Origin of the sequence: Rhodanobacter sp. ANJX3 (assembly GCF_014200755.1) — a bacterium.
Classification (GTDB): domain Bacteria; phylum Pseudomonadota; class Gammaproteobacteria; order Xanthomonadales; family Rhodanobacteraceae; genus Rhodanobacter.
In genome coordinates this window covers 171,442-286,784 of sequence record NZ_JACHCM010000004.1, presented here as the reverse complement: position 1 = coordinate 286,784, position 115,343 = coordinate 171,442, and the positions used below count along the sequence as shown (strand labels likewise).

The following is a 115,343-nucleotide window of genomic DNA, read 5'->3' as shown; positions in this document are numbered from 1 at the left end:
GAAAAACACGCAGCCGGATTGACCGCTCTCGCTGCAGATCGGGCTGTGATGGATATGCAGCTGCTCGGCCTGTTGATCGACTTCGACCAGCAGGCCGAGCGACGGCATGCCGACGCGCTCGATCGCCTCCAGCAATCCGAGCCCGCGGCTCGAGCCGTGGTCGTGTTCGAATATCGACGCGCCCAGGCGCTGGCCCGCCAGCTGCAGCGATGACGCACGGGCGGCTTCGGCTACCGAATCTTCCAGCTTCTGCAGACGGGGGAAAATATCCGGGTAGTCGCTCAGTAACTTGGGGAGCATCTGGTCGACGGACGTGACGTCGGGGCCGAGCGGGATCATTTCGATGAAGGGCTCGATCGGAGGTGCCGTGGGCGCTGGCGCTGGTGCCGATACAAGGGCAAACGGGACATCAGCCGCCATCACCTGCGCATAGTCTGGTTCGGTCGGTAGCTCGACGGCGGTGACGACTTGGGACTCTTCGGCTGCGTCGATCGTCTCCAAAGCAGGCGCGGGCGCTTCGACAACCGTGGGTTCGACAGGCGGCTCGGTAGCCGGGGCGCCGGGCTGATACGCGATGCGGCGCGAGGCGGCGAAGTGCGGCTTCTGCACACCTTCTTCGAACGCCGATATCTGATAGCTGATGATGCGCTCCTGCGCATCCATCGCCGCTGCCAGCGCGCGCTGCTTACGCTCCGGTCCGCGCACTACCATCGTCAGCAGCACGCCGTGCTGGTCATCAGCCAGGCGCTGACGCTGCAGGGTGAACCCCTGTGAGAGGACGACGCGACCGATCTCGATCAGCAGGTTTTCGCGTCGTTCCGACAGGGCCTGGATTTCCAACGCGATCATCGGTGCCTTAACGTTGTGGTTGATCGAAGGGGTGAGTTGCCTTCAGCGAATGCCATCGGTGCCCCGCGGCCGATGAAACCCATGCCGAACAACCGTAGGCGATATGTCGCCCACGCTATCCGTCGATCACCTTTTCGACAAGTCGATCGTGTAGGTAGCCGTGCCGTCGCCGTGGTCTTGGGATAGGCGGATGTTGGTCAGCCCGGCCGCGTTCGCCACATCCCGCTTGCCGCTGGCGCCGGTGAAGACAATCGGGCCGCGGGTTTTCAGTGGTGCAAACGTCCACGAGGTCGCTTCGAGATCGCTCGCATCGATCCGCTTTTTCTGCTTCAACCAGTCGGCCAGAATTTCGCGTGTGCCGTCCGGCGCGGCCAGCACGATGCTGCTGCCGTCGAGCCCGGGAAAGTGGCCGCCGCCGCTGGCGCGGTAGTTGTTGGTGACCACGACGAAGGGTTGCTCGGGCGTCACCGGTTTGCCGTGATAGGTCAGCGCGGTGATGCGCTGGCCGACGGGCTTTGATACGTCGATGATGTAGTGGATGCCGCCCTGGATCTGGTCGACGTTGAAGCCGGGGTATTTGTCGTTGATGAGGGCTTGCTCACCGGCCAGGGTCGGATCGATGCGATTGAAGCGCTCGGCCGATTTCTCCAGCCACGCCTTGAGGCCGGCGCCGTCGGTTTTTACGGCAGCCAGCGTGTTGGGATAGAAGTACAAATCGGCCGCGCTGCGCAGCGTCAGCGAGCCGGCGGCGACGTCGGTGTAATCGTCGGGGCCACCAAAGCCGGTGCGGAAGGCCGCGGCGCTGGACAGCACCGGCACGTCGCGCAGCTCGGGATGCGTGCGCGGCAGCTCGCGCCTCACGTAGTCGGCCTGCGCGGCGTTGACCACGGCCAGCGCGGTCATATTGCCTTCGTCGGCAAAGTAGCTGCTGAGGCGCACGCGGCTTTCGCCGATCGGCGTGTTGACGTAGGCGATGGCGGCCGCCTGGGTCTGATCGAGCAGCGGCGCGATCTGCGGATCGGCCGGCACGCACTCGGGCTTGGCCGACTTGCTGGCACCGGGGGCGGCAACGCAGATCGGCCGCACTTCGCTGTGCGAGCCGCTGCGATCGATTACCCAGCGGCCCTGCTGCCGATCGAGCGCCAGCTCGATCACGCCCAGGTCCTTTCCGAAGAAGCCGCCCATCACGGCCGGCACGCCGCGCACGAAGCCGCGCTGCGCATCGACATCTTTCATGTCGGCGTAGTGTGGGCAGGGGAATTCGGTGTGCGCGTGGCCGAGCAGCAGCGCGTCGATGCCCGGCACGCCGGCCAGGTACCAGCCGCCGTTTTCCATCGCCGGCGTGTACGGCGCGGTGTCGAGGCCGCCGTGCAGGATGGCCACGATCAGGTCGGGATGCTGCGCCTGCAGCTGGGGCAGGTATTTTTGCGCCGCCTCGACCACGCCGGTGACGGTGACCTTGCCAGCCAGATTCTGCTTGTCCCACTGCATGATCGGCGGCGGGGTGAAACCAATGATGCCGATTTTCAGCGGCACGCGGATCGTCTTGCCGTCGGCTGTGGTGGCTTCGATGGTTTTCGTCACCACCGTCCACGGTTTGAAGATGGGCTGGCCGTCGCGCGCGCTGTCGACGTTCGCCAGCACCAGCGGAAAATGCGGGCCGGCGCAGCGATCGGTGCGGCCGCCGTCGACGTTCATCGGCGTGCCGGTGGCCTGCGAGAGAAAGCCCAGGCCGTAGTTGAACTCGTGGTTGCCGGCCGTGCCGCCGTCGTAGCCGATCGTGTCCATCGCACGGTAGATCGCCAGCTCCTGATCGCAGGCGATCGGTTTGACCAGCGCCTGATAGTCGGCCAGCACGCTGCCCTGGATGGTGTCGCCACTGTCGAACAGGAAGGTGTTGGGAAATTCCGCGCGGGCGCGGCGGATCAGTGTGGCGGTGCGCTCGTAGCCCAGTGTGCTGTCCGGCTTGAGCTTGTAATAGTCGTAGCTCAGCACGTTGGAGTGCACGTCGGTGGTTTCCAGAATCGCCACCTTGGCCCGCATGCCGTCGGGCAGCTTGGTGGATTGGCTGGCGCAACCGGCGAGCAAGGCAAGAACAGCGAGAGCGACCAGACGAGACGACATGCAGTATTCCAGTAGAGGGTGGCGATGCGTGCGACCGAAGCCGGGCACCGACGCTAGCAGATGCCGATGACAGTTTCCGCGATGCGGTGCCCGACGCACATACAGCAACGCCGCCCGAAGGCGGCGTCTGTAGGTGCGATGGGGGCGGCTTGGTAATTCGGCTTACTTGGCCTGATCGACGATCCAGGTGACCGCTGCCTTGACCTGCGCGTCGGTGAGCGCGGGGTTGCCACCCTTGGCCGGCATGTAGTTGCCGTCCGGGCCGTGATAGCCCTCGATGGCATGCTTGACCAGCGTGTCCAGGCCCTCGGCGATGCGGGGCGCCCACATGGCCTTGTTGCCGACCTTGGGCGCGCCGGCGACACCGGCGGTGTGGCAGCTGGTGCACAGGTTGTCGAAGATGGTCTTGCCGTCGGTGGTGCCGCCGTAGGCCACCTGCGAAGCCGCGGCCTTGGCCGCCGCATCGGCCGCCGCCTGCATCGCGGCGCGGCCGGTATTGCCGGCATAGACGGCGCCGGCGGGCGCGATGCGATCGGCCACGGCCGCGGAGGCGTTGGGGTTGGTTTCTTTCGGTGCGTGGTCGTAGATCTCGTAGCCGGCGAACATCAGGACCAGGGTCAGCACGACCAAGCCGCCCACCATGATGACCAGCTGACGGATGGTGGCCTTGTCGGAATTGCTCATGGAACCGCTCACGCACGTACTCCTTTCAGTAGGCAGGGCGGTGAGCCAGTGCGGCTGTTCCGGCTTACCTGATGGCTGTTCTGTTGCACCGGTGGTCTGGCCAGACCTGCACTGGGGCAGCTGCAGCGCTGGCTATTGCGCGCGGTTGCCATGCTCGCTCAAAGGCAACCAGCGCAGGATTATAGACGAAGCCCGTTATAAGCGAAGCCCGCCCGGCGCATCTGCATCCACGGCGCGAATCACGCCCAAGGAACGATTTTTCGGGACCGAGCGCGCAGCGTGAACGAAGCCGCCGAAAAGAGGTCTGCAAGAAGCCGCCCCTGCCATCGGTCATGGCCGACCCCTGTCAACTGGCATTGTTCAAGCCCGCTGCACTGCACCTATCATTTCGTCCCAGTGGAGCCGCCGGTCGTCGTGCCGGCCGGGGGAGACCCGAATAGCTCCGATAAATACGCCATGCGTGCCAACCGGTGCATGGCTTTTGCCTTGTGGATCACGTTGCCGCGTTGTTTCAAGTCCAGGAGTTTCACATGTCGCGTTTTTGGAAGATCGCCCTGATCGTCATAGCTGTGATCGTGGTGGCGTTAGTGGGCTTTCGGCTGTTGCACAAACCGGCGGAGACGGCCGGTGGCCATCATCGCCGCGGCGCTGGCGCGGATGCTTCCGCGGCCAAGGGCCAGGATGCCCAGGGCGAAAAAGATGCCGCGCCGGTGCCGGTCACCGTGCAGCCAGTGGTCAGCCAGGCCGTGCCGATCTATCTCACCGGCCTGGGCACCGTGCAGGCGCTCAACACCGTGACGATCAATCCGCAGGTCGGCGGCGAGATGATGACGATCAACTTTACCGAAGGTCAGTCGGTGAAGAAGGGCGACGTGCTGGCGCAGATCGATCCGCGCACCTACCAGGCCAACTACGACCAGGCCGTGGCCAAGCAGAAGCAGGACGAAGCCCTGCTGGGTACCGCGCAGAGCACGCTCAAGCGCAACCAGGCGCTGGTCGGGCAAGGCTACGTGGCAGCGCTCGACATGGACACCTACCGCAATACCGTCGCCTCGGACGCAGCCACCGTGGCCTCCGACGCCGCCGCGGTGAAATCGGCCAAGGTCCAGCTCGACTACACCAAGATCATCTCGCCCTGCGATTGCGTTACCGGCATCCGCAGCATCGATCCGGGCAACGTGGTGACCACCACCACCGCCATCGTCACGCTGACCCAGATCCATCCGATCTACGTGATCTTCTACCTGCCGGAACAGAATCTGGAAACGGTGCGCAATGCGGTCAAGGGTGGTGCCCAGCTCGCGGTGGCGGCGCTGGACAAGACCGACGCGCATCCGCTGGCCAGCGGCGGCGTGCTGCAGGTGATCGACAACCAGATCAACACCACCACCGGCACGTTCAAGCTGCGCGCGCAGTTTCCGAATCTGGACAGCAACCTGTGGCCCGGCCAGTTCGTCAACGTGCAGCTGAAGGTGAGCACCACGGCCAACGGTCTGGTGATTCCGGCGCAGGCCGTGCAGCGCGGCCCGGACGGCGACTACGTGTATCAGCTGCAGGCCGACAAGACGGTCAAGATGCAGCCGGTCACCGTGGCGAACGAAGTGGGCGCCAGCAATGTGATGATCAGCAAGGGTCTGGCCGTTGGCGATCAGGTGGTGACCGAAGGCCAGTTCCGGCTCAAGCCCGGCAGCAAGGTGCAGGCGCTCAAGCCCGGCGAAGTGCCGGCCGCACCGACCGCGGCCGAGATGCAGAAGGCCAAGCAGGGCGGTGGTCGTCGTGGTGGGTGAGGTTGAGTTGAGCGCGGGAACCGCTTTGGGTGGTTCCCCGTTCCCCGTTACTCGCGGCGTTGCCGCTCGCCCTTCGGGCCGCCTGCGGCGTTCGCGCTGCGCGCGTCCCCGCTCTTAACTGCCAACGGTCCGACGCCTCATGGGATTCTCCACCCTCTTCATCCGCCGCCCGATCGCCACCTCGCTGCTGATGGTGGCGGTGCTGCTGCTCGGCATCCTCGGTTACCGCGAGCTGCCGGTGTCGGCGCTGCCCGAGATCGAGGCGCCCAGCCTGGTCGTCACCACGCAGTACCCGGGCGCTAGCGCGGCGACCATGGCGTCGCTGGTAACCACGCCGCTGGAGCGCAATCTCGGCCAGATCTCCGGCCTGTCGATGATGACCTCCGACTCGTCGGCCGGCCTGTCGACGATCGTGCTGCAGTTCGATATGGATCGCGATATCGATATCGCCGCGCAGGACGTGCAGTCGGAGCTCAATCAGGCGCGCGGCACGCTGCCCAGCACCTTGCCGTATCCGCCGGTGTACAACCGCGTCAATCCGGCCGATGCGCCCATCCTCACGCTGCAGCTGACCTCGGACACGCTGCCGCTGCGCGACGTCAACAATTATGCCGATTCGATTCTGGCGCAGAAGCTGTCGCAGGTGCAGGGCGTGGGCCTGGTTTCGATCGCGGGCAACGTGCGCCCGGCCGTACGCGTGCAGGTGAATCCGGCGCAGCTGGCCAACCTCGGTCTGACCATGGAGGACGTGCGCAACTCGCTCACCCAGGCCAACGTCAATGCCCCCAAGGGCACGCTCAATGGCGCCACGCAGAGTTACAGCATCGGTACCAACGACCAGCTGGCCACTGCGGACGAGTACAAGAACACCATCATCAGCTACAGCAACAATGCGCCGGTGCGCTTGTCCGACGTGGCCAGCGTGGTCGATGGCGTAGAGAACGATCAGCTTGCCGCGTGGGCCAACGGCAAGTCCGCCGTGCTGCTGGATATCCGCCGTCAGCCGGGCGCCAATATCGTGCAGACGGTGCAGTCGATCCGGCAGATTCTGCCGCAGCTGCAGGCCGTGCTGCCGGCCGACGTGCATCTGGACGTGTTCGCCGATCGCACCGTGACCATCCGCGCTTCGGTGCACGACGTGGAGATGACCTTGCTGATCACCATCGCCCTGGTGGTGGCGGTGATCTTCGTTTTCCTGCGCCGGCTGTGGGCCACGGTGATTCCGTCGGTGGCGGTGCCGCTGTCGCTGCTGGGTACCTTTGCGGTGATGTCGTTTACCGGCATGTCGCTGGATAACCTTTCCCTGATGGCGTTGGCGGTCGCCACCGGCTTCGTGGTGGACGATGCGATCGTGATGATCGAGAACATCGTGCGCTATATCGAGCAGGGCATGGACGGCAAGGAGGCGGCCGAGGTCGGCGCCAGGGAAATCGGCTTCACCGTGCTGTCGCTGACCGTGTCGCTGGTGGCGGTGTTTCTGCCGCTGTTGCTGATGCCCGGTGTTACCGGTCGCCTGTTCCACGAATTCGCCTGGGTACTGACCATTGCGGTGGTCATCTCGATGCTGGTGTCGTTGACGCTGACGCCGATGATGTGCGCGTACCTGCTGAAGGCCGACGAGCTGCCCGACAGCGACGACGTGCACGAGCGTCACGCGGCGGCGGGCACCAAGAACCTGTGGACGCGCATCGTCGGCGGCTACGAGCGTTCGCTCGACTGGGTGCTCGACCACCAGCGGCTGACGATGGTGGTGGCCGGCATCACCGTGTTCATCACCATTATTTTGTACATCATCATCCCGAAGGGCCTGCTGCCCGAGCAGGACACCGGCATGATCACCGGCGTGGTGCAGGCCGATCAGAACGTGGCGTTCCCGCAGATGGAACAGCGCACGCAGGCGGTCGCCAATGCGCTGCGCAAGGTCGACGGCGTGGCCGGCGTGGCGGCCTTTATCGGTGCCGGTTCGGTCAACCCGACTTTGAACCAAGGCCAGCTCAGCATCGTGCTGAAGGATCGCGGCGATCGCGCCAATCTCGACACCGTCGTCGCCGACCTGCAGAACGCCGCGGCCAATATTCCCGGCGTGGCGCTGTATCTGAAACCGGTGCAGGACGTGACCCTGGACAGCCAGGTGTCGGCGACCGAATACCAGTACTCGCTATCGGACGTGAACTCGACCGAGCTGTCCGGTTACGCGAACCAGATGACCCAGGCGCTGCGCAAGCGGCCCGAGCTGGCCGACGTCGACAACAACCTGGCCGACCAGGGTACGGCGCTCAAGCTGACCATCGATCGCGACAAGGCCAGCCGTCTCGGTGTGCCGGTGCAGACCATCGACGACACGCTGTACGACTCGTTCGGCCAGCGCCAGATTTCGACCATCTTCACCCAGCTCAACCAGTACCGCGTGGTGCTGGAAGTGGCGCCGCAGTTCCGCAACAGCACGGCGCTGCTCAACCAGCTGGCGGTGAAGAGCAACGGCAACGGCGCGCTGACCGGCAGCAATGCCACCAGCTTCGGCCAGGCGGCGTCGAGCAATTCGTCCACCAGTACCGGTATCGCGGTGGCCAATACCGGCGTGATCATCGGTACCGGCAGCATCATCCCGATCGCCTCGCTGGCCAGCTCCGAGGTCACCACGGCGCCGCTGGTAGTAAGCCATTCGCAGCAGCTGCCGGCGGTGACCGTGTCGTTCAATCTGGCGCCGGGCTATTCGTTGTCGCAGGGCGTCGACGCGATTCACGAGGTGGAAAAGCAGCTGAAATTTCCGGCGCAGGTGCGCGGCCAGTTCATCGGCAAGGCGGCCGAGTTCTCCAACAGCCTGGGTGATGAGGTGCTGCTGCTGCTCGCGGCGATCATCGTGATCTACATCGTGCTGGGCGTGCTGTACGAGAGCTATATCCATCCGCTGACGATCATCTCGACGCTGCCGCCGGCCGGTGTCGGTGCCTTGCTCGCGCTGATCATCTGCGGCATGAGCCTGTCGGTCGACGGCATCGTCGGCATCGTGCTGCTGATCGGCATCGTCAAGAAGAACGCGATCATGATGATCGACTTCGCCATCGAGGCGAAACGTACCGGGCTCAACGCGCGCGAGGCGATCCGCCGGGCCTGCCTGCTGCGCTTCCGCCCGATCATGATGACCACCGCCGCGGCCATGCTTGGCGCATTGCCGCTGGCGCTGGGCAACGGCATCGGCTCGGAGCTGCGTCGCCCGCTCGGCGTGTCGATCGTCGGCGGCCTGCTGCTGTCGCAGCTGGTGACGCTGTACACCACGCCGGTGATCTACCTGCATATGGAGCGCTTCTCCGACTGGATGGAAGCGCGCCGCCAGCGGCGTGCGCTGGCCCATGCGCAAGGAAGCCGCCAGGTGCGGAGCGTGACGTGATTCCAGCGGTTCGATGGCGACCGTCCGTTCATGTGCGGACGGCACGACAGGAAAGGGGCGCGGCGCGAGCCGTTCGCCCCTTTCGCCTTGATGGTGATGCGCTGGCATGCCGCGTCATGACCGTGCCGCAAACGCCACTTTTTGCCCCACTTTTCGATTTCGGATGTTCTGTGCAAAGCGTTTTTCAGGTTCACTCTTTCTTCGACGTAGCCGCTGACCATGGCACGAATGTTCATCAGCCCAGCGCCGGCCTCGTGGGTCGCCGCGCCGCATGAATATCTCCGGGCCTTTCATCCGTCGTCCGATCGGCACGTCGCTGCTGGCCATCGGCATTTTTGTGGTCGGCGTCATCTGCTATGCCCTGCTCGGTGTGGCTGCGCTGCCGGACATCCAGGTACCGGTGATCTACGTGCAGGCCAGCCAGGCCGGCGCCAGCGCGGGCACCATGGCGTCGACCGTGGCGGCGCCGCTGGAGCGGCACCTCGGCCAGGTGACCGGCATCGATACCTTGCGCTCGTCCAGCTCGCTGGGCAGCACGCAGGTGTTCATGATTTTCGACGGCGGGCGCAATCTCGACGATGCGGCGCGCGACGTGCAGGCGGCGATCAACGCCGCGCAGTCCGATCTGCCATCGGGGCTCAACAATCCGCCGAGTTACGAGAAGGCCAATCCGAACGACGATCCCATCATTGCCTTCGCGCTGACGTCCGACACGCAGTCGGCGCGCGATCTTTACGACGTCGCCGATTCGCTGCTCGCCCAGCGCCTGCGTCAGCTCGAGGGTGTGGCGTCGGTGGATATTGCCGGCGCATCCACCCCCGCGGTGCGTGTGGACGTGAATCTGCGCGCGCTCAACGCGATGGGTCTGTCGCCGGATGATTTGCGCAACTCGCTGACTGCCGCCAACGTCACCTCGCCGCAGGGTTTTCTGTCCGACGGCAAGACCACGATGGCCGTGACGGCCAACGACGCGCTGCACGATGCCGCCGATTTTTCCAGCCTGGTCATCTCCAACCAGAACGGCGTGGCGGTGCGTCTGTCCTCGGTCGCAACGGTGTACGACGGCCAGCAGGACGCGTATCAGGCGGCCTGGTTTCAGGGCAAGCCGGCGGTGCTGATGTACGTGTACAAGCAGTCCACTGCCAACATCATCGGGACGGTGGACAGGGTCAAGGCGGCGATACCCGAGCTGCGCGGCTTCCTGCAGCCGGGCACCAAGCTGACGCCGTATTTCGACGGCACGCCGACCATCCGTGCTTCGCTGCACGAGGTGCAGGCGACCCTGCTGATCAGCCTGGCGATGGTGGTGCTGGTGATGGCGATGTTCCTGCGCCGGCTGGCGCCGACGATGATTGCAGCGCTCGCCGTGCCGCTGTCGCTGGCCGGTGCGGCGGCTACGATGTACATCCTCGGCTATACGCTCAACAACCTCACCCTGCTGGCGCTGGTCATCGCCATCGGCTTCGTGGTCGACGATGCGATCGTGGTGATCGAAAACGTCGTGCGGCACATCGATCAGGGCATGACGCGACGCGAGGCCGCGCTGGTCGGTGCGCACGAGATCGGTTTCACCATCGTCTCGATCACCGGTTCGCTGGTCGCGGTGTTTATCCCGCTGCTGTTCATGGGCGGCATCACCGGTCTGTTCTTCAAGGAATTCACGATGACGCTGGTGGCGGCGATCGTCATATCGGCCATCGTGTCGCTGACGCTGACGCCGTCGCTGTGCGGGCTGTTCCTGAAAGGCCACAGCGAGCCGGAAAAACCGTCGCGCCTGGGTCGGGCGCTGGAGTCGATGCAGGACAAGATGCTCGCGGTCTACACGCGCGCGCTGGATTTTTCGCTGCGCCATGCGCTGATGCTTTCGCTGACGCCGCTGTTGCTGATCGTCTTCACCATTTTCATGTTCACACAGGTCAAGGCCAGCCTGTTTCCGCCACAGGACACCGGCCTGATCCGCGGCCGCGCGACCTCGGGTGCCACGGTGTCGTTTCAGGATTCGGTCAACCGCCAGCAGCGGCTGATCGACATGCTGCTCAAGGACAGGGACGTAGCGACCGTCGGCTCGCGTTTGGGCAGCGGTCGGCAGGGCGCCAGCGGATTTTTCGATATCCAGCTGAAAAGCCACGCCGATGGCCGCACCGACGACACCTTCGCGGCGCTGGCGCGGCTCAGCGCCAAGGCCGCGCGCTATCCCGACCTCAACGTGCGCCTGCGTCCGATCCAGGATCTGCCGAGCTTCGGCGGTGGCGGCACCAATCAGGGTGCGCAATATCAGGTGTCGCTGCAGGGCGACGATCTGGCCCAGCTGCAGTTGTGGTTGCCCAAGCTGGTTACCGAGCTGCGCAAGAATCCGAAGTTGAAAGATGTCGGCAGCGACGTCGATGACGCCGGCCTGGAGCAGGACATCATCATCGATCGCGACAAGGCGGCGCGGCTGGGCTTGTCGATCGGCACGATCGATGGCGCGCTCTACGACGCGTTCGGCCAGCGTCAGGTCTCGACGATCTACTCGGATCTGAACCAGTACAAGGTGGTGATCAACGCGCTGCCGAATCAGACGGCCTCGCCAGCGTCGCTGGACAAGACCTACGTCAAGTCGAGCAGCGGCCAGATGATTCCGCTGACCGCTTTCGCGCATCAGCAGGCAGGTCTGGCACCGACCCAGGTCACGCACGAAGACCAGCAGACCACGATGGATCTGAGCTTCAATCTGGCGCCGGGCGTCAGCCAGGGCGAAGCGCTGCAGATCATCCAGGCCACCGCCAGCAACATGCGCATGCCGGGCGACATGAAGCTCAACATCGGCGGCGATTTTCGCCGCTTCCAGCAGTCGCAGAGCGGCATGCTGTGGCTGGTGGCCGCGGCGATCATCACCGTCTACATCGTGCTGGGCATGCTGTACGAGAGCCTGATCCATCCGGTGACGATTCTTTCCACCTTGCCGGCCGCCGGCGCCGGTGCGCTGCTGGCGCTGTGGATCACCGACACCGAGCTGTCGGTGATCGCGCAGATCGCGCTGGTGCTTTTGATCGGCATCGTCAAGAAAAACGCGATCATGATGATCGACTTCGCCCTGGTGGCCGAGCGCGAGCACGGCAAGAACCCGCTCGAAGCGGTGCGCGAGGCCTGCCTGGTGCGCTTCCGCCCGATCATGATGACGACGATGGTGGCGATTCTGGCTGCCATGCCGATCGCGATCGGGCTCGGCGAGGGCTCGGAGCTGCGCCGGCCGCTGGGCATCGCGATGATCGGCGGCCTGCTGATCTCGCAGAGCCTGACCCTGCTGAGCACGCCGGCACTGTACGTGATTTTCTCCTGCCTGGCCGCGCACTGGAAAAGCTGGCGGGCCCGGCGGCGAGAGCGTGTGCGCTCCCGGCGGATCGTCGGCGTAAGGGGTTGAGTCCATTCAAAAAGGGCGCCGCCCTTCATGACGGCACCCGATCGGCGTGTTACCTGATTGTCCTGCTCACCATCGGTTAACCCGCCAGGGTTTATTGCTGTCCGTGGTTGAACGCTGGGAATGCGCCATCGGCGTGGCATGAAAGGGGTTTGCACCGCTGTTCGACTGCCGATTTTTGTCCGTACCGCTCCAGAACACGCCGGTTCTCAAGTGATCCGCCAGCGGGCCATCTTCTACAACGACCGCGCCAGGTGATAGCCTGTACACGGTTGCCTGGTAGTTTGACGGCAGCGCCGATGCATGGAAGCCGCTTTTGATGCCCGTCGTGATCAGCTTATGGACCCCGATCGGATCAGACCCGGTCAGATGTAAAAAATTTCCTTCCAACCCTAGAACTGGAGATGTTTGTATGAAGATGACCCGCACCCTGATCTGCGCTGCCTCGCTGGCCGCCGTCCTGTCCCTCAGCGCTTGCGGCAAGAGCGACGATTCTTCGTCGGCGCCGGCTGACTCGACCCCGCCTGCCGCTGCCACCGCCGCTCCGGCCGCCACGCCGACCCCGGCTTCCACAGCTGCAATGGCTCCGGCTTCGACCGCCGCCATGGCTCCGGCTTCCACCGCTGCGACGGCTCCGGCCAGCACGGCGGCTGCCCCGGCCAGCACCTCCACCGCCGGACACTAATTCGTCCAAGCGGTAGAGAGCTTGCTCGATGGCCGGTAACGGCCCCGACAAGCCGCTCGCAAGAAACACGAAAAGAGCGCGGTTATCCGCGCTCTTTTTTATTGGCCGCCCGGCCTCGATACGCTTGGTTGGTCATCCGCTGCACCACATGCTTCTCATTGGCGCTGACAGCGCCGTTCCCTTTGCGCAGCGCAGCAATGAACCGCCGCCTGTGGTCGGCATGGTCAGCGCGCTCCATTCGGGCGAAAATGGGCGTCTTGTGTCTGTCCGGGGCGGCGCCATGTCGTCCTGATGTTTTTGCAGGTTCCGATTCACCAGCCGGAGATTTCCATGTCTGACAACAAGCCCACGCCACCGAGCGGCGGCAGCAAGATCACCATTACCGACGGCACGCTGCATGTGCCGAACCAGCCGATCGTGCCCTTCATCGAAGGCGACGGCATCGGTCCCGATATCTGGCGCGCTTCGGTGCGCGTGCTCGACGCGGCCGTGGCCAAGGCCTACAACGGCGAGCGCAAGATCCACTGGATGGAAGTGCTGGCCGGCGAAAAGGCCTTCAACGAAACCGGCAGCTGGCTGCCCGACGAAACCGTCGAGGCCTGCCGCGAGTACCTGGTGTCGATCAAGGGTCCGCTGACCACGCCGGTCGGCGGCGGCATTCGTTCGCTCAACGTGGCGCTGCGTCAGCAGCTGGATCTTTACACCTGCCTGCGCCCGGTGCGCTGGTTCAAAGGCGTGCCCTCGCCGGTGAAGAAGCCCGAGGCGGTGGACATGGTGATCTTCCGCGAGAACTGCGAAGACATCTACGCCGGTATCGAATTCCAGGAAGGCACCGACGACGCAAAGAAGTTTCTGCAGCTGCTGCAGGACAACTTCCCCGACCGCTTCAAGAAGATCCGTTTCCCGACCACCTCGGGCATTGGCATCAAGCCGGTATCGAAGGAAGGCACCGAGCGCCTGGTGCGCGCGGCCTTCAAGTACGCCATCGACAACGACCGCAAGTCGGTGACCCTGGTGCACAAGGGCAACATCATGAAGTTCACCGAAGGCGCGTTCCGCGACTGGGGCTATGCCCTGGCCAAGAACGAGTTCGGTGCGGTCGAGCTGGACGGCGGCCCGTGGATGAGCTTCAAGAATCCGACCAACGGCAAGGAAATCGTGGTCAAGGACGTGATCGCCGACGCGTTCCTGCAGCAGATCATGACCCGCGCGGCCGAGTACGACGTAGTCGCCACCTTGAACCTCAACGGTGACTACATCTCCGATGCCCTGGCGGCGGAAGTCGGCGGCATCGGCATCGCGCCGGGCGGCAACATCAACTACGTCACCGGCCACGCGGTGTTCGAGGCGACCCACGGCACGGCACCGAAGTATGCAGGCCAGGACAAGGTGAACCCGGGTTCGGTGATTCTGTCCGGCGAGCTGCTGCTGCGTCACCTGGGTTGGAACGAGGCGGCCGACAAGATCATCGAGGCGATGGACAAGGTGATCGCGGCCAAAACGGTGACCTACGACTTCGCCCGCATGATGGACGGCGCCAAGGAAGTGAAGTGCTCCGAGTTCGGCGACGCGCTGATCGCAGCGCTCTGATCCACCGGCACGCCAGTTGAGTTGAACAAAAGGGGTCGCGTTCGCGGCCCCTTTTTTGTTGGCGCAGTGCACACGGGTCGTTTTGAATTGTACTAAGGTAATCCCAACGAGCGTTTGGGGTGAACGGACAGGAGGTGTTTGGCGCACGATGAAGTGGGTGCTGGCGATTGCGTTTGTCTTCTTGCACGTGGCCGCCATCACGCTTTGGCCGGCACACGCGATGGTGGCGTCCTATGTTTTTCTGATCGCTGCGCCGCTGCTGGGTGCGGCGATCGCGTTTCGTCGATGCCGGATTGAAGGTTTCGCTCTGTCGCGGGGCTGGAGCCTGGCGGCGATCAGTTTGCTGCTGTGGACCCTGGGCATGATCAGCAGCCTGGATGCCGACCTTTCGCTGTCCGATCCGAGCCAGGTTCCGGGCGGCAGCATGCTGCTCTATATCCTCTACGGCGTGCCGATCACCTATGCCGTCGCCACCATCGGCGTGGACCGCAGCAATGGGGTACAGCGCGGCATCGACGCGTTGCTGGCTATCGTGCTGGGTTATCTCTATTTCGTACTGACGTTTTCGTGGACCACCCTGCACGGCGTGGTGAGCAATCAGTCGGCCACCATCATTTCGTACACCTTCGATTTGGAAAACGTTTTTCTGGCAGCGACGACATGGATCCGCTACGCAGCCTCGGAAACGTCGGCCGACCGAAACCTCTTTCGCACGTTGGCAACATATTCCGGCGTGTACGGCATTTGCGCCGCGTACTACAACCACCATGTCGCGCTCGGCGTGGCGCCGGATATCGGTAGCTATTACGACGTCGTGATCGATGCGCCGTTTCTGCTGTTTGCGATGGTGGCGTGGTCGCCAACGTCCCGCGTGGAGGTAGTCCACAAAAGTTCTCTGTTCGTCCACTTCGTCCGCAGCGGCAGCCCGCTGCTGCTATCGCTATCGGTACTGACGCTGTCGCTGCTGCTGCTCTATCAGCGTCAGCACACCGATCTGGGCATCGCCGGCGTGGTCGTTGCCGTGCTCGGTTACGGCCTGCGCAGTATTCTCAGCCAGGTTCGGCATATCGAGACGGAAGACCTGCTGCGGCACGATCGCAGTACGTTGGCAGAGCTGGCCATGCACGACGCACTGACCGGCCTGCTCAATCGCCGTGCCTTCGACGAGGCGATCGAGCGCGAATGGCGCATGGTGCAGCGGGGCGATCAGGTCATTTCGCTGGTGCTCATCGATATCGACCTGTTCAAGCAGTACAACGACAGCTATGGCCATCCCGCCGGCGACGCCTGTCTGAAGCTTGTCGCGGACGAACTGCAAAAGTCGCTGCGCCCGGCCGATATCCTTGCCCGCTACGGTGGCGAGGAGTTCGTCGTCATTCTGCCGGCGGCGACGCTGGCGGCGGCCAGCGCGGTGACATTGCGCATGTGCGAGCGCATCCACGCGCTGGCGCTGCCGCATGCGGCTAGCCCCTTCGGACATGTCACGGTCAGTGCGGGCGTTGCCTGTTCGTCGCTGGCTAGGGCTGGCACGCCGGAAAGCCTGATCGACTGCGCCGATCGCGCGCTTTACGAAGCCAAGCGCCGGGGTCGTAACCGCGTCGAGCAGGCCAGCTGAGGCATCACCCATCAGTGTTCGACACGGCCAGCGCTAAACTAGCCTGATGACCCCTCCGCGCGAGCCGCCCGTTCCCGCTCTCGCCATGCCGCAAGCAAGCGCTGCGGCGGCGTTATTGGTCGACGCGTTTGCCGACTACAACGCCCGCTTTGCTGATATCACGCGTCGCGCGCAGCGGCGATTCGAGCGGCGTGACTGGCAGGGGAGCGCGCTGGATGCGCGCCAGCGGATCGATCTGTACGACAGCTGCATCCGCGAGACCCAGGGACGGCTGGACGGCCTGTTGGATGATCGCGTGCGCTCACGTCCGCTGTGGGCGTCGATGCGGCAGGCGTTTGAGCAGCAGATCGCCGGCCTGACCGACCGCGAGTTCTACAAGACCTGGTTCAACTCGCTGTCGCGCCGCCATTTTCATACGCGGGGCATTGCCTCGGATATCGAATTCGTGGCGCTGGAACGCGAGCCGGATTCCGAAGGCAGCGACGCTGCGCCGCATCGGCACTACGAGGTCGGCGGCGATCTATCTGCGGCTTGCGCGCGTCTGTTGTCGGATGCCGGCTTCGCCTTTGCCGACCGGGTTGGCTGCGCCGCTGCGTTGGCGCGCAAGCTGCAGGCGCGCCTGCAGGCCGCCGCTCTGCCGGCGGTCGAAGTCATCGATCTACTCCAGGCCATTTTCTACCGCGATCGCCGCGCCTATCTCGTCGGGCGCCTGCGCGTCGGCCATCGGCGCCATCCGCTGGTGATCGCCCTGACGCACGCGGATGACGGCGTGCGGGTCGATGCGTTGCTGACCGTGCGCGAGCAGATTTCGATACTGTTCGGCTATGCGCGCAGCTATTTTCACGCGGATATCGGCAACGTTGGCGCCGTGGTTTCCTTTGTACGCGCCTTGCTGCCGCACAAGCCGCTGGAGGAGCTCTACGCCGTGCTCGGCCGCGCCAAGCAGGGCAAGACCGAGCGCTATCGTCGTGTATTCAGCCATCTGGCCGTCCATCCGGAAGAGCGTCTGGTGCACGCCGACGGCAAGCGCGGTATGGTCATGGCGGTGTTCACACTGCGCGATCTCCCGGTGGTCTTCAAACTGATCCGCGACCGCTTTGCGTGGCCGAAGGACATGGTGCGCAAGCAGGTCGAGGAAAAATACCGGCTGGTGTTTCATCACGACCGCGTGGGCCGTCTGATCGACGCGCAGGAGTTTGGCCAGCTGCGTTTTCCACTGCGCCAGTTTGAGGAGGGGCTGCTGCAGGAGCTGCTGGACGAATGTGCGCAAAGCGTGCGCGTGGACGGCGACGATCTGGTCATCGGCCACTGCTACGTCGAGCACCGCATGCGCCCGATGGACCTGTACGTGCGCGAAGCCGAGCCGGCGGAAGCGGTGCGCGCGATGTGCGACTACGGCCAGGCGATCAAGGATCTGGCCGGCAGCAATATTTTCCCCGGCGATCTGCTGCTGAAGAACTTCGGCATCTCGCGCAACGGTCGCGCCGTGTTCTACGACTACGACGAGCTGTGCACGCTGGGCGAGTGCCATTTCCGCGCGCTGCCCAAGCAGCACGAGGACGACGAGATGCAGCCGCTGCAGGACTCGGTCTATGCCGCGCCGGACGACGTGTTTCCGGAGCTATTCGTCAACTTTCTCGGGGTGCCAAAGGTGCTGCGCGACGCGCTGATCGACGCGCACGGCGAGATCTTCGATCCGGTGTGGTGGCGCGGCCTGCAGGATCGCCTGCGCGCAGGGGATTACGTGGACGTGCCGCCGTACCCGCCAGAAGCGCGTCTGGCCCATGACGTGACGCCTGCCGATCAGCAAAACGCGCTGCGATGAGCGCAAGCGTGAATGCCGGATGTACTTCCACGCGCCGTCACGCACCTTCCAGGGAAATGGCGGTCAATACTGCAGCCCGACGATTGGCCCATCAAGGAAACTCTATGCGCGTTGTATCGGCATTCTGCCTGCTTGCTCTATCGCTCGGTGCGGCGGCGCAGACCGCGCCGGCGGCGGTGCCAGCCTCTCCCTCCAGCGTGACCAACCTCGCGGCCGTGGCGGTCAGCGGCGTGCAGCCCGGTCCGGGGCTGTGGAAAGTCAGCAAGGGTGGGCACAGCATGCTGCTGCTGGGCGTGATCTCGCCGCTGCCGCAGCTGATGCAGTGGCGCTCGGCCGACGTCGAAACGGCAATCTCCGGCTCGCAGCAGGTGCTGCAGCTGCCCGACGTCAAGCTCAAGGTCGACGTGAGCTTCGTCGGTAAACTGTTTCTGCTGCCGTCCGCCTATAGCGCCCGCAAGAATGACAACGGTGCCACCTTGCAGCAGGTGCTGCCGGCACCGCTTTACGGGCGCTGGGAGACACTCAAGCTGAAGTACATCGGCAGGGACAGCGGGATCGAGCGGTGGAAGCCGATCTTCGCCGCGCAGGAACTGTATAAAAAGGCGCTGAAGGCTAACCAGCTGAGCAAGTCCGGCGGCGTGCAGGCCAGCATCGACGCGCTGGCGAAAAAGTACAACGTCCCGGAAACCTCCACCGAATATCCGCTGGTGATCGAGCATCCGCACGATGCGATCAAGGCGTTCAAGTCGTCCGGCCTGGACGATATCGCCTGCTTCGGCCGCACGCTCGATGCGGTCGAACAGGACATGCCGGCCATGACCCTGCGCGCGAACGCGTGGGCCACCGGTGACCTGGAGGCGCTGCGCAAACTGCCCGACAGCGACCGTCGCGGCACTTGCATCACCGCCGTCACCGACGCGGACTTCGCCCACAAGCTCGGCCTGTCGGACGTGCCGGCAAAGATGGAAGCCAACTGGCTGGATCTGGCGCGCGCCGCCCTGGCAAAAAACACGCAGACTTTCGCCATGCTGCCGATCAAGGAGCTGCTCTCGCCCGACGGGTATCTGGCCAAGCTCAAGGCCGAGGGCTATCAGGTCGAAGCGCCGGATGACGGCAGCGATGACGGCGATCCGGCGGCAGCCAGTTCGGCGGCCGCGAGTCCGGCACCGCGTGCACCGGCCCCCGCCACGTCGCCAACCGGTCATTGAGCTGACGGAGCAAGCCGCGCATGTCGATCTCCCGAACTATCGCGCAACGACTGATGGCCTTGTGCCTTGCCGGCCTGGTGTCGGTGGCCGCCGCCGTCGAAGCACCGGTGTCTTCATCCTCGATCACGACCTCGCCACCGGGCAAGGTCACCGAGCTGCAGGGCGTCAGCGTCAGCGGCGTCCAGCCCGGGCCGGGCCTGTGGAAGATTAGCAAGGGCGATCATGTGCTGTGGGTGCTCGGCACGCTCGATCTGCTGCCCAAACATATGGACTGGCAGGCGCGTGACGTGCAGGCGGTTATCGCCGAATCGCAGCAGGTGCTGGACCGGCCGCAGGTCAAGCTCGATGCCAAGCTCGGGTTTTTCGGCACGCTCGGCCTGCTGCCCAGCCTGATCGGGGTACGCAACAATCCCGACGGCAAGCGGCTGGTCGACGTGGTGCCGCCGGATCAGTACGCGCGCTGGCTGGTGCTCAAAAAGCGCTATCTGGGCTGGGACAACGGCGTGGAAAAGCAGCGGCCGATCTTCGCGGCGGCGGCGCTGTTCATCGCGGCGATCAAGCAGGCCGACCTGAGTAACGACATGCTCGATCCGCTGATCAAAAAGGCGGCGGCGCAGCACGATCTCAAGCCGACCCCGGTTACCTACACCGTTGTCGTGGATCAGCCCAAGGCCGTGGTGAAGGATTTCAAGAAAACCCCGATGGATGACCGCGACTGCTTCGCCAAGACGCTCGATCATCTCGATAGCGACGTGGCGCTGATGCGTGCGCGGGCCAACGCGTGGGCCACCGGCGATCTGGATACGTTGCGCCGCCTGCCGCTGAGCGATCAGCTGCAGGTGTGTCTGGCGGCGGTCGACGCATCGGGCATCGCCCACGAACTGGGCCTGACGGCCATCGAGGACCATGTCGAGGCGACCTGGGTAACGGCGGCGAGCAAAGCGCTGGCAACCAACCGGGTAACCTTCGCTCAGCTGCCGATGCAGCGGCTGCTTGGCGACCATAGTTATCTCGCCGCACTGCAGTCTCTGGGTGATACCGTGACTCCGCCCGACGGCCTGTCTGACGGCGAGCCGGCGGCACCTGTCGTGTCACCGACTACTTCTGCGAAACCTGACGCTGCCGGGCATCGCTGAGCAGCGTCAGGTTTATTTATCGAGCCGAACCCGTCGGTAACGTCACTCGCTCGCGGTGTTGAGCTGTGCTACGTCCTCATCGCTCAGGCTGAGCTCGGCCGCGCCCATCAGTTCATGCAGCTGCTCCACGCTGGTGGCGCTGGCGATCGGCGCGGTAATGCCCGGACGCGCCATCAGCCAGGCGAGCGCGATCTGGGCGGGCTTCGCGTGGTGCGACGAGGCGATGTCGTCCAGCGCGGCCAGAATCTGCATGCCGCGCGGAGTGAGATACTTCTTCACCGCGCCGCCGCGCGCGCTGCTCTTGGCCAGATCGCTTTCGCTGCGGTATTTGCCGCTGAGAAAGCCGCTGGCCAGCGAGTAGTAGCTGATCACGCCAATGTTTTCCTTGCGGATCAGCGGCTCAAGATCTTTTTCATAGCCCGCGCGATCGATCAGGTTGTAGTCCGGCTGCAGGGTTTCATAGCGCGGCAGATGGTTTTCGCTGGATACCTTCAACGCCTCCGCTAGCCGGTCGGCACTGTAGTTGGACGCGCCGATCACCCGTACCTTGCCGGCATCGATCAGGCGGCTGAAGGCATCGAGCGTCTCTTCCAACGGCACGCTGGCGTCGTCCTCATGCGCCTGATACAAATCGATGTGATCGGTCTGCAGACGCTTCAACGAACCTTCCACCGCCTGCGCAATATTGATCGGCGAGAGGCCGGGCTGCTTGTCCCATTTGGCCACCTTGGTCGCGATGATCACCTTGTCGCGCTTTCCGCTTTGCTTGAACCATTTACCGATGATGGTTTCCGAATCGCCACCGCTGTTTCCAGGCACCCAGGCCGAATACACGTCGGCGGTGTCGACCAGATTGAAGCCGGCGTCGACGAACGCGTCCAGCAGTTCGAACGAGCGCTTCTCATCCGCGCTCCAGCCGAAGACGTTGCCGCCGAAGGCGAGCGGGGCGACGGACAACGACGATTTGCCAAGGGGACGCTGTTGCATGGAGACATACCTCGTGCAATGGAAAGTACCAAGCATGCACTCGTCCAGGCAAAGCGGGCGTGACGTATAGGGCCATGACGTAGCGCAGACCGACCGGCCGATTTGCTTCAGCGCGGCGCGATCAGCCTTGGCCACGCCAATGCGCAGGTCGACCGCGCCACGAACCTCGGCTTGCCGATGGCGATGACCGCCTTGGGTGGATTCGGCGGGATGCGCGTGTCGGGTTTCCAGGCCAGCTCGGCGTGGGTGATGTGGCCGTGCAAGTACAGCAGATTTTTCCACAGCGGATTCATAAAGGTGACTCCCTTGAGGCCTTGGGTTTGGGCTGTGCTCAAGGTAGGCGTCAGGTCCTGCTGGAAAAAGCGATATATTCACAAGATAGACTTGAGAGAAATTCAAGATGAGTAGGTTGCCGCTGAGCCTGTTGCAACAATTCGTGCTGGTCGCCCGCCTGGGCAACCTGTCGCGTGCCGCGGAGCAGGCGAGCCTTACCGTCAGCGCGCTAAGCCACCAGATGCGCCAGCTGGAGCAGCGGATGGAGCGCAAGCTGTTCGACCGCGGTCCGCGCGGCGTGCAACTCACCGCCGAGGGGCGCCGCCTGATGGAGGCGGTGGCGCATCATTTCGAGGGTATCGAGCTGGCGATGGCGACTTACCAGTGCCGTCGTGAGGCGGCACTGACCATCAGCACCCTGTCCGGCGTGATGTCGAGCTGGTTGATGCCGCGCGTGGCCAGTCTAGTTGCCATGCATCCCGAGCTGGAGCTCAATCTGCAGTCCTCCAGTGCGCTGGTCGACTTTGCGCGTGATCCTGTCGACGTCGCCATACGCTATGGCAAAGGTCATTGGCATGGCGTGCGCAGCGAACACCTGTTCGACGAATGGATCGTGCCGGTGGCGTCGTCCGCCCTGCTGCAACATTTGCCGGGCGCAGACCCGGGCGACATGAGCCTGTGGCCGTTGCTTGGCGACCCCAGTGAGCGCTGGCGCGATTGGTTCGAGCAGATCGGCGGCCACGCGCCCAGGCGCTTCGTGGCGCAGTTCGACACGACGGACGCGCTACAGCGTGCCGCGCTGGAAGGGATGGGCGTGGCCCTGGGGCGGATGGTGATGGCACGCCCGCTGATCGATGCAGGCCTGCTGCATGTGCTGGGTCAGCGCTATCTGCATATTCCGGAGGCCTACCATCTCGTCTATCCGGAGCGCTCGCTTGGGCATGCCGGTTTTCGCGTGTTCCGCGAATGGATACGCGAGGAGGCGCATCGCTACGGTGAATCGATGACGTACATGTCGGTGCAAGCGTCGGCCGATATGCCGATGACGGAGTCGAGAAAGGGCAAATAATGCGAGGGTTATAGACGGTCTATGTCTGATTGGCCACCGAGCGTAACGTAGAATGCCTTCACGCCAGCGCGCTTCCACATGCGCTACGGTCGTTATGACACGGACGGAGACGGCGTCAGTTCAATCACCATTGAAGCTAAGGGCAAAGGGGCAGGCAGTATGGAAATGAATCGTTCGCGCGCGCTTGCAGCATGTTTGCTGGCCGCCTGCATCGGCTTGCCGACATTGGCGATGGCGCAGGCTGCGCCGGCTTCGACGGTGCAGGATCAGCCGGCCGATGCCTTGGTGCCTCCCACCAGTGCCAGTGATTTCACCGGCCAGCAGCTGGATGCCGCTCTGGCTGGCGACTGGCGCTCGCCCAACAACCGCGCGCGCGACGTTTATCGCCACCCCAAGGCGACGCTGCAGTTTTTCGGCATTCGCCCGGATCAGACGGTGATCGAAATCACGCCCGGCGGCGGCTGGTACAGCGAGATTCTGGCGCCGCTGCTGCACGATAACGGGCACTACGTGGCTGCCGTGGAAAAGCCCGACAGCAGCGACGAGGCGCGCAAGGATCAGGATGCGCTGCAGCGCAAGTTCGCCTCCGACCTGATGCGCTACGGCAACGCGAAGTTCGTCGCGTTCGACCCCAAGGCGCCGGTGTTCGGCGCGCCCGGCTCGGCCGATCTGGTGCTGACCTTTCGCAACGTGCACAACTGGGTCATGGCCGATACCACGCCGGCGATGTTCAAGGCGTTCTATGCCGTACTGAGGCCGGGTGGCGTGCTCGGCGTGGTCGACCATCGCGCCGACGACGGCGCGGCGCTGGACGCGGTGAAGAAGAGCGGCTACCTGCCGACCAAGTATGTGGTGAAGATGGCGACCGACGCCGGTTTCGTGCTGGAAGATAGCAGCGAGATCAATGCGAATCCGAAGGACACGAAGAATTATCCGAAAGGCGTGTGGACGTTGCCGCCGACGTACGCGCTGGGCGATACCGACAAGGCCAAGTATCAGGCGATCGGCGAATCCGACCGCATGACGTTGCGCTTCATCAAGCCGGTGATGCCGGCGGCCGCCAGTTCGACCCACTGAACCGTCGGATGAGTCAGCGGCAGGGCAGCGTGGCGCCGTGTTGATCGCGTTGAACAAACCGTACGGCGTGCTCTGCCAATTCACCGACGAAAATGGCCGGCGTACGCTGGCCGATTTTGTGAAACAAAAAGACGTCTATGCGGCTGGACGGCTCGATCAGGACAGCGAGGGTCTGCTGCTGCTGACCGACGATGGCGCGCTGGCGCATCGGCTCACCGATCCGCGGCACAAGCAGCCGAAAACGTATGTGGTCCAGGTCGATGGCGAGATCGACGACATGGCGCTGCTCGCATTGAGGACGGGCGTGTCGTTGAAGGATGGTCCGACGCTTCCGGCCGAGGTGAAGCGCGTTGATGAGCCGGATTGGCTATGGCCCCGCGATCCGCCGGTGCGCTTTCGCAAGCACCTCCCGACCAGCTGGCTCAGCCTATCCATACGCGAGGGCCGCAACCGGCAGGTGCGACGCATGACGGCGGCGGTGGGCTTTCCTACGTTGCGCCTGATACGCGCGCAGATCGGCGAGCATGCGCTGGATGGTCTGGGACTGGGCGAGACGCGCGTGCTGTCCCGGTAAGCAGTCACACCCAGGCAGCCCGCGGGCGCCGCGCCGCCATCGCCAATCACGATAGCCGGAAAAAGGCCTCGGCCGTCGCCGTGCTGTTGGCGGCGGTGACGTCAGTCGTTTCTCCCCGATCGCGCGCGATCTCCTCGCAGATGTGCCGCAGATACATCGGCTCGTTGCGCCGGTGTTTGGGCTGTGGCCGTATCGTGCGCGGCAGCAGATACGGCGCGTCGGTTTCGATCATCAGGCGATCGGCAGGAATCTCGCGCACCAGTTCGCGCAGATGGCCGCCGCGGCGTTCGTCGCAGATCCAGCCGGTGATGCCGATATGGCAGTCCAGCGCCAGATAATCGCGCAGCGCTTCAGCGGTATCGGTAAAGCAGTGCACCACCGCGGCCGGCACCTTGTCGCGATAGCGCCGCAGCAGTGCAAGAAAATCCTGATGCGCGTCGCGCTGGTGCAGAAACAGCGGCAGCTGCAGGTCGACGGCGATCTGCAGCTGCCGCTCGAATACCTGCAGCTGCACCTCGCGCGGCGAATAATTGCGGTTGTAGTCCAGCCCGGTTTCGCCGACGGCGCGCACGAAGGGATCGCGCGCCAGTTCGCGCAGCAGCGCATCGGTGGCATCGTCGTAGTCGATCGCGTGATGCGGATGCACGCCTGCAGTAGCCCGCAACAGGCCGGGATGCGCCTTGGCCAGCGCCAGCGCATGTGCGCTGCCCTCACGCGAGGCGCCGGTCACGATCATCCGGCCCACGCCGTGCTCGGCCGCGCGCTGCAGCACCGCGTCGAGATCGGGCTGAAACGATTCGTGACCGAGATTGACGCCGATGTCGAGCAACTGCATGGTTGAACCGCTTTGAGCAAAGCGCCATTGTCCCAGACATTGACACGACGACAAGCCGGTCGGGCGGAGCTTCGGATCCAGGCTCCGGCGCATCTCGCGCGGTTCGCCCGGATGCACGGCGATGCCGTTGGCTCTGGCCGTGGGCATCGGTCGGCATGTTCATCGGCACGCCGTCTACACTGGCGGCGAAATCCGTGCCGTGATCGAGGTTGTATCGCGCAGAAAATACGGGTCGGCCCTGCTGTGGCCCGGGTCCTGGGTCACGACCCTGCCGGGAGTGACTTCGAGCACCTTGCCCGGGCGCAGTAGTGGAATATCGTGCAGCGACAAGCTGGGGGTGACACCCTGCGGTGCGGCATTCGATGTGTCGATGCCGTTGTCGCAGTGACCTCGACCTTTGAACAAGCTCTTGATGGGGCAAGATTTTCGCCAAAAAATGTCGAGGATGCGCACCGGCGCGCTGTCGGCGGCAGCGCTATCGACAGGCTGTGCATGCGCGCAAAGCATCACCGATGGCGTGAGAGTGGCTAATGTCGCCGATATGTTTTTCGTATGGGCGGCATCGGACCCCAGCATCCATCGTATTCCGCAACCCCGACGCTCATCGAGCGTGCCGGCAAAAGCCGCAGTTCCCGTCGGCCTTTCGAACTAACCGTCGGCACTCGGGTCAGACTCAGATAGTCCGCTGCCCCACGGTGGGGATGCAGGAAATTTTCCTAAGCTAGGAATGCGCCGCTGGACGATTGGAAACGTCACAATGGTGGGTGTTTTGCGTGCGATGCGTGTCGGCGGGTAGTTCAGACGCCATCGCAGGAAACAGGGTGTGACGGCCGTCGGTCCATTCATCGGTGGCCACATCTGGATAACGAAGTTGTGCTAGTTATGGTGGTCATTTCGTCGGAGCGGGTGGTTTGCGCAAACCAGCGTTGACGGCTCACACAGGCATTGAGCGGGGTGGAATCATGTCGGCAGTCATCAAGCCGGCGGTAAGCGGGGCCGGCACGGTGGCAGACGATCGCGAAGCGGAAGTTTGCGCGTGGCTGGTGGCGCGTGGCCGCCTGAAGGACAGCGACCTGGGCCGCGCGCGTCGTCTGCACGAAGAGTCGGCCGAAGGCACGCTGACCACACTGATGGCGCGCCTTGGTCTGGTTTCCGAGCGCGATCTGGCCGAGGCCTGGGCCGAGCTGCTGCAGGTACCGCTGCTGGCGGCGCGCGACGCGCCCGAGCTGCCGCCGACCGATCTGGACATTTCCCTGCGCTTTTTGAAGCAGCAGCACGTGGTGCCGGTACAGGACGAAAAAGACGGCTTGGCCTTGATCGTCTCCGATCCGGCCGATCCGTATCCGCTGCAGGCGGTGACGCTGGCGGCCGGCCGGCCGGTGGCGCTGCGCGTGGGCCTGCGTTCGGAAATCGACGGATTGATCGAACGTTATTACGGCACCGGCCGCTCGGCGATGGGCACCATCGTGGAAAACCTCGACGGCAGCGCCGCCGAAGAGGACGACGTCGAGCATCTGCGCGACCTTGCCTCCGAAGCGCCCGTCATTCGGCTGGTCAATCTGATCCTGCAGCGCGCGGTCGAGCAGCGCGCTTCGGACGTGCATATCGAGCCGTTCGAAAATCGCCTGAAGGTGCGTTATCGCATCGACGGCGTGCTGCACGAGGTGGAAGCGCCGCCCTCGTCGTCGACCGCCGCGGTGATCTCGCGCGTCAAGATCATGGCGCGGCTCAATATCGCCGAACGCCGCCTGCCGCAGGACGGCCGCATCCAACTGCGCGTGCAGGGCAAGGAGCTCGACCTGCGCGTGTCGACCGTGCCGACCAGCTTCGGCGAGTCGGTGGTCATGCGTATCCTCGATCGCGAATCGGTGGTGTTCGATTTCGCGTCGCTGGGGTTTACCGACAGCTTCCAGCAGCGCTTCGTCGACGTGCTGCAGCGTCCGCACGGCATCCTGCTGGTCACCGGCCCGACCGGCTCGGGCAAGACCACCACGCTGTACACCGCGCTGTCGCAGATCAACACGTCGGACGTGAAAATCATCACGGTCGAAGACCCGGTCGAGTACCAGCTCGAAGGCATCAACCAGATTCAGGTGAAACCGCAGATCGGGCTGGATTTTTCCGGCGCGCTGCGTTCGATCATGCGCCAGGATCCGGACGTCATCATGATCGGCGAAATGCGCGATCTGGAAACCTGCCGCATCGCGATCCAGTCCGCGCTCACCGGTCACCTAGTGTTGTCGACCCTGCACACCAACAGCGCGGCGGGAGGCATCACGCGTCTGCTCGACATGGGCGTGGAGGATTACCTGCTCGGCTCCACCATCAACGGCATCCTGGCCCAGCGGCTGGTGCGCCGGCTCGATCCGGAAACGGCGATTTCTTACGAAGCGCTGCCCGAGGTGATCGAACAATTCGAACTGGAAAAATACACCGACGAGCGGCCTATCCGATTGTGGAAGCCGGGCACCAGCGCGGCCAACCCGACCGGCTATCGCGGCCGTCGCGCGATCATGGAATTTCTCACCATGAGCGATCCGTTGCGCCGGCTGGTGATGCAGCGCGCCGACGCCGGCGAGATCGAGCGCCAGGCGCGCAGCGAGGGCATGCGCACCATGTACGAGGACGGCATCGCCAAGGCCGTGGCCGGCGTGACTACCCTCGAAGAAGTCATGCGCGTCACACAGGACGGTTGACGTGGCGCAATTCAGCTACAAGGCGGTCAGCGATTCGGGCGAAATGCTGCAGGGCCAGATGGAGGCGGCCAGCGTCGAGGACGTCATCGGTCGCCTGCAGGATCAGGGCCACACTCTGCTGGCCGCGCAGCCGGCCGACGGCGCCGCGGGCGGCAGCGGGCTGGCCGGCTTGTTCAAGCGCGGGCCGTTCAGCGGCGATCAGCTGGCCCAGTTCACCCATCAGCTGGCGACCCTGTTGAGCGCAGGCCAGCCGCTCGATCGCGCACTGAGCATCCTGCTGGACCTGCCCGAGGGCGAGCACGCCAAGAAGATGGTCGAACGCGTGCGCGACCGCGTGCGCGGCGGCACCACGCTGTCGCAGTCGATGGACGAGGAGCTCGGCGTGTTTCCCAAGCTGTACATCAGCCTGGTCCGCGCGGGCGAGGCGGGCGGCTCGCTCGAAGAAACCCTGCGTCGTCTGGCCGACTATCTGGAGCGCGCGCAGGCGCTGCGCGGCAGCATCGTCAACGCGCTTATCTACCCGGCGTTTCTGATGGTGGGCGTGCTCGGTTCGCTGGTCCTGCTGCTGGCCTACGTGGTGCCGCAGTTCGTGCCGATTTTTGCCGACATGCAAGTACCCATTCCGTGGATCACCCAGGCGGTACTGGTACTGGGCAATACGCTGCAATCCTGGTGGTGGCTGATCCTGCTGCTGATCGGCGGTGGCGCATTTTTCTGGCGCGCGCGCCTGCGCGATCCCGATGCGCGGCTGGCCTGGAATACAAAACTATTGACGATGAAGCTGGTCGGTCCGCTGCTGTTGAAAGTCGAAACGGCACGCATCGCCCGCACGCTCGGCACGCTGCTGAAAAATGGCGTGCCGCTGCTGAGTTCGCTGACCATCGCGCGCCAGGTCACCAGCAATCGGGCGCTGGACGCCGCGCTGATCCAGGCGCATGAGCAGGTCAAGGGCGGCTCCGGTCTGAGTCTCGCGCTCGGCCAGTCGAAGCTGTTTCCACGGCTGGCGATGCAGATGGTCCAGGTCGGCGAAGAAGCCGGCCAGCTCGACACCATGCTGCTGAAAGTCGCCGACACCTTCGAGCTTGAATCCAAGCGTGCGATCGATCGCCTGCTGGCTGCCCTGGTGCCGGCACTGACCATCGTGATGACGGTGATGGTAGCGATCATCATGGCGGCGATCCTGTTGCCGCTGCTGAGTCTGACCAGCAATATCCAATGACGATTTTGAACGGAGAGATGACGATGGGTTATTTGATGAAGCGGGAACGGGGAACGGGGAATGGGGAACATGAGAGTGCTTTGCCAAATCAACTCTTGCGCAGCAATGTGAATCCTTTCGAAGCGCGTGACGAAAGTCCGCGATCAACCTCCCGTTCCCCGTTCCCCGTTCCCCGTTCCCTGCGCGCATCGCGCGTCTCAGGCTTCACCCTGCTCGAAATGCTGGCGGTGATCGTGCTGATCGGCATCATCGGCGCGGTGGTGGTGACCCAGGTCGGCAAGAACGTGGACAAGGGCAAGTACGGCGCGGGCAAGGCGCAGTTGATGACGCTCAGCCAGAAAATCGAGAATTACGCGCTCGACAACGGCTCGCCGCCGCAACAGCTCGACGACCTGATGACCAAGCCGGCGAACGCGACGAACTGGCAGGGTCCGTACGCGAAAGAGTCCGAGTTGAAGGATCCTTGGGGCCACCCGTTCGGTTACCAGTATCCGGGCCAGCACGGCAACTTCGATCTGATTTTCTACGGGCAGGACGGCAAGCCCGGCGGCGACGGCTACAGCCAGGATGTCGGTAACTGGCAATGAGCATGTTTAGGAAACGGGGGACGGGGAACAGGGAACGCCAGTGCCAGGCAGGTTGTCTGTCCGCGCCTGTGTTCCCCGTTTCCCGTTCCCTGTTCCCCACGCGCTCACCGCGCGCCCAAGGCTTCACCCTGCTCGAAATGCTGGCCGTGATCCTGCTCATCGGCATTGCGGCAGCGGCGGTTTCGGTGTCGGTGACGCAGGGTCTGGCCAGTGCGCGCATCAACGCGGCCAGCAGTGAGTTGGCGGCCGCGCTGCGCGCCGTGCGGGCGCAGGCCATCGTCAAGGGCGCGCAGCAGAATTTCGACGTCGATACGCGCAGCGAGACCTATCTCAATCTCAAGCGGCAGCCCGTCGCGTTGCCCAAAGGACTGAAGCTCAGCATGACCAGTGCCAAGGACGACCAGCCGAACGATCATACCGGCCGCATCCGCTTTTTCCCCGACGGCAGCTCCACCGGCGGGCGCATCACCCTGGCCAGCGGCAAGCGCGAGTGGCATATCGATGTCTCGTGGCTGACCGGCGAAGTGCGGGTGGTGGATACGGCGACCGCGGTGGCGATGCGATGATTCGCCGGGCGTCGGGGCAGCGCGTGTCGTCGATCTTGCCGCAGCGGGCGCAGGCCGGCTTCAGCCTGCTCGAAGTGATCGCCGCGATCATGCTGCTCGCCATTGCGTTTGCCGCCTTGATGAAAGTGGCCGGTGGTTCGATCAGTCTCACCCAGAAGGCGGCCGATTACAGCGAGGCCTCGCTGTGGGCGCGCGGCCTGCTCGACAGCGCCTTCATCGGTACGCCGATAAAAACCGGCAGCAGCGCGGGTCAGTTCAACAACCGCTTTCGCTGGCAGCTCGCGGTGACGCCGTGGACCGATGCCGGCACCCCGCCGCCGGAAGCGCCCTTGCATTTGTATCAGCTGGATCTGGACGTGCTCTGGGGCCCGACCAGCCATCCGCGTTCGGCGCATTTTCGAACCCTGCGGCTGGCCGGGCAGGACGCTGCCAACATGACACGGCCGGCACCATGAGTGCGGTTGCGATCAAGCCGATGGCCGGCTTCACCCTGCTCGAGGTGCTGGCCTCGCTGGTGCTGCTGTCGCTGCTGCTGGTCGGCGTGTATTCCGGTTTGCGTACGGCCACGCACAGCGTGCGCTCGGGCACGGCATCGGTGGAGCGGATCGATCAGATCCGCTCGGCCCAGCAGTTTCTGCAGCGCGAGCTGGCGCAGACGATGGCCCAGCCGATCCGCAGGAACGATAGCGGCGAAAACATTTATTTTCAGGGCGACGCGCACGAGATGCTGTTCGTCGCGCCGATGCCCGGCTATCTCGGCAAGCTCGGCCCGCAGCTGGAAAGCCTCAAGCTGATCGACGATGGCCACGGCGATGCGAGCCTGGTGCTTACCTTGGCCGTACTGCCGCCGGACGGCTCGCCGCCGAAGGCGCTGGGCGATCCGCAGGTCTTGCTCGATCACATCAAGAGCGGCGGCTTCACCTATCGTGGTGTCGATGCACAGGGCAAACCGGTGCCATGGTCGACTGCATGGCCGGACGGCCGTTTGCTGCCGCTGCTGGTGCGCATTCAGCTGCAGCCGAGCGGCAATTACGCCTGGCCGCTGATGGAAATCCCTCTGCGGGTCAATCCGCTGGCTAGCGGTACGCCCAGCGGCCTGCAGCCGTTGAACGGGATCGCGCGATGAAGCGGCAGCGCGCGCCGCTTTCGCCGGCACGCTCGCGCCAGCGCGGCGTCGCCCTGCTGCTGGTGCTGTGGGCATGCACGCTGCTGGCGATTCTGCTCGGGGGTTATGCGGCATTGGCGCGCACCGAAGGTTTGCAGACGCGCTATCAGTTCGCCCAGACGCAGGCGCACTATGCCGCCGAGGCCGGCATCATGCGCGCGTTCTACGGCTTGCAGGATCCGATCAACAAGAATCGCTGGATCGGCGATGGACGCATCTATTCGCTGGCGTTCGATCACGCCGACGTCAAGGTGTCGGCGATCGGCGAAAGCGGCAAGGTGGATCTCAACGCGGCTTCGCCCGACGTTCTGCAAGCGCTGTTCCAGGCCGCAGGCACGCCTGCGGCGGACGCCAGATCGCTGGCCGCCAGCGTGGCGGATTGGCGCAGCGCGCCGCTGATCTCCAGCGATCTGGACAAGCGTCGCGCGCAATACACGGCCGCCGGTCGCGACTATGGCCCGCGCAACGGTCCATTCGTCAGCATCGAGGAACTGCAGATGGTGCTCGGCATGACGCCGGCGCTGTATCGCACGATCGAGCCCGATATCACGATCTGGTCCGGCAATGCCGCACCCGATCCGAATACCGCGCCACCGCTGGCGCTGGCTGCCATTCCCGGCATGACGCCGGAGCAGGAAGCGATCGTGTATGCGTCCCGCAACAGGAGCGCGACCGATCCCAGTATGGTTCTCAACAACGGAGTAACGCATAGTATCCGGTCGGAAGCGACGCTGGCCGACGGCACGCGCGCCGTGCTGAGGGCGACGATGCGTTTGCAGCAGGGCAATCAAGCAGGCGCACAGCCGTACGCGGTGCTGCGCTGGCAAGAGGGGGACGGAGAATGAGCAAGGCTTCGCAGTCGCTGCGGCCACTATTGGATCGCATGCGCCGCGCGTGGCGTGGTTCGCCGTTGCCGGACTTTTTTCGCTGGTGGGGCGGCGAGTTGCGCGCACTGCTGCCAGCGAGCTGGCAGCGTCTGTTCGGCGGTGGCGACGACTGGTATCTGCTCGAGCACGAAGGCAACCAGTGGTCGCTGCGCCACGCCGGCAACAGTCTGGCGATGACGCGCTGGAGCGACAGCGATGACAGCCTGATCCAGCAAGCGGCGTTGACCAGCGCGCTGAAGCATGTCGATCGCGAAGATCTGCGGCTGGCTCTGCTGCTGCCTGCCGCCGCTGTCCTGCGCCGCACGCTGGCGCTGCCGCTGGCCGCGCGCGACAACCTGCAACAGGTGATGGGATTCGAGATCGATCGGCAGACGCCCTTCAGTGCAGCGCAGGTGTACTACGCCGTGCGCGAACTGCCGCAGGCTGCCGCCGCCGCCGGACGCGTCAATGCCGAACTCGTCGCGGTAACGCGCGGCGCGCTCGATCCGCTGCTGGAGCGCCTGCTCGCGCTGGCCATATCGATCGATGCGGTGGACGTCGTCGCGGGGCATGATCGCCTCGGCATCAACCTGCTGCCGCCGGAACGCACGCCGCACCGCGTGCGGCCACGTCTGCGCCTGAACCTCGCGCTGGCAGCATGTTGCCTGCTGCTGCTGCTGGCGTCGCTGGCGACGTATCTGCACAACCGGCAGACCGCGCTGGCGAGCATGCAGGACACCGTCGAAAGTATGCGCAGCGAGGCACAGCAGGTTTCCTCCTTGCGTCAGCAGCTGCAGGACAACGCGGGCGCCGCCGGCTTTCTGGCCCGGCGCAAAATGAAGGCCGTCAGCATGTTGAGCCTGATGCAGGACATCACCGCCCGTCTGCCGGACACGGCCTGGCTGGAGCGTTTCAGCGTGGATAACTCCGGTCAGGTCGGCCTGCAGGGACAGAGCGTGCAGGCCGCCAAGCTGCTCGACGCGCTGAAGGATTCCAAGCTGATTACCGACGCGAGTTTCCAGGGCAGCATTCAGCCCGACCCCGCCACCGGCAAGGAGCGTTTCTACCTCACCGCGCAGCTGCGCCAGCCGCCCGCCGGTAAAGGGAAATCGTCGACGGCCGGCGGCGGAGGTGTGCCATGAAAAAACCGACTCTGAGCCCGCGCGACAGTCGCTTGGCGGCGATCGGCCTGCTGCTGCTTGCCCTGGTGATAGGTTACTTCGTGCTGCTGCATTGGTGGTTCGTGGCGCCGCTGCGGCAGATCCGCAGCGACATGGTCGATCTGCGCGATACGCAGAGCCGCTTTGCCGCGGCGATCGCCGAGAAGCCGGCGCTGCAGCAACGCATTGCTGCACTCGGTGCAGGGCAGGCGGCGAGCAGCGCGTTTCTGGCCGAGGACGACCCCAATACCGCCGCGGCCGATCTCATGCAGCGCGTGGTCGACGTGGTCGGCAGTCATACCCAGAGCGGCAGCTGCACGGTCAGTCAGAAAGTGCCTATTCCCAATCCGCCGACAACGCCGGGCGAGCCGTATCGCAAGGCTGCCGTCAGCATCAACCTCAGCTGCGATATCGAATCGCTGGCGCAGGTGCTGCAGGCGCTTGAACAGGGCACGCCGTACGTATTCATCGACGATCTGAGCATCTACCGCAACCCGGTCGCCACGCAGCAGAATCAGGCGGCACCGCTGGAGGTGCAGTTCACGTTATCGGGCTATGTGCGCCCCGCGCGCGCAACCCCGTCCGCTGCGCCGCCGGCGGGCAATGCGGCTGCCGGCGGCGGTCAGGGAGACCGCTCATGAACGCTGCCAGCCAACGCCGCCTTACGCCGGTGCTTGCCGGCATCGTGGTGGTGCTGGGCATCGCGCTGGTGGCTCTGATGAGCGGACTCGGCCGCAAGGTGCACTGGGACGAGGCGCGACCGCCTGTCGCGCTGCCGCCATCCACCGACGCGACCCATCTACCGACGCCGCTGCCGCTGGAGAGTTTTGCGCTGGTCTGGCAAAAGCCCCTGTTCACGCCGGACCGCAAGCCGATCGCTCGCGTCGCCGACGGCGGTACGTCGCTGGGCGATCTGTCGCTCACCGGCATCATTCTCACGTCCGGTCTGCGCATGGCCCTGTTGCACGACAAGAACGGCGACCGCCAGATTCGCCTGCGCGAAGGCGAGGCGCTGCCCGATGGCAGCGTGAAGCTGGTCGAGGTTCGCCCACGCTCGGCATTGTTCGACGCATCCGGCGGTCGAACCGAATTGAAGCTGCCCGCTGGCGCACCGATCGACGAGCCAAAGGGAGCTGCACCCGCGCTGGCGAACGGCGATGCGAATGCCAACGGTGCACAGGTGCCGGCCGGTTCAGTGATGACCATTGCGCCGCCGCGTCCCTACGGCAACCCGCCGGCTAATGCACCCACCGAGTCACCGTTGATCGATCGAATCAGACAGGCAAATCAGAGACGCCGTGCCCAAAACGCGGCTTCCCACTAACGAGTAGGTGATTCATGCTTCGCAAGCTCTCTCAGCAAATTCTGCGCGTCGGCGCCATCGCGGTGGCCGTGTCGCTGGTCGGTTGCGCCAACGCACCGGTGCGCGATGACAGTGCGCTGCAGCGCGAGGCGATGGCCGGCACGCAGAATCCGGTGCCCGCGCCGTTGCCGTTGACCAACGGCCTCAATGACGTCGGCAGCGGTGCCGCGCCAAAGTCGGATATCAGCAAGGGCAGCGGCGACTTCATCCATCCCACTGCGCTGGCTACGCCGCGCGCGGCGGCTACCGGCGACGGTGCGGTGACGTTCAACTTCGAAAACCAGCCCGTGCAGGCCGTGGTCAAGGCGATCCTCGGCGACCTGCTCAAGCAGAACTACACCATCGTGCCGGGCGTGCAGGGCAACATCTCGTTCTCCACATCCGAGCCGGTGGACAGCAGCCAGGCGCTGCCGATTCTGGAAACTCTGCTGTCCTGGACGCACAACGCGCTGATCAAGCGCGCCGGCGGTTATGTGGTACTCCCGGAAAAGGATGCCGTCGCTGGCAACATGGTGCCTAGCCTGGGCGCCAGCGCACCGACCGGCGGCCTGCAATCGCGGTTGTTTCCGCTGCGCTATATCTCCGCCACCGAAATGCAGAAGCTGGTCAAGCCCTTCGCCCGGCAGGACGCGGTGTTGCTGGCCGACCCGTCGCGCAATCTGATCGTGATGTCCGGTACGCCGGAGGAACTGGCCAATTATTCCAGGATGGTGAAAACCTTCGACGTCGACTGGTTGCGCGGTACGTCGATCGGCGTGTTCAGTCTGCAGCACGCCACGGTAACCGAGCTGATGCCACAACTGGACGGGCTGTTCGGCGAGCACGGCAGCACGCCGCTGGCCGGCATGCTGCGTTTCATTCCGATCGAACGCACCAACGCGATGGTGGTGATCAGTACGCAGCCGCAGTATCTGCAGGAAGTCGGCGACTGGATCGCCCAGATCGACGCCGGCGGCGGCAACGAGCCGCAGTTGTTCGTATACGACGTACGCAATATGAAAGCCTCGGATCTGGCGAAATATCTGGCGCAGATCTACACCAACGGTGCGGGCAACGGCAGCCCCAGCGATGCCAACGGCAAGGTCGGCCCGGGCCAGACCGCCGGCACCCTGGGTAGCGGCAACAACAGCAGCTCGCAAAGCCTGGGCAGCACGGCCGGCAGCTTCGGTTCGTCTGCGTCCGGCTCCACCGGCATCGGCGGCTTGGGCAGTTCGAGCGGCAGCACCGGCTTGAGTGGCGGTCTGAGCGGCAGCACCGGTGGACTCACTTCGGGTATCGGTGGCAGCAGCGGCGGCCTGGGCGGCTCGACTTCCGGCGTTGGCGGACTCGGTGGTGCCAGCGGAAGCAGCATGGCAAATGGCAGCAACGGCGGTGCGTCGTCGGACGAGCAGTACAGCTCATCCGACGGCAGTGTCCACATCGGCTCGGTCGACAGCAACAATCAGCTGCTGGTCCGCGCACGGCCGGCGCAGTGGAAAGAAATGCAGGCGGCGATCAAAAAACTCGACAACGTGCCGCTGCAGGTGCAGATCGAGACGCGCATTCTCGAGGTGACCCTCGTCAACCAGTTCGCCTTCGGCGTGCAGTACTACCTCGATGGGCTGACCGGCGCCACCACGAACTCCAACGGCTCGATCACTCCCGGCCAGTCGTATCGCCATCGCAATATCGGCGTGGGCGGCGGCGGTACGGTACCGACCAGCGGCGATACGCTGTTCTACTCCTTCATCAACAGCAATACCCAGGTCGCGATCAGCGCGATGGAAACCAGCAGCAATACCAAGACGCTGTCGGCGCCGTCGATGGTGGTCATGAACAACCAGCCGGCGCATATCCAGGTCGGCAACCAGATACCGATCAACCAGACTTCGCTGATTGGCCTGGGCGGAACCGCAAGCACCGATACCACGGCAAGTTCCGTAACTTACATTCCAACCGGCGTTATTCTGGACGTGCAGCCGCGTGTGAATCCGGGTGGCCTGGTCTATCTCAACGTTCACCAACAGGTGAGTACGGCGTCGACAACGACGAATTCGCAGGGCAATCCCACCATCGCCCAACGCGATGTGGCGACTCAGGTCGCGGTGCAGAGCGGACAGACCGTACTTCTCGGTGGTCTGATCACGCAAGATGAAAGTAAAGCCGATACCGGAGTTCCATTTCTCAGCGACATTCCCGTGTTGGGACGCCTGTTCGGTACCACCAATCGCAATCGCGATCGTACAGAGTTGATAGTACTGATCACGCCGAAAGTCATCCGCGGCAGCGAAGATGCCAAGCAGATCACCGACGATTACCAGAGCAAGTTCGAATCGCTCGAACCATTGCACACATCGAACAACCATGCCAGCAACAGCACATCGCCGATGAATCTAGCGCTTGAAACCGCCCTGCAGGCGGGCGTTTCGTCAGGCAACAGGCCGGCCGTAGTCACGCCGCTGCCGACATCATCGAACGCTGCTGCAAGCTGGCCCGAGCAACTGCAGCAGCATGCGGAAGATGCACTGCGCCAGGCCGACTTTGCGAACGCGCAGGATCTGGCTATGCAGTCGTGGCGGCAGGGTACGCATCGCGGATCGCTTTGCGCGCGCAACTGGCAGGTGATCGTGCAGGCGCGCCAGCACAACAACCGACTGGGCAACGTCGACGCGGCGCGCAAGCAGGAAAACGCGTGTATGGCCGCATCGAGCTCGCCGTAGCGGAATCACAACTGTCGATCGGCGAACCACGGAGGGTTCGCCGTGCATCGATCCGGGAATGCCTGTCGCCAGCCGTTATCATCCGCAGCGATGAATGCGATGTCACCAGACTCCCCGAGCCTCCTGTTTCCGATCACGCCACTGCTGGCGCAGATCGGCGCGTCGCTGGCGGACCATCCGCGACTGGTACTCGAGGCGCCGCCCGGCGCGGGCAAAACCACCCAGGTGCCGTTGGCGCTGCTCGACGCGGCGTGGCTGGCGGGCGACAAAATCATCGTGCTGGAGCCGCGTCGTCTCGCGGCCCGCGCCGCCGCGCAGTTCATGGCGCAGCAGCTCGGCGAAGTCGTGGGACAGACCGTCGGTTACCGCATCCGCTTCGAGTCGAAGGTCAGCGCCACGACGCGCATCGAAGTGGTTACCGAGGGCATTCTCACGCGATTGATCCAGCGCGATCCAGAGCTGGCCGGCATCGGTGCGATCATCTTCGACGAATTCCACGAGCGCCATCTCGCCGGTGACTTGGGCGCTGCGTTGGCGCTCGACGTGCAGGCCACGCTGCGTCCGGACCTGCGGCTGATCGTGATGTCCGCCACGCTGGACGGCGAACGCATGGCGCAATGGCTGGATGCGCCGCGCGTCAGCAGTCCCGGCCGCAGTTTTCCTGTGCGTATCGAGCATCCGCCGGCGCGCGCGCAGGAGACGATCGAACATCATCTCGCGCGCGTCGCGCGCCAGGCCCTGGAACAAAACGAGGGCGACGTGCTCGCCTTTCTGCCGGGCCAGCGCGAGATCGCTCGCGCGAGAAACGCGCTGGCCCAGACCGTAACGCAGGACAACGTCGAAGTGCTGGCGCTGCACGGCGAGCTGTCGCAGGTCGAACAGCAGGCTGCGTTGGCGCCGGCAGAATCCGGCATGCGGCCAGCTGGTATGAGGCGTGTAGTGCTGGCGACCAATGTGGCGGAGTCCAGCATCACCCTGCCGGGCATTCGTGCGGTGATCGACGCGGGGCTGGCGCGCGAACCGCGCTTCGATCCGAATTCCGGTTTCACGCGGTTGGAGATCGTGACTATTTCGCAGGCTTCGGCCGATCAGCGCGCGGGCCGTGCAGGTCGCGTCGCGCCCGGTACGGCGTATCGCCTGTGGCCGCAGAGCAAGCGGCTGGAATCGGCGCGGCGTGCGGAAATCAGCCATGCCGAGCTGTCAGGACTTGCGCTGGAACTGGCGGCCTGGGGCGTGACGACCAGCAATACCGACACGCTGCCGTGGCTGGATGCGCCGCCCAGCGGCGCGTTGGCGCAGGCGCGCGCGTTGCTGATCGGTCTCGGCGCACTGGATGACGCCATGCGCATCACGGCGCTGGGTCGCGCCATGCTGGAGCTGGGCGCCAGCCCCCGACTGGCGGCGGCTGCGTTGCGCGCGCCGGCGGTTTTGCGGCCGCTGATCTGCGATCTTCTGGCGCTGATGGAGGCGCGTTCGCCCATGCGCGGCGCGCAGGCCCGTGGCGACGACTTCCGCGTGCGCGTCGCGGCGTTGCACGCATGGCGCGATCGGCGCGGCGGCCCGTCGCGCGGCGCTGGTCCATCCATGGACGTCGGCCGCTCTCGCACGTCCTGTGCTCGCGGCACTAGTCCATCCATGGACGTCGATGTCGGCGCGCTGGCGGCGATCGAGCAGATCGGCAAGGGCTGGCGAAGACGTCTGGACGTCCGAACGCCGGCCAGCGGCGTACCAGACAGTCACGCCGTCGGCGATCTTCTGCTGCATGCGTTTCCCGATCGCGTGGCGCGCCGCGACGAGTCCAATCCCCTGCGCTACACCCTGGCCAACGGTCGCGGTGCGCGCCTGCACGAAAATACCGCGCTGCATGGCGAGCCGTGGCTGGTGGTTCTGGATCTGCGGCACGAGACACGCGATAGTTTGATCCTGGTCGCCACACCGTTCGACCCGGCTGTGTTGGAGCGCGACTATCCGGCGCAGTTCGTGCGCGAGCGCACGCTGCGCTGGAACGAGCCGCGTGCGCTCGTCGAAGCGTTTGACGAACACCGCTTCGGCGCCATCGTGCTGGAGCGCCGCAGCGTGCCGGTGCGGCCGGAAGATGCGCTGCCCGCGCTGCTCGCCGTCGTACGCGCCAAGGGCATCGCCTCGTTGCCTTGGGGCGAGCACGCCAAGCGGCTGCGCGCCCGCATGCAGGCATTGCGCGCGTGGATGCCCGAGCTCGGGCTACCGGACGTATCCGATATGGCCCTGCTCGATTCCGTCGACCGCTGGCTGGCACCCTATCTCAGCGGCAAACGGTCGCTCGATGCGTTGGGCGCGGATGAACTGGCGCAGGCGCTGGCTGCACTGTTCGATTACGAGCAACGCCGCATGCTCGACTTGCAGGCGCCCGAGAGTCTTGTCGTGCCCAGCGGCCAACAGCGCCGCCTCGACTACGCGCCAGACGAGCCGCCGGTGCTCGCGGTCAAATTGCAGGAGCTGTTCGGTCTGGCCGATACGCCGCGCATCGGCGGCGGGCGGATTCCTGTCACGCTGCACCTGCTGTCGCCAGCGGGTCGGCCGATCCAGGTCACGCAGGATCTGAAAGGCTTCTGGGAGCGCACCTATCCCGAGGTGAAAAGGGAATTGAAGGGCCGTTATCCCCGGCATCCGTGGCCGGACGACCCGTGGACGGCGGTACCGACGCATCGCGCAAAACCCCGTGGTACCTGATTTGGGTGCCACGTGACAAACAACGTGCGCAAGCCGATGATCGGCCGTCACCTTGGGTTGGGATAATAAAGCCTGCACTCCAATTTCATCGTGGCAGGCGTTTCATTTATCGTTGTGTTGCTGTACTGAGTTTCAACCCCACAAGGAGAAGACCCATGAACAAGCGTTTTGGATTGATGGCCCTGCTGTTTCTCGCCCTGCCTGTCATGGCTCACGCGTCCTGCGACGACGTGAAGTCGAGCATCGATGCGAAGATCAAGGCCAAGGGCGTCAGCGACTACAAGCTCGATGTCGTGTCCAGCGACAGCGCCGGTGCGGACGCCAAGGTCGTTGGCACCTGCGAAGGCGACAAGAAAATCGTCTACACCCGCGGTGAAGGCGGCAGCTCGGACAGCGCGTCGTCGGACAGCGCGTCATCCGACGGCTCGGCCCCAGCGGATGCCAGCAGCGCCCCGGCCCCGGCGAAAAAGCATCATCATATGAAGAAGGCGACGGACGATTCGTCCGCGCCCGCACCCGCTACTTCCAGCGGCGGTTGATCGGTTCGCTTTGGCTATAAGAAAGGCGCCGAGGGGCGCCTTTCTTATTGACCAGAGCCACTCAATGGCCAGGCGCCGAACTGCTGCTGGCAGGCGCGGGCGACCGCGTGAAGCTGCCCGGGTCGCCGGGGAACACGACCGGACTTTCGTAACCGTCGGCCGATACCGACGAGACGCCGAAGAACCAGTCGTCGATCACCACATCCTTCAGCACGGCGCTGCCCACGTCGCCGATACTTTGCTGATGCTGCCATTGCGCCGCGGTGGTATCGCGCCAGTGCACGCGATAGTCGGCAGCGCCGGCGACCTTGTTCCACTTCACGGTCGTGTCCGTGGCCAGCGCGCCTTCGATGGTGACGCCGGTCGGTGGTGCCGGCGCACGGCTCAGCGACGCCATCGTCAGCGTATTGAGCGCGGTGACGCGAGCGAGATAGTGGAAGTCCACACCGGCGATGGTGTCGCCGTAGCGAACGCCGCGATCCTCGTCCGAGGTGCCGGTACGCAGATCCTGATGCTGGTGGGTATAGTCCTCGTGGGATTCCGTCACGCGCACGGCGGGAAAGCCGGCCTGGAGAAACGGCACCTGATCCCCGCCGCGGCCGTAGCGGTCGGTGCGATAAATCATATGCACGCGCAGGTCGGGCAGGTAGGTGTCGGCAAGGCTGGCCATGTAGCGCGCCATATTGCGCGAGGGCGAGTCGACCTCGCCGCCGTGGTAGCTGCGGGCCGTGGCCTGCGCCGCGGTTTCGTTGCTCTTGGTGCCTTCGGAGAACACGCGCACAGAGGTGTTGTCGATGGCGCCGTTCTGGCCGCGGCTGTTGCCGACGATGTCGTTGTTGAGATCGGTTTCGACCTGCCAGCCTTGCGCCACCGCGTAATCGGCCAGCACCTTACCGCCGTAGAGGCCTTGCTCTTCGCCGGATAGCGCGGCGAAAACCAGGGTGGCCCGATTGTCCCGTTTCGACAGCAGGCGCGATGCCTCGATCAAGGCGGCGACGCCGGAGGCATCGTCGTTGGCGCCGGGCGCATCGCTCTTGCTGTTCATCACATCGGTGACGCGCGAATCGAGATGGCCGGTCATCACGATCACGCGATTCGGATCGCCCGTGCCGCGCTTGATCGCCACGATGTCCATCACTTCGGTCGGCGTGGGCAGGCGCTTGCCGGTGAAAGTCTGCGACGGCGTCACTACCTCGATGCAGCCGCCGCAATCGCGCGAGATGGCTTCGAAACGCGCTTTCACCCACTGCCTTGCCGCGCCGATGCCGCGTGTCTTCGACGTGGTATCGGACATGGTATGGCGTGTACCGAAACTGACCAGCTTGGTGATCGTGGCCCGAAGTTCGGTTTCACTGGGCGCGCTGGCCAGCGCTTGCAGACTGGCTTGATCGGATGGCACGGTCGAGGCGCTCTGTGCCATCGCGCCGACGCTGATGGCAGCCAGCAGGGCAACGGAAAAAATAGGTAGACGAGTCATAGCAGCTATCCACTCTCAATGAATCGATACGATACAACGGCCCGACCGACAATGGCTGTCGCCAGCTGCCGGGCGTGACTTCGATGAACGGCCAGACTGGCATCATGTCTGTTCGACACTTCGCATGAGGTGAGCGTCGCCACTTACTTTTTGGATCAACCATGCCGGACAATGAGGCATGCCTGATCGAGCGCACCCTTCCTCGGACTCCCCGCCGGCGGCCGACGTTTCGCCCAGCCGTCAGGACATCGAGAGACTTACCCAACTGGTGGGTAAGCAGCAACATGCGCAAGCGCAGTCGCTGGCGCGACAACTCATCGCGCGTTTCCCCACCCATGGCTTTGCATGGAAAGCGCTTGGGACATCGCTGAAGTCGCAGGGCCGAATCGCCGATGCGGTGGTCGCCGAGCGACAGGCGGCATCGCTTCTGCCGCACGATGCGAGCGCGCATCACAACCTTGGCAACGGGTTGATGTTACTGGACGACCCAGCTCAAGCCGCCGACAGTTATCGTCGCGCCCTAGCCATCCGGCCGGATTATTTCGAAGCGCATTTCAATCTGGGCAGTGCGCTGGAGGCACAGGGCGAATGGAGTGATGCGATCGACAGCTATCGTCACGCGCTGGCGATTCGACCGGGCTTTATCGATGCGCATGCGCGGCTTGGTCATGTGTTGATCGCAGCGGGAAGGCACGTCGATGCCATCGCGCATTTTCAGCAGGTTTTAGCGGCGCGTCCGGACGATGCCCTGTCGCACCATAGCCTAGGCATCGTCTATCGCAGTGAAGGCCGACTGTCCGAGGCGGAGGCCCGCTATCGACGCGCGCTGGCGATCGATCCGAACTACGTCGAGGCGCTCATAAATCTGGGCAACGTCTTAGGTGCCCAGGGCCGTCTGGCCGATGCGGAATCGAGCTATCGCCAGGCGCTGGTGCTCGACGACGGGTATGCCGAGACGCACTTCAATCTTGGCAACATTCTGCGCGATCAGAACAGGCAGCTCGACGCGGAGCAGAGCTATCGGCGTGCGTTGAAGATCGCGCCCCGTCATGTGAAGGCGCTCAACAATCTGGGCCTGTGTCTCAAGCGGCAGGGGCGTCTGGACGAGGCTCGCGAATGTTTCGAGGCGGCGATCGAGACTCGGCCGGATTTCGTGCAGTCGCATTGCAACCTCTCGCCGCTCAAAACCTACGCCATCGACGATCCTCATCTCGCTTTATTCGAAGGCCAGCTGCACCAAGTCCCGTCGCTGCCGAAAACGGGGCAGAGCAGCTACTGGTTTGCGCTGGGCAAGATGCGCGAGGACGTCGGCCGGTACGACGATGCGTTTGCCGCCTATGCGCAGGGAAATCGCTGTCAGCATGAGCTGTTTCCGCACGACGAGGCGCGTGAGGTGGCGTTGGTGCAGCGGCTGCAATCGGTCTTTAGCGAGGCGTTCTTTGCTAACCGCGCAAAACCGACTCACGCAGACAAGGCGCCGATCTTTATCGTGGGCATGCCGCGTTCGGGTACATCGCTGATCGAACAGATTCTTTCCACGTATCCTGGCGTGTATGGTGCCGGTGAGTTGACCGATCTGGACAACGTGGTCCATTTGGTTGAAAAAAGTTTGGGTGAGCGCAAGGCCTCCTATCCGGACATCATCGTCAACCTTTCCGCCGACGAACTGCGTCGCCTGGGTGAGATCTACATCGATCGCGTTTGGCGACATACGCCGCAGGCCGAGCGCATCACCGACAAGATGCCGGCGAATTTTCTGCACATCGGCATGATTCATCTGATGCTGCCGCAGGCCCGAATCATCCACGCCATGCGCGATCCGATGGATTCGTGCTTCTCGTGCTACTCGCGCCTGTTCGCGGGCAACAATCTGGATTTTGCCTACCGTCTGGAGACGGTAGGCCGCTATTACGTACGCTACATCCAGATGATGCGGCACTGGCAGCGGGTGCTGCCGCTGGGCACGGTGCTGGATGTTCGCTACGAAGACATGGTTACGGATACCGAGGGGCAGGCGCGGCGCCTGCTTGCTTATCTGGGCCTGCCCTGGGACGAGCGATGCCTGGCCTTCCATCAGAACCAGCGGGTCGTACGAACGGCCAGCGTCGCCCAGGTACGCAAGCCGATCTATCGATCGTCCGTGGCGCGATGGAAGCATTTCGAGGCCCATCTGGCGCCTCTGTTGGAAATCGTGAAGGACTATCGCTGACTCGGCGCTTGCCGCTGTCCACTGCACGTCGCGCAACAAAAAAGAGCCCGGCCTTGCGGTCGGGCTCTTTCGTTGGTTCGCCGAGACAGCGGCCAATGAAGGCAACTGTCCGGTTTACTTCGCTTACTGCACCGTCAAGGTCACGTCATCGAGCGTGAAGTCGGTATTGCCGGAGGACGAAGTCTCCTTGCCGGTGAACTTGATGGTGACCGTCTGGCCGATATATGCGGACAGATTGGCCGTCTCCACCGCATAACCGGTGTTGGTGTTGAGGCTGGTGAAGGTCGACAGGGTTTTCAGCACCGTACCGGACGAGTTCAGCACCTGCACGGTGAATGTATCGGCCGCCGTGGTCTTGGTCGAGTCGATATGCAGGTAATACTGCAGCGTCGCCGTGGTCTTGCCGCTCGGAATCGCTACCGACTGCGAGGCCGTATCGGTATGCGACGCGCCGTAGCCGTCAAACCACGCGAAGTAGGTCCCGGCGTGCGGGCTTTCGCTGCTGCCGCAGCTGCTGCTGGAGCAGAGCACGCCAGAGGACAACGTCCACGGTGTCGCCTTTCCAGTTTCGAAACCGGTGTTGACGAGCAACTGCGTCGGCGTGCCGCCGCCGCTGCTGCTGACCGTGACCGATGCCGTCTTCGCGCTGGTCTTGCCGCTGACGCTGTCCGTCACCGTCTCGGTCACGCTGTACGTGCCCGCAGCGGCATAGGTGTGGCTCGGGCTAGTGGCGGTCGAGGTGCTGCCGTCGCCGAAGGTCCATGCGTGCGTGCTGATGGTGCCGCCGGAGTCGGTAGACGAATCGGTGAACGTCGCGGTCAGACCGCTGGTGGTGTCGCTGAAGTTGGCTGTCGGGGTACCGCCGGTGCCGCCACCGCCGCCCGTGCTGCTGATGTTGCCAGCCAGTGCGCTGACGATCAGGCTGCCGAAGCCGGTGGTGTAATCCCAGCCCACGGCCGCCGTCTCACCGCTGTTGTTGCCGGAGGTGATGTCGTGGAAGTCGGTCGCATAGTTGGCCGCGGCCGCCTTGTAGATCAATGGAGCGGCGAAGCCCAGTGCGCCACCGTTGGCGGCCTGGATACGCGCCCATGCGCCGACGAACAGCGGCGAGGCCAGGCTGGTGCCGCCAATCTGCTGGTTGGCCTGGCCGTCCACGATAACCAGCGCGCCGGAGACCGGGCTGGCGTCGAACGCGATATCGGGCACACCACGGTATTTGGACGTACCGTTCTGACCCACGCCGACCTGCCAGCTGGGAATCGGCTCGAAGGTGCTGGGGCTGCCGCCGGTTGCACCTTCACTGGAGCTGAGGTTGTTCCAGACGGTCTCGCTGCCCCACGTGGTGGTGCCCGAGGTATACAGCTCGGTGCCGCCCGCGGATATGACATATTGCGAGCTGGCGGGCCAGCTCGGCGTTACGCCGCCCGTGCCGCATTCGTCGGCGCCGGAATCGCCGGCGGACACCGAGAAGGTCTGGCCCTGCGCCACGGCCTGTTCGAAGATCGTGTCTTCCGTTGTGGTGGTACCCGCCGACTTGGCATCGGTTTCGCATTCGCCCAGCGAGACGTTGATCACCACCGCCTTGTTGTCGGTGACGGCCAGGTTGTAGTCGGTGGTGAGCGCCGCGTCGGAAAGGCTGGCTGCGTCGTACAGGATCAGGCTCTTCACGCCGCCGGTCATCGCGAGGATGTCCTGGGTATCCAGATCCCACTCCCCGTCGCCGCTGGCCGAGACGCTGCCGGTGTTGCCGGTACCCTCAATGGACGGAACCAAAGAAGGCAGGCCGTTGGTGCTCTCGAACGACTTGATGTCGCTCAGCACGTCGCTCATCTGACCCGACACGACGTTGCCCACCGTCACGGTCGACGCCGTAGCGAGGCTGCTGGCGCCGTAGATTTTCGGGAAGTCGAGCGGGTTATGGCCCACCGCAGTTCCCGTGGCGAGCGGATGCGCCGTATCCGCATGCGCCCTGACCGCGAATATGTGCGAGAGATGCACGTTGTCCAGACCGAGAACGGCTTGCACGGTGTCCTGCAGGGCGGCGGGAATCATGACGGGGCTGGTGTTGTGATAGGCGTTGCGGCCGTCGTGGGTATGCACGCTCTCGAAGTTGGTATTGAAGGTTGCGCGCACCGTGTCGGAGGTGGCATCACCTTCCACCAGCAGGCGGTTCGGCGCGATGGTGACGTTTGTGTAGCCGGCCTTGGTCAGGTAGTCGGCGACAGCCTGTGCCTGCGCCTGGGTCGGCGAATACTGTGCGGCAAACTGCTCCGGGGTCATGGTGCGCTGGGCCACCGGTGTACCCGGCTGTTCGGCTTTGGCCACGAAGCTATCCAGGTCTGCCTTGTTGCGCAGCTTGAGCGAGACCACGACATGCAGCGGCTGCGAGAAAGCCAGCGGGCCGGTGGATACGTCGCCGTTACGCAATGTATTGACGTTCTGCGTGGGCAGCGCAACGAAAGCGCTACTGACATTGCTTGCGGGGGTGGCATACACAGACGCAGTGGCCGCCAGGGCGATGGACGCAACGAGCAGTTTGAGACGGAAATGGCTTTGCATTGGAACTCCCGAAGTTTTTGAGGCAAAACGAACCCGCACGGGGCGCGAAGACCTCATGTAATGGAGCGCCGCGGAGAGACGCGGCACCGGTGACTTTCTTGGATTGCCCTGCGATCTCGTCGGCGTTGCGTAAGCTTTTTATATATCCCTAATAAGATTCAGTACGAACGTTTTGACAGGGCGACGCCAAAATGCACGATGACGTCGTGACAAGACCGTTTGCCAAAATCCCCATTGGCGAACTACTCGACGTTAGGGTGAATGCTCAAGTACCGTCAATAGGATTTTTTGAAGTATCCAGTGATTGCAATCACAAAATCTCCGGGGCGTTTGAAATGGCTATAGGATGTAATCGTTTTCGCTGCAAAGGAGCGGTTCGAACGCTGATTGTTACGCACGAGGGAGACACCAGGCATCCGCTATTTTCAGAAAATTTATTGAATAAAAACAGTAAATTAAATGATGTCCGTGCCGCGGCCGGCGACGGATATTTCAAGCAGGCGCGCTCACCTATTGCGCCGCCTCCAGCAATAACTTGCCGATTCGCAATTTAATACGTTTAGATCGATATAAAATCCTCACCAGGCTGGAGCCCGAATGGCGCCTAGTGAATGGCAGGCTGCATTCTCGGCCATATAAAATAGAATAATCATATAAATAAATTTTCTAAATAATATGGAGAGAGTGATATTAAAAATATTCCTGATAATTAATTTTTAGGGATTCGATGGCGCGGTATGAAGTGCGAACCAAAGGGCTTGATCGGACCGTCGAAAAATATGGGCCTAGCCTAGGAAGTAGCGCTCGCGCGCCGACGCTGCTTTGGCCGGTCGAGCCGACGTGCCACCATGGATGGATGACTGAAGCCGACACTCCCCGACTTGCGATCATTGGCGGTGGCCCTGCGGGGCTGATGGCCGCCGAAGCGGCGCGTGCTATCGGCATGGAGGTCGATCTATACGACGCGATGGGTTCGGTCGGCCGAAAATTTCTTCTGGCGGGCAAGGGTGGCCTCAACCTCACGCACGCCGAGCCGATGGCCGACTTCGTCAGTCGTTTCGGCGCGCGCCAGACAGCAATCAGCCGCTGGCTCGAGACCTTCGACGCGCAGGCCCTGCGAAAGTGGGCGAGCGGCCTCGGTGTGGAGACCTTTGTCGGCAGCTCCGGCCGCGTGTTTCCTGCCGATATGAAGGCCGCGCCGCTGCTGCGCGGATGGCTGCATCGGCTGCGCGAATCGGGCGTCGGTTTCCACATGCATCACCGCTGGCTCGGCTGGCAGCGTGATGGCGTGCTGCGCTTCGGCACGCCGCATGGCGAGTGCACGGCGAAAGCCGATGCGGTGATATTCGCCCTGGGCGGCGCCAGCTGGCCGCAGCTCGGCTCCGACGGCGCGTGGGTGGATGCCATGCAGCAGCTAGGCGCCGAGGTTTCCCAGCTGCAGTCCGCCAACTGCGGCTTTGAAATCCCCTGGAGCGAGTACCTGATCGGCCGCTTCGCCGGCGCACCTTTGAAGCCTGTGATCGCGCACTGGACCGATCGTCAGGGCATCGCGCATGCGCGGCAGGGTGAGTTCGTGCTGACCGAATACGGCATCGAGGGCAGTCTGATCTACGCGATCGGCGCCGAGCTGCGCGAGCAGATCGCCGCAAACGGCGAAGCCGTGTTGACCTTGGACCTGGTGCCGGGCTACACGCAGGCCGCACTCGCCGAACGGCTGGCCGCGCCGCGCGGCAAGCACAGCATCGGCGACTGGTTGCGTCGTCGTGCAGGGCTGGATGCGTACAAGAGCGCGCTGGTATTCGAGCGGGTCGACAAGCCCACGCTGGCCGATCCCGTTGCTCTGGCGGCGCAGCTCAAGGCACTGCGGCTGCATTTGCGCCGGCCGCGACCGATGGCGGAGGCGATCAGCACTGCCGGCGGCGTGCAGCTGGAATCGCTCGACGATGCCCTGATGCTGCGTGCCAAGCCCGGCGTGTTCTTCGCCGGGGAAATGCTGGATTGGGAAGCGCCGACCGGTGGCTATCTGCTGACCGCGTGTTTCGCCAGCGGTTTGATAGCCGGTCGCGGCGCGGCGCGGTGGCTGGAGCAGGGCGGGAGAATCATTTCCGATACCGACACATCCGGCACGGACTGACGTACGTTCGAACTCCTGCGCTCCTGGTCGCTTAGCCAGGACAACGACCAGTACCCAGCGACCGGCGCGCCGTGGCGTCGGGAGTATCGACATGGCGAACCGGAGAGTCCTGAGCGCTTATGTCGCCGGCTGTTTCACCAGCTTGATCTCGAACAGCTTGGGCCAGCGCTTGCCGGTGACGAAAAGCCGATCGTGCTTGGCGTCGTAGGCAATGCCGTTGAGGCAATCGTTGACCGGCTCCGGTAGCTGACTCACGTCGAACAGGCTGGCGAGATCGAGGATGCCGGTCACGTGTCCCGTGGCCGGATCGATCAGGACGATCTTGCTGGTGAGCCACACGTTCGCGTAGAGGGTGCCCTTCACCCACTCCAGCTCGTTGAGGTTCTTCACCGGCTCGCCGTCGGCGGTGACGTCGATGCTGCCGATCTGCTGCAGCGTATCCGGGTTGAGCACGCGCAGCGTCGGCGTGCCGTCGCTCATGTAGAGCTTCTTGCTGTCGCGCGTCAGCGCCCAGCCTTCGCCGGGATAGGTGAAGCTGCGCTCCAGTTTGAACGTGCTGAGATCGTGCACGAAGCCGATCTGACTTTTCCAGGTGAGCTGCAGCAGCTTGCCCTTCCAGTCCACGATGCCCTCGCCGAAATACTGCGGCGGCACGTCGTAGCGCTGCAGCACCTTGCCGGTTTCGAGCTCGACCTTGCGCACGGTCGATTCGCCCTCTTCGCCCGTGGCTTCGTAGAGAAAGCCGTCCTTGTAGAACAGACCTTCGGTATAGGCGGTAATGTCGTGCGGATAGACGTGCACGACCTTGTAGCTATACGTGGGTATCGCCGCGCCGGCGGGCGCGCAGCAGGTCAGCAGGGCAAGCGCGAAGAGATAAGTCAGCCGTCGAATCATCGGAGTCATTCCGTCGTCTGTTTAGATAATAGATAGTCCGCAATCAACCCAGCGGGCGAACGCGAAAGCTGCGGCCCTTGATCTTGCCGGCGCGCAGGCGCTCCAGCGCCTTGGCGGCGAGCGAGCAGCTGATGGCCACGTAGGCGCGCGTCGCATAGACGTCGATCTTGCCAATGTCCTTGGCGGCGAGCCCGGCGTCGCCGGTCAGCGCGCCGAGAATGTCGCCGGGGCGCAGCTTGTCCTGTCGTCCTGCGTCGATCACCAGGGTTTTCATCGGCGCCAAATGCAGGGTCTTGCTGCGCTGGGGCGCTACTTTCAGCGGCCGCCAGGCGAGCGGCGTACCGTTGAGCTCTTCGATGTTGAGTGCCTTGGGCCGTTCGCGCGGCGCGCACAGTGTGATCGCCAGGCCCGATTGACCGGCGCGGCCGGTGCGTCCGATGCGATGCGTATGGGTTTCCGGATCGTGCGCGATGTCGTAGCTGATGACCAGCGGCAGCGAGACGATGTCCAGCCCGCGCGCGGCGACGTCAGTGGCCACCAGCACGCTGCAACTGTGATTGACGAAGCGCACCAGCACCTCGTCGCGGTCGCGCTGGTCCATGTCGCCGTGCAGGGCCAGCGCCGAAAAGCCGCGGCGGTCGAGTTCCAGTGCGACTGCATCCACCTCGCGGCGCATATTGCAGAACACCAGCGCCTGCTGGCCGGATACGTCGGCGCCGCGCTCGCCGCTGAGCAGCTGCGCCAGCGCATCGATCTTCTGCGCCGGCTCCACTTCGTGGAAGCGCTGCTCGATCGCCGGCACCTCGTTGGCCGGCGCGTCCACCGTGACCTCGACCGGATTCTTTTGCAGGCGCTGGCTGACGGCGCGAATCTCCTGCGGATACGTGGCGGAAAACAGCAGGGTTTGATGATGCTTGGCGATGCGTCCGACGATGTCGTCGATCGCGTCGCTGAAGCCCATGTCGAGCATGCGGTCGGCTTCATCCAGCACCAGCACCTTGATGCCGCCGCCGTGCAGGCTGCCGCGCTTGAGATGCTCCTGCACGCGGCCCGGCGTGCCGACCACGATATGCGGATCGTGGGTCAGCGAGGCCAGCTGGGGGCCGAGCGGCATGCCGCCGCACAGCGTCAGCAGCTTCACGTTGGGAATATTGATCGCCAGCCGGCGGATCGCCTTGCTCACCTGATCGGCCAGCTCGCGCGTGGGGCAAAGCACCAGCACCTGCAGGCGAATGGTGTCGGCGTCCAGCGTCTGCAGCAGGCTGAGGCCGAAAGCGGCAGTCTTGCCGCTGCCGGTCTGCGCCTGCGCGATCACGTCGCGACCTTCGAGCATGGGCGGCAGGCTCTGCGCCTGCACCGGCGTCATATCGGCATAGCCCAGCGTTTCGACGCTGTCGAGCAGGGCGGGTTTGAGGGCAAGCGTATTGAACGTGGTCATGCGCCTATGATCGCATGACCGCCGCTGCGGCAATCGGCGGCTTGCATCTGCGGGCCGGCTCGCCGACCCTGTGCCCCTGATCAACGGGCAATGCTTTCCATGGATATCGTTTTCATCGAAGACCTGCGTATCGATACCGTCATCGGTATTTACGACTGGGAGCGTCGGGTGCGCCAGACGCTGTCGTTCGACATCGAGATGGCCTTCGACAACACGCGCCCGGCCGCCAGCGACAACATTGCCGATACGCTCAATTACAAGGACGTATCCAAGCGCCTGATCGGCTACGTCGGCGAATCCAGCTTCGGGCTGGTCGAGACGTTGGCCGAGCGCTGCGCGCTGATCATCCGTGAGGAATTCGGCGTCAGCTGGGTGCGCCTGAAGCTGTCCAAGCCCGGCGCGGTGCGCGGCGCCAAGTCGGTCGGCGTGCGCATCGAACGCGGCACGCGGCCGGACTGATGGCGCGCGTGTATCTCAGCCTGGGCTCCAACGTGGAGCCTCAGCGTTATCTGCGAGCTGCTGTCGACGAACTGCGCCAACGCTTCGGCGCGCTCGCCGTGTCGCCCGCTTATCGCAGCAAGGCAGTCGGTTTCGAGGGTGCGGAGTTCGTCAATCTGGCCGTGGGTCTGGACACCGATCTTTCGCCGACGGCGTTGAACGAGTGGCTGCATGCGCTGGAAGATCGCCACGGCCGCCGCCGCGACGTGCCGCGCTACGCGGACCGCACGCTGGATCTGGATATCGTCTTCTACGACGATTTAATCATCGATGGCCCGGGCCATCTGCAGATACCGCGCAACGAGCTGCAGTTCGCCTTCGTGCTGCGCCCCGTCGCCGATATCGCGCCGGATTTCCGGCATCCGCTCAGCGGCGAAAGCATGGCCGAGTTGTGGCGGAAGTTTCCGGCTGAGAGCGAACCGATGAGCGTTGATACGTCGATGGATTTGTCGGCGGGCTAGGCAAAGGCTTTCCTATTTCCATGCCAGCTGCATGGACTGGTTGTCGGTCTCAAGCGAAGTCACGCAGTGTTTTGCCGTTTTCCATTGCCTGCCAAGTCAACTCGTTTGCTTGCCCGCCCGTTCGCACTGAGCGTCGCTTGCGTAGCAAGCAGAGTCAAAGTGGCTCCAACAACTTACCCTTCCACTGCGCCACTGCGCCACTGCGTCGCTACGCTCAGGGTAGACGGAGTTGAGCGCTTCCGGGCGAGTCTGGTCTTTTGGCTGCTAGCGCCCTGCGCAATCGCCATTTCCCTTCCCCGCCATTCGTCACTGTTGCAGCATTTCAATCGGTGCTAAAACAGCAGCGTCATCCACGGGGGAGAAACGTCATGGCGGGGAAGTTTTCGCGAAGCTGGGCTTTGATGAAGGCCAGCGCGGCCGTACTGCAGTCGGACAAGTCGCTGTTGATTTTTCCGCTGCTGTCGGGAGCGTGCACGCTGCTGGTGGCGGCGAGTTTTCTGCTGCCGGTGATACTGATGATGGTCGGCAACGAACACGCCGGGCAGGATTTTCATCAGCGCATGTCGGCCGGCTCGTATCTGCTGATGTTTGCGTTTTATCTGGTGCAATACTTCGTCATCATCTTTTTCCAGACGGCGTTGACCGGCGTGGCGCTGATGCATTTGCGCGGTGAGCCGACCAGCGTATCGGCGGGCTTCGCACTGGCGCGTTCCAGGATCACGCACATTCTGGGCTATGCGCTGATCGCGGCGACGGTCGGGCTGGTGCTGCGCATGGTGCAGGAGCGGCTGGGTCTGATCGGTCGTTTTGTCGTCGGCTTTCTGGGCCTGGCCTGGACGGTGGCGACGTTTCTCGTGGTGCCGATTCTCGCCAGCCAGGAAGTGGGGCCGGTCGATGCCGTCAAGCACAGCGTGGAATTGCTCAAGCGCAGCTGGGGCGAAAACTTGATCGGTAACGGCGGTATTGGCGTAGTGTTCGGCGTCTTTATGGTGCTTTCCGTCGTGGTGGCCGCGGTGCTGATCGGCGGCGCGATGGCGCTGCAGTCTGTTGCGGCGCTGGTCGTCGCTATTGTCGTGGTGGTGCTCGGCCTGACCCTGCTCGGGCTGATTCAGGCATCCTTGCACGGCATCTATGCGGCGGCCCTGTATCGCTATGCGGAGTCCGGCGAAACGAGCGTGGGCTTCGATTCGGTGCTGCTGGATCAGGCGTTTCGCAGCAAGAAATAATCGCTGCAGCTGGCGTTACATTTTGAACAAAAAGGCCTCCGTATCGGGAGGCCTTTTGTTGGCAGGTTTCAGATGGACAGGATGCGTCCGCCGTCCACGTGGATGACCTGGCCGGTTGTGTAGTGCGCATCGCGCAGCAGCCAGAGAATGGCGCTGGCGACATCCTCCGGTGTGCCGGCGCGCTTCAGCGGCGTGCGCGAAAGCAGTTCGTTCTGTTCTTCCTCACTCTTGCCTTCGGACGGCCACAGCACCGCGCCCGGCGCGATGCCGTTGACGCGAATGTCCGGGCCGAGCTCCAGCGCCAGCGAGCGCGTCATGGCGGCGAGCGAAGCCTTGGCCATGCAGTACAGCGTGTAGCCGGCCAGCGGCCGCTCGGCGTAGATATCCAGCATGTTGACGATGCCGCCGCCGCTTTTACGCAGCGCCGGTATGGCTGCTTGTGTCAGAAAAAACGGTGCCTGCGCGTTGGAAGCGAACAGTTCGTTCCACTGCGTGGATGTGGCGCTGTCCAGCGGCGTGGCATAGAACGCGGAGGCGTTGTTGATCAGCGCATCGAGCCGGCCAAAGTGCGCGAGCAGCGTGTTGATCAGGGCAGGCAGTGCAGACAGATCGGCCAGATCGGCCTGCATCAGCAGCGTGCTGTTCGGACGCTGCGCTTCCAGATCGTTCGCCAAGGCTTGTGCCTCATCGCTGGAGTGGCGATAGTGCAATGCCAGATCGTAGCCAGCCGTGTGCAACGTGCGCGCGACGACCGCGCCGACGCGGCGGCTGGCGCCGGTGATCAGAGCAACGGGTCTAGGATGTGCCGTGGTCATGCGTGGGCCACGCCGCCGAGTGCCGGAGCTTGCGGGTTCATTCGGACTTCGGCTTGCGGGGTTTGGCGGCCGCTCGTTTGCTGGCGGCTTTGCTCACGCTATCGGCCTTCTTGGCAATCTTGCGCGCAGTGCTCGCCAGCGCCTTGTTGGCGGCCTTTTTCGCGACTTTCTTCACCGCTTTTTTCACCGCCGTCTTGGCGGCGCTGACAGTTTTTGGCTTGGGTTTCAGCACGGCCGCAGTGGCTGCGGCGGCGCCCGAGGCGGCGACTGCATCATCGGCGTCGTCCATCATTTCCATATTGCCGCTGAAGAGCGCAATGGCCGTGCTGGCGACGTGACCGGTGTCGTAATAAGCGTAGGCGCCCACGCCGATCGCGCCGACAACCGGCAGCCAGCGTGAGATGCCTTCGCCGACGGTGCGCTGGGTCAGCTTGATGCCAACCTGCTTGGCCACGCGTTGTGCGATGCCGTGCGACATGCGACGAAACACCAGCCGGTCGCCCATCTGCACCACCAGATCGCGGAACGCTTGGGCGGCGGTATGTCGAAACAGGCACCACAGCATCTGTTCGCGGCCGAGCGACGCGTGATGGCCATACGCCGCGGCGATATCGCTGACCATCTGCGCCTGGATTTTCCAGATCAGCGTCAGCTCCGGAAGAATGGTCAGCCAGCCCAGAGGGCCGGGCGGCAGCGCCAGCGAACCGGCGGTCAGGGCCGCGCGTCGGGCGGCCGCGTTGGCGATGCGGTGCGCCTCCGCGTCGGGATTCGCACTGCTGTCGATCTTGCTCGCCGGCACCTTGCTGACGAAATCGAGGATGGCCTGGGTCACCTTGTTGTGCTCTACCGGCTCGATAACGGCCGGTACGTTCTTGCTGGTCTTGCTCATGCGTGGCTCCCGAATGCCTGATTCAGCGACGGATGCGCTTGGCGCGCAGGCCGGTTTTCCAGAGGGTAGGACGCAGTCTAGGCGAACGGCGTGAAGCTCGGCTCAAAGAGCGGCATTTTGCCGGATCGACGCGTACCGTTCTTGTCGGCGCGTTGTGTGGCTGCATCGGTAAGCTCAGGACTTCGCGTGGCCCCGGTCCGGAGGGTTGCCATCGCGCCGCCGCCTGACGACCGCTCCGATGACAATGCGATATGCGGGCAGGTCATGAACAGGCTCCAGGGGCCAAATGATCATCGATACCCCCGCAAGCATGACTTCTGGCGCATACGCGCTACACGCTAGTTAAGTAATGTTATAACATTACATACACACCTCCTTTTTACTGCCCCTGATGGAACCCCCGATGAAGCCCTCCCTGCTTGCCCTGAGCCTTGCCCTTGCCCTGGGCACACTATCCGCTCAGGCCGCCGACACCACGCCACCGACCAATCCATCCGCACCCGTCACGAGCGACAGTGCTGCCAGCGACAGTGCAACGACGGATGGCACGGTCGATCATGGTTCGCGCAACAAGCAGCCGTCGAAAGATGCCAAGAACCTGAGCGCGGTGGACGTGACGGCAGCGCTCGATCAGGCGCGCAACTCGCTCTCGCCGGACACCGGCAGCAGCCAGTACGTGATCGACCAGAAGGCGATCGAGCAACTGCCGCTGGGTGCATCCACACCGCTCAACCAGGTGCTGCTGCAGGCACCGGGCGTGGTGCAGGATTCGTATGGCGGCATCCACGTACGCGGCGATCACGCCAACCTGCAGTACCGCATCAACGGCGTGCTCATTCCCGAGTCGATCTCCGGCTTTGGTCAGGCGCTGGACGCGCGCACGATCCAGAATGTGAAGCTGCTCGACGGTGCACTTCCGGCGCAGTACGGCGACCGCACCGCGGCGGTGGTCGATATCACGACCAAGAGCGGCCACGACCTCGGCAACGGCGGCAGCGTCGGCGTGACCACCGGTTCGTTCGGCACGTTCAATCCCAATGCGTCGATCTGGGGCAGCAACGACCGCTGGAGCTACTTCCTCACCGCCAATTACATGGAAAGCGACGTCGGCATCGAGAATCCGACGGCAAGCCGCACGCCGATCCATGACCATACCAACCAGGTGAAGGCCTTCGGCGACGTGTCGTACCTGATCAACAACGACACGCGCCTGAGCTTCCTTTTCGGCGTTTCGAACAACCGCTTCCAGATTCCCAACAACCCCGGCCAGACGCCGACCTACGGCTATCTCGATACGGTCGATTTCAACTCGGCCAATCTCAACGAGCAACAGAACGAAAAAACCCGCTTCGGCGTACTGGCATTGCAGGGTAAGCTCGGCGACACCGCCTATCAGGTGTCCCTGGGACGGCGTTATACCAGCGTAGGCTTTTTGCCGGATGACGTGGGCGACCTGATGTTCAACGGTGTTGCTGCCACCATCAATCGCAGCAACGTGGCCAGCACGCTGCAGGCCGATTTCTCCACGCCGCTGGGCGACAGCAACACGCTGCGCTACGGCGTTTACGGCAACTTCGAGCGCGCGGTGAGCGGCAATAACTCGCTGGTGTTCCCGGCCGACGCCGACGGCAACCAGACCAGCACCGTGCCGTTCAATATCTTCGATGAGAGCCGCATCGTCGCCAAGACCTATGCGGCCTATCTGCAGGACGAGTGGAGCATCAGCGACAAGCTGACCATGAACTACGGCCTGCGCGCCGATGAATATCAGGCCTTCCGCACCGAAAGCCAGCTGAGCCCGCGCTTGGGCCTGGTCTACCAGGCCACCGACAGCACCACGTTGCACGCCGGCTACTCACGTTACTTCACGCCGCCGGCGACCGAGGCGATCACCACCACCGACATCATCAAGTTCCAGGGCACCACCAACGCGCTGCCCAGCAACGGTAACAACACCCCGTTGACCGAGCGATCCAACTACTACGACGCCGGCATCTCGCAGAACTTCGGTTCGGCCTGGACCATCGGCTTCGACAGCTACTACCGCAAAGTCGACCGTCTGCAGGACGAAGGCCAGTTCGGCGCGGCGCTGATCTTCTCCACCTTCAACTACAACTCGGGCCGCATCCGCGGCAACGAGTTCACCCTGAACTACGATCAGGGCCCGCTGAGTTTCTATACCAACATCGCCTTCAACCGCGCGATGGGCGAGCGCGTGATCACCGGCCAGTACAACTTCTCGCCGGTGGATCTGGCCTACATCTACGACAACTACATCCACCTCGATCACGACCAGAAGATTACGTCTTCCGGCGGCATCACCTACGCGCTGACCGATACCACCAAGGTGGGCGCGGATTACCTGTTCGGCACCGGTCTGCGGCGGGACGGCGACACGCCGAACGGCCTGTCGCTACCGGATTATTTCCAGCTCAATCTCAACGTGTCGCACGATTTCAATTTCGCCAGCATCGGCAAGCTGCACACGCAGCTGGCGGTGATCAACGCGCTCGATCGCACCTATGAGCTACGTGACGGTACCGGTATTGGCGTGGGCGCGCCGCAGTACGGTCCTCGTCGCGGTCTGTACGTCACGCTGCAGAAGGATTTCTGAGGCGGCAACGAAGCGACGAGCTTTTGTGGGACGGCAGCTAGACTGACAGACGGCACGGCATGAGAACGGTAGGCCACGCGTTCATCCGCTATGCTTGCCGCGCTTTTGGTCAATGGCAACGCCGCCCATGCAGTCCCGACTTCCCGAACCCGGCACCGACGAGCGCGCCCATTCCGATCGTCTGGTGCAGCTGCTGCACCAGACGATCGCTGCGCAGGGTCCACTCCCGTTCGCACAGTACATGGAGCGCTGCCTTTATGCGCCCGGCCTGGGCTATTACAGCGCCGGCCGCACGAAGTTTGGCGCTGCCGGCGATTTCGTCACGGCGCCCGAGCTCGGCGAAATGTTCGCCGGTTGCGTCGTCAACGCGGTGCAGCCCACGCTGGCGTCGCTGGGTAAGGAGGCGGACTTTCTGGAGCTCGGCGGTGGCAGCGGCGCCTTTGCCGAAACGGCGCTCAAGGCGCTGGCGGCGAGCAACACCCTGCCGCGTCATTATCTGATTCTGGAACCGAGTGCCGACCTTCGCGAGCGTCAGCGCGAGCGGCTGCTGGCCAATCTTGCGCCGGAGATAAACGCCCGCGTGCGCTGGCTCGACCGCCCGCCCGAGGCGGATTGGTGCGGGGTTCTGTTCGCCAACGAAGTCATCGATGCGCTGCCGGCCACACGCTTCACCGTGCGCGATGGCGAAATCTTCGAAGAGCATGTCAGTTTCGACAGCAACGGTCGACTGCAGCGCATCGATTGTCCGGCCGATGCGCTGGTATCCGGCGCGGTACGCCATATCGAGCGCGATCTGGGCACCCGATTCGTCGACGGCTATCGCTCCGAAGTGCTGCCGCAGTTGCCGCTCTGGATTCAGGCGATTGCCGGCGCACTGACCGCCGGCATCATGTTGTTTGTCGACTATGGTTACGTGCGCCGCGAGTTTTACCTGCCAGAACGCGACGACGGTACGCTGATGGCGCATTACCGCCATCGCGCGCATAACGATCCGCTGTATCTGCCCGGCCTCAACGACCTCACCGCCTCCGTCGATTTCACCGCCGTGGCCGAAGCCGGCAAGAGCGCGGGCTTCGATTTGGCCGTCTATCTGCCGCAGGCGTCCTTCCTGATCGGTGCAGGCCTGCAGGATATCTTTCAAAGCATGCAGGGCGAGGCCGGCGACGATCGCGCCGCCTACCAGCTCGCCCAGCAGGTCAAACGCCTGATGCTGCCCGACCAGATGGGCGAGCGCTTCCAAGCCATGCTGTTCACTCGCGGACTCGATACGCCGCGCTTGCCGGTCGACCTGTTCGCCGCCGATCAGTCGGCTCGTCTGTAGGTCTCGATCGAATGGATCAGCGCGAGCGCTGCCGCCAGACATCGGCAACCATCGTCCACGGGTGAAACACAAAACGGATGACGTGAAGACCGGCCGGCACGCACACCGCGCGGAACATGCCGTTGGCGCGATGAATCGTCAGGCTTGCACCGTCCACATCGGCGACCCAGCCGGGGAAGTCCAGCTCGCTCAGCACCAGCCAGCCGGCGCCGGATGACTGCGTACGCATGGACAGCTGCGTCGGCGTTGCCTGCACGTCGGCGATCGCCAGCTGGGCAGTGCATGCGGTTGCCACGTTCTCACCCGTGCGCTGATCTTCCGTGTCGCGTGGGGTCAGCCAGACCGTAGTGCGAAAATCCGTTGCGTCGAAAGCCGATGGCGAAGGGAGCTGCCATGGGGACAAGGCGATCGCATGCGTCGGGTTGAGCCACCGCGGGTACGCCTTGTCGTTTTGCCAGACTTCGTTATGGGTTTGGCTGTCGGCGAAGATTTTTTCGTAACCCGACGGGGCCGGCCACGGAGTTGTTTCGGTCTTGTGCACATCGATTACATAGCGTACGCCGAGAAGATCGCTCAGCTTGCTGTCTGGCGCCGTGTTGAACAGCGTGTTGACCCGCGATGGTGCACCGTCGAAACCGCTGCCGTTGCCGCGTGCGCCGTACCAGCGATCGTAGAGCCCGTACCGCAGTGGGTTATAACCCTGGGTCGATTGCAGGTCGCGCAGCACCACAAGGTTGTCCCACTGGCTGCCCGCATCGACGGGCTCCAGCCTTGCCGGCAACGTGCCTGGAGCCGGCTGCATGCGCGCGGACAGAAAGTCGGCGGTGGCGTCGTGCAGGAAGATCTTCGCCTTGTCGGGACCTTCGTTGAACGTGCCGTCGAGGTTGAAACAGCGGTAATCCACCACCAGGAGTACCAGCAACCACGTCGCTGTGCGAAGCGTCGTGCCCGTACGCCGCAGCCGCCAAAACGCCAGTACGGCGACGACGGCGGCAATCAGGCTTTCGCCGTGCCAGCGCGCGTAGGTGTGATGCATGGGCAGGCTGGAGAGCGTCAGCCACAGCGCCGCGACGGCGAGCAAAGTGGCGACATGGCGTCGTGAATCCAGCCGAAAATGACTGGCCGCCAGCCCGCTGAACATGGCCAGAGAAAAATTCAGCAGGTAGGCTGCATCTGATGGCCGACGGAACTGCTGCACGCCAGGCAGCCACGCATAAAGCCACGCATAGAAAGGCGTGTTCACGCCCAGCATGTAGAAAAAGGCGATCACGGCTACGGCGGCAAAAAAGATCAGCTGCCGCCGCTGCGGCGGTTCACGCCAGGCCATGCCGATACCCGCGAGCATCAAGGTCGGCATGGCGCCGATGTATAGATACGCTTCGACGCGGTCCGCCGGGCCGCTGTAGCTGCCGCGCAAGGCATGCAGCGCGTTGGGGTCGAAGAACGTGAGCAGCGCACGCCAATCCAGTGAGGCGCTCGCCGAGGTAGCAAGCGGTAGCGTGGCGCGGTTCGACAGCGTCGTATAAGCCCAGGTGAAAAGCAGCTGCGGCAAACCGATAGCCGACGCAAAGAGGATCGCGAGCAGCATGCCGACGAACCAGCGCCATCGTGCTGCCGCGCCGTAGTCGCGCCAATGCGTAACGCTGGCACCGGCCGCATAGGCGACCATCATCAGCGTCAGTACATAGGTGAGTTGCACCAGCTGCGTGACCATGGCGCCAGCGACCAGACCCAGCAGCAGTCCGCGGCGCCAGTCCGGCGCCTGGAGGAAGTGCCGCAGTACCAGCAGCACCAACGGCGCATACGCGTAGGCCAGTAGGATCGGCGTATGTTCCATGCGCGAGGCGGCGACGCCACCGGCCATGAACACCGTGGCGCCAACGAGCGCGCCAAAAGCATTCGCACCAGAGCGCTTCAACAGGGCGAGCATGGCGGTGCCGCCCATGAGCAAGTGCAGCAGCACGCCCCATGCAAACCAGCTGGCGCCCGGCGCCCTGCGCAGCAGCATCCATGCCATGAGCAGCGGCGAAAACAGCATGCCCTGGGGATCGGCGATCTGCGGGTAGCCTGAATAGATATACGGATTCCACCAGGGCCACAGGCCCATACGCAGGCTATGCGCGTTGAAATAGACGGTCGGATAGGACGAAATCATCGCGTCCCAGGGCAGCACGCGGATGTTCAGCAGCAGCGGCAGATTCAGCGTCAACCAGATCAGGCACAGGCCGGCGAAGAGCCGCACAAAGGGACGATGCTGCAACATCTGAAGAGGCCCCTGGTCAGACAGACATGAAGACGTTGAGACGTCTGATGGCATTGGACGGATGACGTCGCACTTGCCTTGCCGATCATCCTGCGGCTCGAACTTGCCGCAGGATGATGCCATGACGCTTACGTGCCGGTGGGAACTTTGCTGGCGCTGGTAGCCGGGGCTGGCGCCATGTCCGGTTTCGCCGGTAACGTTGGTGGGGCCGGCAAGGGCGTTACCGGCGTCGAATCGCTGGGACGATGCGCCAGCTGGCCGCGCCGGAACTGTTCGCTGGCGACCTGGTAATACGCCACCGCCTGATCGATCAGGGTCTGGTTCTGTGGATTGATCGGCGTGGCGTCACCGGTGGCGTAGTCCGGCGTGAACTGCTCCAGCTTACGCTGGGGCTCCAGCACGGTGAGCGCGTTGTCGCGCAGATAGCCGAGCTTTTCGTAGGTACCCGGCAGCGCATGTCCCTCGTTCGGCGGCATCGCGAACACGTCCTGGCCGAAGAAGCGCGTACGGTAGCTGAAGTTGAGCATGCCCAGCACGGTCGGCGGAATATCCAGCTGGCCCATCCACTGATGCACGCGCTGCGGTGGAAAATTCTTCGGCGAATAGATCCACAGCGGGATGTGGTAATGGTTGATCGGAAGCGTGGTCTTGCCGGCGCTGGAGGCGCAGTGATCGGCGGTGATGACGAACACGGTGTTGTCGAAGTAGGGCTTGCTGCGCGCTCGCTCGATGAAGTCCTTGATCGACCAGTCGGTGTATGCCACCGAACCGGGCCGCGACGGGCTGACCTGCGATACGCGGCCAGCCGGGTAGGTATACGGCCGGTGGTTGGAGGTGGTCATGATGTGCAGGAAGAACGGCTTGCCATCGTTGTGGATGTCGTCCATCTGTTGCAGCGCCAGCGTATACAGATCCTCGTCCGACACGCCCCACACGTTCTGGCTGTGGATCGGCGCATCCTTGGGAATGTCGCCGCGGTCGACCGTGCGATAGCCGTTGTGGCTGAAGAAATAATTCATGTTGTCGAAGTAGCCGTAGCCACCGTAGACAAAGTCCGACTGGTACCCGCGATCGTTGAAGATGTCGGCCAGCGAAAACAGATTTTCGTTGCGGTGTTCGCGGATCAGCGAGTCGCCCGGCGTAGGCGGTACCGATAGCGACAGCGCTTCCAGCCCGCGTACGGTGCGCGTGCCGTTGGCATAGAGGTTGTCGAAGAACACGCTCTGGCCGACCAGCGAATCCAGATATGGCGTGAGATTTTCCTTGTTGCCGAACGTCCCCAGGTAATCGCCCGAAAGGCTCTCCACGCTGATCAGCACCACGTTGAGATGCTTCTCGTTGCCGCTGTGCCGGATCTCGCGTGTGAGGTCCTGTGGATCGCGGCTGACGAACGTGGCGTCGGGCGTCTTCAGCTGCTCGCGCAGAATGCCGAAGGCCTTGTCGTCGGGCAGGGTGCGATAGAACTTGGCGTAGTCCAGATGCGAGCTGCGGAACGCGGCGAAAAACTGGTAGATGCCGTTGCCGGCCAGCTCGTTGACGTAGCTGTTGCGGGTTTGATCCTTCATGCCGCCGTTGACGGCAAACAGGGATGCCACCGTCAGCACCAGCCACAGCAGCGCCACGCTGCCGCGCTGCCAGAAACGACTGCCGTCGTCGCGCGTGCGCAGGCCGCGCCTGCTCAGCGCGAACAACACCAGGGTCGCGATCACCAGCAGGCCGAGCCAGGTGAAGATGGGATACGACTCGCGGATATTGCCGATGACCTCGGTGGTGTAGACCAGATAATCCACCGCGATAAAGTTGAAGCGCACACTGAATTCGTTCCAGAACACCAGCTCGCACGCCGCCACGAACAGCAGTCCGTAGAGCAGCGCCAGCCCCATCAGGTACATCGCCCACTGGCCGCTGCGCCCTGAATACGCCAGCGCGGGCATGGGCAGGAAAAACAGAAACAGGATCACCAGCGGCCACGACTCGTGCACGTGCACGTGCCAGCGCAAAAACACCAGACCCAGGCAGGCCGCGTACAAAAGCGCCATGCCCAGCAGGTAAAGCAGCCACTGTCCGACACCGGAAATCCGCGCTCGTCGCGCCGGCACCAGCCACAGAAACAGCACCATCGGCCACGCCACGTAGATAAACGTGATCAGGTCGTAGCCCAGGCCCACGCCGAAGCTGTAAAGCAAGTTCAGCGGACTATGCGATACGTCGGCACCGGACATCACCAGCAGTGCCACGCGGGTCACCAGCGCGATCGCAATAAAGGTGATGGCCAGCCACAGCAGCGGACGGAAACGCTGACGCATGGGTGAGACCGTGGTGAAAGCTCGCGGCACCGGTAACTCCAGAAAATGAAAACCAATCGGTCAGCGCGCGTTCCGGGCGCCATTTATCCAGACTTTATACAACGCGCAGCTTTTACGAATGTTCAGTTTTCACTAGCGCGATCGCCTCGATGCGGGCCGCGTTCATCGCCGCGCCGATCGCCGGGCCGACCAGTCCCTGCGCGATGAAGCCGCTGGCGTCGATCGCCGCCGCGGCGGCGCGGGCAGTGCGCAGGTAGTCGGCCTGCGGATAGGCATCGTCTTCGTGGCCCAGCCGGCCGCGCTTGTCGGCCTCGCAGGCCGCAAGAAAAAGCTCAAGCCTTGCCGGCCTGCGCAACGCATCCAGTGCGCTCAGCAGCTTCAGTACCGTGGCCGGCTTCAGCTCGAAGGCGCGATGGGCGTTGAGATGTTCGCGGCATACCTGTTCGGCCAGCGCCGCGTGCTCGGTCGGCACCTTCAGTCGCTCGGCCAGCACGCGCAGCGGCGCCACGCCGCGATGCTCGTGGCCGACATGGCGCGGCAGTTCACCTGCCGGCGTCAGCGCCTTGCCCAAGTCGTGCGTGAGCGCGCAGAAGCCGGCAATGTCGTTGCCTGGCGCGATACGCGCCGCGGCATCGAGCACCATTTCCAGATGCACGCCGGTGTCGATCTCGGGATGAAACTCCGCCCGCTGCGGCACGCCGTAGAGCGCGTCGACTTCGGGAAACAGCACGGCGAGCGCGCCGCATGCACGCAGTACGCGCAAAAACGCGGAGGGCTGCGGCTCGGCCAGCGCCTTGCGCGTTTCCGCCCATACGCGTTCGGGTACGAGGTGATCGACCTCGCCGTCGCGCACCATCTGCCGCATCAGCGCCAACGTTTCATCGGCCACGGCGAAACCCAGCGATGCGAAGCGCGCGGCGAAACGCGCCACCCGCAGCACGCGCACCGGGTCTTCGACGAACGCCTCGGACACGTGGCGAAGCACGCGCGCCTCGATATCGCGCACGCCGTGATACGGATCGGTCAGCGCGCCGTGCTCGTCCTGCGCGATCGCATTGATGGTGAGGTCGCGTCGTGCAAGATCCTGTTCCAGCGTCACCGTCGCGTCGGCCTGAAACACGAAACCGTGATAGCCGCGGCCGGTTTTGCGCTCAGTCCGCGCCAGCGCGTACTCCTCGCCGCTGCGCGGGTGCAGAAATACCGGGAAATCCTTGCCGACCGGCCGGTAGCCCTGCGCAAGCAATTCGTCGGGCGTCGCGCCGACCACCACGTGATCGCGATCGACCACCGGTCGCCCGAGCAGGGCATCGCGAACCGCGCCGCCGACTAGATAGGTTTGCATGATGAAGGGTTTGCCATGCGCATAGGTTTCATCCGAAAAAGCGCCGTAGGTTGGAGTGAGCGGAAGCGAACTCCAACACCTTCGCCCGCACCGCGTTGGGATTCGCTGGCGCTCATCCCAACCTACGATCCTCGCGGGTCTATCGCCGGGCGGCGCGTGCCTGGTTCAACCGGTTTTGCAGCGGCGAACCGTGGATCAGCCGCGGCAGCCAGGGGGTGAAGGGTTGCGGCACGATGCCGAGCGTGGCGTAGCCGTCGGTCTTGCCGACGGAGTCGGTGCGCAGCGACAGAAAGTTGTCGAGTGAGAAGGGTTTGCCGGGCAGCAGGCCGGCGACCTGCGCCTGCAGGCGGCCCAGGCTGTCGGGCAGCGCGATGATGGTGCGCTTGAGGCCGGCAGTGTCGCTGATCTTGCGCACGATCTCGCCGAGGGTGAGCACTTCGGGGCCATAGAGTTCGAAGCTGCTGCGTTTGCCGAGCTTGTCGCTGGCGACGCAGCGGGCGATGGCTTCGCCGACGTCGCCGACGTAGGTCGGCGCCATTCGCGACTTGGCGCGAGCCAGCGGAAACACCGGCAGTTTTTTCAGCAACGAGGCGAATCGGCTTACCAGGCCATCGCCCGGGCCGAAGATCACGCTGGGCTGGTAGATGGTCCATTCGAGCGAGGATGCCTTGACCAGCGATTCGGCTTCGCCGCGCGTTTTCAAGTATTGCGACAGCCCCTGGCCGGCCTTCAGCGAACTCATCTGGTGCAGGCGCGCGACGCCGCTGGCATGACAGGCGGCGATCACGCGTTTGGTCAGTTCCACGTGCGCGCGCTGGAAGCTGTGCGGGCCGCCGGCGTTGAGAATGCCGACGAGGTTGATCACCGCATCGGCACCGGTGAATTCCTTGCGCAGCACCTCGTCGTTATAGACGTCCGCGGTGCGAACGACGACGGTGGGCAGTACGCCCAGCGCGCGATGCTGCTCGCGGTTGCGGCTAAGCATCACGACGTGGTGGCCATCGGCGGCGAGTCGGGGGACGAGATGGCTACCGACGAAACCGGTGCCGCCGAGGATGACGATTTTCTGTGCGGCCATGGGGCTGGATCCTGCTATGTCTCGAAAGGGATGGACGACGTCATCAAGTATGGCGCTTCACGGTGACGCGCCGGGTGTGGATGACGCCCCTACGGGCGTGACGGCCGGCGCTGGGGCGGGAATGGGCGCCGGCGTGCTCTCCGGTTTGTCGATGACCGCGCTGGCCGGGCAGTCGATGGAGCGCTTCACCGTCATCGCGTTGGGCAGCTCGTACGTCTGTCCAATCGGGCTCATGCGGGTAGCCAGCGGTACGGCGTTACCGTTGAGGCGCCAGTCGTAGATCACGCTGAAGGCCATCACGCGCGCCACGTACTCGCGGGTTTCCTTGTACGGCATGGTGGCGACGAACACGTCCGGCGTCAGCGTGCCGCGTGCAGCCAGCCACTGGTCAAGTTTGTTCGGGCCGGCGTTGTAGGCGGCGCTGCCCAGCCACGGCGCGCCGTTGTAGCGGCCGGCCAGCTGGGCGAGATAGCGCGTGCCCAGGGTGATGTTGACCGTCGGGTCGTACAGCGAATCGCCGCCGTTCCAGTTGAGTCCATTGCTGCGCGCCACCATGGCAGCGGTGCCCGGCACCAGCTGCATCAGTCCGCGTGCATCGGCGCCGGAGCGCGCATCGGTCATCCACGCGCTTTCCGCGCGCAAAATGCCGTAGGCCCAGGCCGGCTCGATGCCGGCCTGTTCGGCCTGCGGTACCACGCCGTCCTGGCTGGCCAGCGGAAAGCGCAGGTCGTAGAGTCGCAGCGCGTCGCCGCTGCTGAGGCTGAACACCGCGCGGTCGTACCAGCCGCGCTGGTTGGCCAGATCGGCGGCCAGTCGAAGCGTGCTCTGGTCGTCGCCCTGCAGCGCGCGTGACCACTCGCGCCGGGCCAGCTTGGGCAGGCCGACGACGTAAAGCTCGAAGGCACGCAGCAGCCCCGGCCGGGCCAGCAGCGCCTGCTCGCGCTGCGGATCGCCGGCCAGCTGCAGCGGGCAGATGGCGTAGGGCTGGTTGAGTTTGTCGGCTGCCATGAAGCCGAAGAAGGTGGGCTCCTTCGCCAACGCGCCGAACACGGCTTGCGCTTCGCTGCTGCGGTTCAGCGCGGCCAGCGCACGGGCGCGAAAGTAGCGCCACTCGCCGTCGGCTTTCTGGGCGTCGCTCATTGCCGCGATCGCGTCCAGCACGGCGTTCCAGTCCTGCTGCGCCAGCGCGATGCGCGCGCGCCACTCGCGCGTGCTGTCGCTCTGCGCGGCGGCGGGCAGGTCGATCAGGCGGGTCAGCGCGTTTTCGTCGAAGTCGGTGGCATGAAACAGCGCCAGCGTGCGCAGGATCTGATCGCGCTGCGACGGGCTGAAACTGAAATGCGTCTGCAGGTTTTGCCAGCCCGTGTCGGCGCTGGCGGACTGCCGTCGCGCCAGCCGCGTCAGCGCCAGGGTGGCCGCTTCGCGCGTGCGCAGCGTGTCCGGCCAGCTGGCTGCCGCGGCAACCGCTGAGGCGGGATCGCGCAAGGCCTGCGCAAGCTGCTGGGCGGTCGCGCGATCGCCTTGCGGCAGCCAGCCGGCCAGCTTGCTTATGGTGCCGGGCTGTCCCGCGTCGGCAGCGCGATCGATACGCGACCACAGTCGGGTGCTGGTCAACAGGCCTTGATCGTTTGCCGCGCTCAATACCGGATCGCAGGCGTCGGGCAGGCTGGGCTTGCTCCACAGGTCGGCCAGGTCGCGATCGAAATCCAGTGTGGCGCCGCGCGACAGTTTCGCCTGCAGCGCATCGCAGGTCAGCGTGTCGCCGAGATTGGGCTGATAGAGGGCCAGGAAATCGTTCCAGTCCTGCCGTCGCGCCAGTTCCAGCAGAAAATCGCGGCGCAGGTCGGCGGCGGGAATCCAGTCCGGGTATTGCTTGATGTAGGCCTGCACCGTGGCAAGGTCGTCCTGCTTGAGATCGTGCTCCAGCGCGGCAGCTTGCAGGTAGGGATACAGCGGGTAATCGCGCAGGCCGCTGGCCAGCTGGCGCCAGTCGTCGCCGCCCTGCTGCTGGGCGCTGGCATAAGCCTGCTTGAACGCGGCGCGCTGCGCGTCCGATGGCTCGACCGCATGCGCGGACGAAGCGCCCAAAAGCATGGTGAGGCTCAGCAATAAACCGGCAATCGAAATGCGCCTAGGCACAGTAGCGACGAACATGGGAACTCCTGCAATCGTTCGACCGCCAGTGTAGTGGATGCCCCGACGGCGCATGACAGCGCGGTTCACGATGGCGGGCATCGCAAGATTAGTGAGCCCGCACGGGCCTGCTAAACTCGCACGCTTATACCGTTTATACGAGATGGATTCGGCATGCCTCCAGAGCCCTCGCCCACGCATCGCCGGCACGGACTCACTTGGCTATTGCTCTTGCTTGCCGCTGCGGCGGGCGCCTGGTGGTGGTGGTCGATCGGCAGGCCGGTCGAGCTGCCCGATGCGCCGTCATCGCGCATCGCCTGCGTGTCCTACGGTCCCTTCCGCCGTGCCGGCGAGTCGCCACTCGATCCCAAAGCCTTCATCAGCCCTGAGCGGGTCGACGCGGACATGCGCATGCTGTCGCAGCGTTTCGACTGCGTGCGCACCTATTCGCAGGGGCAGGGCCTGAGCGCGGTGCCGGAGATCGCGGCGCGGCATGGCATGAAAGTGCTGATGGGCATCTGGCTCAGCCGCAATCCCACGTTGAACGATGAGCAGATACGGCTCGGCATCGCGGCGGCGAAGGCGAATCCGCAGGCCATCCGCGGCATTATCGTCGGCAACGAAGTGCTGCTGCGCGGTGAGCTTTCCTCGGCGCAGATAGCCGGCTATCTGCGCGAGGTGAAAGCGGCCGTCAGCGTGCCGGTGACCTACGCGGACGTGTGGGAATTCTGGCTGCGCCATCCCGAGCTGGCCTCGTCGGTCGACTACATCACTATCCACATTTTGCCTTACTGGGAAGACAAGCCGGTGCCGTCGCCGCTGGCTGTGCAGCACGTGGAGGAGGTTTCAGCGCGAGTCGAGCGCGCCTTTCCCGGGCGTCAAATAATGATCGGAGAGACCGGCTGGCCCAGCGAAGGACGTCCGCGACAGGGCGTGCAGGCGAGCGTGGTCGACGAGGCGCGTTACCTGCGCGAGTTCATGCGTTACGCGACGACCGCCCGCATGCCTTACAACGTATTCGCGGCATTCGACCAGCCGTGGCAACGGGTTCTCGAAGGTACGGTGGGCGGCTACTGGGGCATCTTCGACGTCAATGCCAAACCGAAATTTCCGATGCAGGGCCCGGTGACCGAAGAGCCGCATTGGGCCTACGGCTGGTTGGCCGGCGCGGTCGGTGCGATCGTTTTCTTGCTGGCAGGCAGTTGGCGCCGACGCTGGAACCGCAAACGCGGTTGGCTTGCGCTGATGCTGCTGGGATCTGCCAGCGGCTGCGCGCTGGCCTGGCAAGCGCGGCAGATGTGGTTTGCCTGCAGCAACACGGTGGAGTGGGCGCTGTCGATCGCCGCCTGCGTGGCGGCTCTGGCAACCGCGCTGCAGCTGGCGCGTTGGATCGCGGCGCGTCTGGCAGGCTTCACGCCGCCGATGAGGCCGTCGGCGTGGCTGCGGTTTGGATGGCTATTCCTGTTGACGTACTTCGACTTGCTGCAGGTGTTCGACGGGCGCTATCGCGATTTTCCGCTAGGCCTGTTCGCGCTGCCGTGTATTGGCTACGCCCTGATGGCGCTGCTGTCGGATCGGCATGAGGCGAGGATGCCGATGGTCGAGGAGCGCTTTTTGGCGGCATGCCTGCCGATACTTGCCGCTGTGGTGGTGCTGCAGGAGGCTGGCGTGATGCCGGTGGCCTGGCTCTGGCTGCTCTTGAACTCGGCGATTGCCGCGCCGGTGCTAGTCGGCTGGCGACAGGCGCGGCAGCAGCTGCGCCTGAATCCGCAGCAGGCGTAGGCACCCGATCAGCAGCGCCAGCGCGCCTGCCTCGAAGCAGTACATTTCCAGCGCAAAAGCACCGAACGCTGCGGCCAGCCATGCCGCCCACGGCTGCTTCCACAGCAGTGACAGCGCCGCGGCAATCAGGGCAGCGATACCGAAGCCATTGCTCAGAAAGCCGACCACGATGGCCTGACGCGTGCTGCACCACCACGGGGCATGTCCGTTTTCGCACAGCTGCACGACGGCGCTGGGTTCGACCATGCCGTAGCGCAGCGCAGCGGCGAGTACGCCGACGATGATCAGCAGCAGCCAAGGCAGCGTCTTGCGCGACCAGCCGGCGGGATTCGATGAGGACGTCATGCACTCGTGCTCGTGCGGGTTATTGTGCGAAGGTTTCGAATGGGCAGGCGGTTCATCGGTGGCGTCCTTGCGTCGCGGTGCCGACGTGCGCAGGCAGCCTAATCTCCGCCGCGATGGGCAGATGATCGGAGAAAGCCTGCGGCAGCGTCCAGGTCTTGTCCAACTGGATCGCCGCCGTTGTAAGGATGTGATCCAGCGCCCGCCGCGGCTTCCAGCTGGGAAAGGTTGGGGTGGACTGCGCTGGCGGCTGCAGGCCGCACTTGGAAAACAGGTAATGCATCTCCGCGCTGTGCGGCTCGGTATTGAGATCGCCCATCAGCACCGCGTGCGGAAAATCCTGCAGCAACTCGGCGATAAACCCAAGTTGTTTTGCCCGCGCCGGCGCACTCAACGAGAGGTGCGCCACCATCACCGCCAGCGCGCCGTCGCCTTCGCCGAACCGCGCCAGCAGTGCGCCGCGGCCGGGGATGCGGCTGGGCAGCGGATAGTCCAGCACCGAGCTCGGTTCCATCCGACTGATCAGCCCGTTGGCCGAATGCGCCAGTCGCGCCATCGGGCGATTCGGCTGGTGGCTCCAGAACGGCATGCCGGAGGTTTCGGCGAGGTAGCGGGTCTGGTTGAGAAAGCCCGAGCGCAGGCTGCCGGCGTCGGCTTCCTGCAATCCGATCACGTCGAACTGCGGCAGCACCTCGGCCAGCCGGTCGAGGTTGTCCATCTTGCTGCGCCCAGGCAGCACGGCGGTGAGGCTGCGCGTGACGTATTCGCTGTAACGCTGCACGCTGGCGCCAGCCAAAATATTGCAGCTCAACAGGCGCAGGCGGCGCTCGGCAGGTGCAGCAGGGGGACTGGCGGCGCGATTCATTGCAGCACACTACACGGGGAAGGAAGGCGGTGGTTCGGCGAGCAAACAGCGCAGAGTCCTGCTGGCCAGCCACCGCGCGAAGCATGACGTACCCGACGTGAACACCATGCCAGCCGCTCCGTCGGCTTCGACGCTTCAGGCATCGGAGATTACTTCTTGTTGCTTCCCAACTCGCGCTTGGCCAGCCAAAGCGCGACCGCCGCAAGTTCATCCATATCCTTGGCGCCGGTCACGCGGTACTTGCCGTCGACGACCAGCGTCGGCGTGCCGTCGACCTGCCATTTCTGGATAAGCGCCAGATCGCTCTTCATCTTGTCGGTGACTTCGTCGGAGGTCGCGATGCGCATAAATTCATCGCGGTTGACGCCTTGCTTGGCATAGAAATCGGCCAGCTCGTCCATCGAGTTGATCGGATAATTCTGCCCAAACTTCTCCGCAAAAAGCTCCTGATGCGTGCGGTCAACCACGCCTAGCTGCTTGGCGGCGTAATAGGCGCGCGCAAACGGCAGCCACTCGGCGCTGAACGGGGCCGGCATCAGCTTGAACACCACGCCGGGCGGAAGCTCTTTGCGCAGCTTTTCGGCGATCGGCGCAAAATGCGCGCAGTGGATGCAGCCGTAGGAAAACACCTCGACCACCTCGACCTTGCCCTCGGCGCTGTAGAGCTGGTTCGGCGCAGGCAGCGTCACGTACTGGGCGCCTTCGGTATACGGCGCCGCGGCCGTCGAGTTGGATTGTGCGCCGCAGGCGCTGGTCAGCAGCAGGCCGCCGAGCAGGGCGAGCAGGCGCAGATGGGAAAATCGCTTCAGCATGGGCTTCTCTCTTGCGTGGTGGCCGCAGCCAGCGTCGTTCGGATTGGGGCGATCAAAGTTGCGCGAGTGATTACTTGCCGGCCGTTTCCTTGGCGACCAGCCACTGCACCAGCTCGATGGTCTGCGGCAGGCCGCCGGCGTCTTTCGGGGTCAGCCGGTATTTGCCGTTGACCACGAGGGTCGGCGTGCTGTCGACACCCAGCGCCTTGAGCTCGTCGTCGGCGCGCTTCATTTGCGTGTTAATGCTGAACGAGTTGGCGACGCCGACGAACTGCTTCGGGTCGACGCCGTACTTGGCATAGAACTTGGCCACGTCGTCCAGGGTGGGCCACGCCTCGTGCGGCTTGGGCTTGCCGGCCTGCAGGTCGTAGGTGGCCAGTTCGCCGGTCTTCCAGGCGGCATCGAACATCGCGTCATAGGTCTTGTCGGCGACGCCCAGCGCCTGGGCGGCATAGAAAGCGCGCTGGAACAGCGGCCAGTTTTCGTCCGGACGGAACGAGGCCGGCAGGTAAACGACCACGGCATTCGACGGCAGGCTCTTGACCAGCTGGTCCATCGTAGTGTGGAACGAATTGCAGGCTGGGCAGGCGTAGGAAAAGACCTCGGTCACCTCGACCTTGCCCGGATGGCTGGTCGGTTGCGCCGGATCGACCAGGTAATAGTTCTTGCCCTCGACCCATTTGCCGTCATCGACGAACGGTGCGGCCGGCTTCGCCGGTTTTTCGTCGGCGGTCGCGGGCGTCGAGGCGCTGGCGGCCGGTGCAGCGCTGGCCGAAGGTGCGGGCGCGGTGCTGGCCGGCGTCGGAGCGGTACTTGCAGCGGCCGCGCTGGCTGCGGTGGTCGATGCAACGGGCGCCGCCGCGCTGTTGTCGCCGTCGTGGCTGCAGGCGGCAAGTGCGAGCAGGGCGGCGCACAGGAACGGTAAACGCTTCAGCATGAGAACCTCGGAACGGAAGGGGAGCGACGCCGGGGGCGGCCGTGAATTGAGTGAATCGCAAAAACCGAATGGAACTCAGACCGCCAGCGTCGACGCGAGTTCGGCCCGTTCCGCGCCAGCATCGACAATCAGGGGGTCGCAGGCGCCGCGGTGGGCTGGGCGCTGTGCAGCCCCTCGACATAGCTGGCCAGCGCGGCGATGTCGTTGGAGTCGAGCTTCTGCGCGATCGCCGGCATGATCTGCGAGTGCGCGTCGTCGCCCCAGCTGGTGCCGTCGTGCCACGCCTTCAGCTTGGCCTGGATGTACTGCGCGTGTTGGGCGGTGAGCTGCGGATACATGGCGCCCGGGTTGCCGCGGCCGTCGATGCTGTGACAGGCCATGCAGGCGGGAATGCCGCGCGTGGCGTCGCCTTCGCGGAACAGCGTCTGGCCGTGATCGACCAGCGCTTGGTCGGCCACGCCGGGCAGCGAAGTCTTGCTGGCGAAGTAGGCGCCGATGTCCTGCATGTCCTGTGGCGACAGCGGCGTGGCCATGCCGAGCATGATCGGGTTCTGGCGCTTGCCGGATTTGAAGTTCGCCAGCTGATGGGCGATGTAGGCCTCGCTCTGGCCGGCCAGCTTCGGATATTGCGGATCGCTGGAGTTGCCATCGAGTCCATGGCAGGCGCCGCAGACGGCGGCCTTGCCCTGGCCGACGGTTGCGTCGCCGGGTTTGACAGCCACGACGGCGGCGGGCGCCGCTGCCGTGCTGGCCGACGGTGGCGTGGTGGCGGCTGTGGCTGCGTTATCGGCGCTCGCTGCGGCAGCGGGTTTCACTGCGGTGCCGGCGACGGCAGGCTTGGCCGCCGTGGTGGAAGCAGCTGGCTTCGGCGCATCGGCCTGGGCCATCACCACGCCGGCAGACAGGGCAAATGCGAGAGCGGTGGCGGAGCCGAGAACAGCGCTGCGAAAACCGGCGGACCGAAAACTCATACACTGGACTCCCGAGAAACTTGCGAACACCGCCGCGGATCGCCGCCATTCGGCTTGCATCAGGCAGTAACTCAAGAATTATCCCTGTGCCACCGTCCCTTGGTCAAACCATTCCCATGTCCAATCCCTTACAAGGCGCGCAGTTCATGCTCGCTGCCCATCGCATCAGTCAATTGCCCGCCGATCAGGGCGCCGAAGTGGCGTTCGCCGGACGCTCCAACGCGGGCAAGTCCAGCGCGCTCAATGCGCTGACCAATCACAAGGGGCTGGCGCGCACCTCCAAAACGCCCGGCCGCACGCAGCAGATGGTGGCTTTCAGCTTGCCGCCGCACAAGGATGTGCCAGTGCTGCGAGCGCAGGAAGCGCAGGAGCGACCGCCGCCGAAGGAGGTATCGGGGTCGCGAGCGGATCCGGCCAACGGCCAGCCGCCGCTGGATCTGCGTCTGATCGATCTGCCCGGCTACGGCTATGCCAAGGTGCCGCTGGAGATGCGCGAGCACTGGAAGCTGGAGATCGATGCCTACCTGCATCAGCGCCAAAGCCTGCGCGGGCTGGTGCTGATCGTCGACATTCGCCACCCGCTGAAGGAGTTCGACCGGCAGATGCTCGAGTTCTGTCTGGGTACCCAGCTGCCGTGCCATCTGCTGCTGACCAAGGCCGACAAGCTCTCGCGCAATCAGGCCATGCAGGCGCTGGCGACGCTGCGCAAGCAATTCGCGGCTGAGGGGCTGCATGCCACGGCGCAGATTTTCTCGTCCTCGGCCGGCACCGGCGTGGACGAGGCGCGCGAGGCGGTGATGACGCTGCTGCGCCAGCCGCGGGTTCTCGGCGCGCGCTGATCGAGCGGCGCCGCATGGTGCGGTATCAGCGCGGTAGGGTTTCCATGAACGCCGCGCACAGCGCTTCCATGCCGGCGCGGTCGTCGTCGTCGAAGCGCTCGATCACCGGGCTGTCGACGTCCCATACGCCGAGCAGGGTGCCGTCCGCTTTGACCAGCGGTACGACGATTTCCGACTGCGAGGCGGCATCGCAGGCGATATGGCCCTCGAACGCGTGCACGTCGCGCACCAGCTGGGTTTGTCGATCCTGCGCGGCCGTTCCGCATACGCCCCGTCCCAGCGCAATGCGTATGCAGGCCGGCTTGCCCTGGAACGGGCCCACGACCAGCTCGCTGCCGTCGAAGAGATAAAACCCGGCCCAGTTCACCTCGGGCAGGCTGTTGAAGACCAGCGCGCTGAAGTTGGCGGCGTTGGCGATCATGTTGCTTTCCCCCAGCATCAGGCCGCGCGCCTGCTGTACCAGATCGTCGTACTGTTCGCGCTTGCTGGCATAGGTGGTCGTGGTGGTTTCGAACATGGCGGGTGTCTGCACGCTAAAGAACCGTATTATGCCCGGCGCTGGCGATGGCGTAGCCACTGATCGAACGGATATCCGTTTTCGCCGCAAGCCTGGCCCGGCTGTCGACGTCGCCGGGTGTTTTTTACCGATGCCGACCGTGCCGCGGCTGCGTGCCGCCCGGCGGTATTACCTCCATGGAGTCATCGCGTGAGTCATTCCGCTGTTTTCATCGCCGGCACCGATACCGGCATCGGCAAAACGCACGCCGCCTGTGCCCTGATACACGCCCTGCGCGAGGCCGGTCACACCACCTGCGGCATGAAGCCGGTGGCCAGCGGCTGCGAATCGACGCCGCAAGGTTTGCGCAACGAGGATGCGCTGGCGCTGCAGGCGGCGAGCAGCATGGCTGTCGATTACGACCTGATCAATCCGATGGCGTTGAGCGAGCCGATGGCGCCGCATCTGGCCGCGGCGCACGAGGGTGTGGCGATATCCCTGTCGCCGCTGCGTTTCGCCTTCGATCAACTGCGTGAAAACCATCGACGCGTCGTGGTCGAGGGCGTCGGTGGCTGGCTGGTGCCGCTGGCGCCGGAGTTGTCGGCGGCGGATATCGCCAAGGAGTGGCAGCTGCCGGTGATCTTGGTGGTCGGTCTGCGCCTGGGCTGCCTCAATCACGCCCTGCTCAGCGCGCGCGTCATCCAGACCGATGGCTGCCAGCTGCTGGGCTGGATCGGCAACACGATCGATCCCCACATGCTGGCGCTGGACGAAAATCTGGCTACGCTGCGCGAGCTGATGCCGGTGCCCTGCCTCGGTGTATTGCCGCACAACCTGGCGCCCGAGCAGGCGGCGACGCATTTGCAGGCCGCGGTGGTTGCCTTGGGCTGAGCTTCACATGCCGCGTGCTTCGATGACGGAGCGCAACCTAAGCTTTGTTCAACTCAAAAGTACCTCGCCGGAGATACCATGGCCCGCAGCCACTACTACCTGTCCATCGCCGATCTCGCCAAGGCGCGCGGCAACGATCCTCGGTTTTCCTACAGCGGCGCCGGCCCGGACGACTTCGCTACGGCATTGCAGCAGGCATTGCGCGATGCGGATCTGTTCAACCGCTGGCGTGCGGCGCAGCCCGATCCCGACGCGGTCGACGGCAATCTGGCAGAAACCGATCCGCAGGCCCAAGTGAATGCCAAGGTCAGCGATCTGCACATCGACGTGGAGCTGCTCACCACGCTGCCGATGAGCGTGGTGCGGCAGCGGCTGAACCTGCTGATCGGCAGCGCGTGGCAGCTGCGCGACATGCGCTCGGCCTGAGCGCCGACGAGTCTTTCATCGAGTCGACGATCCAGCGTTGCGCCGGCGGTGACCCATCGGGGGAGTTGGCGCGCCTAGCGTCGGCCGCGAGGACATTCGGCGTCGCGCCATCAAGGCCCCTGACTTTCGGCCCTTGGAAGAACCGGGCCGAAATCGTTAGAGTCGATAGCCGACTATCGTCCACCTGTTCTTTGGACGCGTTATCCTGCACAACACTTGGGGAAACTCGATGCTTCGTCTTCGCATGATCGTTATCGCTACATCAATGGCCCTGACCGCCTGCTCGCCGTCGTCCGACGACAGTGGCAAGCAGCCCGCGGCCAGCGCCACGGTGGCGCACGCCAGCACTGCCGCCGCGCCGGCGCCCGCCGCGACCGCGAGCAATCCGTTTTTCGCCGCCAGCACGCTGCCGTTCCAGGCCCCGCCGTTCGACAAGATCACCGAGGCCGATTACCAGCCGGCGATCGAAGAGGGCATGAAGCAGCACCTGGCCGAGATCGAGAAGATCGCCGACAACCCCGATGCGCCGACCTTCGAAAACACCTACGTGGCGATGGAGAAATCCGGCGCGCTGCTGACTCGCGCCATGATGGCGTTCGAAGGCGTGGCCCAGGCCAATACCAGCGACACGCTGCAGAAGGTCGAGGAAGAAGAAGCGCCTAAGCTGGCCGCCCATCGCGACGCGATCACCCTCAACAGCAAGCTGTTCGCCCGCGTGCAGGCGGTATACGACCAGCGCGATTCGCTCAAGCTCGATCCCGAGTCGCTGCGCCTGGTCGAGGTGACCTACAAGAATTTCGTCCGCGGCGGCGCCAAGCTGTCCGATGCCGACAAGGCCAAGCTCAAGGACCTCAACAAGGAGGAGTCCACCCTCAGCACGCAGTTCAGCAACAAGCTGCTGGCGGCGACCAAGGCCGGCGCGCTGGTGGTGGACGACAAGTCCAAGCTCGATGGCATGTCCGACGCCGACATCGCCGCGGCAGCTGGTGCCGCGAAAGAGCGCAAGGTCGACGGCAAATGGGTCGTGGTGCTGCAGAACACCACTCAGCAGCCCGCGCTGCAGGACATCAACGATCGCGCCACGCGCGAAGCGCTGTTCAATGCCTCGTGGAATCGCGCCGAGAAGGGCGACGCCAACGACACCCGCGACATGATCGAACGCATCGCGCAGATCCGTGCCCAGCAAGCCAAGTTGCTCGGGTATCCGAACTACGCCGCGTGGACGCTGGACGACCAGATGGCGAAGACGCCGGATGCGGCGATCAAGTTCATGCAGAATCTGGTGCCGGCCGTCACGGCGCGCGCCGAGCGCGAGTCGAAGGACATCCAGGCGGTGATCGACCAGCAGAAGGGCGGCTTCAAGGTCGCTGCCTGGGACTGGGAGCATTACTCCGAGCAGGTGCGCAAGGCCAAGTACGATCTGGACGAGTCGCAGATCAAGCCGTACTTCGAACTGGACAACGTGCTGCAGAACGGCGTGTTCTACGCGGCCAACCAGCTGTACGGGCTGACCTTCAAGGAGCGCAAGGACATCCCGGTGTATCAGCCGGACGTGCGCGTGTTCGAGGTGTTCGACAAGGACGGCACCTCGATGGCGCTGTTCTATTGCGATTACTTCAAGCGCGACAACAAGAACGGCGGCGCCTGGATGAGCAACTTCGTCACCCAGTCCAAGCTGTTGGGCACCAAGCCGGTAATCTACAACGTCGCCAACTTCACCAAGCCGGCGGCGGGCCAGCCGGCGCTGCTGTCGTTCGATGACGTGGTCACCATGTTCCACGAGTTCGGCCACGGTCTGCACGGCATCTTTGCCGACTCACAGTACCCGAGCCTCTCGGGTGCCAACACGGCGCGCGACTTCGTCGAGTTTCCGTCGCAGTTCAACGAGCATTGGGCATCCGATCCGAAGGTGTTCGCCAACTACGCCAAGAACTACAAGACCGGCGAGCCGATGCCGCAGGTGTTGGTGGACAAGATCAAGAAGGCCGCCACCTTCAACAAGGGCTACGACATGACCGAGCTGGTCTCGGCCGCGCTGCTCGACATGGGCTGGCACACGCTCGGTGCGGATGCGCCCAAGCAGGATGCCGACGCCTTCGAGGCAAAGACACTGAAGGACGACAAGATCGATCTGAGCTACGTGCCGCCGCGCTATCGCTCGAGCTATTTCGCGCACATCTGGGGCGGCGGCTATGCGGCCGGTTACTACGCCTACCTGTGGACCGAGATGCTGGCCGACGACGGCTTCGAATGGTTCAAAGAGCACGGCGGCCTGACCCGCGAGAACGGCGATCGCTTCCGCGCGATGGTACTGTCGCGAGGCAATACCGAAGATCTCGACACGATGTACAAGGACTGGCGCGGCAAGGCACCGAGCATCGAACCGATGCTGATCGACCGCGGATTGAAGGATGCGCCGAAAAAATAATTCGCGCACTTTGAATGTCACGCCGTCCGATCAGGCCCGCCATGTGCGGGCCTGATTTTTTGAAGCTCCGATCGCACCGTTCGTGGCTGCGTACAAAATTGCGACAGAAACGGCACGGTCGCTACCCGCGTGGAATAATCGAACGCCATCGATCCAACGGAGTTACCCACGCGTGGACAGCTCGCAATTTCTGAAGACTGCCGTGGTGTTTCTGCTGGCGACGGTCATCGCCGTGCCGCTGACCAAGCGCTTCCGGCTGGGTTCGGTGCTGGGTTACATGATCGCCGGCGTGGCGATCGGTCCACAGTTGCTCGGGTTGATCAGCGATACCGAAGGCGTGGCCTCGATTTCCGAGTTCGGTGTGGTCCTGATGCTGTTTGTGATCGGCCTGGAGCTGTCGCCGCAGCGGTTATGGGTGATGCGCCGCTCGGTCTTCGGCACTGGCCTGCTGCAGGTGCTGAGTGCGGCGCTGGCGATCGGCGCGGTCGGCTATTTCCTGTTCGGTCTCACCGAGCGGGCCGCGGCGATCGTCGGCGGCAGCCTGGCGCTGTCGTCCACCGCGTTCGGCCTGCAGATACTCGCCGAGCGCAAGGAGGCCGGCTCCGCGTATGGCCGGCAGGTCTTCTCGATTCTGCTGTTTCAGGATCTGGCGGCGATTCCGCTGATCGCCGCGGTGCCGCTATTGGCGACGACCTCGGCCTCGCACGGTATCGATCCGCACAGTGTGCTAAGCACCGTCGGGGTCATCGTGGCGGTGGTCGTAGGCGGACGCTATCTGTTGCGTCCGGTGTTCCGCTTCGTGGCCAAGGCCGACTCGGTGGAAGTGTCCACGGCCACGGCGCTGCTGGTGGTGATGGGCACCGCGCTGATCATGGAGCTGGCGCATGTTTCGGCCACGCTGGGCGCGTTCCTCGCCGGCGTGCTGCTGGCCGATTCGGAATATCGGCACGAGATGGAATCGCATATCGAGCCGTTCAAAGGGTTGTTGCTGGGTTTGTTCTTCATCAGCGTCGGCATGTCGATGGATCTGTCGCTGCTGCTGTCGCAGCCGCTGCTGATAGTGGAGCTGGTGCTGGGCCTGCTGCTGCTGAAAAGCGTCCTGCTGTGGCCGCTGGCGCGGCTGCCGGCCGGCCTCAATCGCTCGGACAGCTTGCGCCTGATCGTGCTGCTGGCCAGCGGCGGCGAGTTCGCTTTCGTGGTGCTGAAGCTGGCGGCCGAAAAGCAGCTGATCGACGGCGGCCAGCGCGATGCGCTGGTGCTGGCGATCACCCTGTCGATGGCACTGACGCCGTTGCTGGTGGTGATCGCGGCCCGGATGCTCGACGTCAAGCCGAAAAAGCCCACGCGCGAATACGACACCATCGATGCCGATACGCCGCGCGTCATCATCGCGGGCTTTGGCCGCATGGGCCAGATCGTCGCCCGCGTGCTGCGCGCGCAGGGCATTCCCTTCGTGGCGCTGGAGCATTCGGTCGAACAGGTGGAGGCGTCGCGCCGCTTCGGCAGCATCAATATTTTCTACGGCGATCCGACCCGTCCGGAGCTGCTGCGCGCCGCGCAGGCGGACAAGGCCGAAGTGTTCGTGCTGGCCACGGACGACCCGGAAACCAGCCTGCGCACCGCGCGTTTGGTCAAGCGGCAGTATCCGCATCTGAAGATCGTCGCCCGCGCACGCAATCGCCAGCACGTGTTCCGGCTGATGGACATGGGCGTCGACGAGCCGGTGCGCGAGACCTTTCACTCCAGCCTCAAAATGACGCGCAAGACGCTGGAGGCGCTCGGCCTGTCGCACGAGCTGGCGGTCGATCGGGTGGAGCGCTTCCGCCTGTACGACGAAGACCTGCTGAAAAAGCAGGCGCTGGTCTACGACGACGAGACCAAGCTGATCCAGAGCGGTCGCGACGCCATGGCCGATCTGCAGCAGTTGTTCGAAGCCGACGCCGAGCCCGGCGCGGAGCGCGAGCGCCAGCGCGACAGGGACAAGCGGCTCAGCGCCGAGGATTGAACCGAGCGAACCAACCGGCGCCATGCGCGCCGGCCGTGGATATAGCGTAGAAAGGAATGGCTCGGGGAGCATTGCCTGGATCTGGCAGGCTCCGGATGGAATTCACGCGCCTGCCGTCAACCGCAAACCCCGCCCAGCGTTGCTTGGAGTCATGCCTATGACCGCAAGACATTCCGCGCCGCTCGATCCTCCGTCGGCCGATGGATCATCGTTGTCGCCGGCTGCTGTCACGCCGGTGGTCATCCGGTTTGGCCGTCTGGGCGACACGATTTTGCTGCAGCCCTTGCTGCGCAAGCTGCAGCAGCGTTACGGCAAACCCTGCCACGTGCTGGCCCTGGGCGACTGGCCGCAGGTGCTGTTTTCCGCGCAGCCCGAGGTGGACGGATTCATTCCGCTGCGCAGCCAGTACGGCTCGCTGCTGTTCAGTCCGCCGCGCTGGCGCGTGGCGATGGCGCTGCGAAAATTCCGCGACTCGCCGATCTACGTCTGCGAGCCGGAGCCCCGCGCGAGTACCAAGGTGCGCCCGCTGCTGGCGCTCGCCGGCATACCGAAAGAGCACTGTGAGTTCATCCAGCCGATGACCATGCGCGAGAACGAGCACTGGATCGACTGGCTGCTGCGCTTCGGCAGCCAGACGCCGGCGGCCTTTCGCGCCAGTCACCCGGAGACGGTGCCCGAAGAGCGCACCGAGATCGCGCCACAACTCAAGGTTACCGCGGCGGAACGAAACGATCGCGATGCATGGCTGCGCATGCAGGGCATGCTGGGGCGTCCGCTGGTGCTGCTGCAGCCGGCGAACAAGCGCACCATGCGCTGGAACGGTGTACGGCATGCCGACGATGACGAAAAATCCTGGCCAGCGCAGCGCTGGGGCGAACTGGCGCGGGCGATCAGCTATCGCCTGCCGCAGGCGCAGATCCTGTTCTGCGGATCGGCCGCCGAGGCCGGTTATATCGAATCGCTGCTTGCCGCGACCAAAACCCATTCATTGCGCATCGATACCGCCGTGCTGCCGCTGGGTCGACTCAAAGCGTTGCTCGAGATAGCCCACAGCATGGTTTCGGTGGATACCGGGCCGGCACATCTGGCGGCGGCCGTGGGCTGTCCGCTAGTGGTGCTGTTCGGCGGACGATTCCCGTCGATGTGGGCACCGCGCAGCGGGCATGGCAGTGCCGTTACCGTGATCGGCGGCCTGCCGGAAACCAGTCGTGTCGACGAGATCGATGCCACGTCGGTGATTTCTGCCTGGCGTACGCTACCGCTACGTGCGGGTTCGCCAGCCGCCGCAGAGTTATCCGCCGATTGAATAGTGGCCGATCAGTCCGCCGGCGCCGCCGGCTGGCGCAGTGTCTGCCGCACGCTGGGAATCGCACCGACACGCGGTGCCAGCTCGTGCGCGATGTCGATGTAGCCCACCTGGCGCGCCACATCCGCCGCGGTACGGCCGAATGCATCGGCGGCCAGGCGATCGGCGCCGCGCGACAGCAGAACGCGCGCCGGCGGTAACAAGGCATGCATGGCGCAGGCGTGCAGCGCGGTTACACCGCGCTGATCGGCATGCCCGACCAGCGCGCCAGCATCGAGCAGCACGGGCAACAGCGCGCCGATATGCGTGGCGTCGCAGTCGCTGCCAGGCCGCAGCTGCGCGCCGAGCAGCAGCAGCAGCGGCGTCTTGCCCTCGCGGTCGGCCTGGTTGATATCGGCGCCGCGCTTCAGCAGCGCGTCGAACAGCCGGCGTGCGCGCAGGCTGTCGTTATGCTCAAAGCCAAACTGCGCTGCGGCGTGCAGGGCGCTGCGGCCGCTGGCGTCCAGCGCGTTGACGTCGGCGCCGCCATCGAGCAAGGCCTCGACGATTTCCGGATGCCCCAGCGCGGCGGCCACCATCAGTGCGGTCGTTTCGTTGGGCAGTCGCTGATCGATCGCGACCTGATGTTCCAGCAGCAGCGCAACCAGCGCATCGCGCCGTGCGGCGACCGCGGCGGTCAGGGGGGTGACGCCGCTGCTGGCCGCGAGCGACGAATCGGCGCCGGCATCGAGCACACAGGCGGCAATCTCGCGATGGCCGGCGCCGCAGGCGCGCAGCAAGGCGGTGGCGCCCTGGTCGTCGCGTGTGTCGACCGCAAAACCCAGTTCCAGCAACCGCTGTACGGTCGGCAGCGCGCCGGCGGCTGCGGCAGCCGGCAGATCGGTGGCACGCAGCGGCCGAGCCGGCCGTGTCCAGTCGTGCCAGTCGAGCCAGCGCTCGACAGTCGGGTGTTCCAGCGCCAGCCCCAGCGGGGTTTCGCCGTTGCTGTCGGCGGCCTCGGGATTGGCGCCGTAGACGATCAGCGCGCGCACCAGCGGCAGCGCGTCGGCGCCGTGTTCCAGCGCAGCGAACAGCGGCGTGCGGCCGTCGCGATCGCGCGTGTTCGGATCGCAGCCGCGCGCCAGCAGCGCCTGCAGCAGGCTCAGCTGGCCGTTGACCACGGCCAGATGCAGCGGCGTGCGGTCGCGTGCATCGACGCCGAACGGATCGGCGCCGCGTTCGAGCAAATTCAGCGGCAGCGCGGCACACGCGGCCGAGCCGTTGAGGCGCGAGAGCGCCTGTGCCAGCAAACCGGTGCCGGCCGGGCTGGCGCCGGCCTGCAGCAGATCGTCCAGCGCCTCGGTCGAGGCGGGCAGCTGCGGCAGCAGTGCGTCGAACAGGCGCCGGCCCAGCGGCGGCAGGGTTGGCGCATTTGCCTGCGCGGTATCGACGTCGTCGGAAAGCTGGGGTGGCAGTCGCGCCTCGGCATCGAGGCCGTGCTCCAGCAGCCAGCGTCGGGCCGGGCTCAGACCGGGCGTGGCCAGGTCCAGGTAAAGCTGCGCCAGTTGCGCTTGCGGCCACTCGCGCACGCGTTCGGCAAAACTCGACACGATCGCCCAGTGCGCAAAGCGCAGCGCGTCGAGCAAGTGCGCCGGCGTGTCCGCGCCTTCCGTCAGCACGTCGCGTCGATGCGTGGCCGGCAGTGGCGTATCCGGATCGAGCAGCGCGACCAGATCCCAGCGTCCCGCGGCGGCGGCATGGTCGAGCGCGCTACGGCCATCGCCACCTACCGCCTTCGGCTCGGCGCCGAGCGCCAGCAGGGCGCTGATGGTTTCGCCGCGGGCGTGCGGCGACTGGCAGGCGAGCGTCAGCGCATCGCGGCCGTGGTGATCGCGCGCGCGCGCGTCAGGCTGGGATTCGGCCAGCAGTTGCACGATGCCGCCGGCGCCGGCGCGCGCCGCTTCCATCAGCGCAGTGCTGCCGCGGTGATCGGCCAGCGTGACGTCGGCTCCGGCCGCACACAGCGTGCGTGCGATCTGTTCGTGGCCTTCGGCCGCAGCGGTGAGCAGCGCGCTGCGGTGGCGCGCGTCCACCGCATTCACCGCTGCGCGATGCTTCAGCAGCAGCTTGACGCCGGTGACGTCATCGTCGGCAATGCCGGCGGCGGCGACCAGCGCGGGCTCGCCGTTCGCGGGTGCGGGTTTGGCCCCGCGCTCCAGCAGAAATTTGACCAGCGGCCAGTTGGCAGCGCGGCAGGCGACCGCTAGCGGGCTGACGCCCGAGCGGGTCAACGCGTTGATCGGTGCGGAGGCATCCAGCAGCATCGCGGCGACACCCGCTTCGGCGCTGAGCACGGCACCATGCAGCGGCGTGCTGCCTTCGGCATCGGCGGCCAGCGGGTTGGCGCCGTTGGCGAGCAGAGTCATCACCGCTTCGGCGCGACCGTGCCAGCTGTCGCGGGTAGCAGCGAGCAGGGGCGTGATGCCGCCGCTGGCGCGATTCACGTCTGCGCCCTTGGCGATCAGCGCACGCAGCAGGCGCGTATCCGGCAACAGCGCTGCCAGCATCAGCACCGGGCGCTGGTCGCGATCGTCGGCAGCCGGTGTCGTGTTGGGGTCCGCGCCGGCTTCGACCAGGGCGAGCGCGCGATCGATATCGCCTTCGCGCGTGGCCTGCAGCAGCGCCTGGGCCTGCTCGGGCGTGCCGGCCGTGCGCTCCTGCTCGTTCAACACCACGACCGCCGGCGGCCTGGCAGGAATGGACTTGATCGCCTCGGGCGCCGCTGCCGCCGCGGGCTTGACGTGTTTCGCGCAGAGCAGCGCGCGCAGCGTGCGGTTGGCAATCATCAGACAACCCAGCGGCAGCAGCACGACGCCATAGATCGCCAGTGCCGCAATGCGGGGCTCGGCCGGCAGCACGCCATACAAGCCGGTCAAGGCGACGGCACCAAAGGCCAGCACCAGCAGCGCCAGCGCGGCCGGCAAGTAGTGGCTGAAGAAGCGCTCCTCGTGCGACAGATGCCGACCGAACGCCAGGCTGCGCAGGGTCGCCGTGAAGATCCACGAGCTGTCGCGCTGCGCCGGGTAGGCGTCATCCCAGATAAACACCAATCCAAACGCGGGCCACAGTCGCCACAGCGCCGCCAGCGCAAGCACCAGGGCCGCGGCGAGAATCAGCGCCGCGCCCAAGCTCGGCGTATGGCTGAGTTGCAGCATCGGCCACGCCACCAGCAAGAACACCAGTACGGTATAGCCGGTGAACATCACCAGATGCGCCGCGCCGCGGCGCAAGACCGTACGACCGAAACGCGGTTCGGGATCGAAACCGATCGCGTGGCAGATCGCGGCCATGGTCAACGCGTTGGCCAACAGCAGCGGAATCAGCGTCAGCGGATGGTTGACGAAACCGGCCGCCGCGATCGCCAGCAACCCAGGAATGAACCACGCGATAGATTGCGCGAAAGGAGGGCGTCGTCGTGATTTGGGCTGGGTCATGCCGACAGTATAGAAATCGCGGCGACTTCAGACGGTAACCTGGTGTTAACACCCGCACTATTTTTCGGCGTTTTATTCCGCGCGTGCGGCGAGGCGTTCATTCGCCCAGCCTCAGTCGTCACGATCGTCGCGCGTGGCGGATTCGCGATACGAGGGATGATTGGCGACGGCCAGCGTCTGCTGTGGCGGCAGCTGCAGATGCCAGCCCTGCGTGCGCAGATGGTCGAGCACTTGTTCGGTGTCCTCCACCGGCAGCTTGCGCTGCTCGTCCAGGTGCACTTCGACCACGAAACGCAGCTCGCCCAACAGCAGCAGCAGCGATTCGGACAGCACATCGAAACCATCGCGACGGGCCAGCCATACGTAGCTGTCGGTTTTGCGCTGGCTGGCGTAGACGAAACACTGCATGGCCGTACTCCCGTGGTGATGCCAACACCGGTCGTGCTGCTCAAGACGACCACGAGGGTAACAGCGACGGCCGCCGCGTGCTCGGCTCGATCCGAAAAGCTCGATGCGCCATTCGGCATGACCGCGCCCGCAAGCGCAGCCTGCGCTGCCCTGACGTCGATCAGCCGCGCTTGATCAGCATGTCCACCATGCGATGGAAAAACGCGCCGTACGGCGGCCCGAGCATGCCGGCGCCGTTGAGCCGTGCCTGCCGGAACACCGGCTTCATGTGCGAGAACGTGCGGAAGCCCGCTTCACCGTGATAGCCGCCCATGCCCGACGGACCCACTCCGCCGAACGGCAGGCCGTGCTGGGCGATGTGGTACAGCGTGTCGTTGACGCTGACGCCGCCGGCCACGGTGCGCGCCAGGACCGAGTCGATCAGCGCGCCGTCTTCCTCGAACAGGTACAGCGCCAGCGGGTGCGGATGGGCGGCGACATACGCGACCGCTTCGTCGATCGAGTCGTACGGCAGCAGCGGCAGCAGCGGGCCGAAGATCTCGTCGCGCATGATGTCCATGCTGTCGTTGACGTCGCTGACCAGTTGCGGTGACAGGCGTCGATGCGAGGCGTCATCCGGCGCGTCGCCCAGCAGATGTACTTTCGCGCCCGCCGCCACAGCCTTGTCGCGCAGGCCGACCAGGCGCGCGTACTGGCGATCGGAAATGATGCTGGCGTACTGCTTGCTCTGCGCCAGCTGCGGATACATTTTCGCCACCGTGCGCTTGGCCGCGTCGATGAATTCGGCCATGCGCGTGCGCGGCAGCAGCACGTAGTCGGGCGCGATGCAGGTCTGTCCGGCGTTGACCAGCTTGCCGAACAGGATGCGCTCCACCGCGTTGTCGAAGCGCGCGCCGGGGCCGATGATCGCCGGCGACTTGCCGCCCAGTTCCAACGTCACGGGTGTGAGGTTGGCGGCGGCGGCGCGCATCACGTGGTGGCCCACGGCGGTGGAGCCGGTGAAAAGCAGATGGTCGAACGGCAGCGACGAGAATGCCTGCGCCACGTCGGCGTCGCCGGTGACTACGGCCACTTCATCCGGCCGGAAATATTTGCCGATCTGCGCGGCGAACAGCGCCGAAAAGCCCGGCGTGAATTCGCTCATTTTCACCATCGCGCGATTGCCCGCGACCAGCGCGTCGACCAGCGGGCCGATGGCCAGATAGAGCGGGTAGTTCCACGGCACGATGATGCCGATCACGCCCAGCGGCTGCGGGATCAGTTCGTTGCGCGCCGGCAGAAACGTCAGGCCCGGCAGCGAGCGTTGCGGGCGCATCCAGCCGCGGCCTTTCTTCAGAGCGTGGCGCACCGCGGACAGGCTGGGGAAAAACTCCAGCAGGTCGGTTTCTTCGGTCGGCCGCTGGCCAAAGTCCGCATGGATAGCCGCCCCGAACGCGTGTCGCTGCTCGTTGAGCATCGTTTCCAGCGCACGCAGCCGTCTGGCGCGCGTCGGCCAGTCTGGCGTCGGCTGGCTGGCATGCGCCAAACGCTGTTGCTGCAACAAGGCGCTGAGGTTCTGTTGGTCTTGGCCGTTCATGGGAGTGCCTCTTTGCTGGGCGCTTCACTGGTCAATCGCGGGTACTTGCCACCCCCAGCCTGACCCGAGTGCTGGAGAATATCTCTGCATAATGCCCGATAAGAGCCCGAACGTTGCGTCCGCCTGCGGAGGGCGAGCCACTTTCTCGCTGCGCGGCCAGAGAAAAGTCACCATGGCGCCGCTGGAGAAGTGCGAACAGCGCCGCTGGCATGCGTGGGGAGAGCGGAGTGAAGAAGCGATCGTCGCGACTTGGTGCTTGCCAGGCGGCTTTCGCAGGTCCATGAATCGCGGCCGGGCTTTTGGACGGCCTCCCCTGCGCTAACGAACAGAGCCCCACGGCTCCCTCCTGCGATATGGCTCACTGTCGGAAGAGGGGAAGGTCAACAGCAACGGCGGGCGCGTCGCGAGCCTGTGCGACAGCAAGGGCAGCCGCTACGGCGGCTGATAATTATTGTTTAGATAAATAAAATTATTGTTTTACGATAATTTATGCTAGGATTCTCTCATTCGCGAGAGAGTCTGACCATGCCAGCTGAATCCATTGCGTCACCCAGCCCGCGCCTGATCCGCGATGGCAAACGATTTTCCTGGTTAGCTGGCGTGTGTTGGCTGATAACGCTTGCTATAGCCTTGCTGGAAGTGGGCGCTCTGGCCTTACGGTCCGGTCACGCCGGTCTTTTGCATGGCGGCTTCGCCTTCAATGTGGATCTGTCGTGGCTCGATATGGCCGACGCTCCAGATCCGGCGTTCGTGCCGATCGACCATTTCACCATCGGGCAGTCTCTGCTGTGCACTGCACTGCTGGCGCTGCGGCTGCTGCCTGGCCAGATCATCTTGTGGAGTCTGATGCGACTGTTCGGTACCTACGGTCGTGGCGAGGTATTCACCGCACGCAACACCTATCGCATCCGCGTGGTCGCGTGGTCCTTGATGGCTTATGCGACCGTGCCGCTCATCACGCATGCAAGCTTGTTTGCCGCCGGCATGAGCGAGGTGGCCGTCAAGTTAGAGGTTCGCCAGTTGGATGCGTTCGTGACGGGACTGGTTGTTTTGGCGTTGGCACGAGTCGTCTCATTCGGTTGCGCTATCGACGAAGACCGCCAGGGTTTTGTTTGATGGCTATCGTCGTACGGCTCGACGTGATGCTGGCACTACGAAAAGTTCGCTCCACCGAGCTGGCGCGTGCCGTGGGAATCACTGAAGCCAATCTTTCGTTGCTCAAGTCCGGCAAGGTGAAAGGCGTGCGCTTTGAAACGCTGGAAGCGATCTGTCGCCATCTGGATTGCCAGCCGGGCGATCTCCTCGAATACGTCCCCGATAGCGAAGAAAGCGAGTCGTAAAGCCGGCGGGGTCATCGCACCTTTTATCACCGGAGAATTGTCATGCGTCGCCACCGTACAACCGTCGTCCCTGTCGTGCTTGTTATCGCCATGGTATGCGCCGCTTTTGCGAAAGCTGGTCATGCCACCGTCTCATCGAAAGTGCCGCTGACATCCGCCAATGACGGCCACGATACGGTACCCGTCTACGTGAACGGACAAGGGCCTTTCCCGTTCATTCTGGATAGCGGCGCCGATGGCTCGGCGGTTTACCAATGGTTCGCCGACCAAGCCAGGCTCCCTAAGTTAAAGGGAAAAGATCAGGATCTATCCGGGCAGACCGGTTCATCCAAAGTGTCGATGTATCGTATCGACCAGTTGTCGCTGGCCGGTCTTTCCATCTCAGGCGTCGAGGCGTTTGGCCTTCCAAATCGACGTGACGCTGGAAAACAGGCAGGGGTACTCGGAAACGACTACATGGACAAGGCCGTCGTGGCTTTCGATATCCAGTGCCGCCACGTAACCATTTATCCAAAGCCGGTTGATATCACTACTGTGGTGGGCCGTAATGCCCAGCCGATCAAGGCCCGCATCGATCCTGGCACCACGCTGCTCACCGTGCCGGTCACGGTCAACGGTTTCGCTGGCGTGGCGATACTCGACACGGGGTCGAGGCGCACGCGCCTGACGCCTGGTTTTGCTAAGGGTGCGGGTATCGATGCAGCGCGCCCGCCATTCCACGACGATGAGCCCATCTACGGCACCAGCATCATCAAACAGGTGCCGCGCGTGGGCCCGATTGGTCTAGTGCGCGTCGCCAATGCCGTATTTCCCGACGCCACCGGCCAAGTGCTCGATCTTTCCGTGCTGGCGCATGATTTCGGTCGTAAGCCGGCGATGATTTTGGGTGCCGACCTGATTGGCCGCTATCGGTTCGTCTACGACCATGCAGATCAAACCGTATGGTTCCTGCCGTCGGGTTGTTCCAGGCGATAGATGTTTTCTGGCGACGCAGCGGCGACTTTTGTCTGTTATTCAGAGAAAAGCTACTCGCTCCGAAGGAGCGAAAAGCCTTTGATTCAGCAGCACCCATCTCCCAGACCGTAGCCTATCGCTTCGCTCTGGGGGATGGGGAATATCCATCACTCGCCGATAGTCAGCAGTGATGCGTTGCCGCCGGCGGCGGTGGTGTTGACGGTCAACGTGCGCTCGTTGGCGAAGCGCAGCAAATAATGCGGGCCGCCGGCCTTCGGCCCGGTGCCGGACAGGCCTTCGCCGCCGAACGGCTGCACGCCCACCACCGCGCCGATCTGGTTGCGGTTGACGTAGCAGTTGCCGACGCGGGCGTGGCTGCTGATGTAGTCGATGGTGTCGTCGATGCGGCTGTGGATGCCCAACGTGAGGCCGTAGCCGGTGGCGTTGATCTGCGCCACAACCTTCTCCAGCTCGCTGCCCTTCCAGCGGATCAAATGCAGGATCGGGCCGAACACTTCGCGCTGCAGCACGTCGAGCGAGGCGATCTCGTAGGCGCGCGGAGCGAAGAAGGTGCCGTGGTCGGTGACGGCGGCGTCCAGTTTCACTTCGCCAATCTTTTTCGCTTCGCGGTCCATTCGCGCGGCGTGGTCGACCAGCAGCTTGCGCGCGTCCTCGTCGATCACCGGGCCGACGTCGGTGCTGAGCTGGCCGGGGTCGCCGACCGTCAGCTCGCCCATCGCGCCGGCGAGCATGGCGACGACCTTGTCGGCGATGTCTTCCTGCACGAACAGGATGCGCGCGGCCGAGCAGCGCTGGCCAGCGGACTGGAAGGCCGAGGCGATGACGTCCTTGACGATCTGCTCGGGCAGGGCGGAGGAGTCGGCAATCATCGCGTTCTGCCCGCCGGTTTCGGCGATCAGGGTGGCGATGGCGGCGTTGCGCGCGGCCAGCGAACGGTTGATCGCCCAGGCCGTGTCGGTCGAGCCGGTGAAGGCGACGCCGGCGATGCGCGGGTCTTTCGTGAGTGCCGCGCCGACGGTGGCGCCGTCACCGGGCAGGTATTGCAGCACGTCGGCGGGTACGCCGGCGGCATGCAGCAGCTGCACGGCCAGGTGGCCGATCAGGGTGGTCTGTTCGGCCGGCTTGGCGATGACCGCGTTGCCGGCAGCCAGCGCAGCACTGACCTGGCCGAGGAAGATCGCCAGTGGGAAATTCCACGGACTGATGCAGACGAACACGCCGCGGCCGTGCAGGAATAGCTGGTTGCTCTCGCCGGTCGGGCCGGGCAGCTGCTCGGGCTGGCCGAACAGCCGGCGCGCCATGGTGGCGTAGTAGCGCAGAAAATCAGCCGCCTCGCGGATCTCGGCGATCGCGTCGGGCAGGCTCTTGCCGGCCTCGCGCACGCACAGCGCGACGAACTCGGCGCGGCGCGCCTCGAGCTGGTCGGCCGCGTGTTCGAGAATCGCGGCGCGGCTGGCCGCCGGCAGGCGGTCCCAGCCCGGCTGCGCGGCGGCGGCGCTGGCGATGGCCTGGTCGACCGTGGCGCTGTCGGCGCTGACGTAGCTGCCGACGGTCTGCCGGCGGTCGGCCGGATTGGTCACCGTCACGGTCGGGCCGCTGGCGTTGGCGCCGGGCACCAGCGGGCCAGCTTTCCACGGGCCGGCGTGGGCATTCACCGCGTCGGCCAGGGCTTTGAGTTCGTTGTCGTTGGCAAAGTTGACGCCCATGGAATTCTTCCTGGAAATAGCATTGGAATGCGGCGCCAGCGCGGCATTCTCAGCGTAGAGATTCACCGGCAGCGGGATGCGCGGGTGCGGGATCGAAGTGAAGGACCGAACCGTTTCGCACGGATCGGCGACCAGCTCGCGCACCGGCACGCTCTCGTCGACCACGCGGTTGACGAAGCTGGTATTGGCGCCGTTCTCGAGCAGGCGGCGCACCAGGTACGGCAACAGGTCCTCGTGCGTGCCCACGGGCGCGTAGACGCGGCAGGGCACGTTCAAGTTCTGCGGGCCGATCACTTCGGCGTAAAGGTCGGTGCCCATGCCGTGCAGGCGCTGGTTCTCGTACGGCCGCCCCTGCGCCAGGTGATGGATCGCCGCGATGGTGTGCGCGTTGTGGGTGGCGAACTGCGGGTAGATCAGGTCGCTGCCGGCGCCGAACAGGCGCCGCGCGCAGGCCAGGTAGGACACGTCGGTGTTCGGCTTGCGGGTAAACACCGGATAGCCGGGCACGCCGTTTTCCTGCGCGCGCTTGATCTCGGCGTCCCAGTAGGCGCCTTTGACAAGGCGTACGTACCAGCAGCGGTTGGTGGCGCGGGCCGTTTCGATCAGCCAGTCGATCACGAACGGCGTGCGCTTGGCGTAGGCCTGTACCACGATGCCCAGCCCGTTCCAGCCCTGCAGCGAGGGATGTGCGAAGACGTCGCCGATGATGTCCAGCGACAGCTCGAGACGATCGGCCTCTTCGGCGTCGACCGACAGCGCGATGCCGTACTTCATCGCCAGCTGCGAGAGCTCGAGCAGCTTTTCGGTCAACTCGCGGCGGGCACGCTCGCGCTTGGCGACTTCGTAGCGCGGATGCAGCGCCGACAGCTTCACCGAAATCGACGGCGCGTCGGTGTGATTGGCGAACGGGCCGCGCCGACCGATGGCGGCGATCGCGTCGCGATAATCCTGCTGATAGCGTTCGGCCGTGGCGCTGGTCAGCGCCGACTCGCCGAGCATGTCGTAGGAATAGCGGTAGACCGCATGCTCTTTCTTCGCGCTGCGATCCAGCGCCTCGTCGATGGTGCGGCCCATCACGAACTGGTGGCCCATGATGCGCATGGCCTGGCGCACCGCCAGCCGGATCGCCGGTTCGCCGGCGCGGCCGACCAAGCGGCGCAGCGCGCTGGTGACGTCGTGGCGGGTTTCTTCGGCCAGGTTGACCAGGTGTCCGGTCAGCATCAGTCCCCAGGTGGAGGCGTTGACGAAGACCGACTCGCTCTGGCCCAGATGTTTTTTCCAGTTGGCGTCGCCGAGCTTGTCGCGGATCAGCTTGTCGGCGGTGGCTTTGTCCGGGATGCGCAGCAGCGCTTCGGCCACGCACATCAGCAGCACGCCCTCCTCGCTGGACAGGTCGTACTGGCGCATGAAGGACTCAACCACGCTCTGGTCCTTGGCGCGCCGGCGCACCCGGCTGACCAGGTCGGCGGCCACGTCGATGACTTTTTCGCGTTCGGCAGGCGGCAGGCTGGCCTGGGCGAGCAGGTCGTTGACCGCTTCGGTTTCGTCGCGAAGCCAGGCGGCGGTGATGCGCGCACGCGCAGGCGACGGATCGCCGGGGAGTTCGGAGCTGAGAATAGGCTGGGTCACGGGCTTGTCGGAAGATCCGCGCAGGCGGAGGGGAGCGCGGGATTGTACGCCGGCCTTCGCATTTTGCGTGCGTCATCCGGGCGCATGCCCGGCGCGAGGTCGACGCTGTGTGGTGTGCCGGACGACCTTTCCACTGCTCGCTTCGCCGTGGCCGTGGCCTGCGCGTTTCACATTCGTCCTTTGCTGCATTGTTGCCCACTGCCGCGCCGCGGCCTATCATCCCGACGTTACTGGCACGCTGGATCCCCATGATCGTGCTTCGACCGGTTGCCGACGATGTGCTGGGCGTGACGATGTGGCTCAAGCCCAATCGATCGCTCAGCCGCCGCGGCATGCGTCGACTGATCGGGGTGCTGGCGGTACTGGCGCTGACAACGGCGGGACTGGGCGCGTGGCAGGGCAATGTGTTTGCGCCGCTGTTCGCTCTGGTGGAATCCGTAGCTGTGGCGTGTGCGTTGAGCGTGGCCTGGCGGGCCGGCGATCGCAGCGAGCGCATCACCCTCGACGCGTCGTCGCTGGAGGTGCAGCTGCTGCCGAGCCGACGCTGCATGCAATTCCAGTCGTACTGGGTGCGCGTGCTGCTGAAGCCGGGCAATGGTCGTCATCGTCTGCTGCTGGCATCGCACGGGCGCGAAATGGAGATCGGCGTTTTTCTGGGAGAGCAGGAACGCGTCGAGCTGTCAAAGAAACTCAGGGTGCTGCTGGCCACGATCAACGACCAGCCGCGCAAGTAGGTTCATCAAAGGTGCAACACATGACATCTGGCAGCATCAGGCGATCATTCACGGCAGCGGCGACCCTTGCAGCAGCGCTGTTCGGCAGCGCTGCCAGCGCGGACCCGTCGCCGTATCAGTTGAACATGCAGCCGGGCGGTTCGACCTGGTCGCACGTGCCCTACGAGCTGAACAACTGGTCCTTCGGCGTGTGCGTGGTGATCGGCGTGCTGGTGTTCGGCGCGATGTTCATCGCGATGTTCCGCTTTCGCAAATCGCGCGGTGCGGTCGCCGAAAAGTGGTCGCACAACACCAAGCTGGAAATCGTCTGGACGACGATTCCGGTGATCATTCTGATCACGCTGGCTTACTTCGCCACCGGTGGCATCACTTCCTGGGCCGATACCACCGGCTCGCAGATGACGGTCAAGGTGACCGGCTATCAGTGGAAGTGGCGCTACGATTACGTGGATTACCTGGGCAAGCCGATCAGCAAGGTCGGCTTTATGTCCAAACTCGACACGCAGAGCGACCAGACGCGCCAGCTCGGCTCAGGTATGGACCCGTATGCGGTCAAGTCGGGCAACGAAAACACCTATCTGCTCGATGTCGACAAGCCGCTGATCGTGCCGGTCGACACCAAGATTCGTTTCGTCATCACCGGTGCCGACGTGATCCATTCGTGGTGGGTGCCGGCGCTGGGCTGGAAGCTCGATGCGATCCCGGGCATCGTCAATGCGGCCTGGACCAACATCAAAGAGCCGGGCATCTACCGCGGCCAGTGCGCCGAGCTGTGCGGCCAGGATCACGGCTTCATGCCGATCGTGGTAGTCGCCAAGTCCAAGCCGGATTTCGCCAAGTGGTTGGCTGACGAGCAGGCAAAGGCCAATCCGCCGGCCGCGGCCCCTGCTCCTGCCGCTGCGTCGACGGCAGCGGCACCGAAGACCGCCCAGACTGCACCGGTTGCCGACAAACCCTCCACGGCCAAGCAGGGCTGAGCTTTGCTTTTGTAACCACGCTTTCGCACACGTCATCTACGTCGTCGCATTCCCATCAGGTTGAGGTCAAGCCCATGTCCCACGCAGCCACCCATGATCACCACGATGATCACCACGGCGCGCCGAAGAGTTTCTTCCAGCGCTGGTGCATGTCCACCAACCACAAGGACATCGGCACGCTTTATCTGGTGTTTGCGCTGACGATGTTCTTCATCGGCGGCAGCTTCGCGATGGTGATCCGCGCCGAGTTGTTCAAGCCGGGCCTGCAGCTGGTACAGCCGTACTTCTTCAACCAGATGACCACGTTGCATGCGCTGGTAATGATCTTCGGCGCGATCATGCCGGCCTTCGTCGGGCTCGGTAACTGGATGATTCCGCTGATGGTCGGTGCGCCGGACATGGCGCTGCCGCGCATGAACAACCTGTCGTTCTGGATCATGCCGTTCGCCTTTGTGCTGCTGCTGTCCACGCTGTTCCTGCCCGGCGGCGGCCCGGCCGGCGGCTGGACCATGTATCCGCCGCTCTCCCTGCAGAGCAGCTCGCTGGCCTATGTGGTGTTTGCGGTGCATCTGATGGGCATCAGCTCGATCATGGGCGCGATCAACATCATCGCGACCATCCTCAATATGCGCGCGCCGGGCATGGATTTGCTGAAGATGCCGGTGTTCGTGTGGAGCTGGCTGATCACGGCGTTCCTGCTGATCGCGGTGATGCCGGTGCTGGCCGGTGCGGTGACGATGCTGCTGACCGACAAGTACTTCGGCACCAACTTCTTCAACCCGGGCGGCGGCGGCGATCCGGTGCTGTATCAGCACATTTTCTGGTTCTTCGGGCATCCCGAGGTCTACATCATGATTCTGCCGGCCTTCGGCATTATCTCGGAGGTGATTCCGACCTTCGCACGCAAGCCGATCTTCGGCTACAAGGCGATGGTGTTCGCCATTGCGTCGATCGCGTTCCTGTCGTTCATCGTGTGGGCCCACCACATGTTTGCCGTCGGCCTGCCGATGGGCGCCGAGATCTTCTTCATGTACGCCACCATGTTGATCGCGGTGCCGACCGGCGTGAAGGTGTTCAACTGGGTCAGCACCATGTGGGGCGGCTCGATGACCTTCGAAACGCCGATGCTGTTCGCCATTGCCTTCGTCATCCTGTTCACCATCGGCGGCTTCTCGGGCCTGATGCTGGCGCTGGTGCCGGCCGACTTCCAGTATCACGACACCTACTTCGTCGTGGCGCACTTCCACTATGTGCTGGTGACCGGCGCGCTGTTCGCGATCATCTCGGCCACGTATTACTGGCTGCCGAAATGGTGCGGCCATATGTACAGCGAGTTCTGGGGCAAGATGCATTTCTGGAACAGCGTGATCTGGGTCAACGTACTGTTCTTTCCGCAGCACTTTCTGGGTCTGGCCGGCATGCCGCGCCGCATTCCCGACTACAACGTGGCGTTCGCCAACTTCAACATGATCAGCTCGATCGGCGGCTTCCTGTTCGGCGCCTCACAGCTGATCTTCCTCGGCGTGCTGATCCACGCGATCTGGTTCTCGAAGAACAAGGCCACCGATCGCGTATGGGAAGGTGCCAAGGGTCTGGAGTGGACGGTGCCGTCGCCGGCGCCTTTCCACACCTTCGACGTGCCGCCGGTGATTCGCGATGAAGATCTCGCGCACGGCCACGTCAACGATTGATCGGCAAGCCACCGCTACCCATGACGCCCGTGCTCACAAGTGACGAGATCGAAAAGCGCCGTAAAGGCGTGCGACGCACGGTGACCATTCTGGTGTCGGTCGTGGTGGCGTTTTTTTTGCTGTCCTTTATCCAGATCGTGCTGATGAAGTAGCCGTATCGTCGCAGTGGCAGGTTATGCTCGGTCGTCGACAGCGGCCGATCCGTTTGCAGTTCCCGCGTCACCACGCGGGGTAACGTCATCAAGAGAAGTCCACGGGGTTTCAACCATGGGTCAGTCGCACGACGCGTATTTCATTCCGACCAAGAGCTACTGGCCTTTCGTGGCCGCGGTGGTCATGTTCACCACCATGTTCGGTGCTGCGCACTGGCTCAATGCGCCGCCGGGCGATTCCGGCTTCGGCAAGACGGTGCTGATCGTCGGCGTGATCGGCGTGCTGGGCATGTTCTTCGGCTGGTTCCGCTCGGTGATCAACGAATCGCAGGCCGGCAGCTACAACCACCAGGTCGACACCTCGTTCCGCATGGGCATGATGTGGTTCATCTTTTCCGAGGTGATGTTCTTCGGCGCCTTTTTCGGTGCGCTGTTCTACATCCGCATGTTCTCGCTGCCCTGGCTGGGTGGCGAAGGCCATGGTGTGCTGACCCACGAATTTCTGTGGAGCGACTATGCCGCCTCGTGGGGATCCAGCGCCGGCAATGGACCGCAGCATATCGGCGGCGTGTTCCGCACCGTGCCGGCATGGGGCTTGCCGCTGCTCAATACACTGATCCTGCTGTCGTCCAGCGTCACCGTGACCATCGCCCATCACGCACTGCGTGCCGGGCATCGCGGCAAGATTCTGGTGTTCCTTGGTCTCACCGTCCTGCTGGGCGCGCTGTTTCTGAATTTCCAGGCGCACGAATACATCGAGGCCTACCGCGAACTGAATCTGACCCTGCACAGCGGCGTGTACGGCTCGACGTTCTTCCTGCTGACCGGTTTCCATGGGCTGCATGTGACGCTGGGTACGATTATGCTGGCGGTGATCTGGTTCCGCGTGTTGAAGGGTCATTTCAACAAGGAGCACCACTTCGGTTTCGAAGCGGTGGCCTGGTACTGGCATTTCGTCGACGTGGTCTGGCTTGGCCTTTTCATGTTCGTCTACATTCTCTGACGCGACTGCGCGAGTATCGAAAGCCCGTCCTGCGACGGGCTTTTTTTTGCGTGGAGTGTTGCTCCGCCTCATTTCGCTGCCTGTCGCCGTGCCATCGCCACGCTGCGGCAAGGCTGCCAAACTAGAGGGTCTTCAGGGAATCACCGCATGCAGCCTCTGGAAAACGCCAAAATCGCCGTCGTCGGCCTGGGTTACGTCGGCCTGCCGCTGGCCGTGGAGTTCGGCAAGCGCTACGAGACCGTCGGCTTCGACGTCAACGCCGCGCGGATCGACGCGCTGCGCGCAGGCATCGACGCCACGCTGGAGGTGGATGCCGCAGAGATGGCTGACGCCGCGCGGCTGCGCTTTACCGCTGCTCTGGACGAGATTCGCGGCTGCAACGTTTACATCGTCACCGTGCCGACGCCGATCGACGCGGCCAAGCGGCCCGACCTGACGCCACTGGTCCAGGCCAGCGAATCGCTGGGCAAGGTGATCGCAGCCGGCGACATCGTGGTGTACGAGTCCACCGTGTATCCGGGCTGTACCGAGGAAGTCTGCATTCCGATACTCGAGCGGGTCTCGGGCCTGGTCTATAACCGCGATTTTTTCGCCGGCTACAGCCCCGAAAGGATCAACCCGGGCGACAAGCAGCATCGGGTCACCAATATTCTGAAAGTGACATCCGGCTCGACCCCGGAGATCGCCGAGTTCGTGGACCGGCTGTATGGCTCGGTCATCACCGCCGGCACGCACAAGGCCAGCTCGCTGAAGGTGGCCGAGGCGGCCAAGGTGATCGAGAACACCCAGCGCGATCTGAATATCGCGCTGGTCAATGACCTGGCGAAATTGTTCAACAAGCTCGGCATCGATACGCTGGAGGTGCTGCAGGCGGCGGGCACCAAATGGAACTTCTTGCCGTTCCGGCCCGGCCTAGTCGGCGGTCATTGCATCAGCGTCGATCCGTATTACCTCACGCACAAGGCGCAGGAGGTCGGGCATTACTCCGACGTGATTCTCGCTGGCCGCCGCACCAACGACAGCATGGGCCAGTACATCGCGGGCGAAGTGATTCGCCTGATGGTGTGCAAGGGCATCAATCCGGTGCGGGCGCGCATCCTGATTCTCGGGCTCACCTTCAAGGAAAATTGCCCGGACCTGCGCAATACGCGCGTGGTCGATATTATCGATGCGCTGGCTACGTACAACGCCCAGATCGACGTGTTCGACCCGTGGGTGGAGGTTGCGGCCGCCAGGCACGAGTACGGTATCGATCTGATCGGCGAGCCGGCCGCGGGGCAGTATGATGCGGTGATCGTAGCGGTGGGGCACCACCAGTTTGCCGCCCTCGGCGCCGAGGGCATTCGAGATTTCGGCAAATTGTCATCGGTGCTGTACGACGTGAAGTACGTGCTGCCGCGCGATGCGGTGGACGGTCGTCTCTGATTTGGCCGTCCAAACGCCGGCCATGGTTGGATTGGCTCAAGCCGGCATCGGACAGAACTGACGCGTCAGCGCGTCGATCAATCGAATGGATGACAGCGGCATGAAAATTCTTGTCACGGGCACGGCCGGGTTCATCGGCTCGCATGTCGCGATGCGGCTGCTGGCGCGCGGCGATCACGTCGTCGGCGTCGACAACCTCAGCGACTATTACGACGTCAATCTGAAGAAGGCGCGGCTGGCGCGCTTTGCCGAGCATCCGAATTACACCCATATCACCGCCGATCTGGCCGACCGCGCCGCGATCGAGTCGGCGTTCGCCACGCACAAGCCGCAGCGTGTAATCAATCTGGCCGCGCAGGCCGGCGTGCGCTACGCAGCGCAGAATCCGCACATCTACGTGTCGACCAACGTCACCGGTTTTCTGCACGTCATCGAGGGCTGTCGTCATCACGATGTCGAGCACTTGGTGTTCGCCTCCACCAGCTCGGTGTACGGCGCCAACACCTCGATGCCGTTCTCCGAACATCAGTCGACCGAGCATCCGCTGACTCTGTACGCCGCATCGAAAAAAGCCAACGAGATGATGGCGCACAGCTATGCCCATCTCTACGGCATGGCTTGCACGGGCCTGCGCTTTTTCACCGTCTACGGCCCGTGGGGGCGGCCGGATATGGCGCTGTTTCTTTTCACCCAATCGATTCTGGCCGGTGAGCCGATCAAGGTGTTCAACCACGGCCATCACAAGCGCAGTTTCACCTACGTCGACGACATCGTCGAAGGCGTGATCCGCATACTGGACAACGTGCCCTCGGGCAATCCGCAGTGGGATGGCAACAAGCCCGATCCCGCGACAAGCCTGGCGCCGTATCGGCTCTTCAACATCGGCAACCAGCAGCCGGTCGAGCTGCTGCGCTATATCGAGGTGCTGGAGCAATGCCTGGGCCGCAAGGCCGTCATGGAACTGTTGCCGCTGCAGGCAGGCGATGTGCCCGATACCGAAGCCGACGTGTCCGCGCTCGCGGCGGCGGTGGACTACACGCCGAAAGTGTCGGTCGAAGAAGGTGTTGCCAGCTTCGTGCGCTGGTATCGGGATTACTACAAGGTCGATTGAAGGTTGTCGCAGGCGCAGTGCGCGCTGCATCGATTGACGCACCGCGTCATTGCCGAAACCGTTCGGGGCGCGATTTGTCGCGGTGCGGGCCCGGTGCGTGGAACGCCCGGGTACAATCGCTCGTTGCGATTATTGGCCCACGTCGTGCGGGTGCAGCCAGCCCATCCAGATGCCGAGCGCGACCATGCCAATCAGCAGCAGGGACAGGCCGATACGCCGCGTCAGCGCCCACACCGTGCGCTTGTCGTTGTCCTTGTCGGTCATCATGAAATACAGCGCCTGGCCGAGGCTGAAGATCACCACCAGCAGCACGATCACGAGTGCGGTTTTATAGATGGTTTCCAAGTGATAGACCCGATCCAGGTTGATGTCCCGAGTATAGCGGCCGCTATGCGGTACTCCGCATGAGCGGCTTTCGCCGTCCGTCGTGGTGGGCATTGCTGTTGACGGTCGTCGGCGCGTTGCTGTTCATACGTCTTGGCGTGTGGCAGTTGCACCGCGCCGACTTCAAGGACGCGCTTCTGCGTCGGTATGCCGCATCGGCGACGGCACCCTTGCAGGACTTTCCCAAGGTCGCCGATACGCCGCCGGATGATGGCTTTCCGCGCGTGCATGTCAGCGGTCGTTACCTGACCGATCGCATCTACCTGCTGGACAACCCCAATCATGACGAGCGCGGCGGCGTGGAAGTTTTCGTGCCGCTCGCGCTGCACGATACGCAAAAGCTGCTGTTGGTGGATATGGGTTTTCTGCCCGGCAACGGTACCGGTCAGGAGCCACAGCTGCCGGCGTTGCCGAGCACCGAGGTGAGCCTGCAAGGTCTTTACGTGCCGATGCCGCCGATCGGTTTTCAGATGGGCGGCAACGCGCTGCAGCAGCAGTCGCGCTGGCCGAAGAAAAGCATTTTTCTGGACCCCGTCGACGTCTCGCACGATCTCCACCGCACGCTGTATCCGCGCATGCTGGCGCTCGATCCCGATCCGGCGTCGATCTACGTGCGCGTGCATACGCTGGATTTTTCATCGATGCCGCCGGCGCGCCATCGCGCGTATGCTTTCCAGTGGTTTACGTTCGCGCTGGCGGCGGTGGTGCTTCTGCTGGTGCTGCATCGCAAGCGCGGTCCGCGCCATCGCTGATATCGCCTGAGACATCAGATCCACTCATCAACATTTGCTGCGACTTCATGCCTACTCATACCCACGATCCTGCCGCTTTGCGCAAAAGCCGATTCTTTCTGGTGCTGATCGCGCTGGTGTTTGCTGCGCCTATTCTGGTCGCCGGCCTGCTGACATTCACCGGCTGGCAGCCGAGCGGCAAGGGCAACGGCCAGCCGATCATGCCGCAACGCAATTTTGTCGACGAGAAGCTGCGCGTGCAGCTGGCCAATGGGCAGACGTATGCATGGCGCGACAGCGAGCCGCGCATGACGCTGATCGCGCTGCCCGGGCCCGGCTGTGCGGTGCAATGCCTGGACGACCTCACGGCGATGGCCAAGGCCCGCATCATGCTCAGCCGCAACCAATCGCGCCTGCGCCTGCTTTATCTGGGCCAGCCGCCGGCGGGCGAAGGTCTGGCCGCGATTCGAAACTACTGGCAGCTCGGTACCGACGTCGACGGCAAGCTGGCGAATTATCGACCGACCACGCCGGACAGCGTCAGCGCGGTGCTGGTGGAGTCCAACGGCACCGCGCTGTCGCTGTATCCTGCCGGCTCCGATCCGGCCGGTCTAGCGCGCGATCTGCAGAAGGTGATCCACTGATGTTCTCCAACGCGATGTCTCCCCGCATCGTCAAGACGCTGCGCGCACTGACCCTGCTGGCGGCGCTGTTCGCGTTCGGGCTGGTGATGTTCGGTGCGTTTGTGCGCCTCTCCAACGCGGGGCTGTCATGCCCCGACTGGCCGACCTGCTACGGCAAGGCCACCTGGCCCACCCACGCGCACGATATTGCCGCGGCCAATCTGGCCTATCCGGATCGCCCGGTGGAAACCGACAAGGCCTGGCGCGAGCAGGTGCATCGGGTGTTGGCCGGTTCGCTGGGCGTGCTGGTGCTGTTGATCGCGCTGATCGCCAGCTGGCGCAAGGCGTCGGCTCGCTATGGCGTCATCTCGGCGGCGATCTTCGCGGCGGTCGGCGTGGTGCTCTATCAGCGCGGCGAATTCGCGCTGTCCTCGCTGCTGTCGGCGCTGGCGATCGCTCTGCCGATCATCGCGGCGCTGGCATTGAAGCGCAGCGGTGCGTGGAAGGTCAGCGTGCTGGCGCTGGCGATGATCATCTTCCAGGCCATGCTTGGCATGTGGACGGTGACCCTTCTGCTCAAACCCGTCGTGGTGATGGGCCATCTGCTTGGCGGCATCACCACGTTCGCACTGCTGGCCTACGCGGCGCTGCGCTTTGCCGGCGTCGGTGCGTCGGACCATCGTCTGGCGGATCTGCGTCGGCTGGTGGTGCTCGGCATCGCGCTGCTGTTCTGCCAGATCGCGCTGGGTGGCTGGACCTCGGCCAACTACGCCGCGCTGGCCTGCGGCTATGGCACCGGCGCGTTTCCGCAATGCGGCGGTCAATGGATGCCGCCGACGGATTTCCACCAGGCATTCGTGCTGTGGCGCGGTATCGGCGTCAATTACGAAGGCGGCGTGCTCGACATGGCGGCGCGCAGCGCCATCCAGATGACGCACCGCTTCGGCGCGCTGGTGGTCTTCTGCTATCTGGCCTGGCTGTCGTTCAAGGCGGCGCGTCGGGGACTGCGCCTGTTTGCGATCGCCATCGCGCTGGCCCTGGTGTGCCAGGTTCTGCTGGGTATCAGCAACGTGGTGTACGGCCTGCCGCTACCGGTAGCGACGGCGCACAATGGCATGGCCGCGCTGCTGCTGTTTACCCTGCTGGCGACGCTGGCGCGCACGCAGATGCGCAAAGACGTATCACCCACGCTGCTATCGGAAACCCGCTGAGATGAGCCTCGTCCGCGAATATCTGCAGTTGACCAAGCCGCGCGTCGTCGCGCTGCTGGTGTTCTGCGCGGTGATCGGCATGTTCCTCGCAGTGCCCGGCATTCCACCGTGGCGTGCGCTGGTATTCGGCACGATCGGTATCTGGATGGCCTCCGGTTCGGCGGCCGCGTTCAATCATCTGATCGACGAGCGTATCGACAAGCTGATGGCGCGCACCGCCCGCCGCCCGCTGGCCACCGGCAAGCTCACGCCGCGTCAGGTGCTGGTGTTTGCCATTGCGCTGGGCATCGCCTCGATGCTGGTGCTGGCGGTGCTGGTCAATCCGCTGACCGCGCTGCTGACCTTCGGCGGGCTGATCGGCTATGCGCTGGTGTACACGGCCTATCTGAAGCGCGCCACGCCGCAGAACATCGTGATCGGCGGCCTGGCCGGTGCCATTCCGCCGGTGCTGGGCTGGACCGCCGTCACCGACTCGCTGCATCCGTTCGCGCTGCAGCTGTGCCTGATCATTTTCGTGTGGACGCCGCCGCATTTCTGGGCGCTGGCAATCTTTCGCCGCGCCGACTATGCCCGCGCGCAGGTGCCGATGCTGCCGGTCACGCATGGCGTGGCGTACACGCGTTGGCACGTTTTCTACTACACCGTGCTGCTGGTCATCGTCACCCTGCTGCCGACCATGACCGGCATGAGTGGACTGATCTATCTGGGCGGCGCGGTGGTGCTGGGCGCCGGTTTTCTGTATTACGCCGTGCGCCTGCTGCGTCCGCCGGACGAGTTTTTCGCGATGAAGGTGTTCAACTACTCGATCGTTTACTTGATGGCGCTGTTCGCATTCCTGCTGGCCGACCACTGGCTGGGCGCGCTGTCGGTGCATCAGGGGCTGGCATTTCGCTCGGTGGGGTGAGAATCGCTTCTGGCGTTGCCCTGCACGCCATCGATGATGCTGGCTTCGTATCAACTTTAGCCACAAAACCCGGTTTTGTGCGTTGACTCTCGCGTGCTGCAGTCGCAAAATAACGGGGCTGAGCGGCGTGTCTTGCCCTCGGCTCCCAGTTCTGACAAATAAAGGCATATGGACGTTTACCCTAGTCGCAACGTCGACATCCGCGAGCATCGGGTGCCGGCAATGCATCACAAGCTGATTACCTGCGGCGACCGCCTGCGGTCGGCTGGCGTTTTCCTCGACTAGGGAAACCCGGCCCACCTCCTCCGGCGCTGCATGCGTCGTTATGAGGAGATGGGCGATGACACTCTTTCGCACCCCCGGTTTTTTGCGCGCTTTGCGCTCACTAGTGCTGTCCGTTCGCCGTGACCGCCCCCGCGTGGCGCGCGTGATCACCGTGCCCGCGCCGTTGAATCGCCCGGACGCCGAGGCGGTCGTGATCCAGATGCCGCGCCCGGCCGATCTGTCGGCCGCCCGCGCCGCCGCGGCAGCCCGGGTTACGGTCGGCCGTCGTCCGCTGCAAACTCACCGCAACATTGCCCTGTTATCAAGGCAGGCGTGAAGCTGCGTGTGATCGGCAAGTCGTGGCCTGCGCCAATGGCGGAGACACGCTCGATGGATCCGTTGCGACCGCTCTGACGATCGCGACACAGCCTCGTGCCTCGCGCACGATCTGGCCACCTCCGTGCTGTATCCGGGCGTGCACCAGCCGTGGGCTTATCAATACTTTTCGGATAACGCCATGATCAAGCAAGTGATCCCTACCGCTGCGGGCAAGAGCGGCTCAGCCGCCGTGCGCATCGTGGTGGCACAGGAAGCCTACCGCGAGCGTGACGCGCTGCTGGCGTCGCTCGACACCAGCATGGCCGGTCTCGACGAAGAGCAGATCGCCGAGCGGCTCGACCGCGACGGCGTCAACGAGGTGTCGCACGAAAAGCCGCCGCACTGGACGGTGCAGCTGCTGCATGCGTTCAAGAACCCGTTCATCGTGGTGCTGCTGGTGCTGGCCTGCGTGCAGCTGGCGACCGACCATACCAACCTGACCGGCCCCACCATCATTTCGGTGATGGTGCTGATCAGCGTGCTGTTGAGCTTCACCCAGGAATACCGTTCGGCCAAATCCGCCGAGAAGCTCAAGGCGATGGTGCGCAACACTGCCACGGTGACACGCCGTTCCTCGGATGGCCACAGCGAGCGCATCGAGGTACCGGTCGCCGAGCTGGTGGCCGGCGATATCGTGCATCTGGCCGCCGGCGACATGGTGCCGGCGGATATCCGCCTGCTCAGCGCCAAGGATCTTTTCATCAGCCAGGCGATCCTCACCGGCGAATCGCTGCCGGTGGAAAAACTCGCTCCGCGTGCCGGCGCGCCGACGGCGGAAGAGCTGCAGGGGGCCATCGACAGCCCGCTCGACCTCAGCACCGTGTGCTTCATGGGCACCAACGCGGTCAGCGGTACGGCCACCGCCGTGATCGTCGCAACCGGTCCGCGCAGCTACCTCGGTTCGCTGGCGCACACGATGGTCGGTCAGCGCGTGCAGACCAGCTTCGACCGTGGCGTGAAGAGCGTCAGCTGGCTGCTGATCCGCTTCATGGCGGTGATGGTGCCGATCGTGTTTGCAATCAACTGGTGGGACAAGGGCAGCTTCCTGGAAGCGTTTCTGTTCGCCCTGTCGGTCGCGGTCGGCCTGACGCCCGAAATGCTGCCGCTGATCGTCACCGCCAATCTCGCCAAGGGCGCGATGGCGATGTCCAAGCGCAAGGTGGTGGTGAAGCGGCTCAACGCGATCCAGAATTTCGGCGCGATGGACGTGCTGTGCACCGACAAGACCGGCACGCTGACGCTGGACAAGATCGTGCTGGAGCGGCACCTGGACTTGAACGGCGAAGAGTCCGACGAGGCGCTGGAATACGGCTATCTCAACAGCCGCTTCCAGACCGGTCTGAAAAATCTGATGGACAAGGCGGTGCTGGAGCATCGCGACCTGGAGCCGACCGCCGAAACCTATCGCATCGTCGACGAGATCCCGTTCGACTTCCAGCGTCGGCGCATGTCGGTGGTGGTGGCCAAGGGCGATGATGAGGAGCTGCTGGTCTGCAAGGGCGCGGTCGAAGAGATGCTGTCGATCTGCGGCCATCTGAAATCGGGCGACGAGATTCTGCCGATGACCGACGCGCGACGCGCCGAGATCAAGGCGATGACGCACGAGCTCAACGAGGACGGCCTGCGCGTGCTGGTGGTGGCGATCAAGCGCTACCCGCCGACTACCGACCGCAGCTACAGCGTGGCCGACGAAACCGACATGATCGCGGTGGGCTGCCTGGCCTTCCTCGATCCACCGAAGGATACGGCCGGCACCGCGATCGCCGCGCTGCGTCATCACGGGGTCGACGTCAAGGTGATCACCGGCGACAACGAGGCGGTGACACGCAAAATCTGCCGCGAGGTCGGGCTGGACGTGGAGCACTCGGCGCAGGGCAAGCACATCGAGGCGCTGGAGGACGATGAACTGGACGCGCTGGTCAAGCGCACCACGGTGTTCGCCAAAATGTCGCCGCTGCAGAAGGCGCGCGTGGTGAAGTCGCTGCAGCGCATGGGCCACACGGTCGGCTTTCTCGGCGACGGCATCAACGACGCGCCGGCGCTGCGCGAGGCCGACGTCGGCATTTCGGTGGATACCGCCACCGACATCGCCAAGGAGTCGGCCGACATCATCCTGCTGGAAAAGAACCTGATGGTGCTGGAGGAGGGCGTGATCGAAGGGCGCGTGACCTTCGGCAACATCATCAAGTACATCAAGATGACCGCCAGCTCCAACTTCGGCAACATGTTCAGCGTGCTGATCGCCAGCGCGTTCCTGCCGTTCCTGCCGATGCTGCCGCTGCAGCTGCTGGTGCTCGATTTGCTGTATCACACCTCGCAGCTGTCGATTCCGTTCGACCGCATGGACGAGGAATACCTGCGCAAGCCGCGCAAGTGGGACGCCAGCGACATCGGCCGTTTCATGGTGTGGATCGGTCCGGTCAGCTCGATCTTCGACATCACCACGTTCCTGCTGCTGTGGCACGTGTTCGGCGCCAACTCGTCGGCGCATCAGACGTTCTTCCAGACCGGCTGGTTCGTCGAGAGCCTGCTGACGCAGACGATGATCGTGCACATGATCCGCACACGCAAAATTCCGTTCCTGCAGAGTATTGCCGCGGCACCGGTGCTGGCGCTGACCGCGGCGGCGATGCTGGTCGGTATCGCGCTGCCTTTCACCGCGCTGGGTGCGAAGTTCAACATGGTGGCGATGCCGGCGGTGTTTTTCGGTTGGGTCGCGCTGACGGTATTCACGTATTGCGTGCTGACCCAGCTGGTCAAGCTCATCTACATCCGCCGCTACAGCCGCTGGCTGTAACAGCCGCAGCCGTATGCGCTGCGGTTGCGTGAAATGAAAACCAGGCGTGGTCGCATGCGCTGTATCGCAGCGACCGCGCGTTTATCCGCTCGCGTAGTTCACGCACGGAGACTTGTGCCATGAACGGAACCCTGATCCTGCTCGATATCGCAGGTTACGTCGCCCTGCTCCTGTGGGGTACCCATATGGTCACCAGCGGCGTACTGCGCGGTTACGGCAGTGCCTTGCGCCGCTGGCTGGGCCGCTACCTGAGTTACCGCCCGGCGGCGTTTTGTTTCGGTATGGGCGTCACCGCGCTGCTGCAAAGCAGTACCGCCACCGGCATGATGGCCATGTCCTTCGCGGCCAGTGGCTTCCTTGGACTGGCGCCGGGCCTGGCGGTGATGCTCGGTGCCAACGTCGGCAGCACGCTGGTAGTGCAGCTGCTTTCGTTCGATATCGCGCTGGTGGCGCCGGTGCTGGTGCTGATCGGCTTCGTGGTCCATCGCCGCAGCGACGACGCGCGTTACGAAAACATCGGCCGGGTGGCGATCGGGCTCGGTCTGATGCTGCTGGCTCTGCATCTGCTGGTGGTGTCGCTGGCCCCGGTGGAGAACGCCTCGGCGCTGCACGCCGTGCTGCAGGCGCTGGCCGACCAGCCGCTGCTGGCCGTGCTGGTGGCCGCCGTGCTCACCTGGGCATGTCATTCGAGTGTAGCGGTGGTACTGCTGATCGTTTCGCTGGCCACCACCCATGTCATCGACGCGCAGGGAGCGCTGGCTCTGGTGCTGGGTGCGAACGTCGGCGGCACGCTGCCGGCGTTGTTCGATGCAAATGGCAATGTGGCCAAACGGCTGCCGCTGGGCAATACGCTGGTGCGGGTATTCGGCTGCCTGCTCTGTCTGCCGCTGCTGCATCCGCTGATGCTGTTGCTGGCACCGCTCGGCGATACGCCAGCCCGCCTGGCGGTGAATTTCCATACCGCTTTCAATCTGGTGCTGGCGCTGATCTTCATTGCGCCGGTGGAGAGCTTTTCGCGCTTGCTGATCCGACTGTTGCCGGAGCCACCGAAGCCGGCCGATGCCGGCGTGCCGCAGTATCTGGACGAGGGCGCGCTGGACAGCGCCAGCGTAGCGCTGGCCAACGCCGCGCGCGAGTCGATGCGGATGGCCGACATGGTCGAAAACATGCTCAAGGGATTGGTCGAGGTGTTCGGCAAGGACGACCGCCAGCGTGCGGCAGCGATCAGCCGCATGGACTCGACGCTGGATCGTCTGGGCGTGGCGATCCGCGAGTACCTTGCCGGTCTCGGCGGTGAGGCCTTGAATGAGGAGGATACCGAGCGCGCCCAGGAGATTCTGACCTTCGTCATCAATATCGAGCATATCGGTGATATCACTGCCAACAATTTGATGGAGTTTGCGGCGAAGAAGGCGCAGCGCGGCCAGGATTTTTCGGCGGACGACATCCAGGATCTGGCGATCATGCAAGCCCACGTCATGGAAAGCCTGCGACTGGGCATGGCGGTGTTTCTGCGCAGCGATCTGCGCGCGGCACAGCAGTTGTTCGCGCGTAAGGAAGTGCTGTGGCGGCTGGAGAACGATATTTCCGAGCGTCATATCCGCGCGTTGCGCGAGCGTCGCGACGAAGGGGGTGCGGGCGATGTCTATCTGCGGATACTCCGCGATCTGAAGCGCATTCACTCGCACCTGGCGGCGCTGGCTTATCCCGTGCTCGAACATGCCGGACTGCTTCAGGACCGGCTGATCCGTGACGTGGTGACAGCGCCAGCCCTGCCGTGACCGCCCATCGTACGAAGAAGGAGAACACCTGCCTTGGACCCTGATTCCCGAAGTCGATTAGTCAAAAAGCCAATCCACCAAGACCAAGAATTTGCCGTCGTTCTGACGCCGCCATCGCGCATGCTCCCCATGGGGTGATGCCTGGACGCGGCGGCCGTCGACGGTCTGACCGCGGCCCGGGATGCGCCCGCAGCTCGTTCGAGTTGCACGCTCTCCTTGCCGTTTCCGCGCCGCTTCGACTGCGTAGTCGTCGCCCGCATGAGCCCGCTGCATGAAGGGGAAGCCCGTGCGCTTTCAAACCATCAAAAATCCGCTTCGCCGCTTCGCCGCCATCGTGTTGATCGTTTGGCTGACGGCCTGTTCGCAATCGCCCAAGGAAGCACCGCCGGAGCCGGCGGTCATCGACGATCACGGCCTGCTGCGCATACCCGAGCATTCGCCATTGCGCTCGCGCCTGCAGGTGCAGACGGTCGAGTTGCGTGCGGTGCCGCACACGCTGACTGCGCCGGCGATGGTCGAGGCCGATCCCGCGCGCACGGCCAATATACTGCCGCCGCTGTCGGGCAAGATCGCCGCGCTGAAGGTCGGGCTGGGCGACACCGTGCATCGCGGCCAGCTGCTGGCCGCGATCGCGTCGGGCGACTTTGCGCAGGCGGTCAGCGATGCCGCCAAGGCGCGCGATGCGCTGGACCTGGCGAAGAAAAGCCTCGATCGCGCGCAGGCCGTGCAACAGGCCGGCGGCGCGGCAGTGAAGGATATGCAGGCCGCGCAGAGCGGCTATACCCAGGCGCTGGACGAGGACCGGCGCGCGCGAGCGAGGTTGGCCGCGGTCGGCGGAACCGGGGGTGGCGGCCAGCTTGCCGACGCGCACGGCATCCGCGTGTTTGCACCGATGGACGGCAGCATCACCGCGCTGTCGATTGCGCCGGGCACCTACGTCAACGACGTCACGGCGTCCATGATGACGATCGTCAACCTCGATTCGGTCTGGGTCACGGCGGATGTGGCCGAAGACGATCTGGCCCTGGTGAAACCGGGCGAGTCGGCCGACGTGTCGCTGTCCGCCTATCCGGGCAGCGTGCTGCATGGCCGCGTCGCCACCGTCGGCAGTGTGCTGCAGCCGGACACGCGCCGCGGCATGGTGCGCATCGTCATCGCCAATGCCGACGGCCGCCTGAAACCCAATATGTTCGCCACCGCGACGTTCGCCGCGGCGCAGCCGGCGCAGGTGTTCGTGCCGGAGTCCGCGCTGCTGATGAACAACGACAGCACCACCGTGCTGGTCGAAGTATCGCCGTGGATCTTCCAGCGCCGCACCGTGCAGCTGGGCGATGACGAAGGCACCGGCACGCGCGTGCTGTCCGGCCTGCGCCAGGGCGATCGCGTGGTGGTGAAGGGCGGAGTGCTGCTCAATGATTAATCAGTCCTGGATCGACGCGATCCTGCGCTTTTGTTTTCACCGCCGCGTGCTGTTTCTGGTGGTGACGGTGCTGGTGGCGCTGTTCGGGTATTACTCGTGGACGCAGCTGGCGATCGAGGCCTATCCCGAACTCAGCGACGTCACCGCGCAGGTGACCACGCAGGTACCGGGCCTGGCCGCGGAGGAGATCGAGCAGCAGGTCACCACGCCGCTGGAGCGCGGCCTGGCCAGCACGCCCGGGCTGGTGAATATTCGTTCCAGCAGCACTTTCGGCCTGTCGCTGATCACCATGACCTTCAAGGACGGCGCCGAGGATTACTGGGAGCGCCAGCGCATAACCGAGCGGCTGGCGCAGGTGACCTTGCCGCCGGGCATCACGCCCAGCCTCGATCCGGTCTCGGGACCGGCCGGCGAGATCTATCGCTATACGCTGGAGTCGGACACGAAGAACCTGATGCAGCTGTCCGAGCTGCAGAACTGGACCATCGTGCCGGCGCTGCAGCAGGTGCCGGGCGTGGCCAATGTCGACGTGTTCGGCGGCTTCACCAAGGAGTTTCAGCTGGAGCTCGATCCGGCGCAGCTGCTGCGCTACAAGGTCAGCGTCAACCAGGTCAGCACGGCCATTTCCGCCAATACGTCCAATGCCGGCGGAGGTCGCATCACGCGCGGCGAGCAGTCGTACATCGTGCGCGGCATCGGCATGGTGCATTCGCTGCAGGATCTGGGCGCCATCGTGGTGACGCAGTCGAACGGCGTGCCGGTATTCGTGCGCGACCTGGGCAAGCTGCAGTACGGCCATCAGGTGCGCGAAGGCATCCTGGGCAAGGACAGCAACCCCGATACCATCGAGGGCATCGTCGACCTGCTGAAGTACGAAAACCCCTCGCGCGTGCTCGAAGGCATCCACGCCAAGGTCGCCGAGCTCAACCGGCGGCTGGCTGCGCAGGACGTGCGCATCGTGCCGTATATCGATCGCGACGACCTGGTCAAGGCGACCAAGGAAAAGGTGCTGCACACGGTGATGGAAGGCGTTGGCCTGGTCTGCATCGTGCTGATTCTCTTCCTCGGCAACGTACGCGCCGCGCTGGTGGCGGCGGTGGCGATTCCGATGTCGCTGGTCACCGTGTTCATCCTGATGCACTTCTTGAAGATGCCGGCGAATCTGTTTTCGCTGGGCGCGATCGATTTCGGCGTGATCGTCGACGGCACCATCGTGGTGACCGAAGCGATTCTGCGCCGGCGCGAGGAAAAGCCGGACGAAGCCTTGACCGAGGACGACGTGATGACGGTGACCGCGCACGTCGGCCGTTCGATCTTCTTCGCCACGCTGATCATCATCACCGCCTATGCGCCGCTGCTGGCGTTCGAACACGCCGAGGGCAAGCTGTTCGCGCCGATGGCCTTCACCGTCGGCTTTGCGCTGCTGGCGGCCTTGCTGTGCACGATCACGCTGACGCCGGGCCTGGCGTATATCGCGCTGCGCAAGCCGCGCAAGCTGTTCCACAACAAGCCGCTGGAGCGCCTGCAGCACGGCTACAGCCGCGTGCTCGACAAGCTGCTGAATCATCTGCCGGTGGTTTACGTCATCACTGGCGTGGCGCTGCTGGCGGTGGCGCTGCTCGGCGGTTCGCTGGGCCGCGAGTTTCTGCCGGATCTGGACGAAGGTTCGCTGTGGCTGCAGGTGCAGATGCCCAGCGGCCTGTCGCTGGACAAGGCCAGTGAGATGACCGGCGAGCTGCGTCGCGCGGTGCGCGAGTTTCCCGAAGTGTCCTACATCGTGACCCAGCTCGGCCGCAACGATACCGGCACCGATCCGTGGACGCCCTCGCATGTGGAAGCGGGTGTCGGTCTCACGCCGTACAGCAGCTGGGCCAACGGCGAAAGCAAGGCGCAGTTTCTGCGCAAGTTCAACGCGCGCATGCAGCAGCTTCCCGGCATGAGCATCGGTATCAGCCAGCCGATCGTCGACGGCGAGAACGACATGATCGGCGGCGCGCACAGCCCGCTGGTGATGCGCATCTACGGCGATGACCTGGGCGAGATGCGGCGCATCGGCAACGCCATCGTCGACGTGCTCAAAGGCGTGCGTGGAACGGCCGATGCGTCGATCTTTCAGGAGTCTCCGATTCCGCAGCTGGCGATCGAAGCCGATCGCATGGCAGCGGCGCGCTACGGCATCAACGTCGCTGATATCAGCGGACTGATTCAGACGGCCATCGGCGGCGCGCCCATCACCCAGGTCTACGTCGGCGACCGCACCTACAATGTGACCGCGCGGGTGCCGCAGGCGATTGCCAACAGCGTCGAAGCGATCGGCAACCTGCCGCTGTCGGCGGCGAACGGTGCGCAGATCCCTTTGAAGGAGGTTGCGCATATCAGCTTGAAAACCGGCGAAAGCACGATCTCGCATGAGAAGAACGAGCGCGAGCTGACCATTCGCGTCGACAACCGCGATCGCGCGCTGTCGGAGTACCTGGCCGACGCGCAGAAACAGATCGATCAGAAAGTGCATTTCGACAGGCAGACCTACCGCACCGAGTGGGCCGGCACGTTCGAAAACCAGCAGCGCGCGCAGGCGCGGCTGATCGTGGTGCTCGGTCTGGTAATGGCGATCATGGCCGTGCTGCTGTATGCCGAATTCGGCAAGCTGCGGCAATCGGTTCTGGTGCTGGCGGTAGTGCCGCTGGCCACATTGGGCGGGCTGATTTCGCTGCACTTGCGCGGCGAGACGCTGAACATCGCCACCGCGGTCGGCTTCATCGCGCTGTTCGGTGTGGCGGTGCAGAACGGCATCATCATGATCTCCAATATCAACCGCGTGCGCGCCGAAGGGCTGTCGATCGAGCAGGCCGTCGTGGCCGGCGCCACCGAGCGCTTCCGCCCGGTGCTAATGACCGCGACGGTGGCCAGCGTCGGCATGCTGCCGGCGGCGATGGCCACCGGTATCGGTACCGATGTGCAGCGCGGCCTGGCCTCCGTCGTCGTCGGCGGTCTGCCGATCGCCACCCTGCTGACGCTGTTTATCCTGCCCGCGTTTTACTTTGCGATCGAGTACGCCATCGAACGCCGCGTGGCGCGCAAGTCGCGCGTGGCCGAGGAGTCATGAGCATGCGTATTCCAACGACAACGTGGCGTGCGACGCCGTGCGCGCAAGGAGATCGGGCGATGACCGTTTTCAATCATCGACGGCTGCCGCGCGCCGCAGCGCGTTTAGCCGTTCTGCTGACGCCCCTGTTTGTAGCCGGCTGTATGGTGGGACCGGACTTCAAGCAGCCTCCCGCGCCGCCGGTGGATCGTTACGCCGCGTCCGCGTCCGCCACGACGGCGAACGCTGGTGGTGACGCTCAGCGTTTCGTTACCGATATGCAGCTGCCCGCGCAGTGGTGGATGCTGTTCCACTCGCCCGCGTTGAACCAACTGATTACGCAGGCGCTGGCGTCCAATCCCGGCATGCAGAGCGCACGCGCCGCACTGCGCCAGGCGCAGGAGAACGTGGCGGCGCAGAAGGGTTCGTATTACCCATCGGTCGATGCCGGCATCAACACCACGCGCCAGCGCAATCCGTCTACGTTATCGAGCCCGCTGGAATCCAATGCCAACTACTACACGCTGACCACCGCCCAGGTCAGCGTGTCGTACATGCCGGATATCTTCGGCGGCAACCGGCGTGCGGTGGAGTCCTTGCAGGCGCAGGCCGATGCGCAGCGCTTTCAGTTGGAAGCGACCTATCTCACGCTCACCTCTAACGTGGCGCTGGCCGCCATCCAGGAAGCCGGACTGCGCGCGCAGATCGCGGCCACGCACGACATTGTCGACAGCCAGACAAAGGTGCTGGCGACGGTGCGACGCGAGTTCGCGCTGGGTCAGCTGGCCGAGTCCGATGTGGCCGCGCAAGTGGCGCTGCTGGCGCAGGCCCAGGCGACCCTGCCGCCGCTGGAAAAGCAGCTGGCGCAGCAGCGCGATGCACTAGCCGCGCTGCTCGGCCTCTATTCCAGTGATGATATAGCCGTCCATTTCGATCTGGCCGAGCTGCAGCTGCCGCACGATCTGCCGCTGTCGATTCCCTCGCAGCTGGTGAGGCAACGCCCGGACGTGCGTGCGGCGCAGGCGCAGTGGCATGCGGCCAATGCCCAGGTCGGCGTGGCCATTGCCAACCGCTTTCCTAAGCTGACTCTCAGTGCGGGCGCTGGCAGTTCGCCCACGCGCTTCAACGACCTG

89 protein-coding genes (2 of these 89 only partly in view) are annotated in these 115,343 nt (G+C 64.3%); 58 read left to right on the top strand and 31 right to left on the bottom strand.

The annotated features are described in order from the left end of the window. The 3 genes from HDE76_RS13010 to HDE76_RS13000 all read right to left on the bottom strand — a co-directional run. Positions 1-849, bottom strand: the 5' portion of a protein-coding gene (locus tag HDE76_RS13010; protein WP_184508114.1) for a hypothetical protein. Its footprint begins 117 nt before the window's first position; 849 of the gene's 966 nt are visible here — the first part of the coding sequence; its start codon is at positions 847-849; its stop codon lies off the left edge, out of view. A gap of 126 nt (positions 850-975) precedes the next feature. Further along, positions 976-2,973: a bifunctional 2',3'-cyclic-nucleotide 2'-phosphodiesterase/3'-nucleotidase gene (locus HDE76_RS13005; RefSeq protein ID WP_184508111.1), complete on the bottom strand. Its 1,998-nt coding sequence runs from the start codon at positions 2,971-2,973 to the stop codon at positions 976-978. Positions 2,974-3,135: 162 nt separating this feature from the next. After that, positions 3,136-3,657 (bottom strand): c-type cytochrome, encoded by a 522-nt coding sequence (locus tag HDE76_RS13000; protein WP_179480744.1) that lies wholly within the window; start codon positions 3,655-3,657, stop codon positions 3,136-3,138. A gap of 530 nt (positions 3,658-4,187) precedes the next feature. Between HDE76_RS13000 and HDE76_RS12995 the strand changes: the two genes are divergently transcribed. The 3 genes from HDE76_RS12995 to HDE76_RS12985 all read left to right on the top strand — a co-directional run bounded on the left by HDE76_RS12995 (position 4,188) and on the right by HDE76_RS12985 (position 12,235). After that, positions 4,188-5,444, top strand: a complete 1,257-nt coding sequence (locus HDE76_RS12995) for an efflux RND transporter periplasmic adaptor subunit (RefSeq protein ID WP_184508107.1) — start codon at positions 4,188-4,190, stop codon at positions 5,442-5,444. Positions 5,445-5,583: 139 nt separating this feature from the next. Beyond that, positions 5,584-8,832 (top strand): efflux RND transporter permease subunit, encoded by a 3,249-nt coding sequence (locus tag HDE76_RS12990; protein ID WP_179480415.1) that lies wholly within the window; start codon positions 5,584-5,586, stop codon positions 8,830-8,832. Positions 8,833-9,103: 271 nt separating this feature from the next. Then, positions 9,104-12,235, top strand: coding sequence for an efflux RND transporter permease subunit (locus HDE76_RS12985; RefSeq protein WP_184508104.1), 3,132 nt, complete (start codon positions 9,104-9,106; stop codon positions 12,233-12,235). Positions 12,236-12,301: 66 nt separating this feature from the next. Here the strand turns inward: HDE76_RS12985 and HDE76_RS12980 are convergent, their stop codons facing one another. Beyond that, positions 12,302-12,838 carry a hypothetical protein gene (locus HDE76_RS12980; protein WP_184508101.1) on the bottom strand — a complete coding sequence of 179 codons (537 nt, stop codon included), beginning with the start codon at positions 12,836-12,838 and terminating at the stop codon, positions 12,302-12,304. Positions 12,839-12,945: 107 nt separating this feature from the next. Between HDE76_RS12980 and HDE76_RS12975 the strand changes: the two genes are divergently transcribed. The 6 genes from HDE76_RS12975 (at position 12,946) to HDE76_RS12950 (ending at position 20,291) form a co-directional block, all read left to right on the top strand. Beyond that, positions 12,946-13,209, top strand: a complete 264-nt coding sequence (locus HDE76_RS12975; protein ID WP_179480421.1) for a hypothetical protein — start codon at positions 12,946-12,948, stop codon at positions 13,207-13,209. A 38-nt stretch (positions 13,210-13,247) separates the two neighbouring features. Further along, positions 13,248-14,507 carry an NADP-dependent isocitrate dehydrogenase gene (gene icd, locus HDE76_RS12970; protein ID WP_179480423.1) on the top strand — a complete coding sequence of 420 codons (1,260 nt, stop codon included), beginning with the start codon at positions 13,248-13,250 and terminating at the stop codon, positions 14,505-14,507. A 148-nt stretch (positions 14,508-14,655) separates the two neighbouring features. After that, positions 14,656-16,122 (top strand): GGDEF domain-containing protein, encoded by a 1,467-nt coding sequence (locus HDE76_RS12965; RefSeq protein ID WP_179480425.1) that lies wholly within the window; start codon positions 14,656-14,658, stop codon positions 16,120-16,122. A 46-nt stretch (positions 16,123-16,168) separates the two neighbouring features. Then, the gene (aceK, locus tag HDE76_RS12960) at positions 16,169-17,947 is read left to right on the top strand and encodes a bifunctional isocitrate dehydrogenase kinase/phosphatase (RefSeq protein WP_179480427.1); all 1,779 of its coding nucleotides are present in this window, start codon (positions 16,169-16,171) and stop codon (positions 17,945-17,947) included. 104 nt (positions 17,948-18,051) lie between these two features. Further along, entirely contained in the window at positions 18,052-19,155 is a 1,104-nt protein-coding gene (locus HDE76_RS12955) for a TraB/GumN family protein (protein WP_179480428.1), read from the top strand. A 20-nt stretch (positions 19,156-19,175) separates the two neighbouring features. Continuing rightward, complete coding sequence (locus HDE76_RS12950; protein WP_179480430.1) at positions 19,176-20,291, top strand: TraB/GumN family protein; 1,116 nt, start codon at positions 19,176-19,178, stop codon at positions 20,289-20,291. A 42-nt stretch (positions 20,292-20,333) separates the two neighbouring features. On the opposite strand, the gene HDE76_RS12945 is transcribed toward HDE76_RS12950, so the two are convergent. Beyond that, entirely contained in the window at positions 20,334-21,278 is a 945-nt protein-coding gene (locus HDE76_RS12945; RefSeq protein WP_184508098.1) for an aldo/keto reductase, read from the bottom strand. A 107-nt stretch (positions 21,279-21,385) separates the two neighbouring features. Next, complete coding sequence (locus HDE76_RS12940) at positions 21,386-21,613, bottom strand: hypothetical protein (protein WP_184508095.1); 228 nt, start codon at positions 21,611-21,613, stop codon at positions 21,386-21,388. Between the two features lie 65 nt (positions 21,614-21,678). On the opposite strand from HDE76_RS12940, the gene HDE76_RS12935 reads away from it, so the two are divergent. The 3 genes from HDE76_RS12935 to HDE76_RS12925 all read left to right on the top strand — a co-directional run bounded on the left by HDE76_RS12935 (position 21,679) and on the right by HDE76_RS12925 (position 24,271). Then, positions 21,679-22,620, top strand: a complete 942-nt coding sequence (locus tag HDE76_RS12935; protein WP_184508092.1) for a LysR substrate-binding domain-containing protein — start codon at positions 21,679-21,681, stop codon at positions 22,618-22,620. Between the two features lie 159 nt (positions 22,621-22,779). Continuing rightward, entirely contained in the window at positions 22,780-23,697 is a 918-nt protein-coding gene (locus HDE76_RS12930; RefSeq protein WP_218862368.1) for a methyltransferase, read from the top strand. A 37-nt stretch (positions 23,698-23,734) separates the two neighbouring features. Continuing rightward, on the top strand, positions 23,735-24,271 hold the full coding sequence (locus HDE76_RS12925) for a pseudouridine synthase (protein ID WP_179480439.1): 537 nt from the start codon (positions 23,735-23,737) through the stop codon (positions 24,269-24,271). Positions 24,272-24,317: 46 nt separating this feature from the next. On the opposite strand, the gene HDE76_RS12920 is transcribed toward HDE76_RS12925, so the two are convergent. Both HDE76_RS12920 and HDE76_RS12915 read right to left on the bottom strand, forming a co-directional pair. Next, the gene (locus HDE76_RS12920; RefSeq protein ID WP_184508089.1) at positions 24,318-25,106 is read right to left on the bottom strand and encodes a TatD family hydrolase; all 789 of its coding nucleotides are present in this window, start codon (positions 25,104-25,106) and stop codon (positions 24,318-24,320) included. A gap of 174 nt (positions 25,107-25,280) precedes the next feature. Next, positions 25,281-25,682 (bottom strand): hypothetical protein, encoded by a 402-nt coding sequence (locus HDE76_RS12915; RefSeq protein WP_179480443.1) that lies wholly within the window; start codon positions 25,680-25,682, stop codon positions 25,281-25,283. 386 nt (positions 25,683-26,068) lie between these two features. Here HDE76_RS12915 and gspE point away from each other — a divergent pair, with 386 nt between their 5' ends. From gspE to HDE76_RS12850, 13 genes are all read left to right on the top strand, one after another. Continuing rightward, positions 26,069-27,802 (top strand): type II secretion system ATPase GspE, encoded by a 1,734-nt coding sequence (gene gspE / locus HDE76_RS12910; RefSeq protein ID WP_179480445.1) that lies wholly within the window; start codon positions 26,069-26,071, stop codon positions 27,800-27,802. 1 nt (position 27,803) lies between these two features. Beyond that, entirely contained in the window at positions 27,804-29,021 is a 1,218-nt protein-coding gene (gene gspF / locus HDE76_RS12905; protein WP_184508085.1) for a type II secretion system inner membrane protein GspF, read from the top strand. 179 nt (positions 29,022-29,200) lie between these two features. Further along, positions 29,201-29,608 carry a type II secretion system major pseudopilin GspG gene (gene gspG / locus HDE76_RS12900; RefSeq protein ID WP_179480746.1) on the top strand — a complete coding sequence of 136 codons (408 nt, stop codon included), beginning with the start codon at positions 29,201-29,203 and terminating at the stop codon, positions 29,606-29,608. Between the two features lie 68 nt (positions 29,609-29,676). Next, positions 29,677-30,174 (top strand): GspH/FimT family pseudopilin, encoded by a 498-nt coding sequence (locus tag HDE76_RS12895; RefSeq protein WP_343205705.1) that lies wholly within the window; start codon positions 29,677-29,679, stop codon positions 30,172-30,174. Next, on the top strand, positions 30,171-30,629 hold the full coding sequence (locus HDE76_RS12890; protein ID WP_218862369.1) for a prepilin-type N-terminal cleavage/methylation domain-containing protein: 459 nt from the start codon (positions 30,171-30,173) through the stop codon (positions 30,627-30,629). Before HDE76_RS12895 ends, HDE76_RS12890 begins: the two co-directional genes overlap by 4 nt. Next, positions 30,626-31,300, top strand: a complete 675-nt coding sequence (locus HDE76_RS12885; RefSeq protein ID WP_218862371.1) for a prepilin-type N-terminal cleavage/methylation domain-containing protein — start codon at positions 30,626-30,628, stop codon at positions 31,298-31,300. The genes HDE76_RS12890 and HDE76_RS12885 overlap by 4 nt, the downstream gene beginning before the upstream one ends. Further along, complete coding sequence (locus HDE76_RS12880) at positions 31,297-32,184, top strand: type II secretion system protein GspK (RefSeq protein ID WP_179480451.1); 888 nt, start codon at positions 31,297-31,299, stop codon at positions 32,182-32,184. The genes HDE76_RS12885 and HDE76_RS12880 overlap by 4 nt, the downstream gene beginning before the upstream one ends. After that, positions 32,181-33,347 carry a PilN domain-containing protein gene (locus HDE76_RS12875; RefSeq protein WP_179480453.1) on the top strand — a complete coding sequence of 389 codons (1,167 nt, stop codon included), beginning with the start codon at positions 32,181-32,183 and terminating at the stop codon, positions 33,345-33,347. The genes HDE76_RS12880 and HDE76_RS12875 overlap by 4 nt, the downstream gene beginning before the upstream one ends. Then, positions 33,344-34,006 (top strand): type II secretion system protein GspM, encoded by a 663-nt coding sequence (gspM, locus tag HDE76_RS12870; RefSeq protein ID WP_179480454.1) that lies wholly within the window; start codon positions 33,344-33,346, stop codon positions 34,004-34,006. The genes HDE76_RS12875 and gspM overlap by 4 nt, the downstream gene beginning before the upstream one ends. After that, positions 34,003-34,689, top strand: a complete 687-nt coding sequence (locus HDE76_RS12865; RefSeq protein ID WP_179480456.1) for a general secretion pathway protein GspN — start codon at positions 34,003-34,005, stop codon at positions 34,687-34,689. The genes gspM and HDE76_RS12865 overlap by 4 nt, the downstream gene beginning before the upstream one ends. Positions 34,690-34,703: 14 nt before the next feature. Then, positions 34,704-37,427, top strand: a complete 2,724-nt coding sequence (gspD, locus tag HDE76_RS12860) for a type II secretion system secretin GspD (protein WP_179480458.1) — start codon at positions 34,704-34,706, stop codon at positions 37,425-37,427. Positions 37,428-37,526: 99 nt separating this feature from the next. Further along, positions 37,527-40,136 carry an ATP-dependent helicase HrpB gene (gene hrpB, locus HDE76_RS12855; RefSeq protein WP_179480460.1) on the top strand — a complete coding sequence of 870 codons (2,610 nt, stop codon included), beginning with the start codon at positions 37,527-37,529 and terminating at the stop codon, positions 40,134-40,136. A gap of 155 nt (positions 40,137-40,291) precedes the next feature. Further along, a complete protein-coding gene (locus tag HDE76_RS12850; protein ID WP_179480462.1) occupies positions 40,292-40,675 on the top strand; it encodes a DUF1161 domain-containing protein in 384 nt (127 codons plus the stop codon). Between the two features lie 61 nt (positions 40,676-40,736). On the opposite strand, the gene HDE76_RS12845 is transcribed toward HDE76_RS12850, so the two are convergent. Further along, entirely contained in the window at positions 40,737-42,152 is a 1,416-nt protein-coding gene (locus tag HDE76_RS12845; RefSeq protein ID WP_179480464.1) for a M28 family peptidase, read from the bottom strand. Positions 42,153-42,330: 178 nt separating this feature from the next. On the opposite strand from HDE76_RS12845, the gene HDE76_RS12840 reads away from it, so the two are divergent. Beyond that, positions 42,331-44,361, top strand: coding sequence for a tetratricopeptide repeat-containing sulfotransferase family protein (locus tag HDE76_RS12840; protein ID WP_179480466.1), 2,031 nt, complete (start codon positions 42,331-42,333; stop codon positions 44,359-44,361). A gap of 123 nt (positions 44,362-44,484) precedes the next feature. Here HDE76_RS12840 and HDE76_RS12835 read toward each other — a convergent pair whose 3' ends face one another. Further along, positions 44,485-46,920 carry a protease pro-enzyme activation domain-containing protein gene (locus tag HDE76_RS12835; RefSeq protein ID WP_179480468.1) on the bottom strand — a complete coding sequence of 812 codons (2,436 nt, stop codon included), beginning with the start codon at positions 46,918-46,920 and terminating at the stop codon, positions 44,485-44,487. A gap of 856 nt (positions 46,921-47,776) precedes the next feature. Between HDE76_RS12835 and HDE76_RS12830 the strand changes: the two genes are divergently transcribed. Continuing rightward, positions 47,777-49,054, top strand: coding sequence for a TIGR03862 family flavoprotein (locus tag HDE76_RS12830; protein ID WP_179480470.1), 1,278 nt, complete (start codon positions 47,777-47,779; stop codon positions 49,052-49,054). A gap of 117 nt (positions 49,055-49,171) precedes the next feature. On the opposite strand, the gene HDE76_RS12825 is transcribed toward HDE76_RS12830, so the two are convergent. Then, positions 49,172-49,948, bottom strand: a complete 777-nt coding sequence (locus tag HDE76_RS12825; RefSeq protein ID WP_179480472.1) for a glutaminyl-peptide cyclotransferase — start codon at positions 49,946-49,948, stop codon at positions 49,172-49,174. Between the two features lie 43 nt (positions 49,949-49,991). Continuing rightward, positions 49,992-51,386, bottom strand: coding sequence for an ATP-dependent RNA helicase DbpA (gene dbpA, locus HDE76_RS12820; RefSeq protein WP_184508082.1), 1,395 nt, complete (start codon positions 51,384-51,386; stop codon positions 49,992-49,994). A 99-nt stretch (positions 51,387-51,485) separates the two neighbouring features. On the opposite strand from dbpA, the gene folB reads away from it, so the two are divergent. From folB to HDE76_RS12805, 3 genes are all read left to right on the top strand, one after another. Further along, a complete protein-coding gene (gene folB, locus HDE76_RS12815) occupies positions 51,486-51,845 on the top strand; it encodes a dihydroneopterin aldolase (RefSeq protein WP_179480476.1) in 360 nt (119 codons plus the stop codon). Further along, a complete protein-coding gene (gene folK, locus HDE76_RS12810; protein ID WP_179480478.1) occupies positions 51,845-52,345 on the top strand; it encodes a 2-amino-4-hydroxy-6-hydroxymethyldihydropteridine diphosphokinase in 501 nt (166 codons plus the stop codon). The genes folB and folK overlap by 1 nt, the downstream gene beginning before the upstream one ends. A gap of 368 nt (positions 52,346-52,713) precedes the next feature. Next, complete coding sequence (locus tag HDE76_RS12805; RefSeq protein WP_179480480.1) at positions 52,714-53,571, top strand: DUF6159 family protein; 858 nt, start codon at positions 52,714-52,716, stop codon at positions 53,569-53,571. Between the two features lie 68 nt (positions 53,572-53,639). On the opposite strand, the gene HDE76_RS12800 is transcribed toward HDE76_RS12805, so the two are convergent. Both HDE76_RS12800 and HDE76_RS12795 read right to left on the bottom strand, forming a co-directional pair. Then, positions 53,640-54,386, bottom strand: coding sequence for a pteridine reductase (locus HDE76_RS12800; protein ID WP_179480482.1), 747 nt, complete (start codon positions 54,384-54,386; stop codon positions 53,640-53,642). Between the two features lie 37 nt (positions 54,387-54,423). Then, positions 54,424-55,275 carry an EcsC family protein gene (locus HDE76_RS12795; RefSeq protein WP_255457813.1) on the bottom strand — a complete coding sequence of 284 codons (852 nt, stop codon included), beginning with the start codon at positions 55,273-55,275 and terminating at the stop codon, positions 54,424-54,426. A 403-nt stretch (positions 55,276-55,678) separates the two neighbouring features. Here HDE76_RS12795 and HDE76_RS12790 point away from each other — a divergent pair, with 403 nt between their 5' ends. Both HDE76_RS12790 and HDE76_RS12785 read left to right on the top strand, forming a co-directional pair. Continuing rightward, the gene (locus HDE76_RS12790; protein ID WP_179480484.1) at positions 55,679-57,889 is read left to right on the top strand and encodes a TonB-dependent receptor; all 2,211 of its coding nucleotides are present in this window, start codon (positions 55,679-55,681) and stop codon (positions 57,887-57,889) included. A 127-nt stretch (positions 57,890-58,016) separates the two neighbouring features. Then, the gene (locus tag HDE76_RS12785; protein ID WP_184508079.1) at positions 58,017-59,210 is read left to right on the top strand and encodes an SAM-dependent methyltransferase; all 1,194 of its coding nucleotides are present in this window, start codon (positions 58,017-58,019) and stop codon (positions 59,208-59,210) included. A 16-nt stretch (positions 59,211-59,226) separates the two neighbouring features. Here HDE76_RS12785 and HDE76_RS12780 read toward each other — a convergent pair whose 3' ends face one another. From HDE76_RS12780 to HDE76_RS12760, 5 genes are all read right to left on the bottom strand, one after another. Beyond that, positions 59,227-61,473 carry a YfhO family protein gene (locus tag HDE76_RS12780; protein WP_179480487.1) on the bottom strand — a complete coding sequence of 749 codons (2,247 nt, stop codon included), beginning with the start codon at positions 61,471-61,473 and terminating at the stop codon, positions 59,227-59,229. 128 nt (positions 61,474-61,601) lie between these two features. Continuing rightward, entirely contained in the window at positions 61,602-63,779 is a 2,178-nt protein-coding gene (locus HDE76_RS12775; RefSeq protein ID WP_184508076.1) for an LTA synthase family protein, read from the bottom strand. A gap of 112 nt (positions 63,780-63,891) precedes the next feature. Continuing rightward, the gene (locus tag HDE76_RS12770) at positions 63,892-65,121 is read right to left on the bottom strand and encodes a multifunctional CCA addition/repair protein (RefSeq protein WP_184508073.1); all 1,230 of its coding nucleotides are present in this window, start codon (positions 65,119-65,121) and stop codon (positions 63,892-63,894) included. Positions 65,122-65,260: 139 nt separating this feature from the next. Next, the gene (locus HDE76_RS12765; RefSeq protein WP_179480493.1) at positions 65,261-66,199 is read right to left on the bottom strand and encodes a complex I NDUFA9 subunit family protein; all 939 of its coding nucleotides are present in this window, start codon (positions 66,197-66,199) and stop codon (positions 65,261-65,263) included. A gap of 57 nt (positions 66,200-66,256) precedes the next feature. Then, entirely contained in the window at positions 66,257-68,353 is a 2,097-nt protein-coding gene (locus tag HDE76_RS12760) for a transglycosylase SLT domain-containing protein (protein ID WP_179480495.1), read from the bottom strand. Positions 68,354-68,506: 153 nt separating this feature from the next. Here HDE76_RS12760 and HDE76_RS12755 point away from each other — a divergent pair, with 153 nt between their 5' ends. Next, positions 68,507-70,114 (top strand): glycoside hydrolase family 17, encoded by a 1,608-nt coding sequence (locus tag HDE76_RS12755; protein WP_179480497.1) that lies wholly within the window; start codon positions 68,507-68,509, stop codon positions 70,112-70,114. Here the strand turns inward: HDE76_RS12755 and HDE76_RS12750 are convergent. The 5 genes from HDE76_RS12750 to HDE76_RS12730 all read right to left on the bottom strand — a co-directional run bounded on the left by HDE76_RS12750 (position 70,058) and on the right by HDE76_RS12730 (position 74,041). Then, complete coding sequence (locus tag HDE76_RS12750) at positions 70,058-70,459, bottom strand: hypothetical protein (RefSeq protein WP_179480499.1); 402 nt, start codon at positions 70,457-70,459, stop codon at positions 70,058-70,060. The two genes, HDE76_RS12755 and HDE76_RS12750, sit on opposite strands and share 57 nt — an antisense overlap. A 52-nt stretch (positions 70,460-70,511) precedes the next feature. Then, on the bottom strand, positions 70,512-71,321 hold the full coding sequence (locus tag HDE76_RS12745) for an endonuclease/exonuclease/phosphatase family protein (protein WP_179480501.1): 810 nt from the start codon (positions 71,319-71,321) through the stop codon (positions 70,512-70,514). 149 nt (positions 71,322-71,470) lie between these two features. Beyond that, positions 71,471-72,133 carry a thiol:disulfide interchange protein DsbA/DsbL gene (locus HDE76_RS12740; RefSeq protein ID WP_184508070.1) on the bottom strand — a complete coding sequence of 221 codons (663 nt, stop codon included), beginning with the start codon at positions 72,131-72,133 and terminating at the stop codon, positions 71,471-71,473. Between the two features lie 70 nt (positions 72,134-72,203). Beyond that, positions 72,204-73,070: a thiol:disulfide interchange protein DsbA/DsbL gene (locus tag HDE76_RS12735; protein WP_184508067.1), complete on the bottom strand. Its 867-nt coding sequence runs from the start codon at positions 73,068-73,070 to the stop codon at positions 72,204-72,206. Between the two features lie 128 nt (positions 73,071-73,198). Beyond that, positions 73,199-74,041 (bottom strand): c-type cytochrome, encoded by an 843-nt coding sequence (locus HDE76_RS12730; RefSeq protein WP_179480507.1) that lies wholly within the window; start codon positions 74,039-74,041, stop codon positions 73,199-73,201. Positions 74,042-74,157: 116 nt separating this feature from the next. Here HDE76_RS12730 and yihA point away from each other — a divergent pair, with 116 nt between their 5' ends. Further along, positions 74,158-74,880, top strand: coding sequence for a ribosome biogenesis GTP-binding protein YihA/YsxC (gene yihA, locus HDE76_RS12725; protein WP_179480509.1), 723 nt, complete (start codon positions 74,158-74,160; stop codon positions 74,878-74,880). Positions 74,881-74,905: 25 nt separating this feature from the next. Here yihA and HDE76_RS12720 read toward each other — a convergent pair whose 3' ends face one another. Continuing rightward, positions 74,906-75,397: a GAF domain-containing protein gene (locus HDE76_RS12720; RefSeq protein WP_179480751.1), complete on the bottom strand. Its 492-nt coding sequence runs from the start codon at positions 75,395-75,397 to the stop codon at positions 74,906-74,908. A gap of 189 nt (positions 75,398-75,586) precedes the next feature. Between HDE76_RS12720 and bioD the strand changes: the two genes are divergently transcribed. The 5 genes from bioD to HDE76_RS12695 all read left to right on the top strand — a co-directional run bounded on the left by bioD (position 75,587) and on the right by HDE76_RS12695 (position 82,432). After that, positions 75,587-76,267: a dethiobiotin synthase gene (gene bioD, locus HDE76_RS12715; RefSeq protein ID WP_179480511.1), complete on the top strand. Its 681-nt coding sequence runs from the start codon at positions 75,587-75,589 to the stop codon at positions 76,265-76,267. 78 nt (positions 76,268-76,345) lie between these two features. Beyond that, positions 76,346-76,693, top strand: a complete 348-nt coding sequence (locus HDE76_RS12710) for a hypothetical protein (RefSeq protein ID WP_179480513.1) — start codon at positions 76,346-76,348, stop codon at positions 76,691-76,693. Positions 76,694-76,922: 229 nt separating this feature from the next. Beyond that, positions 76,923-79,121, top strand: a complete 2,199-nt coding sequence (gene dcp, locus HDE76_RS12705) for a peptidyl-dipeptidase Dcp (protein ID WP_179480515.1) — start codon at positions 76,923-76,925, stop codon at positions 79,119-79,121. A 172-nt stretch (positions 79,122-79,293) separates the two neighbouring features. Further along, positions 79,294-81,126: a monovalent cation:proton antiporter-2 (CPA2) family protein gene (locus HDE76_RS12700; protein WP_179480517.1), complete on the top strand. Its 1,833-nt coding sequence runs from the start codon at positions 79,294-79,296 to the stop codon at positions 81,124-81,126. Between the two features lie 157 nt (positions 81,127-81,283). Next, on the top strand, positions 81,284-82,432 hold the full coding sequence (locus HDE76_RS12695) for a glycosyltransferase family 9 protein (RefSeq protein WP_179480519.1): 1,149 nt from the start codon (positions 81,284-81,286) through the stop codon (positions 82,430-82,432). Between the two features lie 11 nt (positions 82,433-82,443). On the opposite strand, the gene HDE76_RS12690 is transcribed toward HDE76_RS12695, so the two are convergent. The 3 genes from HDE76_RS12690 to HDE76_RS12680 form a co-directional block, all read right to left on the bottom strand. Next, positions 82,444-85,905: an ankyrin repeat domain-containing protein gene (locus tag HDE76_RS12690; RefSeq protein WP_184508064.1), complete on the bottom strand. Its 3,462-nt coding sequence runs from the start codon at positions 85,903-85,905 to the stop codon at positions 82,444-82,446. Positions 85,906-86,016: 111 nt separating this feature from the next. Continuing rightward, positions 86,017-86,313, bottom strand: coding sequence for a YcgL domain-containing protein (locus tag HDE76_RS12685; protein WP_179480523.1), 297 nt, complete (start codon positions 86,311-86,313; stop codon positions 86,017-86,019). 160 nt (positions 86,314-86,473) lie between these two features. Continuing rightward, entirely contained in the window at positions 86,474-87,889 is a 1,416-nt protein-coding gene (locus HDE76_RS12680; protein WP_184508061.1) for a coniferyl aldehyde dehydrogenase, read from the bottom strand. A gap of 639 nt (positions 87,890-88,528) precedes the next feature. Here HDE76_RS12680 and HDE76_RS12675 point away from each other — a divergent pair. The 3 genes from HDE76_RS12675 to HDE76_RS12665 are packed head-to-tail and all read left to right on the top strand — an operon-like array spanning position 88,529 to position 90,204. After that, on the top strand, positions 88,529-89,005 hold the full coding sequence (locus tag HDE76_RS12675; protein ID WP_343205713.1) for a DUF2975 domain-containing protein: 477 nt from the start codon (positions 88,529-88,531) through the stop codon (positions 89,003-89,005). Next, positions 89,005-89,229, top strand: a complete 225-nt coding sequence (locus HDE76_RS12670; protein ID WP_184508055.1) for a helix-turn-helix transcriptional regulator — start codon at positions 89,005-89,007, stop codon at positions 89,227-89,229. Before HDE76_RS12675 ends, HDE76_RS12670 begins: the two co-directional genes overlap by 1 nt. Positions 89,230-89,271: 42 nt before the next feature. Then, positions 89,272-90,204 (top strand): retroviral-like aspartic protease family protein, encoded by a 933-nt coding sequence (locus tag HDE76_RS12665; RefSeq protein ID WP_179480531.1) that lies wholly within the window; start codon positions 89,272-89,274, stop codon positions 90,202-90,204. Positions 90,205-90,350: 146 nt separating this feature from the next. Here HDE76_RS12665 and putA read toward each other — a convergent pair whose 3' ends face one another. After that, the gene (putA, locus tag HDE76_RS12660; protein WP_184508051.1) at positions 90,351-93,539 is read right to left on the bottom strand and encodes a bifunctional proline dehydrogenase/L-glutamate gamma-semialdehyde dehydrogenase PutA; all 3,189 of its coding nucleotides are present in this window, start codon (positions 93,537-93,539) and stop codon (positions 90,351-90,353) included. A 293-nt stretch (positions 93,540-93,832) separates the two neighbouring features. On the opposite strand from putA, the gene HDE76_RS12655 reads away from it, so the two are divergent. The 3 genes from HDE76_RS12655 to ctaD all read left to right on the top strand — a co-directional run bounded on the left by HDE76_RS12655 (position 93,833) and on the right by ctaD (position 96,941). Next, complete coding sequence (locus HDE76_RS12655) at positions 93,833-94,273, top strand: DUF2244 domain-containing protein (protein WP_179480753.1); 441 nt, start codon at positions 93,833-93,835, stop codon at positions 94,271-94,273. 20 nt (positions 94,274-94,293) lie between these two features. Beyond that, positions 94,294-95,250, top strand: coding sequence for a cytochrome c oxidase subunit II (gene coxB / locus HDE76_RS12650; protein ID WP_179480535.1), 957 nt, complete (start codon positions 94,294-94,296; stop codon positions 95,248-95,250). A gap of 74 nt (positions 95,251-95,324) precedes the next feature. Then, positions 95,325-96,941, top strand: coding sequence for a cytochrome c oxidase subunit I (gene ctaD, locus HDE76_RS12645; protein ID WP_179480537.1), 1,617 nt, complete (start codon positions 95,325-95,327; stop codon positions 96,939-96,941). Here the strand turns inward: ctaD and HDE76_RS12640 are convergent. Next, on the bottom strand, positions 96,931-97,182 hold the full coding sequence (locus HDE76_RS12640; RefSeq protein ID WP_184508048.1) for a hypothetical protein: 252 nt from the start codon (positions 97,180-97,182) through the stop codon (positions 96,931-96,933). The two genes, ctaD and HDE76_RS12640, sit on opposite strands and share 11 nt — an antisense overlap. Positions 97,183-97,208: 26 nt before the next feature. Here HDE76_RS12640 and HDE76_RS12635 point away from each other — a divergent pair, with 26 nt between their 5' ends. From HDE76_RS12635 to HDE76_RS12625, 3 genes are all read left to right on the top strand, one after another. Next, positions 97,209-98,096 carry a cytochrome c oxidase subunit 3 gene (locus HDE76_RS12635; protein ID WP_179480539.1) on the top strand — a complete coding sequence of 296 codons (888 nt, stop codon included), beginning with the start codon at positions 97,209-97,211 and terminating at the stop codon, positions 98,094-98,096. A gap of 147 nt (positions 98,097-98,243) precedes the next feature. Continuing rightward, a complete protein-coding gene (gene tviB, locus HDE76_RS12630) occupies positions 98,244-99,521 on the top strand; it encodes a Vi polysaccharide biosynthesis UDP-N-acetylglucosamine C-6 dehydrogenase TviB (protein WP_179480541.1) in 1,278 nt (425 codons plus the stop codon). Between the two features lie 100 nt (positions 99,522-99,621). After that, on the top strand, positions 99,622-100,632 hold the full coding sequence (locus HDE76_RS12625) for an NAD-dependent epimerase (protein ID WP_184508045.1): 1,011 nt from the start codon (positions 99,622-99,624) through the stop codon (positions 100,630-100,632). 129 nt (positions 100,633-100,761) lie between these two features. On the opposite strand, the gene HDE76_RS12620 is transcribed toward HDE76_RS12625, so the two are convergent. Continuing rightward, positions 100,762-100,977 (bottom strand): twin transmembrane helix small protein, encoded by a 216-nt coding sequence (locus HDE76_RS12620; protein WP_179480545.1) that lies wholly within the window; start codon positions 100,975-100,977, stop codon positions 100,762-100,764. A gap of 59 nt (positions 100,978-101,036) precedes the next feature. Between HDE76_RS12620 and HDE76_RS12615 the strand changes: the two genes are divergently transcribed. From HDE76_RS12615 to HDE76_RS12570, 10 genes are all read left to right on the top strand, one after another. Next, on the top strand, positions 101,037-101,768 hold the full coding sequence (locus HDE76_RS12615) for an SURF1 family protein (RefSeq protein ID WP_179480547.1): 732 nt from the start codon (positions 101,037-101,039) through the stop codon (positions 101,766-101,768). Positions 101,769-101,815: 47 nt separating this feature from the next. Next, positions 101,816-102,391, top strand: coding sequence for a hypothetical protein (locus HDE76_RS12610; protein ID WP_179480549.1), 576 nt, complete (start codon positions 101,816-101,818; stop codon positions 102,389-102,391). A gap of 14 nt (positions 102,392-102,405) precedes the next feature. After that, the gene (locus HDE76_RS12605; protein WP_179480755.1) at positions 102,406-103,581 is read left to right on the top strand and encodes a COX15/CtaA family protein; all 1,176 of its coding nucleotides are present in this window, start codon (positions 102,406-102,408) and stop codon (positions 103,579-103,581) included. Position 103,582: 1 nt separating this feature from the next. After that, complete coding sequence (gene cyoE / locus HDE76_RS12600) at positions 103,583-104,485, top strand: heme o synthase (RefSeq protein WP_184508042.1); 903 nt, start codon at positions 103,583-103,585, stop codon at positions 104,483-104,485. Positions 104,486-104,825: 340 nt separating this feature from the next. Continuing rightward, on the top strand, positions 104,826-105,086 hold the full coding sequence (locus tag HDE76_RS12595) for a hypothetical protein (protein WP_184508039.1): 261 nt from the start codon (positions 104,826-104,828) through the stop codon (positions 105,084-105,086). A gap of 180 nt (positions 105,087-105,266) precedes the next feature. Continuing rightward, positions 105,267-107,924 (top strand): magnesium-translocating P-type ATPase, encoded by a 2,658-nt coding sequence (gene mgtA / locus HDE76_RS12590; protein ID WP_179480555.1) that lies wholly within the window; start codon positions 105,267-105,269, stop codon positions 107,922-107,924. Between the two features lie 119 nt (positions 107,925-108,043). After that, a complete protein-coding gene (locus tag HDE76_RS12585) occupies positions 108,044-109,705 on the top strand; it encodes a Na/Pi cotransporter family protein (protein WP_184508036.1) in 1,662 nt (553 codons plus the stop codon). Between the two features lie 271 nt (positions 109,706-109,976). Then, a complete protein-coding gene (locus HDE76_RS12580) occupies positions 109,977-111,125 on the top strand; it encodes an efflux RND transporter periplasmic adaptor subunit (protein WP_184508032.1) in 1,149 nt (382 codons plus the stop codon). Then, positions 111,118-114,231, top strand: coding sequence for a CusA/CzcA family heavy metal efflux RND transporter (locus HDE76_RS12575; protein ID WP_184508029.1), 3,114 nt, complete (start codon positions 111,118-111,120; stop codon positions 114,229-114,231). Before HDE76_RS12580 ends, HDE76_RS12575 begins: the two co-directional genes overlap by 8 nt. 59 nt (positions 114,232-114,290) lie before the next feature. Continuing rightward, positions 114,291-115,343: the 5' portion of an efflux transporter outer membrane subunit gene (locus HDE76_RS12570; protein ID WP_184508026.1), read on the top strand. It continues 432 nt past the right edge of the window; only the first 1,053 of its 1,485 coding nucleotides appear in the window; it begins with the start codon at positions 114,291-114,293; its stop codon lies beyond the right edge, outside the window.

Coding starts and splice junctions, on each gene's coding strand:
- HDE76_RS13005 (WP_184508111.1), bottom strand. CDS start 2,973: ATGTCGTCTCGTCTGGTCGCTCTCGCTGTTCTTGCCTTGCTCGCCGGT.
- HDE76_RS13000 (WP_179480744.1), bottom strand. CDS start 3,657: ATGAGCAATTCCGACAAGGCCACCATCCGTCAGCTGGTCATCATGGTG.
- HDE76_RS12995 (WP_184508107.1), top strand. CDS start 4,188: ATGTCGCGTTTTTGGAAGATCGCCCTGATCGTCATAGCTGTGATCGTG.
- HDE76_RS12990 (WP_179480415.1), top strand. CDS start 5,584: ATGGGATTCTCCACCCTCTTCATCCGCCGCCCGATCGCCACCTCGCTG.
- HDE76_RS12985 (WP_184508104.1), top strand. CDS start 9,104: ATGAATATCTCCGGGCCTTTCATCCGTCGTCCGATCGGCACGTCGCTG.
- HDE76_RS12980 (WP_184508101.1), bottom strand. CDS start 12,838: ATGGCGGCGGTCGAAGCCGGAGCCATTGCAGCTGTGGAAGCCGGGGTC.
- HDE76_RS12975 (WP_179480421.1), top strand. CDS start 12,946: ATGGCCGGTAACGGCCCCGACAAGCCGCTCGCAAGAAACACGAAAAGA.
- icd (WP_179480423.1), top strand. CDS start 13,248: ATGTCTGACAACAAGCCCACGCCACCGAGCGGCGGCAGCAAGATCACC.
- HDE76_RS12965 (WP_179480425.1), top strand. CDS start 14,656: ATGAAGTGGGTGCTGGCGATTGCGTTTGTCTTCTTGCACGTGGCCGCC.
- aceK (WP_179480427.1), top strand. CDS start 16,169: ATGACCCCTCCGCGCGAGCCGCCCGTTCCCGCTCTCGCCATGCCGCAA.
- HDE76_RS12955 (WP_179480428.1), top strand. CDS start 18,052: ATGCGCGTTGTATCGGCATTCTGCCTGCTTGCTCTATCGCTCGGTGCG.
- HDE76_RS12950 (WP_179480430.1), top strand. CDS start 19,176: ATGTCGATCTCCCGAACTATCGCGCAACGACTGATGGCCTTGTGCCTT.
- HDE76_RS12945 (WP_184508098.1), bottom strand. CDS start 21,278: ATGCAACAGCGTCCCCTTGGCAAATCGTCGTTGTCCGTCGCCCCGCTC.
- HDE76_RS12935 (WP_184508092.1), top strand. CDS start 21,679: ATGAGTAGGTTGCCGCTGAGCCTGTTGCAACAATTCGTGCTGGTCGCC.
- HDE76_RS12930 (WP_218862368.1), top strand. CDS start 22,780: ATGGAAATGAATCGTTCGCGCGCGCTTGCAGCATGTTTGCTGGCCGCC.
- HDE76_RS12920 (WP_184508089.1), bottom strand. CDS start 25,106: ATGCAGTTGCTCGACATCGGCGTCAATCTCGGTCACGAATCGTTTCAG.
- HDE76_RS12915 (WP_179480443.1), bottom strand. CDS start 25,682: ATGCTGGGGTCCGATGCCGCCCATACGAAAAACATATCGGCGACATTA.
- gspE (WP_179480445.1), top strand. CDS start 26,069: ATGTCGGCAGTCATCAAGCCGGCGGTAAGCGGGGCCGGCACGGTGGCA.
- HDE76_RS12890 (WP_218862369.1), top strand. CDS start 30,171: ATGATTCGCCGGGCGTCGGGGCAGCGCGTGTCGTCGATCTTGCCGCAG.
- HDE76_RS12885 (WP_218862371.1), top strand. CDS start 30,626: ATGAGTGCGGTTGCGATCAAGCCGATGGCCGGCTTCACCCTGCTCGAG.
- HDE76_RS12880 (WP_179480451.1), top strand. CDS start 31,297: ATGAAGCGGCAGCGCGCGCCGCTTTCGCCGGCACGCTCGCGCCAGCGC.
- HDE76_RS12875 (WP_179480453.1), top strand. CDS start 32,181: ATGAGCAAGGCTTCGCAGTCGCTGCGGCCACTATTGGATCGCATGCGC.
- gspM (WP_179480454.1), top strand. CDS start 33,344: ATGAAAAAACCGACTCTGAGCCCGCGCGACAGTCGCTTGGCGGCGATC.
- HDE76_RS12865 (WP_179480456.1), top strand. CDS start 34,003: ATGAACGCTGCCAGCCAACGCCGCCTTACGCCGGTGCTTGCCGGCATC.
- gspD (WP_179480458.1), top strand. CDS start 34,704: ATGCTTCGCAAGCTCTCTCAGCAAATTCTGCGCGTCGGCGCCATCGCG.
- hrpB (WP_179480460.1), top strand. CDS start 37,527: ATGTCACCAGACTCCCCGAGCCTCCTGTTTCCGATCACGCCACTGCTG.
- HDE76_RS12850 (WP_179480462.1), top strand. CDS start 40,292: ATGAACAAGCGTTTTGGATTGATGGCCCTGCTGTTTCTCGCCCTGCCT.
- HDE76_RS12845 (WP_179480464.1), bottom strand. CDS start 42,152: ATGACTCGTCTACCTATTTTTTCCGTTGCCCTGCTGGCTGCCATCAGC.
- HDE76_RS12840 (WP_179480466.1), top strand. CDS start 42,331: ATGCCTGATCGAGCGCACCCTTCCTCGGACTCCCCGCCGGCGGCCGAC.
- HDE76_RS12835 (WP_179480468.1), bottom strand. CDS start 46,920: ATGCAAAGCCATTTCCGTCTCAAACTGCTCGTTGCGTCCATCGCCCTG.
- HDE76_RS12830 (WP_179480470.1), top strand. CDS start 47,777: ATGACTGAAGCCGACACTCCCCGACTTGCGATCATTGGCGGTGGCCCT.
- HDE76_RS12825 (WP_179480472.1), bottom strand. CDS start 49,948: ATGATTCGACGGCTGACTTATCTCTTCGCGCTTGCCCTGCTGACCTGC.
- dbpA (WP_184508082.1), bottom strand. CDS start 51,386: ATGACCACGTTCAATACGCTTGCCCTCAAACCCGCCCTGCTCGACAGC.
- folB (WP_179480476.1), top strand. CDS start 51,486: ATGGATATCGTTTTCATCGAAGACCTGCGTATCGATACCGTCATCGGT.
- folK (WP_179480478.1), top strand. CDS start 51,845: ATGGCGCGCGTGTATCTCAGCCTGGGCTCCAACGTGGAGCCTCAGCGT.
- HDE76_RS12805 (WP_179480480.1), top strand. CDS start 52,714: ATGGCGGGGAAGTTTTCGCGAAGCTGGGCTTTGATGAAGGCCAGCGCG.
- HDE76_RS12800 (WP_179480482.1), bottom strand. CDS start 54,386: ATGACCACGGCACATCCTAGACCCGTTGCTCTGATCACCGGCGCCAGC.
- HDE76_RS12795 (WP_255457813.1), bottom strand. CDS start 55,275: ATGAGCAAGACCAGCAAGAACGTACCGGCCGTTATCGAGCCGGTAGAG.
- HDE76_RS12790 (WP_179480484.1), top strand. CDS start 55,679: ATGAAGCCCTCCCTGCTTGCCCTGAGCCTTGCCCTTGCCCTGGGCACA.
- HDE76_RS12785 (WP_184508079.1), top strand. CDS start 58,017: ATGCAGTCCCGACTTCCCGAACCCGGCACCGACGAGCGCGCCCATTCC.
- HDE76_RS12780 (WP_179480487.1), bottom strand. CDS start 61,473: ATGTTGCAGCATCGTCCCTTTGTGCGGCTCTTCGCCGGCCTGTGCCTG.
- HDE76_RS12775 (WP_184508076.1), bottom strand. CDS start 63,779: ATGCGTCAGCGTTTCCGTCCGCTGCTGTGGCTGGCCATCACCTTTATT.
- HDE76_RS12770 (WP_184508073.1), bottom strand. CDS start 65,121: ATGCAAACCTATCTAGTCGGCGGCGCGGTTCGCGATGCCCTGCTCGGG.
- HDE76_RS12765 (WP_179480493.1), bottom strand. CDS start 66,199: ATGGCCGCACAGAAAATCGTCATCCTCGGCGGCACCGGTTTCGTCGGT.
- HDE76_RS12760 (WP_179480495.1), bottom strand. CDS start 68,353: ATGTTCGTCGCTACTGTGCCTAGGCGCATTTCGATTGCCGGTTTATTG.
- HDE76_RS12755 (WP_179480497.1), top strand. CDS start 68,507: ATGCCTCCAGAGCCCTCGCCCACGCATCGCCGGCACGGACTCACTTGG.
- HDE76_RS12750 (WP_179480499.1), bottom strand. CDS start 70,459: ATGACGTCCTCATCGAATCCCGCCGGCTGGTCGCGCAAGACGCTGCCT.
- HDE76_RS12745 (WP_179480501.1), bottom strand. CDS start 71,321: ATGAATCGCGCCGCCAGTCCCCCTGCTGCACCTGCCGAGCGCCGCCTG.
- HDE76_RS12740 (WP_184508070.1), bottom strand. CDS start 72,133: ATGCTGAAGCGATTTTCCCATCTGCGCCTGCTCGCCCTGCTCGGCGGC.
- HDE76_RS12735 (WP_184508067.1), bottom strand. CDS start 73,070: ATGCTGAAGCGTTTACCGTTCCTGTGCGCCGCCCTGCTCGCACTTGCC.
- HDE76_RS12730 (WP_179480507.1), bottom strand. CDS start 74,041: ATGAGTTTTCGGTCCGCCGGTTTTCGCAGCGCTGTTCTCGGCTCCGCC.
- yihA (WP_179480509.1), top strand. CDS start 74,158: ATGTCCAATCCCTTACAAGGCGCGCAGTTCATGCTCGCTGCCCATCGC.
- HDE76_RS12720 (WP_179480751.1), bottom strand. CDS start 75,397: ATGTTCGAAACCACCACGACCACCTATGCCAGCAAGCGCGAACAGTAC.
- HDE76_RS12710 (WP_179480513.1), top strand. CDS start 76,346: ATGGCCCGCAGCCACTACTACCTGTCCATCGCCGATCTCGCCAAGGCG.
- dcp (WP_179480515.1), top strand. CDS start 76,923: ATGCTTCGTCTTCGCATGATCGTTATCGCTACATCAATGGCCCTGACC.
- HDE76_RS12695 (WP_179480519.1), top strand. CDS start 81,284: ATGACCGCAAGACATTCCGCGCCGCTCGATCCTCCGTCGGCCGATGGA.
- HDE76_RS12690 (WP_184508064.1), bottom strand. CDS start 85,905: ATGACCCAGCCCAAATCACGACGACGCCCTCCTTTCGCGCAATCTATC.
- HDE76_RS12685 (WP_179480523.1), bottom strand. CDS start 86,313: ATGCAGTGTTTCGTCTACGCCAGCCAGCGCAAAACCGACAGCTACGTA.
- HDE76_RS12680 (WP_184508061.1), bottom strand. CDS start 87,889: ATGAACGGCCAAGACCAACAGAACCTCAGCGCCTTGTTGCAGCAACAG.
- HDE76_RS12670 (WP_184508055.1), top strand. CDS start 89,005: ATGGCTATCGTCGTACGGCTCGACGTGATGCTGGCACTACGAAAAGTT.
- HDE76_RS12665 (WP_179480531.1), top strand. CDS start 89,272: ATGCGTCGCCACCGTACAACCGTCGTCCCTGTCGTGCTTGTTATCGCC.
- HDE76_RS12655 (WP_179480753.1), top strand. CDS start 93,833: ATGTGGCTCAAGCCCAATCGATCGCTCAGCCGCCGCGGCATGCGTCGA.
- coxB (WP_179480535.1), top strand. CDS start 94,294: ATGACATCTGGCAGCATCAGGCGATCATTCACGGCAGCGGCGACCCTT.
- ctaD (WP_179480537.1), top strand. CDS start 95,325: ATGTCCCACGCAGCCACCCATGATCACCACGATGATCACCACGGCGCG.
- HDE76_RS12640 (WP_184508048.1), bottom strand. CDS start 97,182: ATGACGTTACCCCGCGTGGTGACGCGGGAACTGCAAACGGATCGGCCG.
- HDE76_RS12635 (WP_179480539.1), top strand. CDS start 97,209: ATGGGTCAGTCGCACGACGCGTATTTCATTCCGACCAAGAGCTACTGG.
- tviB (WP_179480541.1), top strand. CDS start 98,244: ATGCAGCCTCTGGAAAACGCCAAAATCGCCGTCGTCGGCCTGGGTTAC.
- HDE76_RS12625 (WP_184508045.1), top strand. CDS start 99,622: ATGAAAATTCTTGTCACGGGCACGGCCGGGTTCATCGGCTCGCATGTC.
- HDE76_RS12615 (WP_179480547.1), top strand. CDS start 101,037: ATGAGCGGCTTTCGCCGTCCGTCGTGGTGGGCATTGCTGTTGACGGTC.
- HDE76_RS12610 (WP_179480549.1), top strand. CDS start 101,816: ATGCCTACTCATACCCACGATCCTGCCGCTTTGCGCAAAAGCCGATTC.
- HDE76_RS12605 (WP_179480755.1), top strand. CDS start 102,406: ATGTCTCCCCGCATCGTCAAGACGCTGCGCGCACTGACCCTGCTGGCG.
- cyoE (WP_184508042.1), top strand. CDS start 103,583: ATGAGCCTCGTCCGCGAATATCTGCAGTTGACCAAGCCGCGCGTCGTC.
- HDE76_RS12595 (WP_184508039.1), top strand. CDS start 104,826: ATGACACTCTTTCGCACCCCCGGTTTTTTGCGCGCTTTGCGCTCACTA.
- mgtA (WP_179480555.1), top strand. CDS start 105,267: ATGATCAAGCAAGTGATCCCTACCGCTGCGGGCAAGAGCGGCTCAGCC.
- HDE76_RS12585 (WP_184508036.1), top strand. CDS start 108,044: ATGAACGGAACCCTGATCCTGCTCGATATCGCAGGTTACGTCGCCCTG.
- HDE76_RS12580 (WP_184508032.1), top strand. CDS start 109,977: ATGAAGGGGAAGCCCGTGCGCTTTCAAACCATCAAAAATCCGCTTCGC.
- HDE76_RS12575 (WP_184508029.1), top strand. CDS start 111,118: ATGATTAATCAGTCCTGGATCGACGCGATCCTGCGCTTTTGTTTTCAC.